This window comes from Colwellia sp. BRX10-4 (genome assembly GCF_014077465.1).
GTDB lineage: Bacteria > Pseudomonadota > Gammaproteobacteria > Enterobacterales > Alteromonadaceae > Colwellia_A.
The window spans coordinates 56,508-171,850 of record NZ_JACGVZ010000001.1; the positions used below are offsets into that span (position 1 = coordinate 56,508).

General features: G+C 38.5%; 105 protein-coding genes, 1 tRNA gene, 2 pseudogenes and 1 riboswitch (2 of these 109 cut by a window edge). Of the genes and pseudogenes, 70 read left to right on the forward strand and 38 right to left on the reverse strand.

Translation table 11 applies throughout. From position 1 onward, the window contains the following. Nucleotides 1-776, forward strand: partial view of an MbnH family di-heme enzyme gene (locus H4J67_RS00320; RefSeq protein ID WP_182176348.1) — the 3' portion only. Its footprint begins 388 nt before the window's first position; only the last 776 of its 1,164 coding nucleotides appear in the window; its start codon lies beyond the left edge, outside the window; the stop codon is at nucleotides 774-776. Nucleotides 777-779: 3 nt separating this feature from the next. Here H4J67_RS00320 and H4J67_RS00325 read toward each other — a convergent pair whose 3' ends face one another. The 5 genes from H4J67_RS00325 to rpsU all read right to left on the reverse strand — a co-directional run bounded on the left by H4J67_RS00325 (nucleotide 780) and on the right by rpsU (nucleotide 6,141). Beyond that, complete coding sequence (locus H4J67_RS00325) at nucleotides 780-1,409, reverse strand: hypothetical protein (RefSeq protein WP_182202524.1); 630 nt, start codon at nucleotides 1,407-1,409, stop codon at nucleotides 780-782. 117 nt (nucleotides 1,410-1,526) lie between these two features. After that, nucleotides 1,527-3,368 carry an RNA polymerase sigma factor RpoD gene (gene rpoD, locus H4J67_RS00330; protein ID WP_070374851.1) on the reverse strand — a complete coding sequence of 614 codons (1,842 nt, stop codon included), beginning with the start codon at nucleotides 3,366-3,368 and terminating at the stop codon, nucleotides 1,527-1,529. Nucleotides 3,369-3,482: 114 nt separating this feature from the next. Continuing rightward, nucleotides 3,483-5,240 (reverse strand): DNA primase, encoded by a 1,758-nt coding sequence (gene dnaG / locus H4J67_RS00335; RefSeq protein ID WP_182176346.1) that lies wholly within the window; start codon nucleotides 5,238-5,240, stop codon nucleotides 3,483-3,485. A gap of 200 nt (nucleotides 5,241-5,440) precedes the next feature. Next, nucleotides 5,441-5,887 carry a GatB/YqeY domain-containing protein gene (locus tag H4J67_RS00340; RefSeq protein WP_182176345.1) on the reverse strand — a complete coding sequence of 149 codons (447 nt, stop codon included), beginning with the start codon at nucleotides 5,885-5,887 and terminating at the stop codon, nucleotides 5,441-5,443. Between the two features lie 38 nt (nucleotides 5,888-5,925). After that, entirely contained in the window at nucleotides 5,926-6,141 is a 216-nt protein-coding gene (gene rpsU, locus H4J67_RS00345; protein ID WP_011045067.1) for a 30S ribosomal protein S21, read from the reverse strand. Between the two features lie 361 nt (nucleotides 6,142-6,502). Here rpsU and tsaD point away from each other — a divergent pair, with 361 nt between their 5' ends. Then, entirely contained in the window at nucleotides 6,503-7,561 is a 1,059-nt protein-coding gene (tsaD, locus tag H4J67_RS00350; RefSeq protein WP_070374848.1) for a tRNA (adenosine(37)-N6)-threonylcarbamoyltransferase complex transferase subunit TsaD, read from the forward strand. Nucleotides 7,562-7,590: 29 nt separating this feature from the next. Here the strand turns inward: tsaD and plsY are convergent, their stop codons facing one another. Continuing rightward, nucleotides 7,591-8,193: a glycerol-3-phosphate 1-O-acyltransferase PlsY gene (gene plsY, locus H4J67_RS00355; RefSeq protein WP_310650681.1), complete on the reverse strand. Its 603-nt coding sequence runs from the start codon at nucleotides 8,191-8,193 to the stop codon at nucleotides 7,591-7,593. Between the two features lie 220 nt (nucleotides 8,194-8,413). On the opposite strand from plsY, the gene folB reads away from it, so the two are divergent. The 5 genes from folB to H4J67_RS00380 all read left to right on the forward strand — a co-directional run bounded on the left by folB (nucleotide 8,414) and on the right by H4J67_RS00380 (nucleotide 12,435). Then, nucleotides 8,414-8,788, forward strand: coding sequence for a dihydroneopterin aldolase (gene folB / locus H4J67_RS00360; protein WP_182176343.1), 375 nt, complete (start codon nucleotides 8,414-8,416; stop codon nucleotides 8,786-8,788). After that, nucleotides 8,788-9,285 carry a 2-amino-4-hydroxy-6-hydroxymethyldihydropteridine diphosphokinase gene (folK, locus tag H4J67_RS00365; RefSeq protein ID WP_182176342.1) on the forward strand — a complete coding sequence of 166 codons (498 nt, stop codon included), beginning with the start codon at nucleotides 8,788-8,790 and terminating at the stop codon, nucleotides 9,283-9,285. The genes folB and folK overlap by 1 nt, the downstream gene beginning before the upstream one ends. Before the next feature lie 48 nt (nucleotides 9,286-9,333). Further along, a complete protein-coding gene (locus H4J67_RS00370; RefSeq protein WP_182176341.1) occupies nucleotides 9,334-10,149 on the forward strand; it encodes an undecaprenyl-diphosphate phosphatase in 816 nt (271 codons plus the stop codon). Between the two features lie 137 nt (nucleotides 10,150-10,286). Beyond that, nucleotides 10,287-11,441 (forward strand): acyl-CoA dehydrogenase family protein, encoded by a 1,155-nt coding sequence (locus H4J67_RS00375; RefSeq protein WP_182176340.1) that lies wholly within the window; start codon nucleotides 10,287-10,289, stop codon nucleotides 11,439-11,441. A 145-nt stretch (nucleotides 11,442-11,586) separates the two neighbouring features. Further along, entirely contained in the window at nucleotides 11,587-12,435 is an 849-nt protein-coding gene (locus tag H4J67_RS00380; RefSeq protein WP_310650676.1) for a tetratricopeptide repeat protein, read from the forward strand. A 99-nt stretch (nucleotides 12,436-12,534) separates the two neighbouring features. Here H4J67_RS00380 and msrA read toward each other — a convergent pair whose 3' ends face one another. Then, nucleotides 12,535-13,080 (reverse strand): peptide-methionine (S)-S-oxide reductase MsrA, encoded by a 546-nt coding sequence (gene msrA / locus H4J67_RS00385; RefSeq protein ID WP_182176338.1) that lies wholly within the window; start codon nucleotides 13,078-13,080, stop codon nucleotides 12,535-12,537. 467 nt (nucleotides 13,081-13,547) lie between these two features. Here msrA and H4J67_RS00390 point away from each other — a divergent pair, with 467 nt between their 5' ends. Beyond that, complete coding sequence (locus H4J67_RS00390; protein ID WP_182202526.1) at nucleotides 13,548-14,483, forward strand: HAMP domain-containing sensor histidine kinase; 936 nt, start codon at nucleotides 13,548-13,550, stop codon at nucleotides 14,481-14,483. A gap of 11 nt (nucleotides 14,484-14,494) precedes the next feature. Further along, a pseudogene (locus H4J67_RS00395) lies at nucleotides 14,495-15,066 on the forward strand (response regulator transcription factor). Between the two features lie 2 nt (nucleotides 15,067-15,068). On the opposite strand, the gene H4J67_RS00400 reads toward H4J67_RS00395, so the two are convergent. Then, nucleotides 15,069-16,187, reverse strand: a complete 1,119-nt coding sequence (locus tag H4J67_RS00400) for a DUF3083 family protein (protein ID WP_182202527.1) — start codon at nucleotides 16,185-16,187, stop codon at nucleotides 15,069-15,071. Between the two features lie 127 nt (nucleotides 16,188-16,314). Here H4J67_RS00400 and H4J67_RS00405 point away from each other — a divergent pair, with 127 nt between their 5' ends. Beyond that, the gene (locus tag H4J67_RS00405; protein WP_070374839.1) at nucleotides 16,315-16,557 is read left to right on the forward strand and encodes a DUF3820 family protein; all 243 of its coding nucleotides are present in this window, start codon (nucleotides 16,315-16,317) and stop codon (nucleotides 16,555-16,557) included. Nucleotides 16,558-16,802: 245 nt separating this feature from the next. After that, complete coding sequence (gene rmf / locus H4J67_RS00410) at nucleotides 16,803-16,979, forward strand: ribosome modulation factor (RefSeq protein WP_070374838.1); 177 nt, start codon at nucleotides 16,803-16,805, stop codon at nucleotides 16,977-16,979. 74 nt (nucleotides 16,980-17,053) lie between these two features. On the opposite strand, the gene ung is transcribed toward rmf, so the two are convergent. The 12 genes from ung to moeA form a co-directional block, all read right to left on the reverse strand. Continuing rightward, complete coding sequence (ung, locus tag H4J67_RS00415; protein WP_182176334.1) at nucleotides 17,054-17,743, reverse strand: uracil-DNA glycosylase; 690 nt, start codon at nucleotides 17,741-17,743, stop codon at nucleotides 17,054-17,056. A 66-nt stretch (nucleotides 17,744-17,809) separates the two neighbouring features. Next, the gene (thrC, locus tag H4J67_RS00420) at nucleotides 17,810-19,105 is read right to left on the reverse strand and encodes a threonine synthase (protein ID WP_182202529.1); all 1,296 of its coding nucleotides are present in this window, start codon (nucleotides 19,103-19,105) and stop codon (nucleotides 17,810-17,812) included. A 39-nt stretch (nucleotides 19,106-19,144) separates the two neighbouring features. After that, entirely contained in the window at nucleotides 19,145-20,092 is a 948-nt protein-coding gene (gene thrB / locus H4J67_RS00425; protein ID WP_182202531.1) for a homoserine kinase, read from the reverse strand. Next, entirely contained in the window at nucleotides 20,092-22,548 is a 2,457-nt protein-coding gene (gene thrA, locus H4J67_RS00430) for a bifunctional aspartate kinase/homoserine dehydrogenase I (RefSeq protein WP_182202532.1), read from the reverse strand. The genes thrB and thrA overlap by 1 nt, the downstream gene beginning before the upstream one ends. Before the next feature lie 322 nt (nucleotides 22,549-22,870). After that, the gene (locus H4J67_RS00435) at nucleotides 22,871-23,818 is read right to left on the reverse strand and encodes a sensor domain-containing diguanylate cyclase (RefSeq protein WP_182176331.1); all 948 of its coding nucleotides are present in this window, start codon (nucleotides 23,816-23,818) and stop codon (nucleotides 22,871-22,873) included. After that, on the reverse strand, nucleotides 23,819-24,427 hold the full coding sequence (locus tag H4J67_RS00440; protein WP_182202534.1) for a chemotaxis protein: 609 nt from the start codon (nucleotides 24,425-24,427) through the stop codon (nucleotides 23,819-23,821). Next, on the reverse strand, nucleotides 24,424-24,789 hold the full coding sequence (locus H4J67_RS00445) for a response regulator (protein WP_070374832.1): 366 nt from the start codon (nucleotides 24,787-24,789) through the stop codon (nucleotides 24,424-24,426). Before H4J67_RS00445 ends, H4J67_RS00440 begins: the two co-directional genes overlap by 4 nt. A gap of 526 nt (nucleotides 24,790-25,315) precedes the next feature. Further along, a complete protein-coding gene (locus H4J67_RS00450; protein ID WP_182202535.1) occupies nucleotides 25,316-26,029 on the reverse strand; it encodes a M48 family metallopeptidase in 714 nt (237 codons plus the stop codon). Between the two features lie 55 nt (nucleotides 26,030-26,084). Continuing rightward, a complete protein-coding gene (locus tag H4J67_RS00455) occupies nucleotides 26,085-26,444 on the reverse strand; it encodes a YebG family protein (protein WP_182202537.1) in 360 nt (119 codons plus the stop codon). A 176-nt stretch (nucleotides 26,445-26,620) separates the two neighbouring features. Next, on the reverse strand, nucleotides 26,621-28,036 hold the full coding sequence (dbpA, locus tag H4J67_RS00460; protein WP_182176328.1) for an ATP-dependent RNA helicase DbpA: 1,416 nt from the start codon (nucleotides 28,034-28,036) through the stop codon (nucleotides 26,621-26,623). Between the two features lie 21 nt (nucleotides 28,037-28,057). After that, nucleotides 28,058-28,756 (reverse strand): alpha/beta fold hydrolase, encoded by a 699-nt coding sequence (locus H4J67_RS00465; RefSeq protein ID WP_182176327.1) that lies wholly within the window; start codon nucleotides 28,754-28,756, stop codon nucleotides 28,058-28,060. 35 nt (nucleotides 28,757-28,791) lie between these two features. Continuing rightward, nucleotides 28,792-30,027: a molybdopterin molybdotransferase MoeA gene (gene moeA, locus H4J67_RS00470; RefSeq protein WP_182202539.1), complete on the reverse strand. Its 1,236-nt coding sequence runs from the start codon at nucleotides 30,025-30,027 to the stop codon at nucleotides 28,792-28,794. Nucleotides 30,028-30,256: 229 nt separating this feature from the next. Further along, nucleotides 30,257-30,407, forward strand: a riboswitch (molybdenum cofactor riboswitch). Between moeA and moaA the strand changes: the two genes are divergently transcribed. From moaA to H4J67_RS00520, 10 genes are all read left to right on the forward strand, one after another. After that, complete coding sequence (gene moaA / locus H4J67_RS00475; RefSeq protein ID WP_182176325.1) at nucleotides 30,394-31,365, forward strand: GTP 3',8-cyclase MoaA; 972 nt, start codon at nucleotides 30,394-30,396, stop codon at nucleotides 31,363-31,365. Its footprint overlaps the riboswitch before it by 14 nt. Nucleotide 31,366: 1 nt before the next feature. Then, nucleotides 31,367-32,020, forward strand: a complete 654-nt coding sequence (locus H4J67_RS00480; RefSeq protein WP_182176324.1) for a molybdenum cofactor guanylyltransferase — start codon at nucleotides 31,367-31,369, stop codon at nucleotides 32,018-32,020. Nucleotides 32,021-32,076: 56 nt separating this feature from the next. Further along, a complete protein-coding gene (gene moaB / locus H4J67_RS00485) occupies nucleotides 32,077-32,619 on the forward strand; it encodes a molybdenum cofactor biosynthesis protein B (RefSeq protein ID WP_182176323.1) in 543 nt (180 codons plus the stop codon). Further along, entirely contained in the window at nucleotides 32,619-33,158 is a 540-nt protein-coding gene (gene moaC / locus H4J67_RS00490) for a cyclic pyranopterin monophosphate synthase MoaC (protein ID WP_070374824.1), read from the forward strand. Before moaB ends, moaC begins: the two co-directional genes overlap by 1 nt. A 3-nt stretch (nucleotides 33,159-33,161) precedes the next feature. Beyond that, complete coding sequence (moaD, locus tag H4J67_RS00495; protein ID WP_182176321.1) at nucleotides 33,162-33,410, forward strand: molybdopterin converting factor subunit 1; 249 nt, start codon at nucleotides 33,162-33,164, stop codon at nucleotides 33,408-33,410. Nucleotides 33,411-33,420: 10 nt separating this feature from the next. Next, complete coding sequence (gene moaE / locus H4J67_RS00500; protein ID WP_070374822.1) at nucleotides 33,421-33,897, forward strand: molybdopterin synthase catalytic subunit MoaE; 477 nt, start codon at nucleotides 33,421-33,423, stop codon at nucleotides 33,895-33,897. Nucleotides 33,898-33,908: 11 nt separating this feature from the next. Further along, a complete protein-coding gene (gene modA / locus H4J67_RS00505) occupies nucleotides 33,909-34,706 on the forward strand; it encodes a molybdate ABC transporter substrate-binding protein (protein WP_259368450.1) in 798 nt (265 codons plus the stop codon). Continuing rightward, entirely contained in the window at nucleotides 34,699-35,400 is a 702-nt protein-coding gene (modB, locus tag H4J67_RS00510) for a molybdate ABC transporter permease subunit (RefSeq protein WP_182202547.1), read from the forward strand. Before modA ends, modB begins: the two co-directional genes overlap by 8 nt. Continuing rightward, nucleotides 35,400-36,488 (forward strand): molybdenum ABC transporter ATP-binding protein, encoded by a 1,089-nt coding sequence (gene modC, locus H4J67_RS00515; protein ID WP_182176319.1) that lies wholly within the window; start codon nucleotides 35,400-35,402, stop codon nucleotides 36,486-36,488. The genes modB and modC overlap by 1 nt, the downstream gene beginning before the upstream one ends. A gap of 24 nt (nucleotides 36,489-36,512) precedes the next feature. After that, nucleotides 36,513-37,262, forward strand: coding sequence for a HesA/MoeB/ThiF family protein (locus tag H4J67_RS00520; RefSeq protein ID WP_182202549.1), 750 nt, complete (start codon nucleotides 36,513-36,515; stop codon nucleotides 37,260-37,262). 71 nt (nucleotides 37,263-37,333) lie between these two features. Here H4J67_RS00520 and H4J67_RS00525 read toward each other — a convergent pair whose 3' ends face one another. Next, nucleotides 37,334-39,154, reverse strand: a complete 1,821-nt coding sequence (locus H4J67_RS00525) for a DUF885 family protein (RefSeq protein ID WP_182202550.1) — start codon at nucleotides 39,152-39,154, stop codon at nucleotides 37,334-37,336. Between the two features lie 298 nt (nucleotides 39,155-39,452). On the opposite strand from H4J67_RS00525, the gene H4J67_RS00530 reads away from it, so the two are divergent. Continuing rightward, nucleotides 39,453-41,024: an aminotransferase class V-fold PLP-dependent enzyme gene (locus H4J67_RS00530; RefSeq protein WP_182176316.1), complete on the forward strand. Its 1,572-nt coding sequence runs from the start codon at nucleotides 39,453-39,455 to the stop codon at nucleotides 41,022-41,024. Between the two features lie 34 nt (nucleotides 41,025-41,058). Here the strand turns inward: H4J67_RS00530 and H4J67_RS00535 are convergent, their stop codons facing one another. Further along, nucleotides 41,059-41,664, reverse strand: a complete 606-nt coding sequence (locus tag H4J67_RS00535; protein WP_259368435.1) for a GNAT family N-acetyltransferase — start codon at nucleotides 41,662-41,664, stop codon at nucleotides 41,059-41,061. A 107-nt stretch (nucleotides 41,665-41,771) separates the two neighbouring features. Here H4J67_RS00535 and H4J67_RS00540 point away from each other — a divergent pair, with 107 nt between their 5' ends. The 4 genes from H4J67_RS00540 to H4J67_RS00555 all read left to right on the forward strand — a co-directional run bounded on the left by H4J67_RS00540 (nucleotide 41,772) and on the right by H4J67_RS00555 (nucleotide 46,138). Further along, complete coding sequence (locus H4J67_RS00540; protein WP_182176315.1) at nucleotides 41,772-43,142, forward strand: FAD-binding oxidoreductase; 1,371 nt, start codon at nucleotides 41,772-41,774, stop codon at nucleotides 43,140-43,142. A gap of 1,167 nt (nucleotides 43,143-44,309) precedes the next feature. After that, nucleotides 44,310-44,456 carry a hypothetical protein gene (locus H4J67_RS00545; RefSeq protein WP_182176313.1) on the forward strand — a complete coding sequence of 49 codons (147 nt, stop codon included), beginning with the start codon at nucleotides 44,310-44,312 and terminating at the stop codon, nucleotides 44,454-44,456. Between the two features lie 290 nt (nucleotides 44,457-44,746). Continuing rightward, nucleotides 44,747-45,682: an SPFH domain-containing protein gene (locus tag H4J67_RS00550; RefSeq protein WP_182176312.1), complete on the forward strand. Its 936-nt coding sequence runs from the start codon at nucleotides 44,747-44,749 to the stop codon at nucleotides 45,680-45,682. A 3-nt stretch (nucleotides 45,683-45,685) separates the two neighbouring features. Next, nucleotides 45,686-46,138 (forward strand): NfeD family protein, encoded by a 453-nt coding sequence (locus H4J67_RS00555; RefSeq protein WP_182176311.1) that lies wholly within the window; start codon nucleotides 45,686-45,688, stop codon nucleotides 46,136-46,138. A 745-nt stretch (nucleotides 46,139-46,883) separates the two neighbouring features. Here H4J67_RS00555 and H4J67_RS20405 read toward each other — a convergent pair. After that, nucleotides 46,884-47,015 (reverse strand): hypothetical protein, encoded by a 132-nt coding sequence (locus H4J67_RS20405; RefSeq protein WP_259368436.1) that lies wholly within the window; start codon nucleotides 47,013-47,015, stop codon nucleotides 46,884-46,886. Between the two features lie 114 nt (nucleotides 47,016-47,129). Next, entirely contained in the window at nucleotides 47,130-48,032 is a 903-nt protein-coding gene (locus tag H4J67_RS00560; RefSeq protein ID WP_182176310.1) for a hydrogen peroxide-inducible genes activator, read from the reverse strand. 310 nt (nucleotides 48,033-48,342) lie between these two features. Here H4J67_RS00560 and ahpC point away from each other — a divergent pair, with 310 nt between their 5' ends. Beyond that, nucleotides 48,343-48,906 carry an alkyl hydroperoxide reductase subunit C gene (ahpC, locus tag H4J67_RS00565; protein WP_070374813.1) on the forward strand — a complete coding sequence of 188 codons (564 nt, stop codon included), beginning with the start codon at nucleotides 48,343-48,345 and terminating at the stop codon, nucleotides 48,904-48,906. Nucleotides 48,907-49,030: 124 nt separating this feature from the next. Next, entirely contained in the window at nucleotides 49,031-50,596 is a 1,566-nt protein-coding gene (ahpF, locus tag H4J67_RS00570) for an alkyl hydroperoxide reductase subunit F (protein ID WP_182202552.1), read from the forward strand. Between the two features lie 79 nt (nucleotides 50,597-50,675). On the opposite strand, the gene H4J67_RS00575 is transcribed toward ahpF, so the two are convergent. Next, nucleotides 50,676-51,644: a D-2-hydroxyacid dehydrogenase gene (locus H4J67_RS00575; protein ID WP_259368437.1), complete on the reverse strand. Its 969-nt coding sequence runs from the start codon at nucleotides 51,642-51,644 to the stop codon at nucleotides 50,676-50,678. Between the two features lie 108 nt (nucleotides 51,645-51,752). Continuing rightward, nucleotides 51,753-52,673: pseudogene (locus tag H4J67_RS00580) on the reverse strand (NnrS family protein). Nucleotides 52,674-52,849: 176 nt separating this feature from the next. Between H4J67_RS00580 and H4J67_RS00585 the strand changes: the two are divergent. The 6 genes from H4J67_RS00585 (at nucleotide 52,850) to H4J67_RS00610 (ending at nucleotide 59,365) form a co-directional block, all read left to right on the forward strand. After that, nucleotides 52,850-53,890 (forward strand): site-specific integrase, encoded by a 1,041-nt coding sequence (locus tag H4J67_RS00585; RefSeq protein WP_259368438.1) that lies wholly within the window; start codon nucleotides 52,850-52,852, stop codon nucleotides 53,888-53,890. A gap of 11 nt (nucleotides 53,891-53,901) precedes the next feature. After that, complete coding sequence (locus H4J67_RS00590) at nucleotides 53,902-55,539, forward strand: hypothetical protein (protein WP_182202555.1); 1,638 nt, start codon at nucleotides 53,902-53,904, stop codon at nucleotides 55,537-55,539. Beyond that, a complete protein-coding gene (locus H4J67_RS00595) occupies nucleotides 55,536-57,350 on the forward strand; it encodes a tyrosine-type recombinase/integrase (RefSeq protein WP_182202557.1) in 1,815 nt (604 codons plus the stop codon). Before H4J67_RS00590 ends, H4J67_RS00595 begins: the two co-directional genes overlap by 4 nt. A gap of 63 nt (nucleotides 57,351-57,413) precedes the next feature. Then, complete coding sequence (locus tag H4J67_RS00600) at nucleotides 57,414-57,623, forward strand: hypothetical protein (RefSeq protein WP_182202558.1); 210 nt, start codon at nucleotides 57,414-57,416, stop codon at nucleotides 57,621-57,623. Beyond that, nucleotides 57,616-58,017, forward strand: a complete 402-nt coding sequence (locus tag H4J67_RS00605) for a TetR family transcriptional regulator (RefSeq protein ID WP_182202560.1) — start codon at nucleotides 57,616-57,618, stop codon at nucleotides 58,015-58,017. Before H4J67_RS00600 ends, H4J67_RS00605 begins: the two co-directional genes overlap by 8 nt. A 331-nt stretch (nucleotides 58,018-58,348) precedes the next feature. Further along, the gene (locus H4J67_RS00610; protein WP_182202561.1) at nucleotides 58,349-59,365 is read left to right on the forward strand and encodes a reverse transcriptase/maturase family protein; all 1,017 of its coding nucleotides are present in this window, start codon (nucleotides 58,349-58,351) and stop codon (nucleotides 59,363-59,365) included. On the opposite strand, the gene H4J67_RS20410 is transcribed toward H4J67_RS00610, so the two are convergent. From H4J67_RS20410 to H4J67_RS00625, 3 genes are all read right to left on the reverse strand, one after another. Further along, nucleotides 59,333-59,992, reverse strand: a complete 660-nt coding sequence (locus H4J67_RS20410; protein ID WP_259368439.1) for a PEP-CTERM sorting domain-containing protein — start codon at nucleotides 59,990-59,992, stop codon at nucleotides 59,333-59,335. The genes H4J67_RS00610 and H4J67_RS20410 overlap by 33 nt on opposite strands. A 1,062-nt stretch (nucleotides 59,993-61,054) precedes the next feature. Then, on the reverse strand, nucleotides 61,055-61,267 hold the full coding sequence (locus H4J67_RS00620; RefSeq protein ID WP_259368440.1) for an NnrS family protein: 213 nt from the start codon (nucleotides 61,265-61,267) through the stop codon (nucleotides 61,055-61,057). 297 nt (nucleotides 61,268-61,564) lie between these two features. Further along, nucleotides 61,565-61,810, reverse strand: coding sequence for a DUF2164 domain-containing protein (locus H4J67_RS00625; protein WP_182176307.1), 246 nt, complete (start codon nucleotides 61,808-61,810; stop codon nucleotides 61,565-61,567). A gap of 298 nt (nucleotides 61,811-62,108) precedes the next feature. Here H4J67_RS00625 and iscX point away from each other — a divergent pair, with 298 nt between their 5' ends. The 12 genes from iscX to H4J67_RS00685 all read left to right on the forward strand — a co-directional run bounded on the left by iscX (nucleotide 62,109) and on the right by H4J67_RS00685 (nucleotide 75,680). Next, a complete protein-coding gene (gene iscX, locus H4J67_RS00630) occupies nucleotides 62,109-62,309 on the forward strand; it encodes a Fe-S cluster assembly protein IscX (RefSeq protein WP_070374809.1) in 201 nt (66 codons plus the stop codon). A 143-nt stretch (nucleotides 62,310-62,452) separates the two neighbouring features. After that, complete coding sequence (locus tag H4J67_RS00635; RefSeq protein ID WP_182202563.1) at nucleotides 62,453-64,162, forward strand: NAD-dependent malic enzyme; 1,710 nt, start codon at nucleotides 62,453-62,455, stop codon at nucleotides 64,160-64,162. Nucleotides 64,163-64,484: 322 nt separating this feature from the next. After that, nucleotides 64,485-64,916, forward strand: coding sequence for a nucleoside-diphosphate kinase (ndk, locus tag H4J67_RS00640; RefSeq protein WP_070374808.1), 432 nt, complete (start codon nucleotides 64,485-64,487; stop codon nucleotides 64,914-64,916). 339 nt (nucleotides 64,917-65,255) lie between these two features. Then, entirely contained in the window at nucleotides 65,256-66,428 is a 1,173-nt protein-coding gene (locus H4J67_RS00645; RefSeq protein ID WP_182176304.1) for a bifunctional tRNA (adenosine(37)-C2)-methyltransferase TrmG/ribosomal RNA large subunit methyltransferase RlmN, read from the forward strand. 122 nt (nucleotides 66,429-66,550) lie between these two features. After that, nucleotides 66,551-67,774: a type IV pilus biogenesis/stability protein PilW gene (gene pilW, locus H4J67_RS00650; RefSeq protein ID WP_182202565.1), complete on the forward strand. Its 1,224-nt coding sequence runs from the start codon at nucleotides 66,551-66,553 to the stop codon at nucleotides 67,772-67,774. Beyond that, nucleotides 67,771-68,781 (forward strand): RodZ domain-containing protein, encoded by a 1,011-nt coding sequence (locus H4J67_RS00655; RefSeq protein ID WP_182202567.1) that lies wholly within the window; start codon nucleotides 67,771-67,773, stop codon nucleotides 68,779-68,781. Before pilW ends, H4J67_RS00655 begins: the two co-directional genes overlap by 4 nt. A gap of 68 nt (nucleotides 68,782-68,849) precedes the next feature. After that, on the forward strand, nucleotides 68,850-69,968 hold the full coding sequence (ispG, locus tag H4J67_RS00660) for a flavodoxin-dependent (E)-4-hydroxy-3-methylbut-2-enyl-diphosphate synthase (protein ID WP_182176301.1): 1,119 nt from the start codon (nucleotides 68,850-68,852) through the stop codon (nucleotides 69,966-69,968). Between the two features lie 184 nt (nucleotides 69,969-70,152). After that, complete coding sequence (gene hisS / locus H4J67_RS00665) at nucleotides 70,153-71,427, forward strand: histidine--tRNA ligase (RefSeq protein WP_182202568.1); 1,275 nt, start codon at nucleotides 70,153-70,155, stop codon at nucleotides 71,425-71,427. Between the two features lie 9 nt (nucleotides 71,428-71,436). After that, the gene (locus H4J67_RS00670; protein WP_182176299.1) at nucleotides 71,437-72,075 is read left to right on the forward strand and encodes a tetratricopeptide repeat protein; all 639 of its coding nucleotides are present in this window, start codon (nucleotides 71,437-71,439) and stop codon (nucleotides 72,073-72,075) included. Nucleotides 72,076-72,092: 17 nt separating this feature from the next. Further along, nucleotides 72,093-73,298 (forward strand): outer membrane protein assembly factor BamB, encoded by a 1,206-nt coding sequence (gene bamB / locus H4J67_RS00675; RefSeq protein ID WP_182176298.1) that lies wholly within the window; start codon nucleotides 72,093-72,095, stop codon nucleotides 73,296-73,298. 133 nt (nucleotides 73,299-73,431) lie between these two features. Further along, a complete protein-coding gene (gene der / locus H4J67_RS00680) occupies nucleotides 73,432-74,892 on the forward strand; it encodes a ribosome biogenesis GTPase Der (RefSeq protein ID WP_182176297.1) in 1,461 nt (486 codons plus the stop codon). 104 nt (nucleotides 74,893-74,996) lie between these two features. Further along, nucleotides 74,997-75,680 (forward strand): PilZ domain-containing protein, encoded by a 684-nt coding sequence (locus tag H4J67_RS00685; RefSeq protein WP_182176296.1) that lies wholly within the window; start codon nucleotides 74,997-74,999, stop codon nucleotides 75,678-75,680. Here H4J67_RS00685 and xseA read toward each other — a convergent pair. Then, nucleotides 75,677-77,020: an exodeoxyribonuclease VII large subunit gene (xseA, locus tag H4J67_RS00690; RefSeq protein WP_182202570.1), complete on the reverse strand. Its 1,344-nt coding sequence runs from the start codon at nucleotides 77,018-77,020 to the stop codon at nucleotides 75,677-75,679. The two genes, H4J67_RS00685 and xseA, sit on opposite strands and share 4 nt — an antisense overlap. 441 nt (nucleotides 77,021-77,461) lie before the next feature. Here xseA and guaB point away from each other — a divergent pair, with 441 nt between their 5' ends. Together guaB and guaA are read left to right on the forward strand one after the other, a co-directional pair. After that, nucleotides 77,462-78,934: an IMP dehydrogenase gene (gene guaB, locus H4J67_RS00695; RefSeq protein ID WP_182202572.1), complete on the forward strand. Its 1,473-nt coding sequence runs from the start codon at nucleotides 77,462-77,464 to the stop codon at nucleotides 78,932-78,934. 365 nt (nucleotides 78,935-79,299) lie between these two features. Beyond that, nucleotides 79,300-80,877: a glutamine-hydrolyzing GMP synthase gene (gene guaA / locus H4J67_RS00700; RefSeq protein WP_182176294.1), complete on the forward strand. Its 1,578-nt coding sequence runs from the start codon at nucleotides 79,300-79,302 to the stop codon at nucleotides 80,875-80,877. 180 nt (nucleotides 80,878-81,057) lie between these two features. Here the strand turns inward: guaA and H4J67_RS00705 are convergent, their stop codons facing one another. The 6 genes from H4J67_RS00705 to tkt form a co-directional block, all read right to left on the reverse strand. Continuing rightward, complete coding sequence (locus H4J67_RS00705) at nucleotides 81,058-81,843, reverse strand: YdiY family protein (RefSeq protein WP_182202573.1); 786 nt, start codon at nucleotides 81,841-81,843, stop codon at nucleotides 81,058-81,060. After that, nucleotides 81,833-82,663, reverse strand: a complete 831-nt coding sequence (locus tag H4J67_RS00710) for a mechanosensitive ion channel family protein (RefSeq protein WP_182176292.1) — start codon at nucleotides 82,661-82,663, stop codon at nucleotides 81,833-81,835. Before H4J67_RS00710 ends, H4J67_RS00705 begins: the two co-directional genes overlap by 11 nt. A gap of 113 nt (nucleotides 82,664-82,776) precedes the next feature. After that, a complete protein-coding gene (fba, locus tag H4J67_RS00715) occupies nucleotides 82,777-83,841 on the reverse strand; it encodes a class II fructose-bisphosphate aldolase (protein WP_182176291.1) in 1,065 nt (354 codons plus the stop codon). A 394-nt stretch (nucleotides 83,842-84,235) separates the two neighbouring features. Continuing rightward, entirely contained in the window at nucleotides 84,236-85,414 is a 1,179-nt protein-coding gene (locus tag H4J67_RS00720) for a phosphoglycerate kinase (protein ID WP_182202575.1), read from the reverse strand. 52 nt (nucleotides 85,415-85,466) lie between these two features. Next, the gene (epd, locus tag H4J67_RS00725; RefSeq protein ID WP_182202577.1) at nucleotides 85,467-86,492 is read right to left on the reverse strand and encodes an erythrose-4-phosphate dehydrogenase; all 1,026 of its coding nucleotides are present in this window, start codon (nucleotides 86,490-86,492) and stop codon (nucleotides 85,467-85,469) included. Nucleotides 86,493-86,606: 114 nt separating this feature from the next. After that, nucleotides 86,607-88,595, reverse strand: a complete 1,989-nt coding sequence (gene tkt / locus H4J67_RS00730) for a transketolase (protein ID WP_182202578.1) — start codon at nucleotides 88,593-88,595, stop codon at nucleotides 86,607-86,609. Between the two features lie 312 nt (nucleotides 88,596-88,907). Here tkt and H4J67_RS00735 point away from each other — a divergent pair, with 312 nt between their 5' ends. Next, the gene (locus H4J67_RS00735; RefSeq protein WP_182176288.1) at nucleotides 88,908-89,048 is read left to right on the forward strand and encodes a hypothetical protein; all 141 of its coding nucleotides are present in this window, start codon (nucleotides 88,908-88,910) and stop codon (nucleotides 89,046-89,048) included. A 227-nt stretch (nucleotides 89,049-89,275) separates the two neighbouring features. Here the strand turns inward: H4J67_RS00735 and H4J67_RS00740 are convergent, their stop codons facing one another. Together H4J67_RS00740 and H4J67_RS00745 are read right to left on the reverse strand one after the other, a co-directional pair. Next, nucleotides 89,276-89,659: a hypothetical protein gene (locus tag H4J67_RS00740; protein WP_182202580.1), complete on the reverse strand. Its 384-nt coding sequence runs from the start codon at nucleotides 89,657-89,659 to the stop codon at nucleotides 89,276-89,278. 392 nt (nucleotides 89,660-90,051) lie between these two features. Next, nucleotides 90,052-90,128 (reverse strand) — tRNA-Arg (locus tag H4J67_RS00745). 183 nt (nucleotides 90,129-90,311) lie between these two features. On the opposite strand from H4J67_RS00745, the gene H4J67_RS00750 reads away from it, so the two are divergent. From H4J67_RS00750 to lpxC, 21 genes are all read left to right on the forward strand, one after another. Beyond that, on the forward strand, nucleotides 90,312-92,219 hold the full coding sequence (locus H4J67_RS00750; protein WP_182176286.1) for a diguanylate cyclase: 1,908 nt from the start codon (nucleotides 90,312-90,314) through the stop codon (nucleotides 92,217-92,219). 53 nt (nucleotides 92,220-92,272) lie between these two features. Next, nucleotides 92,273-93,535: a GGDEF domain-containing protein gene (locus H4J67_RS00755; protein ID WP_182176285.1), complete on the forward strand. Its 1,263-nt coding sequence runs from the start codon at nucleotides 92,273-92,275 to the stop codon at nucleotides 93,533-93,535. A 199-nt stretch (nucleotides 93,536-93,734) separates the two neighbouring features. Beyond that, nucleotides 93,735-96,044 carry a DNA topoisomerase IV subunit A gene (gene parC, locus H4J67_RS00760; protein ID WP_182176284.1) on the forward strand — a complete coding sequence of 770 codons (2,310 nt, stop codon included), beginning with the start codon at nucleotides 93,735-93,737 and terminating at the stop codon, nucleotides 96,042-96,044. Between the two features lie 91 nt (nucleotides 96,045-96,135). Next, nucleotides 96,136-96,627: a YcxB family protein gene (locus H4J67_RS00765; protein WP_182202581.1), complete on the forward strand. Its 492-nt coding sequence runs from the start codon at nucleotides 96,136-96,138 to the stop codon at nucleotides 96,625-96,627. A 69-nt stretch (nucleotides 96,628-96,696) separates the two neighbouring features. Next, the gene (locus tag H4J67_RS00770) at nucleotides 96,697-97,503 is read left to right on the forward strand and encodes a sulfite exporter TauE/SafE family protein (RefSeq protein ID WP_182176282.1); all 807 of its coding nucleotides are present in this window, start codon (nucleotides 96,697-96,699) and stop codon (nucleotides 97,501-97,503) included. A 256-nt stretch (nucleotides 97,504-97,759) separates the two neighbouring features. Next, nucleotides 97,760-98,218, forward strand: coding sequence for a division/cell wall cluster transcriptional repressor MraZ (mraZ, locus tag H4J67_RS00775; protein WP_182176281.1), 459 nt, complete (start codon nucleotides 97,760-97,762; stop codon nucleotides 98,216-98,218). Nucleotides 98,219-98,300: 82 nt separating this feature from the next. After that, on the forward strand, nucleotides 98,301-99,242 hold the full coding sequence (gene rsmH, locus H4J67_RS00780; protein WP_182202583.1) for a 16S rRNA (cytosine(1402)-N(4))-methyltransferase RsmH: 942 nt from the start codon (nucleotides 98,301-98,303) through the stop codon (nucleotides 99,240-99,242). 16 nt (nucleotides 99,243-99,258) lie between these two features. After that, nucleotides 99,259-99,573 (forward strand): cell division protein FtsL, encoded by a 315-nt coding sequence (ftsL, locus tag H4J67_RS00785; protein WP_182176279.1) that lies wholly within the window; start codon nucleotides 99,259-99,261, stop codon nucleotides 99,571-99,573. After that, the gene (locus H4J67_RS00790; protein WP_182202584.1) at nucleotides 99,570-101,348 is read left to right on the forward strand and encodes a penicillin-binding protein 2; all 1,779 of its coding nucleotides are present in this window, start codon (nucleotides 99,570-99,572) and stop codon (nucleotides 101,346-101,348) included. The genes ftsL and H4J67_RS00790 overlap by 4 nt, the downstream gene beginning before the upstream one ends. After that, entirely contained in the window at nucleotides 101,341-102,924 is a 1,584-nt protein-coding gene (locus H4J67_RS00795) for a UDP-N-acetylmuramoyl-L-alanyl-D-glutamate--2,6-diaminopimelate ligase (protein ID WP_182176277.1), read from the forward strand. Before H4J67_RS00790 ends, H4J67_RS00795 begins: the two co-directional genes overlap by 8 nt. Further along, nucleotides 102,921-104,333 carry a UDP-N-acetylmuramoyl-tripeptide--D-alanyl-D-alanine ligase gene (gene murF / locus H4J67_RS00800; protein WP_182176276.1) on the forward strand — a complete coding sequence of 471 codons (1,413 nt, stop codon included), beginning with the start codon at nucleotides 102,921-102,923 and terminating at the stop codon, nucleotides 104,331-104,333. The genes H4J67_RS00795 and murF overlap by 4 nt, the downstream gene beginning before the upstream one ends. After that, a complete protein-coding gene (gene mraY / locus H4J67_RS00805) occupies nucleotides 104,327-105,409 on the forward strand; it encodes a phospho-N-acetylmuramoyl-pentapeptide-transferase (protein ID WP_182176275.1) in 1,083 nt (360 codons plus the stop codon). Before murF ends, mraY begins: the two co-directional genes overlap by 7 nt. Before the next feature lie 63 nt (nucleotides 105,410-105,472). Beyond that, nucleotides 105,473-106,894, forward strand: coding sequence for a UDP-N-acetylmuramoyl-L-alanine--D-glutamate ligase (gene murD, locus H4J67_RS00810; RefSeq protein ID WP_182176274.1), 1,422 nt, complete (start codon nucleotides 105,473-105,475; stop codon nucleotides 106,892-106,894). 41 nt (nucleotides 106,895-106,935) lie between these two features. Continuing rightward, nucleotides 106,936-108,186, forward strand: coding sequence for a cell division protein FtsW (ftsW, locus tag H4J67_RS00815; RefSeq protein WP_220463351.1), 1,251 nt, complete (start codon nucleotides 106,936-106,938; stop codon nucleotides 108,184-108,186). Further along, nucleotides 108,173-109,279, forward strand: a complete 1,107-nt coding sequence (gene murG, locus H4J67_RS00820) for an undecaprenyldiphospho-muramoylpentapeptide beta-N-acetylglucosaminyltransferase (RefSeq protein WP_182176272.1) — start codon at nucleotides 108,173-108,175, stop codon at nucleotides 109,277-109,279. Before ftsW ends, murG begins: the two co-directional genes overlap by 14 nt. Before the next feature lie 11 nt (nucleotides 109,280-109,290). Continuing rightward, nucleotides 109,291-110,751, forward strand: coding sequence for a UDP-N-acetylmuramate--L-alanine ligase (gene murC, locus H4J67_RS00825; protein WP_182176271.1), 1,461 nt, complete (start codon nucleotides 109,291-109,293; stop codon nucleotides 110,749-110,751). Then, nucleotides 110,748-111,689 carry a D-alanine--D-alanine ligase gene (locus H4J67_RS00830; protein ID WP_182176270.1) on the forward strand — a complete coding sequence of 314 codons (942 nt, stop codon included), beginning with the start codon at nucleotides 110,748-110,750 and terminating at the stop codon, nucleotides 111,687-111,689. The genes murC and H4J67_RS00830 overlap by 4 nt, the downstream gene beginning before the upstream one ends. Then, entirely contained in the window at nucleotides 111,689-112,480 is a 792-nt protein-coding gene (locus H4J67_RS00835; RefSeq protein ID WP_259368441.1) for a cell division protein FtsQ/DivIB, read from the forward strand. Before H4J67_RS00830 ends, H4J67_RS00835 begins: the two co-directional genes overlap by 1 nt. A 5-nt stretch (nucleotides 112,481-112,485) precedes the next feature. Beyond that, the gene (gene ftsA, locus H4J67_RS00840) at nucleotides 112,486-113,721 is read left to right on the forward strand and encodes a cell division protein FtsA (protein WP_182176269.1); all 1,236 of its coding nucleotides are present in this window, start codon (nucleotides 112,486-112,488) and stop codon (nucleotides 113,719-113,721) included. Nucleotides 113,722-113,853: 132 nt separating this feature from the next. Continuing rightward, nucleotides 113,854-115,011, forward strand: coding sequence for a cell division protein FtsZ (gene ftsZ / locus H4J67_RS00845; RefSeq protein WP_182176268.1), 1,158 nt, complete (start codon nucleotides 113,854-113,856; stop codon nucleotides 115,009-115,011). Between the two features lie 225 nt (nucleotides 115,012-115,236). Beyond that, nucleotides 115,237-115,343: the beginning of a UDP-3-O-acyl-N-acetylglucosamine deacetylase gene (lpxC, locus tag H4J67_RS00850; RefSeq protein ID WP_070374771.1), read on the forward strand. The gene runs 811 nt beyond the window's last position; the window shows 107 of its 918 coding nt (coding positions 1-107); its start codon is at nucleotides 115,237-115,239; its stop codon lies beyond the right edge, outside the window.

Below are 115,343 nucleotides of genomic sequence, written 5' to 3' on the forward strand. Positions count from 1 at the left end.
CTATTGAACAGCAAATACTCTTACCTATGTTTGGTGAATCGCCGGTTGAGCTAGGCATAACGGGTCATGAAGAAGAAGTTTTGGCACGCTTTAGCTCAGAAACTTATCAAATGTTATTCACAAAAGCATTTCCAAATCAAACCGTTAATTTCGACTTAATTGTGAAAGCATTAGCGAGTTACGTGCGCAGTTTAGTTTCTTTAAATTCGCCTTTTGATAGCTATGCATATTTGGCTGATGACAATGCTATTTCTGCCTCGGCTTTGCGCGGTATGAATTTATTTTTCTCAGAGCAGCTTGAATGCCATCATTGTCACGGCGGATTTAATTTCACTCAGTCTACCAGTCATGAAAAACAGCTTATTGATCGCAGACCCTTCCATAATACGGGTTTGTATAATGTTAGCCATCAAAGTGGTCGTGATAAATCAGGTTACCCTAAACATGATACTGGCTTGTCTGAAATTTCAACGTTAGTGAGAGATAATGGCCGATTTAGAGCGCCAACATTACGTAATATTGAAGTTAGTGCGCCCTACATGCATGACGGCAGTATTGGAAGCTTAGCGGAAGTTATTGATTTTTATGCCGCTGGTGGACGAAATGTTACTACGGGTGAATATCAAGGTGATGGGCGAAAGAATCCACTGAAAAGTCAGTTCATTAAAGGGTTTGTCTTAACAAAAGCAGAAAAAGAAGACTTAATTGCTTTTTTGAAAACCTTAACGGACCAAACATTTCTATCTGATCCTAAGCATATTATTGTTGATAAGTAAGTCTTAAAACGTGAAGGTTAAACCTGCTGATAATTCACTTTGTACCCACATATCGCTTGATATTGCGATTTTACAGGTATTGTTATCACAGAAAAGTGCGTCTTGAGAGTCAATAAGTGTCGCATATACTCTTGCACCTAAACGAATCGCTATACGGTCATTGAGTTGTAATTTACTGTAAAACCCTAGGTTTACTGACAGTTTAGTTTCATCATCAAGTTCTTTTGCCTCGGGTGAAAAATGCGTAACACCAAAGCCACCAGAAAACCAAAAGGGAACTAAGCTATTTGAAAGTGGCACATTACCACCGATATGTAGGTAAGTTACCGATAAGTCACTAGTATAAGGGCTTAATAAACTGGCAGGAATTAATTCACTCTTATAGTGACTTATCAGCAATTCACCTTGGCGTTTATTGTCATAAGGCCAGGCAACAATCACTCCAAAGCTTGAGCCTTCATCTATCTCAACTTCTAACGATTGGGACTCACTCATATCATAAAAGTCACCTGCAATAGTAAAGTCTCCTCCTAAACGGTAACCTGCAAAGGGAGTTACTTCGATAGGTCCAGATTTAGCTGCTAAAGTAGGTAGTGTTAAAAATAAAGAAAATAGTAGAATGAGAGCGCGCATTGAAAGTCCTTTTATAAAAAATTTGATTGGCTGATAATTGAGTAGAGTTAATTAAAGACAAAAAAAATCCAGTAATTAATTACTGGATTTTAAGTCATCTATTTAAAAATGAAAGCTTTATTCGCCGTCTAAGAAACTTTTAAGTTGCTCAGAGCGAGAAGGGTGACGTAATTTACGTAACGCTTTTGCTTCGATTTGACGAATACGTTCACGGGTAACATCAAACTGCTTACCCACTTCTTCTAACGTATGATCGGTATTCATATCGATACCAAAACGCATTCTTAACACTTTAGCTTCACGAGCGGTTAAGCCAGCTAATACTTCGTGTGTCGCATCTTTCAAGTTTTCAGCGGTAGCTGAGTCAACAGGTAGTTCGCCATTACCATCTTCAATGAAATCGCCCAAGTGTGAATCTTCGTCATCACCGATAGGGGTTTCCATTGAAATAGGTTCTTTAGCAATCTTCAATACTTTACGAATCTTATCTTCCGGCATGATCATGCGTTCAGCTAATTCTTCAGGTGTTGGCTCACGTCCCATTTCTTGTAACATCTGACGAGAAATACGATTCAATTTATTAATCGTTTCTATCATATGCACAGGGATACGAATCGTTCTGGCTTGGTCAGCAATTGAACGGGTGATCGCTTGACGGATCCACCAAGTTGCATACGTTGAAAATTTGTAACCACGACGGTATTCAAATTTATCAACCGCTTTCATCAAACCAATGTTACCTTCTTGAATTAAATCTAAGAATTGTAAACCACGGTTGGTATATTTTTTAGCAATCGAGATAACTAAACGTAGGTTAGCTTCAACCATTTCTTTTTTCGCACGACGAGCCTTAGCTTCACCGATAGACATACGACGGTTAATATCTTTTATACCGTGTACATTTAAGAACGTTTCTTTTTCTAATTGATTTAATTTATAAATACAACGTTCAACGTCTAACTCAATATCAGACAATTTTGCTGAATAAGCATGACCTGCAGCTTTTTGCTCGTTAAACCAATCTTTAGAGGTTTCATTGCCTGGAAAAATTTTGATAAAGGTTGTTTTAGGCATGCCAGCACCAACAACACAGTGCTTCATGATTAAACGTTCTTGAATACGTAATCTATCCATTACGCTACGCATGTTTTTAACAAGCTTATCAAAAAGTTTAGGAATTAAACGGAATTCTTTAAATACTTCAGCTAAATCATCAATCGCTGCTTGTGCGTCTTTATGACCGCGACCTTTAGCATTAATAACTTTATTTGCTTTTTCGTAGGCATTGCGAAGTAGAGTGAACTTTTCTTTAGCAAGTTCAGGACAAGGACCGGTATCTTCTTCTTCCTCATCTTCCTCGTCGCCATCAGACTTATCTTCGTCGTTGAGCTCTTCTTTTGAAAGCTCTGAACCAATATGCGTCGCTGCTGCTGGAATTTCTTCTTCTTCAGCATCAGGGTCTAAAAAGCCAACAATAATATCGGTTAAACGTACTTCTTCAGCTTCAAAGTTGTCCCACATATCGAGTAAAAAATTGATTGCCGGCGGATATTCAGCAACACTACGCTGAACTTCCTTAATGCCTTCTTCAATACGCTTAGCGATAACAATTTCGCCTTTACGCGTTAATAGCTCAACCGTGCCCATTTCACGCATGTACATGCGGACAGGATCAGTTGTTCTACCAATTTCGCTTTCAACCGTAGCAAGTGCTTGGGCAGCTGCTTCAGCAGCATCTTCATCAGTATTACCTTCTGTCATCATCAAGGTATCTTGATCTGGAGCAGTTTCGAATACCTGAATACCCATGTCGTTGATCATTCTAACGATGTCTTCAACTTGGTCTGAATCGATTATATCTTGTGGCAGGTGATCGTTAACTTGAGCAAAAGTTAAGTAACCTTGCTCTTTACCTTTGGTAATGAGCTCTTTAAGTCTAGATTGTGGGGCTTGATTCATTGACGAGTGTCCACCTAAATTATGGCTATCAAAATGAAAACAGTAAGCCGTAAATTATAGCTAATTGCTTAGTATATTGCCAGCGTTAAACTATGTTCAACTTATTTTTGTTTGCTACGCACTTAACAAACTATGTAATTCTTGTTTCTCACTTTTATTTAAGCCGCTTGCATGTTCTTTGGCAAGCAATTGCTCCGTACGTTGTTCAATAAATTTGTTTAAAAAACTTTCTATTACATCAATAAACATCGATTCAGCATTTTCAGGTTCAACATGATGTTGTAAGCACATTAACTTTGTTAATTGGCTACCTTCAGTGGTCCCTCGAAAATGTTCAATAAGCTGAGCACTGTTAATTTTTGAATTTTCTTTACATAAAACTAACAGTCGATTGAGCAAAGGAATACCTGGCATATCGAGTTGTTGTAAAATAGTAATATCTGGTAATGCACTAATGATATGGGGGTGCTCAAGTAATAATGCAATAGCAAGGCGTAATGGTGTGATTTTACTTTGCTTCTTTACCGTGCTCGCCTTGTTGTTTTGATTGTTCTTTTTACGTAATTCGTCTAAACGTTTTTCGTTGCCACGGGCGAATTTATTGGCTAATTCGGTCAAAATTGAATCTTTTAAGGTACTATCAGGCAGCTTATTTAAGTAGGGCTGGAAGAGCTCAATCATTTTTGATTTTCCTTCCAAAGTGCTCATATTGACTTGTAGAGAAAGGTGATCAAAAAGAAAAACTGACAAGGGGGTGGCGTTATCTATAATTTCTTCGAAAGCTTGTTGACCTTTTTCTCTGATCAACGAATCAGGGTCTTCACCGTCAGGTAAAAATACAAATTTTAAACTCGTACCATCGTTAATTAAAGGCAGGGCATTCTCCATGGCTCGCCATGCGGCATCTCGGCCTGCTCGGTCACCGTCATAACAACAGATAACTTCTTTAACGGTTCTAAATAAAGTTTGGCATTGCTCTGGGGTGGTTGATGTACCGAGCGACGCTACAGCATAGTCAACACCATGTTGTGCTAGTGCCACAACATCCATATAGCCTTCAACCACAACCAATCGTGACAATTGTTTATTGGCTTGTTTTGCTTCAAATAATCCGTAAAGTTCATGGCCTTTATGATAAATACGCGTTTCTGGAGAGTTTAAATACTTTGGCGTACCATCTCCCAATACACGACCACCAAAACCAATAACGCGACCTCGCTTGTCACGAATGGGGAATTGAATACGACCTCTAAAACGATCATAAGGACGATTTTTATCGCCAGGTATTGCCATACCTAAATCTACAAGTTGTTGAGTGGCTGAAGGATTTTTGGCAAAATTTTTCATTACCCCATCCCAAGCGTCACTGATATAACCAATACCAAAGCGCTTAACCACTTCACCGCTTAAACCGCGACCTTTTAAATAATCAATGGCGGAATCTTTATCGGTAGCCACTTTTAATTGTTGTTGATAAAAACGACTGATTTTTTCCATCAGCTCGTAATCATCTTGTTTTTGTTGATGTGCTTGTTGTTGTTGTTTTTGTTGAGCGGGACTTTGATTATTTTTCTCGCGAGGCACTTCCATGTTGTAATGAGAAGCAAGTTCTTCAATGGCATCAGGAAATTCTAAACGATCAAACTCCATTAGAAAAGAAATGGCATTACCGTGTGCACCACAACCAAAGCAATGATAAAACTGTTTATCTTGGCTAACGCTGAATGAGGGAGACTTTTCGGTATGGAATGGGCAACAAGCTTGATAATTTTTGCCAGCTTTTTTTAACGGCACTCGAGAGTCAATTAATTCAACAATATCAGCGCGCGCTAATAAATCATCAATAAATTGTCGAGGGATCATACCAGTCATGTCTACATTTTCTTTGGTTGTTTGTGCGAATGTTATTTTAAACCTAATTGACCTGTACTGGATAGGTGTTTTTTAACTTCTCACCCAAGTGAAACGCTAAATAGGTATTATATAAAACAATAAAGCCGTGAAAATAAATTTTCACGGCTTTAAAATGTATATTTTAATAAAACGAAAACAGTAAGCTTTAGTAAAATCCGTTATGCATTTAGGGTATTACGAACTTGACCACTTACTACGCCTAAGTCTGCTTTGCCTTGCATTAATGGTTTTAATACCGCCATTACTTTACCCATGTCAGCCATTGAAGCCGCACCGGTATCAGCAATAGTTTTAGTAATTAACTGACTAATTTCTTCACTTGAAAGTGGCTGCGGAAGAAAAAATCCTAACGCGGTTACTTCTTCAGCTTCTTTAGCAGCTAACTCATCACGACCACCGTCAGTAAACATTTTGATGGACTCTCTGCGTTGTTTAACCATTTTGGTTAAAATCACAATGATGTTCTCATCAGTTGGTTCAAGGTTATGATCGATTTCGGCTTGCTTAATTGATGAAATGGCCATACGAATAACACCAAGACGACATTTGTCTTTAGCACGCATCGCAACTTTCATTTCATCTCTGAGTTGGTCTATTAAACTCATTTATTTTACTCGATAGTCTTAAATACTACTAAGGTATCTTAGTACATGCGAACGCGGCGAGCGTTTTCACGAGAAACTTTTTTAGCAGCGCGCTTAACAGCGGCAGCTTTCTTACGTTTACGTTCCCAAGTAGGCTTTTCGTAAGATTCGCGACGGCGAACTTCTGAAAGGATCCCTGCTTTTTCACATGAACGTTTAAAACGACGTAATGCAACGTCAAATGGTTCGTTTTCTCTAACTTTAATTACTGGCATGTATAACCTTAGTATGTATCTATATGATTGGTGTATCGCTTAAGCATTATTGCTTCGCAAACACCCACTCTATCAAAATTGGGTGACGTATTCTAAAGCTAAGCACTAGTTAAAGTAAAGTGTAATATTTTCTAAAATTAAAATTAACTGATTTAATACTAAGTTGATTATATACCCACTGACTTTCACGAGGGGAAAACGAATAATAATTTATTAAACGTTGTCGCTGACCCTTATCTATTTTCTTATAAAAAGTAGATCACAACCTTGTTCAAATGGGTATAATAGCTAACGTAGTTGGCGTTAAAATCGCTCAATAAAATGAAATAAACATTATTTAGGCTTTTAGGTTAAGGGTATTATGCGAATTTTAGGTATAGAAACATCTTGTGATGAAACGGGTATTGCTATTTATGATGACGGAGAAGGTGATTTACCCAAAGGTATTGTAGCCCATCGTTTATATAGTCAAATAGCTGTTCATGCTGACTACGGCGGAGTTGTTCCTGAATTAGCGTCACGAGATCATGTCCGTAAAACAATACCTTTAATTAAAGAAGTGTTAAAAGAAGCTAACTTAACCCCTGCTGATCTAGACGGCGTTGCTTATACTGCAGGGCCTGGTTTAGTGGGGGCATTATTAGTAGGCTGTTCAATTGGCAGAAGTTTAGCTTACGGCTGGGGACTTCCGGCTGTGCCTGTTCATCATATGGAAGGGCATTTACTCGCGCCTATGTTAGAAGAAAACGTGCCAGAGTTTCCTTTTGTTGCCCTGCTCGTTTCGGGTGGACATACTATGCTAGTGCGTGTTGACGGCATTGGTCGATATGAATTGCTCGGTGAATCAGTTGACGATGCTGCGGGTGAAGCGTTTGATAAAACAGCTAAGTTACTTGGGCTTGATTACCCCGGCGGGCCTGCTTTATCGAAGATGGCTGAAAAAGGCACAAAAGGGCGTTATAAATTACCGCGCCCAATGACAGATCGTCCAGGTTTAGATTTTAGCTTTAGTGGTTTAAAGACAGCTGCGGGTACCGTTATTCGCAAAGAAATAGCGTTGCAAAAAGCACAAGGCAATGAAGGTATGGATGAACAAACTCATGCCGATGTCGCTTATGCATTTCAAGAAGCGGTTGTTGATACCTTAGCAATAAAATGTCGCCGTGCTTTGCAGCAGTGTGAGTTAAAACGTTTAGTGATTGCTGGTGGCGTTAGCGCCAACACATCACTTCGAGAGAAATTAGCGGAAATTACTAAAAAGCTCGGTGGTGAAGTTTTTTATCCACGTCCTGAGTTTTGTACTGATAATGGCGCGATGATAGCTTATGCGGGCTTGCAACGTTTAAAAGCAGGAACAGATGCAGATTTATCGTTTAAAGCGACACCACGCTGGCCGTTAGATACTTTACCAGCGGTATAACTAGCGGTAAAGTTGGTACATTAATGACTTCATTTGGCCTTAGTAAAGGATATTTTACCTTCATCTCCTTTCATTAATCGCCAAATGTTGTCCTTGTGGCGAAAAATAATTAATACCGAGAGCATCATCACTGGGTACATATATAGAGGTTTTAATAGCCAAATATAAAAAGGCGCAAGCGATACCGTAATAATAGCGGCCAAGCTTGAATATCGGGTAAAATAAATCACACTTACCCAGGTCAGTATCAATAAACCGCCAAGATCTAAACCTATCGGTAATAATACACCCAGTGCGGTTGCAACGCCTTTTCCGCCTCTAAAGTTAAAAAATATAGGGTACATATGGCCTAAACAAGCAGCCAATGCTATTAACCCTAAATTAAGGGGGTCTAAATCAAGGAAATAAGCGCCCCACACGGGAATAGTGCCTTTGAGGATATCAAAGACCAGCACCAGTGCAGCGATGAATTTGTTACTGATACGCAAAACATTGGTTGCGCCAGGATTGTTTGAGCCGGTAGTGCGAGGATCTGGAAGTTTTAACAGCTTACACAATAAAATAGCACTAGAAATCGAACCGACCAAATAGGCAGCAAGCATTATTATCAGTGTTACTAATAGAGCGCTAATACAAAAATCTCCCAATTCATTGTTAAAATGATGGTTAATTATAACAAGTTTTCAACAATTTTAGATATTCTAGCCTTTCATAATGTCAATGGAAATAAGTTTTTCTATCGTCTATTAATAAAAAAAATGAATTGATCCGTCAACCACTAGTTTTTATAACTTTGCACAGGTAAAATCGACCTATATTTTTAGTTGTCTTATTAAAGATGAGTGTACGTTAATGGATAAAGTTTATATTGAAGGCTTGAGTATTCAAACCACCATAGGTTTTTTCGATTGGGAAAAAGAAATCAAACAAACCTTAGTGATTGATTTAGTTATGGGGTGGGATACCGCCAAACCGGCCGAAAATGATGAGCTAGCTAAAACACTCGATTATGCCGACATATCAGTAAAAATAGCCGAATTTGCTAATAAAAACCCCGTAGATTTAATTGAAACATTAGCAGAGCGTTTGGCTAAATTCTTAATCGAAACTTATCAGATCCCTTGGCTTAAATTGAAAGTAGGCAAGCCTAATGCGGTGTATAATGCCATAACCGTTGGTGTTGAAATTGAACGTGGTAGCCAATCAAATAACAGTAATCATGGGTAATGGCGCGTTTATATATTTCGCTTGGCAGTAATGTAGACCGTCAGCACTATTTACAGACAGGATTGACTGCCCTTGAGGCGCTGCTTGGTGAGTTAACGCTATCATCTTTATTTGCTAGTAAAGCTGTAGGATTTGACGGTGCTGAATTTTATAATATGGTGATCGGTGCGACGACCGAACTTAATATAGTACAAGTGGCTAAAGCACTTCGCGAAATTGAGTTTACCAACGGTCGAGAAATTGATGCTAAAAAATATAGCCCACGCACCTTAGATTTAGATTTATTACTGTTTGATGATTTAGTGTTGGACACTCCAGCACAAATCCCACGTGCCGAGATCACAGAAAATGCCTTTGTTTTATGGCCATTGGCTGAAGTAGCGCCAGATCTTAAACACCCCATTTTAAAAAAATCGTACCAACAACTTTGGCAAGCTTACGATAAAACACAACAACAAATAACCACAGTAGACTTTTCTTGGTCAAGCCAATTGTAAAAGTTAGACATTAAAAAATTGAATTATACATAAGGAATATAATAAGCAATGACCATTACAGAGATATTTATTTTAGCTATTCTCCAAGGATTAACGGAGTTTTTACCCGTATCAAGTTCTGCACATTTAATCTTACCCTCAGCTGTTTTAGGGTGGAAAGATCAAGGTTTAGCACTCGATGTTGCTTTGCATGTTGGAACATTACTCGCAGTTGTTTTATATTTTCGTAAAGATGTCGCTAATATGGCTGTTGCTTGGGTGGGTAGTATAAAAGGCGATAATACTAGCTTTGATGGCAAGCTTGCCTGGTGGATATTATTTGCGACTATCCCATTAGGAATATTTGGTTTGCTCGGCAAAGACTTCATCGAAGCACATTTACGTACTGCGTTGGTTATTGCTGCTACTACCTTGATTTTTGGATTTTTACTGGGTTTTGCTGACATTAAAGCGGGCAAAAGAAAAGCGACTGAGCACATTGATTTTGAAAAGCTAGGATTTAAAGGCGCTATGCTGATTGGTTTAGCACAGGCGGTAGCCTTAATTCCGGGTACATCTCGTTCAGGTATAACAATGACAATCGGTTTGATGCTTGGCTTAAGTCGAGATAATGCCGCTCGATTTTCTTTTTTATTGTCAATTCCTGCCATTGCGATGGCGGGGAGTTATTTAACATTAAAATTAATGACTGAAACGGGCCCTGTTGATTGGAATGCTATTGGTCTTGGCAGTGTGTTAGCTTTTTTTAGTGCTTATGCCTGCATTCACTACTTTCTTATTCTATTGGAAAAAGTTGGTATGATGCCATTTGTTATCTATCGCTTAGTTCTAGGTGTCGCATTACTTTGGTTTGTGCTGGGTTGATTGATCTAAATCGGTGCTGCTATCGTTTAGTTAATTAGAAAAAAATAATAATAAGAAATTTAAATATGCGATTTAACTGTTAAATACGCATCTAAATACAAATAAATACAAATTTAATATATAAAAGTGAGTAACGAATGAATTTATCATTAACCGAAGAACAGATGATGATTCAAGATATGGCAAAAAAATTCGCTGAAAGCGAATTAGCTCCTGTAGCGGCCGAACTTGATGAAACCCAAGATCAAACACTTTTCCTCAACAACCTTGCGCAGTTAACTGAATTGGGTTTTATGGGCTTAAATATTAAAGCAGAATATGGTGGCGTAGAAGCAGGCACGGTTGCTTTTAGCTTAGCGATAACAGAAATAGCACGCGCATGTGCAGCAACCGCAGTAACAGCATCAGTGACAAATATGGTTGCTGAAGTTATTCAAGCGGTTGGTAATGAAGAGCAAAAGCAAAAGTATTTACCTAAAATATGTAGTGGTGAATATAAAGCCGGTGCTTTTTGTTTAACAGAGAATGACGCTGGTTCAGACCCTGCTGGCATGAAGACCTCTGCAGTACTCGACGGTGATGCGTACTTACTCAATGGCAGCAAACTCTATATTACCAGTGCTAGCTTTGCTGACATCTTTGTTGTTTGGGCGGTAACTGACGCGACCGCTCGAAAAGGTAAGGGTATTTCATGTTTCTTAGTGGAAGCAAATACGCCAGGTATTACGGTCAGTAAGCCAGAAGAAAAAATGGGGCAAAAAGCATCACCCACAAATGAAGTGAGCTTTAGTAACTGCCGGATACCTGCTAGTGCCATGATGGGCAAAGAAAATAAAGGCTTTGGCGTTGCGGTTGGCGAACTTGCGGGCGGTCGAATTGGTATTGGTTCATTAGCGCTAGGTATTGGTTTAGCCGCCATGGATTACGCCCGTGCCTTTATCACTGAACGTAAGCAGTTTGGCCAAGCATTATCAAACTTCCAAGGTTTACAATGGAAACTTGCCGAACGTTACACAGATTTAGAAGCAGCCCGTTTATTGTTAATGCAAGCTGCTTATACTAAAGAACAAGGTTTACCCTTTGGTAAAGCCGCCTCTATGGCGAAGTTATTTGCGGCAGAAAAAGCAAATATTGCTTGTTATGACGCATTGCAATTAATGGGTGGTGCTGGCTATATTAAAGAATATCCACTTGAACGCATGGCTCGCGACGTACGTATTACCACTATTTATGAAGGCACTAGCGAGATCCAAAAAATCATTATTGCTCGCGAGTTATTAAACGAAGTCTAATTATTATTACACTTATATAGTACTAAAGCTGAAGGTCTCTTTATTGATAGGCGTTCAGCTTTTTGTATTAAGGCACTTGCGCTTTTTATAATTGCCCCAAAATATAGAATATAGACGCTCATCAATAAACTAAATGGAAGTGAATGTGACTACAAATGCCATTGAAATTACCCTAGAAAATTTTCAACAAATTATTTTAGAAGAATCAAAATCGAAGTTAGTCTTAGTTGACTTTTGGGCGGCACAGGTCCCTGAGAGTTTGGAGCTTAAAGATAAGTTAGCCATCGGCTTGCAGGGTTTTGAACAGTATATATTATACGCCACGGTTGATTGTCAAACTCAGCAACAAATTGCCCAACAATTTGGTATTCAAGGTTTACCTACGGCTATTTTAGTGAAAGATGGCCAACCACTTGATGGTTTAACTGGGCCACAAGATGATGACAATATAAAAGAATTTTTAGCGAATCATTTACCTAAAGAAGAAGACTTATTACTTATTCAGGCGCAAAAGTTGTTAGCTGATAATAATATTAATGATGCATTTACGGCGATTAATAGTGCTTATCAACTTAATAGTGAACGTGCCGACATTAAATTAATGATGGCAGATGTTTATTTACAAACGGGTAAAATAAGCGAAGCCGAATCTTTATTAACCACTATTTTAATGGTTGATCAAGACAGTCACTATCAAGCGCTTATCGCTAAACTTGAGCTTGCCAGTCAAGCCGCGGACTCACCAGAAATTAAAGCATTAGAAGCACAGTTAGTGGACGACGTTGACAACATTGCTCTACAACATCAACTTGTTGCGCAATACAGCCAAGTCAACCGACATGAAGAAGCGTTGACGTTACTGTTTCGTTTAATGCAAAAAGACAGTAGTGATGCTGCCAGCAAAGATCTTTATCTGGATGTGTTAAAGGCTTTACCTGATGGCGACCCATTAGCCAATAAATTCCGCAGAAAACTGTATACCTTAATGTATTAAATCAGTACTTGGTAGCAAATGCGTGACACTGATTGTTTCAGTGTCCGCACTTTGTTAAAAATGAGATTTTATTCTCAAGCTGACAATATTGCTTTAAGCCTATGATGGTTTTAATTTACTTACGAACGTTTTTCTAAATTTCGCGAGCTTAGGTGAAACAACTGCCTGACAGTAAGGATTACCAGGATTATTATTGAAATAGTCTTGATGAACATCTTCACCAGAAAAGAACTCTGACGCTTGAGTTACCTCAGTCACAACCGCTGAGCTATACATATTGCTAGCGTCGACTTCTTTAATAATATCTTCAGCAACTTGCTGTTGTTCTTTGCTGTGATAAAAAATCCCTGAGCGATACTGGGTTCCTATATCGTTACCTTGACGATTTAATTGGCTGGCATCGTGTAGCGTAAAAAATACTTCTAATATTTCACGACAAGTGATCGCTGCGCTATCAAAAGTTAACTGCACGACTTCTGCATGGCCGGTTTGACCCGAGCAAACGTCTTCATAAGTTGCTAGCGCTGCGCTGCCGCCCATATAACCTGATATGGCAGATTTAATGCCGATTAATTGGTTGTATGCACCTTCAATACACCAAAAGCAACCGCCTGCCAGGGTGATTTTTTCTTCATGTGATGACATTAAAATAAACCTTAATAAATTTGATTAAAATAACTGTATAACAATAGACGTTTAGATGTCTATATGTTTTTATCTGAAATTTAAAATAAACTGTTTTTGATTAGTTGAAAATATAAAAATTAGCGTAATATCAACGAATACGATTAACCAATATAAAACATTATGTCTTCATTTTTTAGTAAGTTTAACCAAGTTCGCACCGTTCTTTTATTACGCAGTGCGGCTATAATTATTCAGCTGATATTAATACTTTTGTTAATGGCGTTTTAAACTATCAACTGCCTTGGTTACCGCTCATTATTGTTATTTCAATTGAAGCTTTATTTACCTTAGTCAGCTATTTATATTATAAGTCTGGAAAAGAAGTTGATAAGCGCGCCTTACTTGGGCAGATTTGTGCTGATATTTTATTTCTCTCACTTATTTTATATTTTAGTGGCCGAGCAACTAATGCTTTTGTCTCGTTATTGCTTATTCCTATTGCTGCTGTGACGTTAACTCCGCTGTTACTTGGAAGTGTCGCACTATTAGCGATTGCTTCATACAGTGTTTTATTGTGGTTATTACCCATGTCAGTAATGCATGGCAATATGCAAAGCCACTTTATTGGTGTGTGGATAAATTTTCTCTTTTCTAGCATTGTTGTTGCAACCGTTGTTGGCCAAATGGCACGAAGAATCCCTCAAAAAGAACAAGCAATAGCTGCTTTTCGGGAAGAGCAATTAAAGCAAGAAAAAATCATGTCATTAGGGGGCGCTTCTGCGCAAATAACTTATCAGCTCGCTACTCCCATAGTAACTGTAAAGTTGCTTGTCGATGAGCTCAGTGAGGAGCTACCTGAGCACCCTGCGATTGTTGACTTACAAAGACAATTATTACGTTGTAGCAGAAGTTTAGCTGAGTTTCGTCAAATGGTTTTTGAGATTAAAGAGCAAAAGTCAAAAGAGGTGCTTTGTGCTGATATTGTGCAACAAGTGCGTGATCATATTAACTTAAATTATCCTGATGTTAGGGTGAACTTCTTCTCTGAGAAGCACCAATCAATACTCAGTGAAAACGCTAAAGTATTGGCTGATGCTTCATTATTGCCAGCAATTTTAAATTTAGTTAATAATGCGATTCGATCCACTAAAGTCAGCGGTAGTGATAAAATTGAGTTATCTAGCTTGTTTGATGAAAAAAATTGGCAGCTCAGTATGCGTGATTTTGGTTGTGGTTTTACCCAATTAACACTAAGTGAGTTAGGCGTTAAACCTGTAAACAGCAAACAAGGATTAGGTATGGCAGTATTTTTGAGTCATGCAAGTTTAGAGCGATTAGGCGTTACACTTGCCTTAACCAATCACGTTGCTGGTGGTGCATTAGTAACGTTGAAATTAGCGTTAGTGGTTAATGATACGTAGGAAAAAAATGGATGAAATTATTAATTGTTGAAGATGACAGCACCTTTGCTAATACGCTTAAAAGACGCATTTGAAAACATGGCTACAGCTGTTGGTTGGCCGATAACATTAATGATGCATTGTTAACCTGTCATCGTCAGTTGCCAGAATTCATATTACTCGATATGAAACTCCATCATGAAAGTGGCTTAAATTTGATTAATCTGATGAGGAAACTATTGCCAAAGAGTCGTATTATTTTGTTAACCAGTTTTGCCAGTATAGCTACTGCCGTTGACGCAATAAAGCTTGGCGCAGATGATTACTTAGCCAAGCCGGTCGATACACAGACTTTATTATCAGCTTTAGCTAAAAACGCTAACAGTTCGTTGCTAAAAAAATCAACATTGGCTTCAAATTTAGGAATAAACATTATCAATGAGCCAACGTTGTCAACCGAGCAGGTTGAATGGGAGTATATTAACAAGTCTTAAAATTTAATAATGGTAATGTTTTAGCAACGGCACGTCAGCTTTCAATGCACCGCAGAACGTTACAACGCAAGCTACAGAAAAAACCAACCGTTAATGGCGAAGTTAAATAACCTTAGTTTTCAATGTTATAAGCAATATGCTGATGAAACCTTAGCGTTAATTCATCTTTATTAATAGGGATTTCGAGTTCGGTTGCTAATAAACGCATTGCCTGTTCTATTTGGTTAATAAACTTGCCATAGCCGCTGTGCTTGGAGTCTTCTGCGGTAGCCACAAAGATAAGTTGTACGTTATCAACTAACTCATCGGCTTTCCATTTACTCACCAAGCCACAGGGACTCTGGTTAGGGTTATAACCTAACATTTGTAACTCACCCATCTTAGAAATTATTTCATGCAAACTATGTCGGACAATGGGGACTAAACCATTAGCGATTAACGCTCCATTATTTAAATTAAAGCGCTTTGCCACCAGAGAAAATGTATCCGTTAAATAAGTATAAAGCGGATTGTATGGATCTTTAGAATTGGCATCAATATCAACTAAACCCAATAAACGATTATCGACCGTTAGATTAATTACCACATAACTTATTGCCGATGCGTTTGGTGTTATAACAACGTTTTGTGATTTATAGCGTTCATCAATAGGTCGTAATTTATGCGCTTGTGTGCCTAAGCAGCCTTTATTTTTAGCAAATAAATCATAGGTAAGGTGTTGATGATCACGTAAACGTATCGCTCTACTAGGCAATTTTGTTTGCTCGATAAAACTATGCAGTAACCGAGTCACTTTTTGATGAAATGCCGCTGCATTAAAGCGAATGTCGTCGCCAGAGGCTAAAAACAGCAGGGTAATCTTTTTTGCGCGAATACTGGCATCAAAAAAAGAATTTTGTAATTGATGATTTTGAGGATCGTAATAAAATAAAATTTGCTGGTTGGTTTGCCATTGGTGCATTTCTTGACTGTAGCGAACGCGAACTAATTTGTCGTTAGCAATAAATAAGCTACTTTGTATCGCATAGTCATTACTTAGCGTAAATAACAATTGTGATAAACTTTGATAAAAATCATAGTAAGGTTGAGTGCTATGCGTTGAAATATTTGGAGAAATTAACTCTATTAATTCATCAGTAATGGTAAACTCAGCTAAAATATATTGGTTATCTCGCGCATTTGAAGGAATATAAGCTTTGTGCGCTGCACTGCGTTTTCTTATTATAGACATGTTCGTTCCCTGTTTTAAGTTAGTCGATAAACTTGTGATGATTATAAATAGACCTCATGACACTTTTATGATGTTAAAAGGTTTTGAGTTATTATCCCGACAGGAAAATTTAATAAGTAGAGAAACTATGTTTTCAGATCAACAAGCTTTGCTCGACGCTGTAAATCAAATAATGCCTTTTGGAAAATATGCAGGTAGACCCCTACTAAAATTGCCAGAGCCTTACTTAGTTTGGTTTAAATCAAAAGGTTTTCCTGAAGGTAAGCTAGGACAGCAACTTGAATTAATTTATGAAATAAAACTCAATGGTCTTGAAGGCATGTTAGAACCGCTGTTACGCTCGAGTCGCTTAGGTATCCCACAACATTAAAATAATTTCTTATATAAAAATAACTTTTAATAATCATAGGTAATAACGCTTGTTGGTAACAAATTGTTTTATTTATATAATCTTATAATCAAGATTTTTCAGCTCTGGTTCATTAACTTTTGAACGTTTTTCTATCGTAATGTACCTTGATTTAGCCTTCTCCTTAATCTTAACTGAATTGTCGACTGCTGTTTTATTCGACAAGTATTAATAAATATCACCAAGACAATGATGGAGAGTTATCGATGCAAACAAAGAAAAGAGATCGTCTAGGCAGAGCACATTCCAATGGTTATAAAGCAGGCCTCACCGGAAAAACAAAAGAAAAATGTCCTTATCAAAATACTGATGCAAAATCAGAATGGCTAGGGGGTTGGCGTGATGCGTTAACAGATAAAAACCTAGGACTATTCAAACTATAAGTTAACATCATATTTTTAATAAAAAAGAGCCCTTTGTTGATGTTTACCAAGGGCTGTATCTTTTTTAGTTAAGCTTAGACTTGTTCCGGTAACTGCCAGTTTATCGGAGTCATATTTTTTGATAGTAACCATTGGTTGGTTTTTGAGAAATGCTGACAGCCAAAAAAACCGCGATATGCCGATAAAGGTGAAGGATGTGGCCCCTTTAATACAGAATGCTTTTCGGTATTAATATCTTTTCCTTTCTTTTGTGCATGAGCTCCCCAAAGTAAGAATACACAACCGCTACTTTCTTGATTAATGTGCTTTATTACTTCATCAGTAAATGTTTCCCAACCTAACTTAGCATGAGAATGAGCCTGTGCTTGTTTGACGGTTAAAACTGTATTCAGTAATAACACTCCTTGCTCTGCCCACTGCGTTAAGCAACCATGGCTTGGCTTAATAAAGTCAGTAAACTCATTAACAAGCTCTTTATAAATATTGACTAAAGAAGGAGGGACTTTAATGCCGGGTTGCACAGAAAAAGCGAGTCCGTGAGCTTGATTTTCACCGTGATAGGGGTCTTGTCCTAAAATAACTACTTTAGTGTCTCTAATATTTTGATAACAAAAAGCATTAAAAATATCGTTTTGCGCAGGAAAGATAACGTCGCCCTTTGCTCGTTGTTGAGAAATTACTTGGCTTAGTTCGATGAAATATGGCTTGGATTGTTCTTGATTAATAAGTTGTTGCCATTGTGGCTTAATATTTTGATTTATCATGAGGTATAAAAATGGCCGTTAATCTAAATTAACGACCATTATAAACGTGTTTTTAACTGAACAAAATCAGTGATCGTTTAATAATAAATAATCACGTAAGTCGCTAAAGTTAGCAGCCATATCTTTTGATAAAATGGTTTCGCTGGCGCAGTCAGCAAGCTCTTTTGGTAAACCGATTGGTTGTCCTAAAATACTTTCAACCACCTCTTTGAATTTTGCTGGGTGTGCGGTCCCTAAAAATACACCAAATTCACCTTCATTTGCATTGTACTGTAACGCTTTATAGGCAATGGCTGCATGTGGTTCACTGATGTAACCCAACTTGGCTAACTGTAAAACAGTTGACTGTGTTTGTTCTTCATCAATTGAAACAGAGCTAATACAATCGCTGGGAACTATGCCAGACTTTAGCATATGTTCAACACGAGGCCAGTTGTTTGGATCGCTAACATCCATCGCATTGGAAATGGTCGCTACAGTAGCATTAGGCGTCCACTCACCTGTTTTTAAGTAACGAGGCACAGTATCGTTGGCATTTGTTGCCGCAATAAATCTTTTTATCGGTAAACCGAGTGCTTTAGCAAATAAACCAGCAGTTAAGTTACCAAAGTTACCACTGGGAATAGATACCACAACATCGTTTAATTCGCTTTTACACTTTTGACGAGATAACTGTGCAAACCCTTCAAAGTAATAACATACCTGAGCTAATAAGCGGCTGATATTTATTGAGTTAGCAGAATTTAAACCTATAGTAGTGGCGAGCTCTCTATCATCGAATGACTTTTTAACTAACGCCTGACAATCATCAAAACTCCCGTCGATAGCGAGTGTTTCAATATTGCCGCCTAAGGTCGTAAACATTTTTTCTTGTAGCAGGCTAATTTTTCCTTTTGGATATAAGATCACCACACGAATATTTTCAATGTTATGAAAAGCATGAGCAACCGCTGCACCTGTGTCACCTGAAGTCGCCGTTAATATGGTGATTTTTTTATCTTTGCTAAAAACTTGCAAACATTTAGCCATAAAACGCGCGCCAAAATCTTTAAAGGCGAGTGTTGGACCATGAAAAAGCTCTAATATGGCTCTGTCTTTATTGATGGGTTGAATTTGTGCTGGAAAGTTAAAAGCACTGGTCACAATCTCAGTTAATTGCGCTTTAGTTAAATCACCTTCTACAAATGGGTAGAGGACATGTACACTTCTTTCAACTAAAGGCATAGCAAGTAAGTCATCGATATTATCTAACACTGGGATTGTTTCAGGAAAAAATAGTCCCTGATTTTTTCCTAGTCCTTGCTTAACCGCACCAGAAAAACTGACTTGTTCATCGTTTTCTTTTAAATTATAAAATTTCACAACATATTCCTAATAAATTTGGTATTTTTAATAAAGTGATTAAGCGGGCAATCTCTCAGCACCCGTTAAGTCAACCTGACAGACATGAACAAAACCTGAGTCTGTTTGTAAATAATTTTTTTGTAACCAAAGCGCGCTATCTTGGGCTTTTTCAAGCGAATCACAGACACAAAATAAGGTAGGTCCTGATCCTGAAATCCCTACAGCTAAATGACCTTGAGCACTTAAATAGTCTTTCGCTTCGATAAATTTTGGCAACAAGTGCTGACGATAAGGCTCTGCAAGTACATCTTTGAGTACTGAAAATGCTTGTTGTTTATCATTACGGTGGCAAGCATCAACAAAAGTTGCTAAATTTTGACCGAAGGTAATGGCATCAGCCCGACTGTATTGTTTGGGTAAGACATCGCGCGCAGCTTTCGTTGAGACATTAATACCAGGGTAAGCCATTACGTAGTAGCAATGATCAAATTGTGGCAAACTTCGGCTAATAACGTGCTTGTCTGGCACCATTAATTGCAAACCACCTAAATAACATGGTGCGACATTGTCGTAGTGCAAACTACCACTTATTTTTGCCTCCATTTCACCCATCATAAATAACAGCGTTTTTTCATCAAAATATTGCTGATAAAATTCATTAAGTGCGACCAGTGCTGCAACTACAGAGCATGCACTTGAGCCCAAACCACTGCCAACTGGCATCTTTTTATCTAGTGTCAGTTGTACTTTTTGAACCGCTTGTTGCGATTTTTCAAGTGCTAGGTTGTATAGCTCTAGACAATGCCAAACAATATTGTCTGTTGCCTTACTGGGTAGCTTATTGGCAAATTCACCAATCACAATCAGCTTATTCTCAGAGGCTGACTCTATAGTAACTACATCACCTAATAAAGTACCATCAATGGGTCTAACTGCTAGACCTAAAACATCAAAGCCAACGTTTAGGTTGCCTATTGATGCGGGAGCAAAAACAGATATAGCCATTAGTGCTGCTGCTCCCATGCCAATGTTCTTAATAAATCACCAAACACACCAGCGGCGGTAACCGCAGCACCTGCGCCATAACCGCGTAATACAAACGGTAAGGGTTGGTAATAACGGCTATGTATTGCCAGCGCATTCTCACCATCTTTAACACTATAAAGTGGATGATCATTGGCAACAGCTTCAATGGCAACTTTACATTTCCCATCAACTATATTGCCAATATAACGTAAAACTTTACCTTCAGCTTTTGCCACTTTTACTCGTTGAGAAAATTCATCATCTATTTTCGCTAAGTTCTTCATAAATTCACTGACATCACCACTTGCATCAAAATTTGCAGGTAACACAGATTCTATAGAAATATCAGATAACTCAAGCGGAATTCCTGCTTCACGCGCCATGATTAACAATTTACGCGCTACGTCCATACCGCTTAAATCGTCACGAGGGTCAGGCTCGGTAAAGCCATTTTCTTTGGCGATAGCGGTAGCTTGAGAAACGGTCATACCTTCTTCTAGTTTTCCAAACATATAAGAAAGTGAACCAGACAATATCCCTTCAAAACGTACTAATTCATCACCCGCTTTTAGCAAGCTTTGTAATGTATCAATTACGGGTAAGCCAGCACCAACCGTTGTTTCATATAAGAAGCGACGGTTAGACTTCTGTGCGGCACTGCGCAAAGCTTGATAGTATTGCCAAGAATCAGTATTGGCTTTTTTATTTGGCGTTACAATATTAAAACCCTCTTCAAGGTACTCTACATAGCTCATTGCCAAAGATTCACTAGACGTTGAGTCGACTAACACCGGATTAATCAGGTGATTCTCGCGGACAAAAGCCTTGATGTTTTCAACATTTACTGGAACTGCGTCACTTTTCATTTCTGCTTGCCAGTTATCTAAATCAATCCCTTCAGTATTAAAGAACATACCTTTACTGTTAGCAATGCCATACACCTTTAAGGAAATATTTTGCTTTTTAAGCTTAGGTTGTTGACGAGCAATTTGCGCAAGAAGCTCACTACCAACAACGCCGCAGCCAACAAGAAATACATCAATAGTGGGTTTGTGAGTGAAGAAATTTTGATGACTGACTTTCATTGCATCAGTACATTTACGTTTTTCTACCACAACAGAAATACTACGCTCTGACGAATCTTGGGCAATAGCGATTACATTGACACGCGCTTGGGCTAATGAACTGAAAAACTTAGCAGCAACCCCTTGTTGATGATGCATACCGTCACCAACCAGAGAAATAATTGATAATTCATGTTGTAACTTCAATGGTTCAAGTAAACCATTGAGTAACTCTAGCTCGAACTCTTGTTGTAAGCTTAGTTCGGCTAATTCAGCATCACTGGTGTGAATACAAAAACTGATACAGTATTCGCTGGAAGACTGACTAATTAAGACTAAAGAAATTTTTTCTTGACTCATAGTGGCAAATACACGACTGGCCATGCCAACCATACCTTTCATACCCGGTCCTGAGACATTGACCATAGTTAAATCATCAAGATTAGATATTGCTTTAACTTTTTTAGTTTGATCATCCTCGTTAGATATTAAGGTTCCTGGGGCAGAAGGATTACCGGTATTTTTAATCAAACAAGGAATATGAAATTGAGCAATGGGGCCAATCGTTTTTGGGTGTAGTACGCTAGCACCAAAATATGAAAGTTCCATCGCTTCTTGATATGACAAGTAATCAAGTAACTTTGCTTCTTTTATTAGGCGAGGATCTGCGTTAAAAACACCATCAACATCCGTCCATATTTCACAACATTCAGCTTGAGCACAAACCGCGAGAACGGCGGCAGAGTAATCCGAACCATTGCGGCCAAGTGTCGTTACTTGCCCTTGTTTGTTAACCCCGATGAAACCCGGCATTAAGGCAACTTTATTGAGATCGTTGTAATGGTTTTCGAAGTTTTCTTTTGATAAGACTAAATCAGCGACTGCATTAAGAGACGCTTCGTTGGTGATTAAAAAATTTTCTGGTTCAATAACAGACGTTTTAATATTTTGTGCGTTCAACACTGATTCGAGCAAGGCAACACTTAAACGCTCGCCTATGCTGATAATTATAGCGCGGATATGATCCGGGCAATAAGACAACATAGTCGCGCCTTGTAGATAACGTGAAAGCTTATGCTCCCAGTTTGCAAGGACTTGCTCTGCATGTAATGGGCTGAATTTTGGTAAGCTGGCACCAAGATCATCAATAATAGTTATAATGGCTTTTCTGAAGTGTTCTAAATCATTCTGTAATTTTATTTCATCACTAATATTCTCCGCCATAGCCACTAAATGGTTGGTTACGCCTTGTGGGGCGGAAACAACGACAGCAACGGCAGAATCGTTACTTTTGTCAGTTATAATTTTGGCAACTTGCACAAAACGTTCTGCTGAACCTAGAGATGAACCTCCAAACTTTAATACACGCATTTTACTTCCTTTTTATTGTAAATTCTTTGCGAGCCAAAGAACTTGCAATGATTAAAACCTTAAAACAAAAAAAAGCCCGGAACCTAAGGGGTCACGGGCTTTTATTTATGTGTTTTTTACACGTCAGCCGATGACAACCATCCCATTGAGGGTGGTAGTGATAATAATAATGGTAATACGACGGACAAATGTTTTCATGGTTCTAAAATGCCTGAGCAGTGTTTTACTGTCAATAGTTATTTATGAATAAAAAGTTATATTTTATTCATAAATAAGCATTAAGAGGGTTTATTTGGATAATAAAGCGAATATATTCAGTTTTTTAGGCTGAAATAATATTTTTTGCAGTGCAAACTATATTTCTTCCAGAAGCCTTAGCGTCATATAAGGCAAGGTCTGTGTGGGATATTAGGTCTTCATAACGAGTGTCTGCTTCGGTGATGACTGCGACACCAACACTGGCGGTAACATTTATTTCGATTTCTTGAAAGTTAATGATATTTTTGCTAATCGCAACACGGATCCGCTCAGCAACATCTAAAGCGCCAATAATATCGGTATTAGGTAGAATAATCGCAAACTCTTCACCGCCATAGCGACCAAATAAGTCACCTAAGCGCAGTAGTTCACTGATCACTTTAGCGGTTTCTATTAATACTATGTCACCACCTAAATGTCCGTAGGTATCATTAAGTAATTTGAAATGATCTAAATCGAACATAATAAGTGCTAAACCATGCTGATAACGACGTGCACGCGAAAATTCTTTTTCGAGACACTCTTCCCAATGCTTTCGGTTAAAGACTTGTGTTAAGCCATCGATACGATTGGCCTGTGCAAGCTCTTCAAGTGTTTTGTTTAGCTTACTTTGGTAATGGCATACATCGGTAACATCTTCTATAAGAATACAAACGTGCTCGTTAGCCTCTTTATTTTCAAGCGGCAAAAAGGTACAGTTTTGTGCCATAAAGTGACTGTCTGTCGTCATAGGGCGGGTATGAGGCAATTCAAATAGGTGATGTCTTTGTTCCCATGAGCAAAAAGACTGGGTTTTTAGTTGAAAGACACTTTCAATTTTTCTTTTGAACCACTTTTCTGGCAGCTCGGGAAAGACAATAAAAATATCTTGTCCGATAACATTTTCAGGCTTTTTGTTCGCATGAATTTGTAAATACCGATTCCAAAATACGATATTGTATTGACTATCTATGATGAGAATACCGGTATTTAATTTGTTGGCAATATCAGGACAAATATCATCAGCAAGCATTTAGAACTCTTCCAAAATTCTGTCAATAACTGTTTTTATATTAATAATTGCTGACGCAGGAATAAACAAAACCATATCGCAATTAAATGAATAGTCAGTAACTTGATAAGTTATTTTAACTTTTAAAGCTAAGTCCCAGTTAAATGATTGTTGGGCAAGATGATCGGATATTGCACTTTGTGAACCCGCTAATAAACGCGGCGCACTGTAAGACATTTGATTATCTATTTGTTTAGCAAAAACATTTAAGAAGGTGGTGGTTAAAATAGAGCTTAAGTCAATAATTTGTTCTTCAACAGATAATTCATCAGGCTCATAGCCCAGTAAATCTGCAAGTCGATCAGAATCTTTTGGCTTGTACATAAGCAGTGCTTCACCGCGAATGCCTTCGTAACCAAAGAAGCCTTGACTTACTACCGCAGCAGAATTTTCATCACTGTTTAACGAGTTAAGCAGGCTTAGCGTACTGACTTGTTCAATACTAGGTACTTTTAAATAAACAAAGGTATTTAAGTATCGGGCAAGTTGATCACTTGCTTGACCCATAGCAACATTAATTATTTCTTGTAAACAATCTTGCTGATCTTCATTTAAGTTGAGATCGCTCATAAAAAACCATGATTTCTTAGGTTAGTGTTAAGGACTTCTAATTCAACAGGTTTACGTAAAAAAGCTTTGGCACCGAGTTCAAGGACTTTACTTTGCATTTCTGGTTGTATATCAGCTGATATAACAAAAATTGCCGGTGTAATGTTTTCATCTTTTAGGGTTTGGAGTACACCTAAGCCATCTAGAACAGGCATGGTAAGGTCAAGAAATAGAATGTCAAATACTTGACTGCGTAAAAGTTCAACAGCTTCTTGACCATTTTTTGCTAATTGTGCATTAGCTGATAGTTGCTCTGGTAAGCTACGTAAAACTTGTTTACGGGCCATATTAGAGTCATCACAAACAAGAACTGAAAAGCTCATGTAATCGGTAATCCTTTATTTTTTTTATTATATAGCGTTAATCTACCTTAAATAAGCGGTACTGTTAATTAATAAAGTACAAAAATGCTGATTTTTTATGCTTTTAATAACTATCTCTCTAATAATTGCACAATATAACAACAAACTAAAAATAATACGGCCAAAAATGAGTGATAATCTTCCCGTGATACTTTTATCTTTTACCTGTTTAGAAGGTGATTATTAGGTTAATTAACACTATAGACATTATTGTCGAAAGGGTATAAATCGCAATAGCTTTCCAGCTATATGTTTTGAATTTCATCATTTATCTCTTCATCTATTGATTATAACAATGGCTAATAAATTGTTATATCCTGTGAATTTAAATTAGTATTCAAATAATAAGCGATATTCGTGCCACAATATAATGTAAGTTGGAGAAATTGTTGAGAATTTTATTAGGCTAATACTGAATTGATTATATTTTGTTTATAAAAAGGTTTATTTTTTCGCTCATTTATCCCCTACGAGGATATTATGACCATTAAATAGTCGGCCATTGTAATTGGTTTTGGTGGGATTTTAACCACGCTTTAGCTGAACCGTAGTTAGGGTAGTTAAGCGCAACTAATTGCCAAAACTTAGTTGAGTGATTCATATACCTAAGATGACAAAGCTCGTGAACTATTACATAATCGATAATCCATTTAGGCGTCATGGCTAATAAAGAACTGAAACTAAGTTCACTTCGACTATTACAGCTGCCCCATCTAGACTTGTACAATCTTACTTTAAACAATTTGGGTAAAACACCAATTTTTTCCGCGTAATGAGATAAATTTTCATCAATATAAGCATAAGTTTGCTGCTTTAACCAAGCTTCAAGTTGTTGCTTTACATATTTATCTTGGTTTTTTATATCATCAGCTATTTTGATTTTTAATTTACTAGCGAGAGTCGCTATGATGGTATCTTGATGAAGCGTTATTTCTGGAAATAGACCATAATGAATATCCAGTGTTTTAAGTTCGCCATTAATAAGCAATTGGCTATCTTTTTGATAATGATTATTTTGACTGGCAGGTTGTGCGTTTTGCTCGGCAATTTTTCTGTGCAGCCAAAGACTTTTTGATTTAACAATGTTCGCTATATCATCTTCAGAAACATATTTTGGCGCACGGATTATAATTTTTCCGTGCTTAACTTGTAAGCCAACCGTTTTTCTTTTAACACTACGAATGAGCTGATATAACAACATAATTCAATATTATCTAGTGCTAAGTAAAGGTAAATTCAAACCCGTACATCGCACTTTATTTATTTGTGCTCGCTTTAGCTTTGCGCGGCGCTTTTACTTTTGCTTCAATTTCTGGCGACGAGTCAGTGCTATTTACTGTTTCAACTGACGCGGTAACGTTTTTTTTAGCAGCAGTTTCTGGCTTAGCTTTCTTAGCTTGCAAAGCAACAAGCACATCTTCACGATTCTTAGCTAGATAAATACAGAGTTCTTCACGCACTTTTTCATCAATATTAAAGCTGCTGGCTTCAAACATTTCGGCTAAGCTGTCAGCCATATCAAGCATTTTGTCATACTCGTCTGCTGCTTTTTTATCCATGAATGTTTCTACCTCCACACCTTGTCTAATGACGACAAATCGACTTTCAACTGCCATTTTTTTTCCCTTATAGGATCAATATTACGCTTGATGGTTTTATCATATACGATTTAAAACCGCTTATACAATCAAAATTAACTGTACAAAACAACAGTATCATACGAGGTTTGTATTAAAATACAATCATTTTATAAAACCTCGTTATTGATAAATACTGTTTTAACCGAAAGTAACTATAGTAATCGCACTCTAAATTTACGACCTTTTAACTTGCCGTCACTGAGTTTTTTAAAGGCCTGCTTGGCAAACTTTCGGCTTACAGCTACATAAGCCCAGTTATCTGATAATTGAATTTTCCCCACTTCGCTAGCTGAAATGGTTTTATCACCAGTTAGAGCGCCAAGGATATCGCCCGCACGTACTTTTTGTTTTTTACCACCATCTATTTGTATTGTTGCCATTTTCGGAGAATACACCGAGGCGTTTAATACACTAGCGTCTGGCAGTAATTCGCCTTCGATAGTTCGGTCAAGGTAATCTTCTAATAAACCTATTTTGTAGCTTTCTTTTTCACTGAAAAAAGAACAAGCAATACCTGTGCTACCCGCTCGACCTGTGCGGCCAATACGGTGTACATGAATTTCGCTATCACGAGCGATATGATAATTAAATACGGCATCTAGCGCATCAATGTCTAAACCACGCGCGGCAACATCGGTGGCGACTAAAATTGAAATACTCTTATTGGCAAAGCGAACTAATACTTCGGTACGATCTCTTTGCTCTAAATCGCCATGTAAATCTTGAACATTAAAACCGTAATTACGTAGTTCATTGACAACAATTTGTACGTCTTTTTTGGTGTTACAAAAAACGATACTTGATTCGGGTTGATGCTGTAACAACAATAAACGGATACCGTCGATACGCTCGCTGTCATTCTCTACCTTATAAAAATGCTGTGATATGGTGCTTTCTTCGTGATTTCCCTCAACGGTTACCTTGGTTGGTGATAGCATTATTTTTTTAGCAATATCGGCAATTTCTGCAGGATAAGTCGCACTAAATAATAAGGTCTGTCGTTGTTGAGGAATTTGGCTAATAATAAAATCAACGGAGGCTTGAAAGCCCATCTCTAGCATGCGGTCGGCTTCATCAAGCACTAGCATATTCACATCGTCTAACTTTAATGTGCCTTTACCTAAATGATCTTCAATTCTTCCTGGCGTGCCAACAATGATATGAGCACCATGCTCTAAAGAACCAACTTGCGGGCCAAAAGGCATACCGCCACAAAGGGTCAATATTTTTATGTTATGGATGGCTCGGGCTAATTTACGAATTTCTTTCGCTACTTGGTCGGCTAATTCACGTGTAGGACAAAGGATCAGTGTTTGAATACGAAAACGTTTTACGTCTAGTTTTTCTAAAACACCTAGGCCAAAAGCGGCGGTTTTCCCTGAGCCTGTTTTACCTTGGGCAATAACGTCACCACCGGCAATAATAGTTGGCAAGCTTTGGGCTTGAATGTCGGTCATCTGTTGATAACCCATAGACTCTAAATTTTGAATTAACTCAGGTTTGAGTTGTAAGGTGGAAAAACTAAGCTGGCTCAACGGGAATTCCTTGGCATAAATATGATAGGTCATTTTACCTTGTTTAAATGCTTATTACTCGATAAAAAAACGAATCATATTGCCAGCACACTTTTCTGGTTGTTCAAGGGGTAACATATGGCCGGTGTCGGCAAGTGTTATTGAAGAAATCAGCGTCGATTGCGTTAAAATAGCGGCAATGCGCGTTAACGTAACCAGCGAGTCATTATCACCAATTAAGAACTGAATGGGGACGGCAAGCGTAGGAAGTTTTACTAATAAATTTTCGCGTTGGGTGGTCACTGTTAATTGATGGATAAGTGTCTCCTTACCCAACTCAATATCCATTGCTCGAATACAGTTAATGATGTCTTGATTATTGTGTTTGCTTGGATGCAGCAAGGCAGTTATACGTTTGCTGGTGATGCCTGAGTAACCATGCAACTTTACATAAGCAATCGTTCGGCTGCGCTCTTTTAATGCAGCGGGTGGCAACAAATAAGACATATTAGAAATAAGCAGTAGTTTGTTAATTTTATTAGGATACTTCAGCGCAAAAGCTGACGCGATATATCCCCCTAAAGAAAAACCGGCTAAATTTATTTTTCCTGGTGGGAATTTTTGTTCAAGCGCAGTGACTATTTTATCAATACTATTTTTCACGGGGATGGCAATGTGGATAAGCTCCACATTTTCAGGTAAGTAAGCCATACAAGCCTGCCACAGACGTTGATCGCACATGGTACCGGGCAGGCAATATATTTTAATCGTCATATTGTGTATTCATAACAAGCTAAAAATAAATAATGCTATTGAATAACATCATCAAATAGTTGCACGTTAACAATTTCATTAGCGGGAACGTTGCCTTGGTTTGCCGGTAGAACAATATAGCAGTTGGCCATCGACATGCTGGTTAAAATCCCTGAGCCTTGACTACCTGTACTGGTAACTATCATCTCGCCTTGGTGATTGGTTGACAATATCGCCCGTTGAAAGTCCATGCGTCCGGCGCGTTTATTTAATTGGGTGGCTGTTTTTACTTTTAATAGTGGTAACTTTTTAGCTTGGGCATGCTGTAATTTTAATAATGCGGGCACAGCCAATTGATGTGCGGTGACCAAGGCTGAAACAGGGTTGCCGGGTAAGCCAAAAAAGTAACTATTAGGTAATTTTCCAAAAGCAAAAGGCTTACCGGGTTTCATGGCTATTTTCCAAAAACCAATTTCGCCTAATTGTTCAAGTACCAACTTAGTATAATCGGCGTCACCTACAGAAACACCTCCTGAAGAAATAACAACATCGGCTTGTTGATCGGCTTGTTCAAATGCAGTGCGTATTGCTTGTTCATCGTCAACGATAATACCAAAATTAATAACAGTAACATTCAGCTTAGTCAACATCGCAATTAACGCATGGCTATTACTTTCATAAATATCACCGTCATTAAGGACTTCGCCCGGAGATTTTAATTCATCGCCGGTTGCTAATACAGCAACAGTAATTTTACGATAGACTTCTACTGTTGGCACACCTAAAGATGCCAGTACACCAATATCTATCGCCGAGAGCTTTTTACCTTGGCTAAAAACGGCTTGGTTTATTGCGATATCTTCACCGGTAAAGCGAATGTTATCGTTAAATTCTCGGCTTTCTAGGAATGTAATACCGGTATCTTTTGCTTGGCAGTTCTCTTGCATTTCGACGGTATCACAACAACTTGGTAATTTTGCACCTGTCATTATACGAATACATTCACCGATTTTACATTCACCTTGAAAAGGCGCGCCAGCCATTGACCGGCCAATCATAGTTAATGTATCAGTCGTTTGTAAACTTGCCAATTTAAAGGCATAACCGTCCATGGCTGAATTATGATGAGGAGGAACATTTAATGGGCTCGAAATGTTGCGAGCTAGCACACGATTTAAACCTAATGCCAAAGAAATTGTCTCAGTTGTATCGATCGGCGTAATCGCCGATAACATTTTTTCCATCGCTTGTTCGAAAGGTAATAATCCGGGAGCAGAATAACAATCAACCATAAGTAACTCTTCTATTATATTTATTTTTACACGGCAAATTAGCACCGCCTGCGTGTTATTCCCATACGCGCCTATTACAATTTATTTAACAGCATAGGAATACGTTATTATGACGTAAATTTACTTATCAATAATACGTGTAAAGTGATGACTTTTTGATGCATATCAAAATTACTTATCGTCTAGCCGTATTTTAATAGTGAAATAGTTTACTATACTTGTATTCATTAAATGAATTATTCGCCGAGCTTTTCTAGCTAAATCTTTTTTTAGAATGCTATTTAAGCCGTGGTTAATAGTAATTTTGCTATAACCACCAGGGTTAACGAGGAAACTTGTTAGCCTCCCTACATTTGGAAAGGTGAGATGTTAACAGACAACTTCGGTCGCAAGTTTTATTACTTGCGCCTCTCTATTACTGACGTTTGCAACTTCCGTTGCACCTATTGCTTACCTGATGGTTATTCATGTGACCATGATCGTGATTTTCTATCCTTTGACGAAATTAAGCGTGTTGCCAACGCTTTTGCTCAAATGGGTACAGAGAAAATCCGTATAACCGGTGGCGAACCTTCACTGCGAAAAGACTTACCTGAAATTATTGCTGCTTGTAAGCAAACGCCTGGTATTAAAAAAGTCGCGATAACCACTAATGGTTATAAATTACCTGAACATCTGCAAGGCTGGTTAGATGCCGGAATTGACGCGATTAATATTAGTATTGATAGTCTTGACCCGCGCATGTTCCATTCAATCACCGGCCACAATAAGTTACCCCATATTTTAAAAGGCATAGATATGGCGTTGGCAGATGGTCGTGCAACAATTAAAATTAATACCGTATTAATGCGCGAATACAACGGTCACGACATTAAAACTTTTCTTGATTGGCTGAAAGTGACTCCGGTGACATTACGCTTTATTGAATTAATGCAAACCGGTGATAACCAAGAATTTTTTGATGCACAACATGTACAGGGTGCACGTATTAAGCAAAATCTAATATTAGATGGTTGGTTACATGTAGTTAACGATAAAGCAGCAGGCCCAGCACAAGAGTTTTATCATCCTGATTATCAAGGTAAAATCGGTTTAATTATGCCGTACAGTAAAGACTTTTGTAGTACTTGTAATCGTTTGCGGATAAGTTCATTAGGTAAATTACATTTATGCTTATTTACCGAAGAAGGTTTACCGTTAAAAGAGTATTTACAGCAAGATGATATTGAGCCATTGAAAGCACAGATTCGCGCGATGATGACCGATAAAAAAGCCACTCATTTTCTGCAAGATAAACTCACCGGTGCCACCAAAAACCTTGCGATGTTGGGTGGCTAAGATGAATGCAGCTTTGTTTAATCAAGGATGTTTAGGCGTAGTGCTAGCGGGTGGAAAGTCTTCTCGTATGGGCAGCAATAAAGCTTTGTTAATGCGTAATAAGATTGCAGTAAATGGCAAAGAAAATATGCTCAGTTTCAGTAAGGACCTACTGAAAAATATTGGTATAAATAACATTGTTGTCAGTGGAAGTACTGATGGGATTAATGTTAACAGCGAAAATTATGTTACTGATCAATTTGCAGAACTTGGCCCTATGGGGGGTATTTACAGTGTTATTAAAAAATACCAACCTAAATCATTATTGATATTACCGGTTGATTTACCTTTAATGACCAAGGAAACACTTTCGCAGTTAAAAATAAAAGGTGAATTAGCTCAAAAAGCCTGTTTTTATTCTAATCATTTTTTACCACTTTATTTACCTAACAATGCTTTTGTTGAGCAATTTTTTACCTCGCATTTTCTCCATTATTTGCAAGGTAATAAAGGTGCGTTAAGCGAAAAAAACAACCCTAAGAAAAATGGTCCGTCTATTCGTTCGATGTTTGCACAAGTGCCACATCAAGTTTTAGCTGTGAAGTCACCACAGTGTTTATTTAATACCAATACACCGCAAGAATGGCAACAAGCGCAGCAACGCTTTTCTGTGTGATTTTTTGCGTTTTTTATTTAACAATTGACAGAAACTAATAAAATTTAGGAAAAATCATGAGCTCTTTACATAGCGGTAACGCTTTTATTCCCTTATCAATTGCGGTATTAACTGTTTCTGATACCCGTGATGAATCAAATGACACTTCAGGGCAAGTACTTGTTGAACGCCTAACTGAAGCGGGTCATAAACTTGCCGATAAAGTGATTGTTAAAGATGATGTTTATCAACTACGCGCCATTGTTTCAAAATGGATTGCCGATGATAATGTCCAAGCGATAATTTCGACCGGCGGCACCGGTTTTACTGCTCGTGATAATACTCCTGAAGCCTTAATGCCTTTATTTGATAAAAATGTCGAAGGTTTTGGTGAAGTTTTTCGGGCTATTTCGCTTGATGAAATTGGCACGTCGACAATTCAGTCACGAGCGTTTGGCGGCATTGCTAACAGTACTGTTATTTTATGTGTACCAGGCTCAACTAATGCTTGTCGTACTGCTTGGGATAAACTTATTAGAGAGCAACTTGATGCGAGCCATCGCCCTTGTAATTTTGTACCTCATTTAAAAATGGCAGAAGTTTGTGAGACGCGCGACTAATGACTACTTTAGCAAATAATAACCATGTTAGCGCCTTAAGCCATGTCAATAAACGTGGTGAAGCAAATATGGTTGATGTCACCGATAAAGCGCTGACGTCAAGGTCTGCGACGGCCGAAGGTTATATCCAAATGTCGGCACATACCTTGTCGTTAATTACCCAAGGTGATAATAAAAAGGGTGATGTATTTTCTGTTGCTCGCATTGCCGGTATTCAAGCGGCAAAAAAATGCAGTGATTTAATTCCTCTTTGTCATCCGTTGATGTTAACTAAAGTAAATGTTGATTTCACCATCGATGAAGAACGTAGCCAAGTGCATGTGACAAGTTTATGTAAACTAACCGGACAAACGGGTGTCGAAATGGAAGCCCTAACAGCGGTTGCTGTTGCGTGTTTAACATTATTTGATATGTGTAAAGCCGCTGACCCTTTAATGGAAATTCACGGTATTCGTGTAATGACTAAGGAGGGGGGTAAATCAGGCTCTTGGCAAGCAAAAGCAGAGCAAGCTTTAGAAGATTCAAAGAATAAAGGATAAGCTATGATCAAAGTAATATTTTTTGCCGCGTTGCGAGAACAGCTCGGCTCTGCGGGTACTGAAATAAGTGCTGACCTTGCCACTACCGTCGCTGAAGTTAAAGTGGCGTTAGGTGAAAAAAATAATGATTGGCAATATTACCTCACCAACAATTCATTACTTTGTGCGGTTAATCATCAAATGGTTAATAATGATTTTTTGGTGAAAGCAGGAGACGAAGTGGCTTTCTTTCCACCCGTCACCGGAGGATAAAATAGTTAATATGGCGAGTCTCAATAATAAGTACCCAGAGATCAGTATTCAAACCGAAGACTTTGATCACGGTGTTGAAGTTAATCTGTTAGAGAATGATAATGTTGAAGATGGTGCCGTTGTTACCTTCAGCGGTCGAGTGCGCAATAATAACTTGGGTTTGAAAGTTAAAGGATTATTCCTTGAGCACTACCCTGATATGACTGAAAAGCTATTAGCTGAAATCATTGATACGGCAAAAAAACGCTGGGATATTGGCCGTGTAAAAGTTATTCACCGAATCGGCCAGTTAGCCATAGGTGAACAAATTGTTTTTGTTGGTGTGACTAGTAAACATCGTCAAGATGCATTTGCTGCTAATGAATTTATTATGGATTTTTTAAAAGTGGCCGCGCCATTTTGGAAAAAAGAACTCACTGAACTTGGTGAAACCTGGTTAGCAGCGAAGGCCAGTGATAAAGAAAAAGCACAGGCGTGGAGTAAATAGCTTTGGCATTAATGCTGGCGAGTATATCTACTCGTTTTTTATTGATAGCGCTACTTATGTTACCGATAACTTTAGTTGCGGCTAAATACACGGCAAGTGAGAATGAAGCACCCTTGCGCATTGCCGTTGCTTCGAATTTTGCACCGACATTAAAACAGTTACTGGCTCGCTTTAATTCAAATCAAAAACAATTTTTATCACCAATTCTTATCGTGGCATCCAGTGGTACTTTATTTCTACAAATTGAACATGGCGCTACTTTTGATGTGTTTTTATCTGCTGACAGTGAACGACCACAATTATTATCAACAAGCGGCTTAGCGGTGAGTGGAAGTCTGCAAACCTATGCTTTTGGGCAGCTAGCTCTCTGGTCTGCAAAGGGTAATATTGACAGCGACCTCTTGGTAGCCCTTAATAATAATAAACATCGTCTTGCCATTGCTAACCCCAGGATTGCGCCCTACGGTAAGGCTGCTAAGCAAGTATTAGAAAATTTACAACGTTGGGATGATTATAAAGACCGATTAATTCAAGGAATTAATATTGGCCAAACGTTTCAGCAAACACGTTCGCAAGCCGTAAACTTAGGCATTGTCAGTAGTAGTCAATTAGTGCTCAATAATTTTAAGGGAGTATTGATCCCCTCACATTTACATCAACCAATAAAACAGCAATTAGTGATTTTAAAGCACAGTAAAAAAATAGCCCAAGCCGAACGTTTTGTTACCTTGTTGATGAGTAAGCAAGCTCAACAGTTTATCACTGAATCAGGTTATGCATTGTCGAATGAGATGAATGCCAATGAGTAATACCCACCCAGATATGCTGGCGCTGATCACCACATTAAAAATGGCGGGCTTAACCACGGTTATTTTAATGTTAATTGGCACGCCACTCGCTTGGTATCTCGCTAAAATGCAAAGCCGATCGAAAGTTTTTATTGAAGCATTAGTGGCTTTACCTTTAGTACTACCACCGACAGTACTGGGATTTTATTTATTATTGTTGTTTTCTCCGCAATACCTTCCAGGACAAATTTGGCAACAGGCAACCGGTCAACAACTAGCGTTTAGCTTTTCTGCTATTGTTATTGGCTCTGTTTTATACTCTTTACCCTTTGTTGTGCAACCATTACAAAAGGCATTTGAGCAATTGGGCGATGACTTATTAGAAGCAGCAGCTATGCTTGGTGCTAGCGCTTTCGATCGATTTTTTACGGTTGTTATGCCAATGACTAAAGCCAGTTTTATTACCGCAGCCAGTTTAGGCTTTGCTCATACGGTTGGTGAATTTGGTGTGGTCTTAATGATTGGTGGTAATATTCCAGGTGAAACCCGTGTGCTGTCAATTGCCTTGTTCGATCATGTTGAAGCGTTCGATTATGCACAAGCACACCTTATTTCAATAAGTTTAGTTATCTCATCGCTTGTTCTATTATCTTTAATTTATTTACTGAATAGGCCTGCTAAAAATAAACGAGTTAAATCAAGGAGGTTTAATTAATGGCTGAGCTAGCACTAAATTTCACCGTTGAGCATGATGATTTTTCATTAACAATTGATGAAAAAATATCTTTAACGGGTATCACAGGGATTTTTGGTCATTCTGGCTCTGGAAAATCAACCTTATTAAAAGTGATCGCCGGATTAGAACAACAAGCACATGGCAAGGTATTACTTGATGATGAATACTTATTTAATAGCGAGGCAAAAACGTTTATTGCACCACATCAACGTCGCATAGGTTTAGTTTTTCAAAATAGTCGCTTGTTTCCTCATTTAAATGTCGAAGAAAACCTACGTTTTGGGCAAAAGCGACATAAAAATTGTCGGTTAAGTTTTGCAGAAATAGTTGAACTCACCCAGCTTGAAAGCTTGCTCTATAAAGCGGTTACTCAACTCTCTGGGGGCGAGCAACAGCGTGTTGCATTAGCGCGCGCCATATTGGCTGAGCCAAGATTATTATTACTTGATGAGCCCTTGAGTGCACTTGACGATAAAAATAAAATTATCTTGTTAGCTTTACTCGACAGGGTCAAGAGAAAGCTTAATTTACCGATGTTATATGTCAGCCATTCTTTAGATGAGCTTCAACAACTGGCCGATAAGCTACTAGTTATTTCTTTAGGAAAAGTGATTCATCATGGTGATATTCACCACGTTATTCATCAACTAACCACCAATAACGAAATATTGCATCAAACCAGCTTATCATTGATGGTGAAAGAGCATTTACCCGAATACGGCTTAACAAGTTTACGTTTAGGCGAGCAACAAATATTTATTGCTTGTGACAGTCCATCAGACAAAAAGAAAAAAGTGCGCTGCATTATTGCCGCTAGTGATATTAGCATTACTTTACATGAACCTATTGAAAGCTCTATTGTTAATCACTTACATGGCGAAATAACAGCAATTAGTCATATCATATCGTCTGATGGCGCTAATGCTCAAATGCTAATAACGGTTAATTGCTCAGCACAACCCTTTTTTGTCACCATTACTACTTGGTCGGCTAAGCGCTTATCGTTAATGCCGGGTCAAAGTATATTTATTCAATTCAAAGCGAATGCAGTACGTTCACTGCGTTAACTTTTTTTAGGAACTATTTAGCTGATGTTATCTCAACACGAACAACTACGTTACAGCCGTCAAATTATGATCAATAAAATAGGTGAGCAAGGGCAGTTAGCCCTGCGTGAAGCCAAAGTACTAATCGTTGGTGTCGGTGGGCTAGGTAATCCGGTCAGTTTATATTTAGCGGCCGCCGGAGTAGGAACTTTATTTATTGCCGACGGTGATAAGGTTGAGATGACCAATTTACAGCGACAGATATTATTCACTGAAAATGATATCGGTAATAATAAAGCTGATGTTGGTGCTGAGAAATTGCAACAGCATAACAGTGACATTACTATCGAAGTCGTTGATGAGATGCTTGATGAAGAATTAGCAAACTATTACATTGAACAGGTCGATGTGGTCCTTGATTGCACAGACAATATCACCACACGTTATTTATTAAATAAAATCTGTGTTGAGCAAAAAACACCATTAATCGTTGGGGCGGCTACGGGGTTTGACGGTCAGCAATTAGTCATTGATCCTCGAAATCCAGCAAGTGCTTGCTATCAGTGCTTATTTCCTGCGAGTGAAAAAGCGCCGACCCAAAATTGTCAAACCCTTGGTATTGTCGGTCCTGTATTAGCGATTATAGCCGGTATGCAATCGTTACAGGCCATTAAATTATTAACAGGCAACACCATACATATTAATCAGTTAAATCTCTTTGATGGTTTATCAAATCAATGGCAACAATTTACCCTAAATAAACAGGACGATTGTCCGGTTTGTCGAACGAGCTAGATAATTCATGCTCATTAACGGCACGGAGTTAAATCAACTAACCCCGTGTCACTTCATATGGCTATGAGTGTCTACTCACTTGCGATGCTTTTTTTCTTATCTTCTGCTGCGATTGTTAGTAACGTTGTGGCAATATAGGCGTTAATTTGGTCTTCAAGTACGTTTAGAGGTACGGAACCATTTTTCAAAATTTGATGATGAAATTCGCGCACATCAAAATTTTGTCCCAATTCAGCTGCTGTTTTTTTACGTAGATTTCTGATGGTTATCTCACCAATTTTGTAAGATAACGCTTGTCCAGGCCATGATATATAACGATCAATTTCTGTTTTTACATTGTGTGATGAAAGTGCGGTGTTATTGGTCATAAAGTTTATGGCACGCGCTCTTGACCAGTCCATAACATGCATGCCGGTATCAACAACAAGACGGGCTGCCCGCCACATTTCATAGGTCAGGCGACCAAAATTACTGTAGTGGTCTTGGTATATGCCGGCTTCAATACCTAACCATTCAGCATACAAGCCCCAACCTTCACCAAAAGCTGAAATATAGGCATTTCTTCGGTATGAAGGTAGGTTATCTAATTCGCCATTCAATGATATTTGCAGATGATGCCCAGGGACACCCTCATGTAAGGTTAAAGCGGGTAATACATAAAGGGGACGTTTGTCTAACGCGTAGGTATTAACCCAATAATAACCAGGCTGAGTATCATTTTGCGCCCGAATGTAGCGTCCAGTAGTATACTTAGGTGCGATGCTGTCTGGTACTGGTGCAACACCATAAGGTGTGCGTGGTAAATGCTTAAAGAGTGCGGGTAATTTAGCATCCATTTGTTTGGCAATATACGCAGCTTCTTTAAGTAACGCTAACGGCGTTTTTGCATAAAACTGTTCATCAGTTCGTAAGAAATCGGTGAACTCAGAAAAAGTCCCTTTAAAACCAGTTTTTACAATGATCTCAGCCATTTCTTGACGAATACGTTTTACTTCACTCAAACCTAAGGTATGAATTTTCTCAGGTGTCATATCTGTTGTGGTGTAGTGTTTAACTCTATTGCGATAAAATTCATTACCGTTAGCTGTCGCCGAAACGCCAATAGTTTTACGGGCATTTGGAAAATACTCTTTGGTAAAGAATTGATAGTAGTGCTGATAAGCAGGAATAACTTTAGTTTTTAATAGCGCAATAAGCTGGCTTTTTTTATCAGAAAGCAAGTCAGGTGCAATTAAATTTGACGCTGTGCTAAAAGGCTTAAGAAATTCAGAATTTTCAGCATATTCAGGAATAAAGGCAAGTATTGACTGTTCATAGCCGATTAATACCGCTTGAGGTTGAGTGATCCCTGTCGATAATCCCTGCTGCATCCAATAAATGTTTTGATCAAAATATAGGGGAAGCGCCGATAATTTATTCAAATAGAAGTCGATATCTTTTTCTTTATTAAATGCTGTATTGTTGATGAAAAAACTTAAATTAGAGTGAAAGCCTGATTCAGCATTGAATGGCATGTAATGAGCTTTAAAATAATACTCAGCAATACTATTATCAAGTTGGGCTTTAATAATTGCATAATTAATTTTATTATCGTCTGTCAGTGACGTTTGATTTATCTCTTCAAATGCTGCCGCGATAGTGAGACGTTGTTGGTATTTTTTTTCCAACATTTCTGGTGATAAATCAGGCCAATAGCTTTCTTCGTTTAGTACTGCACTTTTTTGATAAATACCTTTACTGGCACGATGATCTAATAGGGCTTTAACCGTACTATCAAATTTTTCGTTAGCGGTGGTCTGTGGCGAGTTTTTGCTATTCATGGTGAGTTGACAAGCGCTAAGTGAAACAAGAATAGCGGGCACGACCAGAAACTTACACAAAGAAAAATTCATATTTTATTAAATTCCTACGGTTATAAACAGCTAATAAAGTAACGCAATTTTATCCAAGTAAATAGTATTGTACGACGAATTGTTCTTCTTATCCGATCAAGCACCTGACAAGTACAATATTTGCGCGAAACTGAGTTTTCGTTATCTTAACGAAAAGTAGTTGAGTTTAGAGTTTTTTGCTATAAATTGCTTTTATATGAATTTATTTTGCGTATTGATTGTTTTAATTGGTTTTTGATTGCTCATTAGTGCGGTTTTGCTAGAATTATTTATCGAAACAACGTACGAGCCGTCAATCATGTCACTTGAAAATCACTTTCTTCCTTTTAGAAATAATATCATTGGTCAATCATTAAGCCATGAAATCAATGGTAAGCAATTAGATATTGTTTACGCTGATTGGACTGCAAGTGGTCGACTTTATGCGCCAATTGAACATTATATCAGCCATACCTTAGGGCCTTTTGTCGCTAATACCCATACCGAAACTAATTTAACCGGGTGTGCGATGACGAATGCATATCATGATGCGCAAAAAATAATAAAACGCCATGTAAATGCCTGCGATAATGACGTATTAATCACGGCAGAAGCAGGAATGACCGGTGTTATTAATAAGTTTCAACGTATTCTAGGTCTACGTATTCCTGAGCGTATGCAAGAGCAAGTGAAGTTTGATGATTATGATAAACCCGTTGTTTTCATTACCCATATGGAACACCATTCAAACCAAACTACTTGGTATGAGTGTGATATCACGTTAGAGATTATTGACCCTGACAGCCATGGTTTACCATCGCTTGAACATCTACAATTATTGTTAGAAAAGTACCAAGCTAGAAAAGTAAAAATAGGCTCGTTTTCTGCTTGTTCCAATGTCACTGGCATTAAAACCCCTTATCACTTGTTAGCAGAAAAAATGCACGAACACGGCGGCTTATGTTTTGTTGATTTTGCTTGTTCAGCTCCCTATGTTGATATTGATATGCATCCAACAAACTCCAAGCAAAGTTTAGACGCCATTTATTTCTCTCCTCATAAATTTCTTGGTGGGCCTGGCAGCTCGGGAGTGCTTATCTTCAATAAAGCGCTCTATAAAAACAGAGTACCCGATCACCCCGGAGGCGGAACAGTCACTTGGACCAACCCATGGGGAGAGCACAGCTTTTTCAATAATATTGAAATGCGTGAAGATGGCGGAACTCCTGGATTTTTACAGTGTATTCGTACTGCCTTAGCGATAAAAGTAAAGAACGCTATGGGCGTTAACAACATTACCGCCCGTGAAAAAGAAATTACTGATTATGTAATGACTGAATTAGCCAAAAATGACAACGTAGTGATGCTAGAAAAGAATGTTAAAGACCGTTTAGCTATTGTTTCTTTTTACATACCTAATGTTCATTATAATTTAGTAGTACGATTGCTCAACGATAAGTTTGGTGTTCAAACGCGTGGTGGTTGTTCATGTGCGGGCACTTATGGTCATATATTATTGAATGTTGATCATGATACGTCTAACAAAATCACTGAAAAAATTAATAGGGGTGATTATGCTGAAAAACCTGGTTGGATACGTGCGTCATTTCATCCTACGACCTCTGATAAAGAAGTCAGGTATATTGTTGAAGCGATTAATCAAGTCACTGAAAATATTGTTGAATGGGCGAAAGAATACCGTTTTAACCCTGCTACAGGAGACTTTGAACATAAAAATTCTGCAGTTGAATATCCAAGTCTCAATGACTTTAATGCCTTAGTGCTACCCGATGTTGCAAGGATAGGCACTCAATGTCAGGGGGATCTAGTACAAAATCACGTGGCTGAAATTAAAACACCAGCTTCATTATTTAAGAAAATATTTGGCTAGTTACTGAATGTCATCCAAATGAGTGGCGTAATGATTATTTTTCAAAGTAAATGATCATTTCCGCAGCTACACAATTACATTCGTCTGGGCATTCTGGGCATTCATAGCCTTGCTTACTGAGTTCATTCCAGCGTTCTGGATGTTCTTTAATTAACACGCCACCACATTTAGTGAAATATTTTACTGCGCTATTACCGGGGCTTTGTTTCCATAAATGACTAACACCCGCATTTGCACCTTGTTTAATTGCTGCTTGTGTTGATAATTTGAGTAGCCGACTGCCAACACCGTAACCACGATAATTCTCATCAACCGTATTACATTTGAAATAACAAACTTTTTCGCTGGGTTGTTGCCATAATTCAGGGCTGCACCAAGCGTCAATTTCCCATTGATTAATGGCGTAAGTTAAGCGAAAACCTATCAGTACGTTATCTAGATAAGCGACAAAGTTTGCATTGATTTCGCTACTATCAGCTATTTTTAATATACCTTTTCTATACCAGACGCCCATGTTTGAATCGTCAATATAACCAGCACCATGAACAGCTGTGCCTAAGGCTATTATTGCTGAAAAATCGCTGGGTAACATTTTACGGTATAAGACTTGAGACTTTACTGAATTAAACTGTTTTTTCATTTTTTAGATTTGTTAAAATAAAGTAATTTTATAAAATTGATCTTAGCAAATTTTCCATAAATACGGTAAGGTTTCTGTGGTTTTCTTTCTTAAAGTAGTTTTGAAAAATGTACGATCCTTTACACGATAAATCTCCCGGTTGTGGTGCCCCATATCCTAAAAGTTACTGGGCTGAAAATGCAGATGTTGAAATAAATGCCCCAGCAAGTGACGGGCAAATTAATCAAGACGTAGATGTTGATGTTGCTATTATAGGTGCTGGTTATACCGGGCTTTCTTGTGCGCTACACTTAGCGCGTGAACATGGTATTAAGGCACATGTATTAGAGGCAAATCAAACGGCTTGGGGTTGTAGTGGTAGAAATGCTGGCTTTATTCTCAAGTCTTCAGGACGCAAGTCTTATAGCGATATGGCGCAAAAATGGGGTGAAGAAGTGATGCGCGGCATTTATGATGAAATGTGCGCTGGCGTTGAAACGGTAAAATCACTGATCGCTGAAGGTATTGACTGTGACGTACAAACGCGTGGTTTTTTAAAAGTAGCGCATAAGCCGAGTAAATTAGCTGAGCTTATTAGCCAAGCAAAACTGCAACAAAAAACCTTTGCAGGTATTAAAAATAGTGATGTGGAGATTTTAACGAGAAACGAAGTTCGTCAACAATACATGGACGATAAAAATGCTTATGGCGCGATTCGTTATCAAGACGGTTTTGGTTTAAATCCGTTGAAACTGGCCTGGGGCTATCAGCGATTAGCACGTGAAGCAGGCGCTAAAGTTCATACCAGCTCTCCAGTGTTAGATATTTTAGATGAAGGGCACCAACAAAAACTGATAACATCTCAAGGTGTTGTTACGGCTAAAAAGATTGTTATTGCTACCAACGGATATACACCTAAAGGGTTTCATTCATTAACAACCGATCGAACGTTGCCGGTACTTTCACAAATTATTGTCACCGAACCTTTGTCAGAGCAGCAGTTAGCCGATTGTAACTTTTTAACGTCGAATGTAGTGATGGATACTCGAGCGCTAAAATACTATTACAGAAAGCTGCCCGACAACCGCATTCTATTTGGTGGGCGTGGCGCAATAACGGGCAAGTCTGCTGATGATCCTTATTACGCACAGCGTTTGTTGGCAGTGTTAAAAACAAGTTTTCCACCGTTAGCTAAGTTAAACTACCAGTATGCTTGGTCAGGTTGGATCTGTATGTCGCTAGACGACTTACCTCATATTTATCAAAACCCTAAGAAAAATGTTTTTTATAGCATGGGTTACTGTGGCTCTGGCGTGTCATTTTCGGTGCAAGCAGGTAAGCGGTTGGCTGAAAAAGTCGCTGAAAAAGCTATTGATCCAAAAATAGAAAATCTTCCACTTTATAATTGTGAATTACCTAAATTTCCATTTGCGCCTTTGAGACGTGTTGGACAATGGGGATATTTTCATTATGGAAAAGTAAAAGATGAATGGTTTTAGTGAGAGTTTACGGTGCTCATTTCAAAGTGACCCTTATTTTTTCTTTTACATTAGCAGTTAAGTTATACGTATAAATGCCTCAATAGCTTAACTGCTTTTAGTTAATAATAGCGGCTAATCAGTTTTAAAATGCAGTGGAATAAGCTTTAATTTACTGTCCTTCAAATATAATCAGTTGTGTAATGAGTGTTGGTTACTATAAAAAAGACTTGCTCCACTAACATACTTAACATTTGAGGCACTTGTTGAACGGCCATTTTTCTATTTCTTCTGCTGTCATAACTGTGTTTGAGCGTTAGTTTGTAGCTCTTTTTCATGAATTGTTTAGCGAACCATTCAATAACGGCTTTATCGCCTGGTATCTGGCCATTAATGAGTGCATGAGAAAACTATAATTGTTGATTTCGAACAGCTATTTATCGGTTGGACCGGCACTTTGCATGATGCAAAGGGTATTAAAATTACGTTAATGCTATTGATGAAAAATATCAACTAACAGGTAACGATACCTTTCGTGCACAAAAATTACGTTCAGATAGGTAATATCCAACTGATCTATACACAGAGTTTTTCGACAACAACTGTAAGCAGGACGAGGACCATTTAGAGACTGTTTTACAATTGAAAAAAACCGACGCTTTTAGTGGCAAAGCTTATCATGTCAGTTATACCTACGAGGAGCGAAATTAGAACTTTTTCTAAATCGCAACAGCCGTGACGCAAGTATTTTAACAGATTTAGGTTTTTTGTCTGACCGTTATCAGTCGTTAGTGGGCGCTGGTTATAACGGTTACAGTGAAAACACGTGGTGGAATAAAGTCAGATTATCCGATGACTGGGATATCAGCCATAACGATGATAACGAACTATCAAGAACAAGTCTGAAGTACGTCTGAGCATCTATGGTCGCTTGCAGTCCTATTTTGAAATAAGCTTTTTAAAACGAGATAAAGTTGAGCTTCGTGATGATCCAAGTATTATGAGCATCACTTACAACAGCACCTTATTCAATGAGCCGCAAAACAATTTTATTTTGAAATACCTCCAAGTCCATGGTGGTATTTCAGTACATTTATGCATTTTGATGACCATATTGACTAAGACAACAACCGCTTCGATAAACAATGGTTAGTTGGTCTTACTATAAAATAGAATATTGGTAAAAGTTTGCAGTTTACATTGCGTGGCACTTATCAAAATCTTGATGTACATAATCAGCAGCTTTTTACCGGCAACCTATCTGATTTTCGTACTACTTATCAGTTCAATCAACGCCAGTTTTTACCTCTGATGTTGGTGTGTACTGATATTTAACGTAACCAACAAAATTATACTTTTGATGTAGACGCCAACAGTATAAGATTAGGCAAGCAACTTTTATATTTGTACAAGCTCAATCCACTGACCAAATTTTTTGTAGGTTATTCAGACTCAGCCTATCAAGATGATGTTCTCACTTCATTAACCAAAAGTGGGTGTTAGGCGTTTATGAAATCCAGTTACGCATCGCTAAACTATCGGATTAGTGAGGCTTGATAATTGTTTGCTTTGGCCATACATCTTATTTACGGCAACTCTAGCCGTGTCAAAAAAGGAAGGCAGTAATGGAAGTATTACTCGATTATATTATGACCGCACAAACACTCGTTTTAGTTTTTGTTGTGGTGTTACTTAAAACCTCAATTAAATTTGTGCCACAAAACCGTGCTTACGTGATAGAACGATTTGGTAAATATCAGTCAACTAAAGAAGCTGGGTTAAATTTTATTATACCCTTTATTGACCGTATTTCCGCGGATCGTTCGTTAAAAGAAAAAGCTGTAGATGTGCCTGAACAAAGCGCTATTACCAAAGACAATATTTCGTTGTCAGTGGATGGTGTTTTGTATTTTCGAGTGCTTGACCCTTATAAGGCCACCTATGGAATTGATGATTATGAGTTCGCCGTCACTCAATTAGCACAGACCACTATGCGTTCTGAATTAGGCAAAATGGAACTCGATAAAACCTTTGAAGAAAGAGATGTGCTAAACATCAATATCGTTGCGGCGATTAATGATGCTGCCGGCCCTTGGGGTATTCAAGTACTGCGTTACGAAATTAAAGATATTGTGCCGCCTCAATCTGTTATGGAAGCGATGGAAGCGCAAATGAAGGCTGAACGAGTCAAACGGGCACAAATTTTAGAGTCTGAAGGTGACAGGCAGGCCGCTATTAATCGAGCTGAAGGTCTTAAAGCCTCGGTAGTATTAGCCGCAGAAGCTGATAAAGAAGAACAAGTATTACGAGCAGAAGGTGAGGCTAAAGCTATAGTAGCTGTCGCCACCGCTCAGGCAGAAGCCCTCAGACAAGTAGGTGAAGCGGCTGCTACCCCTGAAGGGCAAAAAGCCATTCAATTGGATTTAGCCACTAAGGCCATTGAGGCCAAACATGCGATTGCTAAAGAATCTTCTGTTGTATTGTTGCCTGATAGCAGTACTGAAGCCGCGAGTGTTGTAGCCCAAGCGATGACCATTATTAATCAATTAAATAAGGGGTAGTATATGGATTGGGCAATCAACAACTTAGCTGAAAGTTTGCTCATTCTCGGCATACTTTTATTAGTGATTGAACTGGCAGTGTTAGGTTTTTCAACCTTTGTACTGTTTTTTGTAGGCTGTGCTGCAGTGGTTACCGCAGGTTTATTGTATGTGGGTATTATCCCAGATACTTGGTTGTCGGCTATGTTTAGCACAGGCCTGCTGACTGGATTATCCGCTATTTTGTTATGGAAACCTTTACAGAATATGCAAACTCAGGTCGACACAACAAAAGTAAAAGGCGATTTGGTTGGTCATAGTTTTATATTAGTGGAAGATGTAGCGCCTGAATTGACCCCTAAATATCATTATTCAGGGATCGATTGGAAGCTAAAGGCCAATGAACATTTGCTAGCAGGCACCAAGGTAGAAGTCACACAAGCTGATGTGGGCGTATTCCACATCAAAGCTAGCTAATTTTTACATTGTTAGTGTCTGTTATAGTAAGTCGGGGAGAACCCGACTTTTTTTATTTAAGGGGGCATTACTTGTAATTTTTTGTGCAAGCTCATATAAATAAAAACAGTATCTAACACCAAGACAGGTATGTAGAACATTTATGGGTAAGCACAGCGGACTTTTCAAACATATTCGAGATTACGATTCACTGTTAGTGAATCGGCGATCGCCAGGCACTCCTATTCTCAAAGTCTTGGCCTTAGTGATTATGCGCAACACAACCCCCTAAATTTATCATCCTGTGCTTTTCTTTATTTTGAGGTGTTTAAGTGAACTAGGCATTAATTTGCCATCCGTTGAACAGATAGTTTTGTAGTTAGTAAAGCTTTTTTTGCATATTGCATGGCGCTTACTCTTTTTTATTTATCAGTACTTTTATCTTAATGACGACAGCACTTGATAAAGTCAAATAACTCGCTTTTTCTTGAAAATCCATTTTTTCAGTCATAACTTTCTGTTTAGTAATAACTTTTTGATCTGTAAAATAGTCGCTATCACCGATATGGGCGATGTTATTTGTAGAATAATATCGTTTTTTGCATAATATTAACTTATTTATGGCTTCTTGAGTGCAAGCTGCAATAAATAGTGCTGTGGTGATTAATGATATAGTAAGGATTTTTTCATGACTGGCTCACCTAATAAATTTTTCTAATCTTGTGTAGCGTTAAATGAACCGTTCATGAGAAAGGATTAATTTTGATTAACCTTTTTCCTTATTTTCTTGGCAATACTGATCACCATAATAGTTGTTTGAGTAGTTACAATTAACCCCAATTTTTTGATCACTTGTTGTCTTAAAAATTTTTTTGATGTTTTTAATGATTTTTTTCATTTTGGCTACCTGATGTATTTAAGATAAAACTATTATGGCCTAACACCATTATTCAGTAAATTTGATAAAATTTAATATATAGTTCTATTTAATTAAAGTATTTAACGGATGATATTAGCTACACTTTGCAGTAAGTTGTGCTGTAAAAATAGCTTTTAGCAGGCTTAACTCGCTAGTTCTTACATAATTAGGCCTAATGATTAACGCAATTGTTCTGTGTGGCCCTGGCTCATTTAAATGAATAGCCCGAAGTTCAGATTCGTTATAAGTCAGCTGATCTAAGGCCATTTGTGGTACAAGCGTTGTTCCGAGTTTACCAGCAACCATTTGGATCAGTGTATGCAAACTAGCAGAGCCAAAATCAGCACTTTGTTTTGGATTTTGTAATTGACAAGCCGCTAGTGCATGTTCCTTTAGGCAATGGCCATCTTTTAACAACATCAGCTTTTCTGTCACTAACTCTTCACTGGTAATTTCTTGGGTCTTCTGTGGACATTCATCCTTATGGCAGACTAAATAGAAGTCTTCTTGCCAAAAACTGAAACTCATTAAACCCTCTATAGGATAAGGTAACGCCAATATCGCCGCATCAATCGCTCCGGTTCGCACCATATCAACTAAGGTATGTGATTGTTCTTCTAGTATCCTCAATTTAAAATTTGGATATTGATGCCTAACTTCGGGCAACACCTTAGGCAAAAGGTATGGACCTATAGTTGGGATAACACCAATCGACATCGAACTAGAAAAAGGCTGATTGTCGTTTTTTGAAATTTGCAATAACTCATCTAGTTCCAGCTTTACTTGGCGAGCCTTATTAAGGATCAATTGACCCTTTTGAGTGACTAAGACTTGTTTGTTATTGCGCTCAAATATCATCATTCCCAACTGCTTTTCAAGCTCATTAATGGCTGTACTTAGCGCTGATTGAGAAACATTACATGCCTCTGCAGCTTTTTTGAAGTGTAAAGTCTTTTCGATAGCGAGTGCGTAATGAAGCTGTTTTATTGAAATCATATTTATAACGATAATTTATATTGAACATAGACGCCATAATAATCTAATTTATTGAATTAGTCATCTTGTTCGCGGGTCACTTATTTTGATATTAATATTATTGATGGATAGCGTGAAATCGACGCTCGCAAAACTTCCTGTTTAGTTATCATAATAAATATTTAGTAATTCTGTTTTTTAGAATATTAATATCTATTTAATCAAATTTATTTATCGCTCAACAGAATCTACTATACACACATCGAAAGCAAACATGCTTTTAAAACAAAACCATTTAACTAAACATTTTTAAATAACAGAGGTAATACCCATGGCTCAAATAGGCAAAACTATCCCAGAATTTAAAGCTCAAGCATTTCATAACGATGAGTTTGTTGAAGTAACATCTGAGAGTACTAAAGGCAAATGGTCAATCTTTTTGTTCTACCCTGCAGATTTTACATTTGTTTGTCCAACTGAATTAGAAGACATGGCAAACCAATATGAAGAGTTACAAGGTCTTGGTGTTGAAGTTTACTCGGTATCAACCGATACACATTTCTCACATAAAGCATGGCACGATTCTTCAGAAGCCATTGGTAAAATTAAATTTCCGATGATTGGTGACCAAACTGGCACAATTACTCGTGGTTTTGATGTAATGATCGAAGAAGATCATATGGCACACCGCGGTACATTTTTAGTCGACCCAGATGGTGTTATTCAAGTTGCCCATATTCATGCGGGTGGTATCGGTCGAAGTGCAAAAGATATGGTGCGTAATGTAAAAGCTGCACAATATGTGCGTGAAAACGACGGTGAAGTATGTCCAGCAGCTTGGGAACAAGGTGAAGCAACCTTAACACCAAGTTTAGACTTAGTCGGTAAAATCTAAGACAGCAGTCTCGTTATGGGTGGAAGTCGTTATTCTGGTTAACCAGGCTTCTTCCGCCTTATTTCAATCAACAAGATGACAGCTCTTATGTCAAATTCAACAAGATAAATAATGAGGTAGCCCCATGTTAAGTGAAGATATTTTAAATGCAGTAAAAGCTTATACCCAAAATATGACCAACAAAGTATCACTAGTTTTACAGACGGGTGAACATCAAAAACGTAACGAATTAAAAGAATTTTTAACACAGTTAACATCAGTATCAGACAATCTAGTACTGGTTGAACGTGATGATGGTTTACGCAGCCCAATTACGTTTTACTTAGAAATCGATGGTAAAAATAATGGCATCCACTTTTCAGGTATTCCCAGTGGACATGAATTTAATTCGTTGATATTAGCTATTTTACAGTCATCGGGTACCGAACTCAAATTGGACGGCACCTTGACTAAAATGGTGCAAAAAATCAAAGAAGATTTGCACTTTGAAGTATTTATTTCCTTAAGTTGCCATAACTGTCCTGATGTTGTGCAATCGTTGAATCAGTTTGCCTTATTAAACGAAGGTATTAGCAGTGAAATGATTGATGGTGGCTTATTTAAGCACTTAATAGACGAACGTAATATTCAAGGTGTACCGAGTGTTTACCTTAATGGCGAATTATTTGCGAATGGAAAAATAGACACAGGTCAATTAGTCGATAAACTTATCGAACGTTTCCCTTACATTGTCGGTGGCGATGACAATGAGCAGTTACCGTTACAAGATATTACCGTTATAGGTGCAGGTCCTGCCGGTGTTGCTGCTGCTATTTATGCCGCTCGTAAAGGTTTAAAAGTGACTATTATTGCCGACCGTTTTGGTGGTCAGGTCAAAGATACCGTAGGTATTGAGAACTTAATTTCAGTCTCTAAAACGACTGGCACACAACTGACGGGTAATATGCAAGCACACTTAAATGATTACGAGATCACAACAAGAGAGTTTGTACGTGTTGAAAAAATTGATAAAGGTGAGTCTGAGAGTAAATTACCGAAAAAGCTACATCTTTCTAGCGGCGAAGTTATCGAATCTAAAACGGTGATCATTGCTACTGGGGCTAAATGGCGTGAACTTGGTATACCAGGAGAAAAAGAAAATATTGGTTCTGGTGTCGCTTATTGTCCGCATTGTGATGGCCCATTCTTTAAAGGTAAAGATGTTGCTGTGGTTGGTGGTGGTAACTCAGGAATAGAAGCGGCATTAGATTTAGCAAGTATGGTTAATCATGTTACCGTCTTCGAATTCTTACCTGGCTTGAAAGCAGATAAAATATTAGTAGAAAAAGCTGAAGCACATAAAAAGATCACCATCATTAAAAATGTTGCTACTAAAGAAGTGATTGCTGAAGATGGTAAAGTGGTTGCTCTGGCCTATGAAGATAGAGCAACCGGGGAGATGAAGCAACAAAGCTTGTCGGGAATATTTATCCAAATAGGCTTATTACCCAACAGTGATTTTTTACAGGGTGTTGTTGAATGTACTAAATATGGCGAAGTCATCATTGACGAAAAATGTCAGACTTCTGAGCCGGGTATATTTGCTGCTGGAGATGTTTCTACCGTGCCTTATAAGCAAATTGTTATTGCGATGGGTGAGGGGTCAAAAGCATCCTTGTCAGCATTCGATTATCTTATTAGAGAAAGTTAATCAACATCAACCACACATCTGAACTTATAGTATCGCTACTCGTTTAGATGTGTCTTATCAAAAGCCGTATAAATAAACCTTATACGGCTTTATAGTTTTTAATATTTAAAGCGACTAAATCAATTAATCGCTGCTGCGACTCAATACTGGCCCAAGCAATATGGGCGGTTATCGACAAGTTATCGATTTCTTTTTTTATTAAGGCATTAATTAACGGGTGACTCACGGTTGGAGGCTCATGTTCTAATACATCGAGCACAGCGTGAGATATGATTTTATTCTTTAATGCCTGCAGTAAATCCGCACTATTAACCAGTGCGCCTCGCGCCGTATTAATCAGTAACGCCGAGGGTTTCATAAGCGCTAAAGTTTCACTATTTATTAAGTTTATCGTCTCCTCAGTTTGTGGGCAATGTAAGCTGATGACATCGGCTTTATTTAATACTTCAGTAAAACTATGACGGTTTTCTCTTATTTTTATCGCATTAGGACGTTCAGCAATCATGACATGCATATCAAAAGCTTGAGCAATTTTTGCTACCGCTTTACCTAGGTTGCCAAAACCAATAATGCCGATGGTTTTTCCTGCTAATTCTTGACTTCCTTTGCCATGAAAACAAAAAGTAGCACTGTTTTGCCAATGTCCTTGTTGAGTATTGATGTTGTGGTGTGCGGTATTACTGAAATATTCAAGCATTTGCGCAAAGACATATTGACTGACTGAGGCTTGTGAGTAACCACTGACGTTTTTAACCGCAATGTTAAGTGCTTTAGCTGCAACTAGGTCAACATTATTCATACCTGTTGCGGCAATGCACACTAATTTTAGCTGGGGTAATTGCTCGAGTATATTTTTAGATAACAACACTTTGTTGGTGATAATAATCTCAGCCATTTTACAACGTTCAATAATTTGAATGTTTGTGGTGGTGGCATAACAGCTTAATGTACTGACTTGAGACTTTATACGGGTCAAAGAAATGCTGGCACTAAAGGTTTGTTGATCTAAAAAAACGGTTTGCATAGCGAGTAGCCAAAAAGAAATCATGTCGTTAGCTTAATAGAAATCAAGATAAAAAAAAACGGCAATCAGCGTCTATTGCTGTTTACCGTTTTAGCATGTGATATTTATTTTATGGCATTAGTGTTACTTAGTTTAACCAGGACGCCCATCTTCTCGTGCTTTTAGCAACATTGGCCCGTAGAAAAAAGTAAATAGTCCAAAAGCAACCAACCAGAAAAAACCACTTATATCGACAAAGAGTAAAGTTTTTTCTGGAACTAACCAAGGCCCAAATACCCGAGCCATAGCCGAGAGGGTAATAGATGCAAAAGCGACTGACATCATTTTAGGTGGGGTTAATGGTCGACCAGAATGCCCTAAAGAAACACGAGAAATCATTGCTAAAATAATCCCCCCCATGCCACCAATGGTTAATAGATGCCAAACATGATTACTGGGGATCTCATCAATAATGTAGCTAAATCCTAATAAAATAAGGCCAAACCAAATAAATTTAATGGCGAAATGTAATGACCATAAAAGTGGTACACCCAGTGTTATCCAAGGTCGCCATCTCAACCAACGAATTAACTGAAATAAACCAGCAAAAATTAAGATAATGCCAAAAAACATCGGTACAAAACCCACCAATGGATGTAACAACAACATCAGCATAGCAAGCAGTAAACTGCCATTAGCAAGTTTATCAAGTAAAGGAGCAGGGGTTGTTTTCGTGGTTTGAGTTCAATTAGCGGTGAACATTGGCACAACACGTCCAGACATAACGGACATTAAAAATACCACTAATAAAACACCGGCATAACCTGAGTAGCTCAACGAAACACTTTGTGGGTAAAGGGTTGCTAAGTGCATTTCTCCATTGGCGATGGTAAACATCACCAAGAGTGGTACAAAAAATAAATTTCGATACTGTTTTATTGCTAATATGGGTTTGGCGAGTGTATAAGCGATAGCTAATAAGAAACTTAAATCTATCAAAGCGCTTAATGTTGCCCCTAATAAGTCAGGCATTAACATGTTATCTAGAGTTTGAAGTGTAACATTTACTTGCATTAACAATCACTTTTATTATGCTGGTGTTATATACAGTAACAAGTAAAGTGAGTGAGTAAGTAGTAATGATAATAATAAAGAGCACTTCTGACTTTAAGATTAAGGGTTATCCAATACTAGATTTTCCTTTATTAACCTGGTCTACAAATAACGATAGTCTAGAGATTGAAGCAGGAATGCTCTTTAGGGAAGGTCTAGAGTTTTTAACTTACGAGTGCCTTAAACGAGGTAGAGTTAAGAGTAAGAAAACATGGGACACCTACGCAAAGCATCTAGTTAGCTTCTTTACCTTCTGTGAAGACAACGACCAAGATTGGAGAGATATTGAAGATGACGGCATACACGAAATGCTACTCGCCGTTTATCGAGACTCTTGCCAAGAAGATTTTGACATATCAGTCAACTCAACCAATCAGCACTTAAGAACCATCGTCAGGTTTTACAGACATGCTGTAGGACGTGGTTGGGTAAACTCACTTCCTTACTCATTAGAGGATGTAAAAGCTAATCAGAATGAGCATAGCTTCCTTGCTCATACAGTAACTGACGGTGGCATAACAGCTAGTGTTGACGTCATGCTACAAACCAAGAAAATACCCATCAAGTTTTTACAGGTTGAAGAGATTAAAATACTCCTTAAGACCATTAAAAACCCAACCCTTAAGCTTATGACTAGGCTTTGCTTACAAACAGGCGTTCGCAAGAAAGAGGTTCTATTATTCCCTCTCGATGCTATCCGCAAACCCAGAGCTGGTGAGCTTCTTTGTAGAGTAGATATTGACCGCACAAAGGGGGAGCATGAGCGAAGCATAGACATACCGCCTAGATTAATGGAAGACCTCTGGCGCTATGTAAACACCACTCGATTTCAGCAAAAAGAAGATTCTGGCGTTAAATCTGATTACTTGTTTTTAACCTCATCCGGTGAAGAATGGGAAGAAGACGGCGACGGGTTTAATAAAGCACTCAATGCTTTGAAATTACCTTTTAAAGTTACCCCACATAAGCTGAGACATACTTATGCAACCCATATGTTAAAAGGGCTGCTAAAGGCAGAAAGCCTAAAGTTTAGCCCGTTGTTGTACATCCAAAATAGGCTGGGTCACTCTAGCCTCACCACGACAATGAAATATCTACATTTGGTTAATGACTTATTAGACGATGTGAGCATCGAGTGGCAAGATGCTATCAACGAACTTGAAGCTGAAGCAGCATAGAGGCAAAGGATATGGCTAGAAAAAAAGACAGGAAAATTAGTGCTGACCGCTTCAAAAAGGTACACGTCACCGAACCAATGATGGAGGCTGATACTGACCAAGGGGTTGTACGGCCAATTAATTCTATCATCAACTTTCCAAGCCTTGGCTCAAAAGGTGGTAATGGGCGAAATCACGATATGCTCAAGCACTATGGCAAAGGCTTTGATGATATAACCAATCGCGTATTTTACACCGTTAAAACATTATTGAAGAACCCTAAAGATGGCACAGAATGGTCGAAAATTGCCCTCATAAAAACAGGGTACAAAAACCTCTCCGACTACCTAGAAATTTGGCATCACACGTTGTCTCGTGAACTTACGCATGAAGATATCACACCTGAGTTAATTGAAGGCTTTAAAGGGCATTTACTTGGCTCAGGCATGGAATACATTACTCAAAAGAGCGTCTATTCAGCAGCTAAAAGTCTGTTGACGGCAATGCGTAGACATAGCTATTGGCCAGTTTCCAGGGAGGTGTATAACGATACATTCCCTAAAAACCCTTACCCTAAGTCCAACCAGCGAGGCGGGAAAGGCGCAAAACCTTTCAGCGAACATGAGAAACGTCAACTTGTTGTAGCACTGAAACAAGCCCTGAAACCGATTTACGCTCCTAATCGTGAAGAACCATTAACAGGCTATGAACTGACTGTCTGCATCCTCGCAATCGCAATGCAAACAGGCATTAATGCGAGTCCACTTTTAAGTATGACGACAGACTCTTTAAGTGACCACCCGCTTAAATCGAACCGCAAGCTACTCACAGTTTACAAGTCGCGAGGCAATGCTACACAGCTTCACAACTTGCGTAAATCAGAGGATTTAGAATTAGTACAAGGAGTGAAACTGGACGTGGCGTATATCATCGAAAGGATAACGGCGCTAAATAAACCCTTGAGGAATGAAATGAACTCTAACACATTACTGGTGTATAGAATTGAAAGAGGTGAGCGCTATGGCTCGGTGACTTCCCTTACTGATAGTGCTATGGCTTTTTCTGTCAAAAAGCTGATAAAAAACTATGAGTTAAAGGATGAGGACGAGGCCATTATCTCAGTGAACCTGAGCCGCATTCGTAAAACATTCATAAATGGTATTTACGAGCTGTCAGGGGAGAGCCTGCAAGTGGCGGCCCAAGCTGCAAAGCATAAGGGGACTGGCACATTAGACCACTACTTAGAGGCTCCTGAGAAGTCGAAAAGAAACTTAGGGCTGCTGGGTGAGATTAGAGTAAAAGAGCTTACAAGTGATACTCAACCAACCCCAACAGCTCGATGTAAAGACCCGATAAATGGTGATAAAGCCCCAAAAAACGGCAAAACCTGCGCGGACTTTCTGGCGTGCTTTCGATGCAAGAGTTTCGTTATCACAGGGGATGACTTATACCGACTGTACAGCTTCTACTGGGCGATTGTACGCAACAGAGACTCCTTTGGGCGTAAAGATTGGAAACGACACTTGCGTAACGTGATGAATATTATTGATAGCGAAGTCGAGCCAGAGTTCATTAATCAGGGGATGATAAACCATCTTCAAGCAGAGCGAGAGCGAACAAAGCCGCACCCATATTGGATTAACTTAGACATGTTGAGGGTAGGACAATGATTTACGGACAAGCAGAACTCACCGAGCACGAATTTGAACAGCAACTGACCATAAAGCCAAACAAAAATGGTATTGCCTTGAAACGCGCTTTGCTTGGCTCCCTGACGGGTATCGCGACCTTTATTAAACTCCCTAACGGTCACTACCTTGTGCTATCTCGATATGAAGACGATACTTGGGAGTACCCAGCAAGCGCATGTCCAAGCGGTACATCGGAATCCAAACGGACATTGAACTTCGCTCGCATCACCAATGACACCATGAGAGCGATGGCAAAATGGATAGTTTGGAATAAAATGCGCCAAGGCAATGTAGTAGGCTCTCTAAGGAGCGATTTAGATAAACTGGCAAGCTACTTTTCATGGATGCATAAGTCTGACACGCTCAAAAAACATGGGTTTACTGCTTTCTGCGCACAAGCGTATGTTGCCCATGTGAATGCGATAACAATTAAGCACAAAGGTAAACTAAAGCCCTTAGCTAAGGGTACAAAAGTCCTTAAGCTTTTGACTCTAGAGTATATTTATACGTACTGCAATGCGTTTGACGTTGTTAAAGAGCATCCTTGGTTTGAAAGTAGCGCTAGTGAACAGGCAGGATATTTGGGACAAGCACTCCAAGATAGTCGAAATAAAGCAAAAACACCGATTATTCCTGATGATGTATTATACCCACTTTGCGAGTACACAAAGGGCTTTCTTGACCGCGCCAAAGAGCTATTGGACTTAAGGGATAAGCTCGATGGCTCGAATAACGATTTACTATTATTACGCGATAGCTGCCTGTTTTGGATATTACTGACCACAGGTATGCGCATTCATGAAGTGCTTGGCATTAAGCGCGGGGCATACCGCAAAGAAACTAAAGACGGTGAAGTGTACTATTACATTGAAACCGTATCCAAGAAAACGTACACCGGATTGGCCGAGTGGATTGCACCAAAGATTGCTGTTGATGCCATTAGAATACTAGAGCGCTACTCAAGCCCATTACAAGCACGCTTAGAGGTTGATTTGGCGCAAGCAAAAACCAGCAACGACCATGCGACAGTTAACCACCTAGAGGGTATCTCTGGCAAAGTGTGTCTAACTTTTAACCAGATAAAATCAGCGGCAACTCTATTGAACGGCGACTTTATAACTACGGACCGCCTTCCTAACTTGTGTACCCAAATTAACCTTGACTGGAACTTGTCATCACACCAGTTTCGACGCACATTCGCTAACTACGTGGTGCACAGTGAGCTAGGAGACTTGCGAGCACTGAAAGACCATTTTAAGCACTGGTCTATCACCATGACCGCGCTTTATGCCTACAACGATAGCCTAGACCGTGAATTATTTGAAGAAATGCTCAGAGAGAAGTATTGGGTTGAAGAACAAATTAAATTCGATTGGTTTAATTTAGATAGCCCCATCACAGGTGGTGCTATCGCTGACCGGATCATGCAAGTCAGAGACGATGAAGAGCACATTAAAACCTTCAAGACAAAACGCGATATGGTTAGAGCTTACTCCGCTAATATACCCATCCGCTCGACAGGGATTGGTTGGTGCACGAACGATGACGATGGCTGTATGGGAGGGAAATGCGATGAATGCGACCACGGCATTGTTGATAAGAACAATCAAAAACACTGGGAAGGCATGCTTATCCAGCAATTCGAACTATCTGAAGTGAATGATATAGGGGAAGCTGGTCAAGCTGCGGTAGCAAAGGGTATGGAAAGATGTGAAAAGGTTTTAACGTCACTTGGTGTGGATGTAAAATCTATGAAGGTTGATTTTTGTAACAATAATCAAGCAGCTTAATTTAACTTACTTAATTTAGTGTGTTTGATTTAAGTAACAACAATCAAAAGGAAGTGTTTTTATATGTCTAAAAAACAAAAGAAAACAGATAAACATGACCAAATAAACATGTGTGATGCGTTTGGTTGGAAGTTAGCACATGGTGGCAAAAGAGTTGGTTCTGGAAGACCCAAGGGCGCTATAGAAACTAAGGTTCTGCGCGTGCCTGTTGAGCTTGTATCGCACGTTAAACAACTCATAGATGACTATAAAAAAGAGGTTAGCAATGACTAGTCCAGTGAAAGAATCAAAATCACATAAAGCAGTTAGAATGGCGATAATTAGGATTGAAAATGGAAGGCCTAACGTTATATCTAAAGAGCGTAAAATAAGTGTATCTTCTGTCGCTGAAGAGGCTGATGTAACGCGTAATACCATTAACCGTGATTGTCCTGATCTACACACTCGTATTCAAGGTCTTATGAATAAAGATGTTAGAGAGCAGCTGAAGCGTAAGCAGCTAGAACTAAACAAGTTCAAAGAGCGCAATAAGGATTTGAGAGATGAGGTTGAAGAACTTAAAACGATGCTTTCTCGAATACAATCTAAGAACGCAACGTTGATGCAAGAAAACGATAGATTAAACGCGCAGAAAGCGAAACCCCATAACGTAGTTACCTTGATGTAGTGTGGGAGAGTAATAAAGTTGCAACTCGTAAACAGTCACTGGCTAACATAAACTAAAGCTCACTTTTGCCACAAAGCAGTCCTAATTTAGCCTTGGATTTATCACTATAAATAGTCCGCTTAGCCGCACAGCAGACACTCAATGGGAATTATTTTGAGGTTAAAAAGAATAATATACTCAAGTAGTGCTTATTATTTAGTGGTAATCGTCAGAGGTATTTATTTACATGGCATAACAACGGATACTTAATCCTATGGTAGTATTTTGTAATGTAAATCATGGTTAATACATATGTATGAGTCGAATAAGTTTACAGTGGTATGAACATTAAGTGATAACTGAATTATTATCTGAATACTTAATCGATGAATCGTTTAGTTGGTTGTGTAAACAACGCAAACACTTTCCAGATAACAGTGATGTTTGGGATGTACGTTTTCATTGGAAAAAAATTAAACCACAACTTATTGATGAATTAATATCAAATACATTTAATTTTCAACCATTGCAAAAGGTAACAAAATCATCAGGTGAAGTTATTCATTTATGGACTTCAATCGATAGTTTGGTGTTAAAACAATTATCACTGGTATTACAGCGTCATTTACCATCATCCAAGCTGTGTACACACTTAAAAGGGCATGGTGGTAGCAAACATACCGTTACAGAGATACAACATGATTTACACAACAATACGTTTGTATTTCGAACCGATGTTAAATCGTATTATGAATCAATTAATCATGAAATATTATTAGATAAGTTATCGGTTTACATCAAAGACAAAATGGTAATGAACTTACTAGCTCAGTATCTAAAAAGAAGTGTTGAATCAGGTGGTTTATTTAAAGATATAAAACAAGGTATTTCATCGGGTTGTCCATTAAGCCCTCTGATATCGAGTTTTTACCTGTATGAATTAGATAAAGAAATGGAAGATAAACCCGTATTCTATCGACGTTATATGGATGACATTATCGTATTATCACCAACAAGGTGGAAATTACGTAAAGCGATAAAAACGGTTAATCACCATTTTGAAAAACTAAAGTTAAAACAACATCCTGATAAAACCACGATTGGTAGAAATACTAATGGTTTTGATTTTTTAGGTTATCAGTTTGGTTCAGAAAGAATAACAGTTTCAAAACGAACATTACAAAATCACAATCGTCGAATATCGCAGCTTTATGAGCAAAAAAAGCATCTACCAAACTGGAAGATGCTTCTTGATGATTATCGACAACATTGGGTTACATGGGTTTATTCAGGCATACCGTCGTCGATAATCGATTTTGATTGTGAAACTAATTTTTTAAGATTGTTTCTTAAATCGACGAGATGCTAAACCAATCATTCCTAATGCAAAAATAGCAAGTGTTGAAGGTTCAGGGACGTCTAAATAGGCTTTCGTTGATGCGGGGCCCTGCGACCATCGTATCAGTGTGTGCCGCGCGTTGCCGTGTACGTCACTATAGTACAAAGTAGTAGCTCCACTGCCTCCGGGGGTAGCCGCCGTGAAGCCAGACGTCATCGCGTCCTCATGTTGGCTGAAATGTAAGTGGCCGTCCGCCGCTGTCTGGTACGCCCATTCCCGGTCGTGACTGTGTCTGTCATAAAATGCCCCGTTGGCGTTCAACAATGCTGTGGTATCGAACATCATATTAAAATTCAAAGACGCATTGGAGAAAAAATTGTAACTGGACGGGTTGTGACTACTTGCACAATTAACACCGGGCGAACTTACGTGCGTCGTTAAGCATAGCGACTTTGTGTCTTCATTTAACATGTGGGTGGAGGCATCATCATATATGGCGGTGAACTGGAAAACATCATCAACACTTACGCTCGAATAGTTACCCGACACCCCTGTGATTGTTAGATCAACATTGGTGACCATGAGACCGGCATTTGCTAAATTACATGACAGTAGTAATAAAACAGCAGCACAAGTCTTTAGTGATTTATATTTCATATGTATTCCGTTTTCATACCTTTCCATTTATTTGGATGGTTATTGATAAAATAGTAAATTAATATTCTTTTCACATTAAAGCAAAAAATACGCCAAGACAATAATACTTAACAATTTCATTGTGATGGTAATTTAAATAATTTTAAATTATGTAACACTGTAAAATAACCTGACACCAAATAACTCATCAATCAGTTGTTTTTATTACATAATATTTACAAACTATATTTGAAAATAGTTTCAGTATAAAAGTATCATTGTGTGATTAAATTTCACCTTTAGCCTGATATAAACCTCAACAATATTCATGTTTAAACCACATAAAACACGTATTTTAGTAGTGTAATTGATTAAAACTCAGTGGTGCTAATTGTTGTAATCTATAGCATGAGCACCACTACAGAGCAGCAATAACAACACATACCAACCATCTAGCAACTGACTTGTAATCAGTTGGTTTGATATATCATCCGTTGCTATTATTAAAAGCACAAGCTATTGATTTAAAATCACAAATCATACCCTGTAATATTTATGATTTTCGAATAAAACAAGGTGATAAGATTTAATATATGCGTACTAACGGAGTTTTATCCGTAGTTAGGGGGAGTTAAATATTGTCAAAGCGATTTTTGATTTATAATTGTAACTTTAGCTTTACTGTTAACATCTAAAATTTAATTCCACAGTCGGCTTTGAGACTTAAAGCAGACCTAAGGCAGAGCAATGTGGCTACTTCCTCTTTGCGCACCAAGTGATCATTAATATGCTAAAGATAGTGTCAGTCTAAGCTTCGAAAAAGCCGACAATTTCGTATTTTTCATTAAAACCAGTATGACAATGAATCTTTATTACTCAGTGATACTTGGTATGAGACTTTATTACTCTCCCACATGCAGCGCTATGTTATATTAACCCTAAGCCTTTACTGGATGTGCTTAGAGTGGTCATAACATAATAAAATATAGATCTAAAAACTAAGGAAAATTTAATGAAAAACTGTAACAATTTTATTTGTATTAATATCAATATCTTATGTTTTGTTACACAAGAGAGGTCTAGTTAAAATATGACTACTCGGCCTAATAGCCATAGAAAAAATAAAGCGGCGAGGGGTTTGCCTTTAACACTGGCAATACCTGTCCAATTTTGCACTGCGGTGAGTAAAAAACCAACAATGATGGCACTGCCGAAACCAAAAATCATTTCATGAATATGCCACCAATAACCACCACCGTAAGGTGAAAAGCTAACGGTCCCTTTATAAATTAACAACCATAAAGTAATGGCAATTAAACTAAAAACAGCGCCACCTAAAAAAAGGGTCGGAAGCCTAAGCGAAATATTGGCAGAATTTTCTGCTCGTCATTTAAATCAGTAATTTGCATTATAGTTTGTGTTTCAAATAATCAGTAAAGCCATATTAGCGTATTTATCAGAATAATCGTTGTGATAAATCAACTCTTATTATCATTTCTGCTAGATAATACAATTTTAAATTAACCTTACAGATAAAGGATAAAGAATATTGCTAAGGCTAAAGTTACTTTATCTATTTTGGCTCAGTGGTCATTAGTTGGCTGGTTTTTCTAATTGGTACATTTCATCAGAAATATAATCAAGTTTTTCTGTTAATAATTGCTGGGCATCATAAATACCTTGATTATAATAATGATTGCCCATTTCTTTAGTAAAAAAATCAAGCAAAAAGTCAGCGTCAAACTGAGCGAGCTCTTGATCAAGTTCGCTTGCAAAATAGTGCTGTAGTTTTTGAATCAGTAATTCTTTTTGTGCGGATGAAAACTTAATTTCACTCATCTTTATTCTCTGCTCTTTTGATAAAAATTCTTGACGAGATTATAACCATAATATTTCAATCAATCCTGTCTTAAGCAATTATATTTCCTGCTGAAGTAGCGTCTTTGATGTATCATAGGTATATACTTATGACCAAGCATTAAGGTGGGTTGTTTAAGTGAAAGAGACATTGAAAAAATGGTGGCAAACTGATTGTCAATTTTGCCTTAAATACCGAAGAATGTTTATTTGGTTAATTATCATGATTGCAATAGATGCATTGTGGTTTAATCTTTTATTTTAAAAGTTGGAGTAATATATGGGATATCGTTGGACAGACTCATTAGAGTTAGCATTAGACTTAATGGAAGAGCATCCGGATGCTGATCCACTTAAATTACATTTTCCAGAATTGATGCAATGGGTAATAGCCCTTGATAATTTTGATGATGATCCTAAGCATTGTGGGGAAAGAGTACTAGAGGCCATTCAATTAGCGTGGATTTCTGAAGTCGATTAGCGGCAGATAAATTTAAGGGTGATTTTTAGTCTTGTTTAGGTAATTGATTGTTTTATAAACCTCATCTGGCTTATACTACTGTATATATCACTACTATGAATTTTGACTATTCATCAACCATATGGTCTACATCAAAAATTATTATGACAATAAATATTAAACGTCCGTTATATATCCACTATGCTGGTCCAAGCCTTTTAGAGACCCCCCTGTTAAATAAAGGCAGCGCTTTTGACGAAGAGGAGCGCACTAATTTTAACTTAATGGGCTTATTGCCACCCCGTTATGAAACAATAGACGAGCAAGTTGAACGTGCTTTTATGCAATATAATAAGTTTCGAACCAACTTAAATAAGCATATTTATTTACGTACCATTCATGATAATAACGAAACTTTATTTTTCAGACTCGTTCAGGCGCACTTAGCTGAGATGATGCCGATTATTTATACGCCGACAGTAGGTGATGCGTGTGAGCAATTTTCAGATATTTATCGTAGCTCGCGTGGATTATTTATTTCTTATGAAGATAGACATTACATGGATGATATTCTTCGCAATGCGACAAAAAATAAAATAAAAGTCATTGTTGTTACCGATGGTGAGCGTATTCTTGGTTTGGGTGATCAAGGCATAGGTGGAATGGGTATTCCGATAGGCAAGCTTTCACTTTATACCGCTTGTGGCGGCATTAGCCCCGCGTATACTTTGCCGGTAATGCTCGATGTTGGTACCAATAACGAAAAATTATTGAATGACCCTATGTATATGGGGCGTCGTCATAAACGTATTAATCAAGAAGAATACAACGAGTTTGTTGACATGTTTATTCAAGCAGTGAAACGTCGTTGGCCACATGTATTATTACAATTTGAAGATTTTGCTCAACCCAATGCTACACCACTACTTAATAAGTATCGTGATGAAATTTGTTGTTTCAATGATGATATTCAAGGAACCGCCTCAGTGACTGTCGGCACTTTACTAGCAGCATGTCGGATTAAAGGGCGTAAGCTTGCTAAAGAAACCACATTATCACAGCAAAAAGTTGTCTTTGTTGGCAGTGGCTCTGCCGGTTGCGGTATTGCTGAACAAATTATTGCGCAAATGGTCAGTGAAGGTATTTCTGCAAAACAGGCACGCAGTCAAATTTTCATGGTCGACCGTTTTGGTTTATTAACCGATGGTATGGCTGATTTACGAGACTTTCAGCAAAAACTGGTGCAATCACCTCATACAATTTCCACGTGGGCTGTTTTAGGGCGATACGCGACATTATTAGAAGTGATGAATAATGCTCAGCCAGATATTTTAATCGGCGTGTCAGGTGTACCCGGTTTATTTACTGAACCAGTGATTAAAGCAATGAAATCACACTGCCCAATGCCAATTATTTTCCCGCTTAGTAATCCTATTAAACAAGTAGAAGCTACGCCAACACAAGTCATTAATTGGACTCAAGGTGAGGTTATTGTTGCAACGGGCAGTCCATTTAAACCCGTTGAATATCAAGGTAAAACTTTTCCTATCGTGCAGTGTAATAATAGTTATATTTTTCCTGGTTTAGGTTTGGGCATCGTTTCAGCCAATATTAACCGTGTTACTGATGAAATGCTAATGGTTGCCAGCGAAACCCTTGCTGAAGCTTCACCATTAGCCAACACCGGGTTGGGTGAACTCTTACCTCCACTCACTGAAATTGCCAGTTTAAGTCGAAAAATAGCCTTTGCTGTCGCGAAAGTAGCTTTTGATCAAAACTTAGCTTTACGCATCGATGATGAAAGCTTACTCGTAAAAATAGAACAAAACTTTTGGCAACCAGAATATCGACAGTATCGTCGAAGCAGTGCGTAGTTATTGTTTTGTTACTCATATTAAAAACTGACTCAATGTCAGTTTTTTTATGTATGCTTATTTTACACCTTAAATTATTCTCAAAATCGATGATGTTTTACTCAATGAGATGAAAAATCCTAAGGTGAGTAAGATCGCTTTTGCTCTAGAAAGTAAAAAGCAACTTACGTTACCCATATCTCTAGAAAGATTAGAGGCTGGGTTAAGACATTAAAATCAAAAAGAGTACTTAGTGAATAATATTAGTTTTTTTGTTCAAATTCGTCTATAATCGCGCCAAAATTTATACACCTATTTTATTTAAAATATATAAGGGCTTATCATGGCTATCGAACGTACTTTTTCTATCGTAAAACCAGACGCAGTTGCTAAAAACTTCATTGGTCAAATTTATAACCGTTTTGAAACTGCTGGTTTAAAAATTGTTGCTTCTAAAATGATTCACTTAAGCCAAGAAAAAGCTGAAGGCTTTTACGCTGAACATAGCGAACGTCCTTTCTTTGGTGCTTTGGTTTCATTCATGACTTCTGGTCCAGTTATGGTTCAAGTTTTAGAAGGCGAAAACGCTGTTCTTAAAAACCGTGAAATCATGGGTGCTACTAACCCAGCTGAAGCACTTGCTGGTACTATCCGTGCTGATCTTGCTGATAGCATCGACGAAAATGCTGCCCACGGTTCTGACGCTTTAGAATCTGCTGCACGTGAAATTGCTTACTTCTTCTCAGACGACGAAATTTGCCCACGCACCCGTTAATCTGATTTTAATCTTCACAAATTTTGCGAATTCTTCGTCGAATGTACTCATTTACTAACGTAAGCTCCGTGCATTCTCCTTGAATTCACTTAATTTGCTGTGATTAAAGTAGAAATCGAAATATGAAAGGGTTTTACTGTTTCCAGTAAAATCCTTTTGTTATTTTTAGAGTTATAATAAACCTTAAGCTTTTTAATTTACTAACCCTCTGTTTTACCTAAAGAGAAATTTAATTAAAAACGTTAAGGTTTGATATAATTTTATCTGTAAACTGTTATGCTTTGTATGAAAGTTGTACAATTGTTTTTTGTAATTTTGTTGTTTGAGAAGTAGTGAATCATGAGTGAAGTGACTGAAGTTGTAAGCCCGACCGTATCTGCGGTAAAGAAGAAAGTAAATCTATTAAACTTGGATCATCAAGGGATGCGTGAATACTTTGCTTCAATTGGCGAAAAGCCGTTTCGTGCCGATCAAATGATGAAATGGATATATCATTTTGGTTACTCTGATTTTGAATTAATGACTAATTTGAACAAAAAATTACGTGAAAAATTACAACGTGAAACAGAAATTAGTGCACCAGAAATATCTGAAAAGCAAGTATCAACCGACGGCACGATAAAATACTCTTTACGCCTCGAAGGTGGTCAAGAAGTCGAAACAGTGTGGATCCCTGAAAACGATCGCGCAACATTATGTGTATCCTCGCAAGTCGGTTGTGCACTTGAATGTACCTTTTGTGCCACGGCGCAACAAGGCTTTAATCGCAATTTGTCTATGAGCGAAATTATCGGTCAAGTATGGCGTGTTGCTAATGATATTGGCGCGACACGTATCGCTGGAAAACGTCCCATTACAAATATTGTTATGATGGGGATGGGCGAACCGCTTTTAAATATGAAAAATTTAATTCCAGCGCTTGATACTATGTTAAATGATTTAGGCTACGGCCTCTCAAAACGTCGAGTAACAGTGAGCACTTCTGGTGTAGTACCGGCACTTGATATGTTAAAAGAAAAAATAGATTGTGCATTAGCCATTTCAATTCACGCGGGTAACAACGAGCTTCGTGATGTATTGGTCCCGATAAACAAAAAGTATCCTTTAGAAGAGTTTATTGCGGCAGCTGGACGTTATATTGATGGTTCAAAAGCGAATAAGCAGGCAACGATTGAATATGTGATGTTAGACCATGTTAATGACAGTACTGACCAAGCACATGAACTTGCTATCGCTTTGAAAGATTTACCAAGTAAAATCAATCTTATCCCGTTTAACCCTTACCCTGGCTCGCCTTATAAACGTTCAAGTAATTCACGTATTGACCGTTTTGATAAAGTATTGCAGTCATATGGTTTAACCGTAATTACTCGCCGTACCCGTGGTGATGATATTGATGCGGCTTGTGGCCAACTAGCCGGTGATGTTTTTGATAGAACAAAGCGAACAGCAATGAACTCTTCAAATAAAGACGAGTCTAAAGCCCAAGAGATTTCAGTTAAACTGGTCTAACACTTTATTCTCGAGCTATTTATACCCGTTCGACATCATACTAGTTCAATAAGCATCTTGAAGTAGATCGGGTATAGGTATAATCTGTAATTATTACATTACGATAAGTGACATTCTGCCATATGATTAAATTTCTGCCGCGGTTATTTATAACGAGCGTTATCGCTTTGTTAATTGTCCTTTCTGGGTGTGTAACACAAAATTATGAGAACGACAGTACAATACCTGTAGTAGAAAGTGATTCAAGTAATAATGAAAGGGCGATGACTCGAATTTCATTAGGTCTTGGCTATTTAAAGATGGGAAATACTAGCCAAGCGAAGTTAAACTTGGAAAAAGCAAAGCGCTTTTCACCAAACTTATCCCAAGTTTATACGGCGTTTGCTCATTATTATGATGTGGTTGGCGAATCACAGCTTGCTACCAATGCTTATGAACAAGCGTTATCAATCGATGAAAAAAATCCAGATACCTTAAATAATTATGGGGTTTTTCTTTGTCGACATGAAAAGTATGCCGACGCTGAAAAATACACTTTAAAAGCGATAGCAATCCCAACGTACTTGATGGTCTCACAAAGTTACGAAAACCTGGCGCTTTGTCAACTAAAAGCTGGTGAATTTGTTAAGGCTGAAAAATACTTTACAAAATCTATTCGGCATAGTCCTAATCGTGCATCAGCTTTATTACAAATGGTCCGCTTACAGTACGCTATTGGGGATTATAAAGCCGCGCAACGTTATTTGAAACGTTATGAAAAAGCAACTCGTCGCTTTAGTCCTGAAGCGCTTTCATTGGCTTATAAGGTTTTTGAAAAGCAGCGCAATTATCGTACAGCTAAAAATTATGCCAGTATGTTGGTAAAAATGTTCCCAACGTCTTACCAAGCTAAGCAATATATTCTAAATGCGCTTGATCATACTGAAGCGGATGACTTAGCAAAGATTTATCAAGCATCGATTTTAACGACTAGTGACACTTTACCACCAAAACGTGTCGTTGTTTTGACACCGAATAAGTCCCAAAAAAAACGGCTAAAACAACAGGCTAAAAAATCAACAGTTGTTAAAAGTACTGACGCACAGGCGATGAGTATCAAGGATACCCAAGAACAGTTGAAGGCTAACCTTGAGGAAAAAACACATATCATTGTCAAAGGCGATAGTTTATTTAGCCTATCAAAACAATACAATATTCATATGAAGACGCTAGAGCGCTGGAATAATATTACTCGTAGCGATATTTTAAAGCTAGGCCAAACGCTCTATGTTTATTTAGCAGAGCATACTGATACTATGCCAACCAATAATGTTACTAATAAAGTTGAACAAGAGAAAACTCAATGACCCATATTGAAAAGCCTAATAATATCAATAAGGCACAAGCTACTGCATCATCAGAACCAGAACCGTTGCATAATAGTTCCGAAGACGACCTTTCTGACAATAGTAAAATCATTGGGCCGGGACAAATCCTTAGTGATGCAAGAAAAAAAGCACGCTTAACTCAGCAAGAGGTCGCGAGTAAACTCAATTTTCGTCTTACTTTAGTTAATGAGATAGAAAGTGAGCTGTTTAATAGCAATTTGCCAGAAACTTATAATCGCGGCTATTTACGTAGCTATGCAAAATTAGTGAATGTTTCTCAAGATGATGTATTGGTAAGCTATGAACAATTAAATATAACTAAAGCACAAGTCTCTAAGCTACAAAGTTTTTCTAAAGGCACGGAAAAATTAGCGGAAAGCAATCGTATTATGTGGATAAGCTATATCATTTTAGCCATTCTTATTGGTTCTACTATGATGTGGTGGTTGCAAAATAATACAGAACAAGCTCAGACGCTTGCTGAAGATATTGAGATAAATACCCAAAGTGCTGACGGTGTTAACGAAAATCAAGCGAGTGATCTCTCGACGGTTAACATCGAAAACGTGATTAAAACCATTGCTGAGGCACCTTTAGCTACTACTACTGCAGCGTTAGAACAGCAAAGTAGTGATATTGCACCCACAGCGGTTAATGTAGATAATAGTCAAGTGAGTGAAATCGACATCATTGCACTTGAAAATAGCCCAATAGTAGAGGAAGAATTGACTGAAGTGGCTTTAACTGAAGTCACCTTTACTTTTTCTGGTGACTGTTGGGTAAATATTTCAGATTCAACGGGTGAGCGCATTGCTTGGGGTGTGAAAAAATTGGGTTACGTTATGACAATATCTGGGCAAGTACCTTTTGATGTTACCCTAGGAAGACCTGAATTAGTGGCAATAAATTTTGCCGATGAAGTCATTGATATGAATCAGTTTAACAGTGGTAATATCGCTAAATTTACTTTGCCTGTTACCAATTAGTCATTAGCATTTTGTATAAATAACGTTTGTTACGCTTAAGTGACAAACCACCAAAGTTGTGAATTATTATGTTTAAAGAATCTCCAATCATCCGCCGTAAATCTCGTCAAATAATGGTGGGTAATGTTCCTGTTGGTGGCGACGCACCTATAACTGTGCAGTCAATGACCAATACGTTGACGACTGATGTGGCAGCCACCGTTGCACAAATTAAAGCATTAGAAGGTGTGGGGGCTGATATTGTTCGGGTGAGCGTACCGACGATGGATGCAGCAGAAGCCTTTCGCGAAATTAAAAAACTAGTGAAAGTTCCACTGGTTGCTGATATCCATTTTGATTATCGAATTGCCTTAAAAGTTGCTGAATATGGCGCAGATTGTTTACGTATTAATCCTGGTAATATCGGCCGCGAAGACCGAGTGCGTAGTGTTGTTGAATGTGCACGGGACTTAAATATTCCTATTCGTATTGGTGTAAATGGCGGTTCATTAGAAAAGGATATCCAAGAAAAATATACTGAACCAACGCCAGAAGCACTTTTTGAATCGGCCATGCGTCATGTTGATATTCTAGATAGGCTTAATTTTAACCAGTTTAAGGTCAGTGTTAAAGCCTCAGATGTATTTCTTGCAGTCGAATCTTACCGTTTATTAGCAAAACAGATTGATAACCCACTTCATCTTGGTATTACCGAAGCAGGTGGCTTGCGCTCTGGCTCAGTAAAATCTTCAGTAGGCTTAGGCTTGTTATTAGCTGAAGGAATTGGCGACACGTTACGCATTTCTTTGGCAGCCGATCCCATTGAAGAAATTAAAGTCGGTTTTGATATTTTAAAATCACTAAAATTACGTAGTCGAGGTATCAATCTTATTGCTTGCCCAAGCTGTTCTCGCCAAGAGTTTGATGTTATCGCCACCGTTAATGCATTAGAACAACGTATTGAAGATATATTAACGCCAATGGATGTTTCTATTATTGGTTGTATTGTTAACGGTCCTGGTGAAGCAATTATTTCTGATTTGGGCTTAACGGGTAGTAGCCGAAAAAGTGGTTATTATTTAGATGGCATCCGTCAAAAAGACCGTTTTGATAATAATAACTTAGTAGACCAGCTCGAAGAGCGAATTCGTGCTAAAGCGAAGCTTCTTGATGCGGCTTACAAAATAAAGTTTAAAGAAATAGAGTAATAAAATAGCTTTAAAAAGAGCGAAACGTTATACCGGTGACCGTGCAGTTAAAACCTGCATTTTGAGGTATCACAGCTGTACTATTTACGTTTCCTCTCAAACTGCCTATAATGCGCGCTGCACTTAATTTTTCCCGTTTTATATAAATATCTATTTTATACAATAGATGAAAGAGAGCCTTACTTTGAGCAAAACATTACAAGCCGTCAGAGGGATGAACGACTGTTTACCCACTGAAACGCCTATTTGGCAAATGGTTGAATCAGTTTTACGCCGAGTTGCTAGTAGCTATGGTTTTGCTGAAATCCGTATGCCAATTGTTGAGTCTACTGGACTTTTTAAACGTTCTATTGGTGAAGTTACTGATATCGTTGAAAAAGAGATGTACACTTTCGATGACCGTAACGGTGATAGCTTAACACTGCGACCAGAAGGCACAGCATCTTGTGTGCGTGCAGGCAATCAGCATGGTTTATTATATAACCAAGAACAACGTTTATGGTATATGGGGCCAATGTTTAGGCATGAACGCCCACAAAAAGGTCGTTATCGTCAGTTCCACCAATTCGGCTTAGAAGCCTTTGGAATTGGAACACCTGACATAGACGCAGAAATTATTATGCTAACTTCTCGTCTTTGGCGGGAACTTGGCATCAATGAGTTTGTCACACTAGAGCTAAACTCGTTAGGTTCAAATGAAGAGCGTGCAAATTATCGCGATGCTTTAGTTGTTTTCTTAACGGAAAGAGAAGAGCAACTTGATGAAGACTCTAAGCGCAGAATGCATACCAATCCATTACGCGTTTTAGACAGTAAAAATAAAGATGTACAAACGGCTTTAGTGGGCGCACCAAAATTAAGTGATTATTTTGATGATGAATCTAAAGCTCACTTTGCCAGTGTTTGTCAGCGTTTAGATGCCGCGGGCATTAAGTATGTGATTAATGACCGCTTAGTTCGCGGCTTAGATTATTACAATCGTACGGTATTTGAATGGGTGACTGACAGTTTAGGCGCACAGGGTACTATTTGTGCGGGTGGTCGTTATGATGGATTAGTCGAACAACTTGGTGGTAAAGCAACACCAGCATTTGGTTTTGCCTTAGGTATTGAACGCTTGGTACTCATGTTAACGAGTTTAGAAAAAGCTAACAATATTCGTGCACAAGTTGATGTTTATGTTATTGGTTTAGGTGAGGGGGTTGATATTCAAGCAGCACTACTCAGTGAACAATGGCGTGACCAAGTTAAAGATATTCGCATACAAAACCACTGCGGTGGTGGTAATATGAAAAAACAAATGAAACGGGCAGATAAATCGAGTGCGCAAGTAGCAATTATCATCGGTGAAGATGAACTTGCTGAGCAAAGTGTGACGATAAAATATTTGCGTGGACAACAAGAACAACAGAAGGTGTCGCTTGAACAAGTGCCAGCTTTATTAAACAGTTTAATTTAAGGTGAAGTAGTGGACGTTTATCAAACAGAAGAACAACAAGTCGAAGCCATCAAAGGTTTTTGGAAAGAAAATGGTACTGCAGTTATTGCCGGTTTAGTTTTAGGTTTTGCTGGTTTTATTGGCTTTAACGTATATAAAGATACTCAACTTGAGAATGAAGTTTTAACGTCTGATGCTTACCAAACAGTCATGGAAAGTGCAGGTGTAGACGGAAAGCTTTTTTCAGCAAATGCCAGTAAATTTATTACTGAAAATAAAGACTCTAGCTACGCTTCATTAACATCGCTTGCGCTAGCAAAAGAAACGGCTACGCATAAAGATTGGCCACAAGTTGCTATTCACTTGGCAAGTGCTATTGAAAGCTCTACCAATCAAGGTATTAAAGCTATCGCAAGTGTTCGGTTAGCGCGTGTGCAAATTCAACTTGAACAATACACTGAAGCATTGGCAACCCTATCGGTTACAATGCCAGAGTCATTTAAAAGTGCGATTGAAGAAACTAAAGGCGATGCCTATTTAAAGCAAGGTAAAGTAGAACTTGCTCGTAATGCTTATCAAGCAGCACTTGATGTTGAAGGTCAAACAAATAATGGTGCCTTACAAATGAAATTAAATGATTTAGCCCAATTATCATCGATTGCTAAATAAAGAGGCTAATCATTCATATGTTAAAAAAATTACGCTTTAATAAAAAGTTATTAGTAATAGCGCTAGTGTCCTTAGGGCTTGTAGCTTGTTCTTCAACTGACGAAGAAGATGAAGCGACCAAGGTTGCTGAATTAACAGAAATCAAACAAGCTTTTGATGCTGATGTGCTCTGGGAATCCAGTGTCGGTAATGGTGTTAGCGATTATTTTTCGCGTATTAAACCCAATGTTGCTTACGGCAAACTTTACAGTGCTAGTCGTTATGGTGATGTTGTTGCTTTAGAACTAGCTAATGGTGAAGAAGTTTGGTCAACAGATTTAAGTGATATAAAAGGCAAACGCGGCTTTTTTGAACGTCGACGATCTGCTTTATTAAACGGTGGCCCGATTTTAGGTATTCAAAAAGTCTTTATTGGCAGTGAGAATGGCGAAGTATTCGCATTAGATGCTGATACGGGTAAGCTTGATTGGCAAGGAAAAGTAAAAGGTGAAGTTATTGCCGCTCCCGCCATTGATGCGGGTATTTTAGTTGTCAATACTGCCTCAGGTGTCATCAAGGCTTTTAACGCTTCGAACGGTCAAGATGAATGGCAAATCGAACAAGAAGTACCAGCATTAACGTTGCGTGGCGTTAGTTCGCCAGCGATTTCTTCTGGTGGTGTGATGGTTGGTTCAGCGAATGGAACCATGAGCGTCTATATTCTTGAAACTGGTCAGCAAGGTTGGACAGTAGAAGTTGGTGAAGCCGGTGGTTCTACACAATTAGAACGAGTCATTGATGTTGACTCTGCGCCACTCATTTATGGCGATAAAGTTTATAGTATTTCAGTTAAAGGTAATCTGACCGCTATAGATTTACGTACCGGCCGGATGATTTGGGAACGCCAGTATTCGTCATATCATGATATGGCTATTAGTGGTAACAACCTATTTTTAACTGATATTAAAGGGCATGTTTATGCGGTTGACCGCTTAAACGGTTTTGAAAAGTGGAGCCAACTTGCACTGACTAATCGTGGTGTTACCGGTCCTGCTACTATTGGTGATTATATTGTTGTTGGCGACTTTGAAGGCTATCTTCACTTTATCGACCAAACAACAGGTGACATCGTTGCACGTCACGAAGTTGACAGCAGCGGTTTAAATATAGCACCCACTGTACACGAAAATATTATTTATGCACAATCACGTAATGGTGATTTGCAAGCGATAAAAATTCCATAAGTCTTTTTATCAGCTAGAATTAAACGGCTCCATTGCAGAATGCATTGGAGCCGTTGTTTGTTATTAAATAGAGTAAAAGTTTTGCATTTTGCATGACGTTGTTTACTCTACAAATGAATTTATAGAGGTAAACATGCTTCCAGTTGTTGCACTTGTCGGACGTCCTAATGTTGGCAAATCGACGTTATTTAACCGATTAACCCGAAGCCGGGATGCTCTCGTAGCAGATTATCCTGGCTTAACGCGTGACCGTCAATATGGCCAAGCGAAAGTAGAAGATCACCCCTTTATTGTTATTGATACCGGCGGTATTAATGGTAATGAACAAGGTATTGACGCATTAATGGCCGAACAGTCATTAATGGCGATAGCAGAAGCTGATGCTGTTTTATTTATGGTTGATGCTCGAGATGGTCTAACATCAGCGGATATCGGTATAGCTGACTACCTTCGTAAACAAAATAAGAAAATATTTTTGGTTGCGAATAAAGTTGATGGTATTGATGCTGATTCTGCCGTAGCTGAGTTTTATGAATTATCACTGGGTGATACCGTTCATAAAATTGCCGCCGCGCATGGTCGTGGTGTTACACAGTTATTAACACTGGCATTAACACCTCATATAGAAGCACTTGGTGAAGCCCGTGAAAATGATGAGTTTGATGGTGCACAAGAATTCTCAGCTAAAACTGATGAAGAAAAAATTGCCGAAGCTCCATTTGAAAATGATAAAATCAAACTTGCCATCATTGGTAAACCTAATGTGGGTAAGTCAACACTGACTAACCGTATATTAGGTGAAGACCGCGTTGTTGTTTTTGATGCGCCAGGTACCACTCGCGATAGTGTTTACATCCCGATGGAACATGATGGCCGTGAATATACATTAATCGATACTGCAGGTATTCGTCGACGTAAAAACGTTACTGATGTCGTAGAAAAGTATTCTGTTATTAAAACACTACGTGCCATAGAAGATGCCAATGTTTGTTTGTTAATTATTGATGCTCGTGAAGGTATTACCGATCAAGATTTAAGTTTACTGGGCTTTATTCTAGAAGCAGGTCGTTCTTTGGTACTTGCGGTTAATAAATGGGATGGGTTAGAAGAGCATGTTAAAGATCGTATTAAAACTGAACTAGATCGTCGTTTAGGGTTTATTGATTTTGCACGTATCCACTTTATCTCTGCTTTACACGGTACCGGTGTTGGCCATTTATATGAGTCGGTTGAAGAAGCTTTCATTTCTGCAACTAAACGTATATCTACCTCAATGGTTACCAAAATATTAGATATGGCCACGTTTGATCATCAACCACCGATGAGTCAAGGGCGCCGTATTAAGCTTAAATATGCACATGCCGGTGGATATAATCCGCCTATCATTGTTATTCATGGTAATTTAGCCAAAAAGCTTCCTGTTTCATATAAACGCTATTTAATGAATTATTACCGTAAATCATTAAAAATAATGGGTACACCGATTAGAATTGAGTTTAGAGAAACAAGTAACCCGTTTGCTGGTAAGAAAAAGTTAACTTATACCGAGCAAAAGAAAATGGCCAGAGCCACTGAAGGTTATAAAAAAGACTAAAAGCTGACGTTTTTGATAATAATTTAGCATTACTGAAGCCAATCATTTGATTGGCTTTTTGCTAAGTGCTACATTTAAAAAACTTATTCTTAAATGTTAACATTATGGCAGCCACTCCTAAAAAAATTGCGTTGGTTAACCGCTTAGACAGAAACCTTGGCTTATTGCAGTCAGGTTCAACGATTACTATCGATATAGCCACACCAGCTGGGCAAAAAGCAAAGTTTCGTAGCACCTTCATTGGTTACCTCCCCAAATATTACGTATTAGTGCAATTTCCTGATGCAAATAAATTAGGGAATTTTTCTCAATATATTACCCAAGGTGCTAGTATTACGGTGCGAGGCTTAATTGAAGGGCATGAGGGCGCGGTGGTTGCTTTTATCAGTAATGTTAAACAAACCTTACAAATACCCTCAAGATTAATTGTCCTTGATTTTCCACGGTCTGTTAGCTTACAAAGCTTACGTTCAGCGATGCGTATTGATACCGATATTGTTGCTAAGATAAATATTGCTAAAGAATATTGGCAAGCGACCATTATAGATATTTCTGTTAACGGCTGCCAAGTATTGATCACTAACGGTGAGTCGTTAGTGATGGAAAAAGATAAATCTGTTGAATTAATTGTTGAAGACTTTCAAGGATTAGGAAACTTAAAGTTTTCTGCAGAAACCTGTAGCTACAAATCACAAGCTAATGGCCTTTGTATCGGTTTAAAGTTTGAAGAAAAAAGTAAAGCATCAGTGATAAAATTACTTCAGCATGCCGTTATTGCTGAAAATTAAATTTTATCAATAACTTGGCTTAAAATACGACCATCAATGACTTGAATAGATATTTCATCACCAATATTCACTTGATCTTTTGTGCGAACAATTTGCTGATGACTATTTCGACTGACACTATAACCACGGGCAATAGTCGCGAGTGGACTGACAATATGGAGTTGCTCAATAATGCTAACAAAGTGCTCCGATTTATTTTTTACGCTAACGTCTAATGCCCGTTGTAATCTGTCATCTAAGTGGCGCAAGGTACTTTGATGTTGATTGATCACTTTGGTTGGATCTACGTGTTGTAAATCGCGGACTAACTTTTCGGGTTTTTGTTTGAAACGGACCAATTCACGCTTGATTGCTTTATCTAAACGAATATTCAATTCATCTGATTTTTGTTGATGCTGCTGAAGCTTCCTTTCTGGTTGAACTTGCGTTAAGCGATGATTAAGGTTTTTCAGGTATGAGTTTTCTTCTTTTACTTTTTGAGTAAATAACTGTTGAGCCCGCTTTGATAATTCTTGTAGGCGATTTTGTAATTCACTATTGTCTTGTGAAACCAGTTCTGCCGCTGCTGAAGGTGTTGGCGCTCTTAAATCAGCAACGAGATCACTTAATGTTGTGTCTATCTCATGACCAACAGCGCTGATAATTGGAATGCGACTATGAAAAATAGCATTGACTACGTCTTCTTCATTAAAGCTCCATAAGTCTTCTAGAGAGCCTCCTCCACGACCAACAATCAATACTTGGCATTCTTCACGTTGATTAGCGATATCGATGGCATGAACAATGTCATTCTTAGCATGCTCACCTTGCACAAGCGCAGGGTATATAACGATAGTAATTGCTGGATTACGTCTTTGCAAAACAGAGATTATATCTTTAACTGCAGCACCCGTTGGCGAGGTAACTATGCCAACCGTGTTAATATTTTTAGGAATGGCTTGCTTGAACTGCTGTGCAAATAAACCTTGTGCATTGAGCTTACTCTTTAATTGCTCAAATTGTTGTCGCAATAAACCTTCACCCGCATCTTCCATCATTTCAATAATTAATTGAAAATCACCTCGTGGCTCATACAAAGAAACCTTGGCGCGTACTAACACCTGTTGGCCATTACGAGGCGTTGAACCACTCGCTAACCTTACTCGTCGATTGTTGCCTTTAAACATTGCACAACGCACTTGCGATTTACTGTCTTTGAGTGACAAATACCAATGACCCGAGCTAGCAGCAATGAAATTTGAGATTTCACCACACAACCATACGGTATTAAGTTCACTTTCTAGTATGAACTTAACTTTTCTTGTCAGTTCACTTATCTGTAAAATGTGCTGCGTAGCCATAAAATACTTACTTTATCTAATGTTAAGGCGATTTGAGTCGATATATACGCTCTGCTTAAATTTGCTTGCTTTAGCAAACCAAAGCGAATCATAATCTAAGCACATATTTATGTTAAAGGTTATTCCCTTAAATAAAATGTAACAACGTGTAATATTTATTTCGATTCCCCGAAAGAGTGTTTATAAGCACTTTATTTTACGTTATTGATTTCAATAATAGAATAACTATTATTTTCAATCAATATCTTGCCTAAAGACGTTTATAATTCCCCTTGGATCCTACCTATTAAAGTGGAACCAGTAAATTATATATTTCTTAAAACTCTCCAGGGATAATTATTTTAGTTTATCGTTAAATTTAAGTTGTTCTTAAACCACAAAACGGTTAAAATTCTGCCGCAATATTCACTCCCTAACCAACCTTTTTAGAGAGATGTTGCGATGCTAAGAATTGCCCAAGAAGCACTAACTTTTGATGATGTATTACTTGTACCTGCTCATTCAGAAGTACTCCCACATACGGCCGATTTAAAAACTAAATTAACCCGTAAAATTAATTTAAATATACCTATGGTATCTGCATCTATGGATACAGTTACTGAAGCACCTTTAGCTATTACACTAGCGCAAGAAGGTGGTTTAGGTTTTATTCATAAAAACATGACCATCGCTGAGCAAGCGGCTAACGTATTAAAAGTTAAAAAATACGAAAGTGGTATTGTTTCCGATCCTGTGACCGTAAATGCTAACTTTACTATTGAAGAAGTCATGCATAAAGCTGATGATCTTGGCTTTTCAGGATTTCCTGTTGTTGATGAAAATGGCAATCTTACCGGTATAATTACTGGCCGTGATTTACGCTTTGAAACAGACCTCACTAAGCCTGTCTCGGCGTTAATGACGACTAAAGAAAAATTAGTCACGGTTAAAGAAGGTGCCGCGCGTGAAGAAATACTTGGCTTAATGCACAGTAACCGTATTGAGAAAATTTTAGTGGTTGATGATGCCTTTAAATTAGTGGGTTTGATCACCGCTAAAGATTATCAAAAAGCTGAAAGCAAACCTAACGCTTGTAAAGATCAATTAGGTCGTTTACGAGTGGGCGCGGCTGTAGGTGTCGGCGCGGGTACCGATGAACGTATTGACGCGTTAGTTGCCGCAGGTGTTGACGTCTTATTAATTGATACTTCACATGGTCATTCGCAAGGTGTTCTTGATCGAGTAAAAGAAACCCGTCAAAAATATCCTGACTTAGAAATTGTTGCTGGCAATGTGGCGACAGGAGCTGGTGCAAAAGCATTAGCCGATGTTGGCGTAGATGCGGTTAAAGTGGGTATCGGCCCAGGTTCAATATGTACTACGCGTATTGTAACTGGCGTTGGAGTACCACAATTAACGGCTATCTCAAATGCAGTAGAAGCGCTTAAAGGCACGGGTATTCCTGTTATTGCCGATGGTGGTATTCGATTCTCTGGCGATATTGCTAAAGCACTGGTTGCTGGCGCGCATTGTGTGATGGTTGGTAGTATGTTTGCTGGAACCGAAGAAGCACCTGGCGAAGTAGAACTTTATCAAGGTCGCTATTATAAATCATATCGCGGTATGGGCTCTTTAGGCGCAATGAGCCAGAAAGAAGGTTCAAGTGATCGTTATTTTCAAAAATCTGATGGCGAAGCTGACAAGTTGGTACCAGAAGGTATTGAAGGTCGTGTTGCTTACAAAGGACCTGTTTCTGCAATTATCCACCAGCAGATGGGCGGATTACGCTCATCAATGGGTTTAACAGGCTGTAAAGATATTGAGACCATGCGAACTAAGCCTGAGTTTATGAAAATTACCTCGGCAGGTATGGGTGAGTCGCATGTTCATGACGTAACCATCACCAAAGAAGCACCAAACTATCGTATGGGGTAGAAATATCGGTTGAGTTATTTAAGCTCGATTCCTGCGTTGCAAGTGCTGATTGACTATCGTCAACTCCGCGCTAGCGCCTTGAACTAGAGCTAAAATATTCTCAACTTGATGCTATGCAAATATTCTTAGTTACTTTTAGGTAACTGGAAAACAAAAGATTCTACGGGCTGAGTTATCAATAAATAACTCAGCCTGTTCATTTTATAAATCCGCTCTAAATGAATGAGCTTTAGGCAAGGCTGTTGAGTAATTAAACAAATGACTTATCTTATTATAAATAAGGTTTTATAAATGATTTTGTTTCATTACGAAAACAACGCAGTATAAAGTTTAGACATAACGAGCGTTTAAAGTAGGAAAACAACATGAGTAAAGACATTCATGATCACCGAATACTAATTTTAGATTTTGGTTCACAATATACTCAGCTAATTGCTCGTCGCGTACGTGAAATAGGTGTTTATTGTGAACTTTGGTCTTGGGATGTAACCGAAGAGCAAATTAAAGGTTTTAACCCAACAGGTATCATTCTAGCTGGCGGCCCTGAGTCAGTCACTGCAGAAAATTCACCTCGAGCACCTGAATATGTTTATAACGCTGGCGTTCCTGTTTTAGGTATTTGCTATGGCATGCAAACAATGGCTGAACAACTTGGCGGTGGTGTTGAAAGTTCAACGCACAAAGAGTTTGGTTATGCCGCGGTTGAACTTATTGCTAAATCTGCGTTATTCAACAATGTTGAAGACAGTATTGGTACTAACGGTAATGCTTTACTTGATGTTTGGATGAGCCACGGCGACAAAGTGTCAGCTATACCAACAGGCTTTGTTACTGTTGCACAAACAGCAAGTTGTGCTTATGCAGCAATGGCAAACGAAGATAAGCAATTCTATGGTGTGCAGTTTCACCCTGAAGTGACCCACACTAAACAAGGTTTACGCATTTTAGAAAACTTTGTTGTTGAAATTTGTCAGTGTGAAAAACTATGGACTTCATCATCAATCATTGATGATGCTATTGCAAAAATGAAAGCTCAAGTCGGTGACGACGAAGTTATCTTAGGTCTTTCAGGCGGTGTTGATTCATCAGTCGTTGCTATGTTATTACATCGAGCGATTGGTGATAAATTGACCTGTGTATTTGTTGATAATGGTTTACTTCGTTTAGATGAAGGCCAGCAAGTCATGGATATGTTTGGCGATCACTTTGGTTTAAATATTATAAAAATTGAAGCTGAAGATAGATTTTTAGACCGCTTAGCGGGTGAAAGTGAGCCAGAAGCAAAACGTAAAATTATTGGTAATGTTTTTATTGATGTTTTCGAAGAAGAGTCGAATAAGTTAGATAATGCCAAATGGTTAGCACAGGGCACTATTTATCCTGACGTCATTGAATCTGCGGCCTCAGCGACCGGTAAGGCGCATGTTATTAAATCACATCATAATGTTGGCGGCTTACCTGATTACATGAAACTAGGCTTAGTTGAACCATTACGTGAGTTATTTAAAGATGAAGTACGTAAAATAGGTTTAGAGCTTGGCTTACCGTACGATATGCTTTACCGTCATCCGTTTCCTGGCCCTGGGTTGGGTGTACGTATTTTAGGTGAAGTTAAAAAAGAATATGCTGATTTATTACGTCGTGCCGATGCTATTTTCATTGAAGAATTACACAAGCATGATTTATACACCAAAGTAAGCCAAGCGTTTACCGTATTTTTACCCGTAAAATCAGTAGGTGTTATGGGCGATGCCCGTAAATATGATTGGGTTGTATCATTACGTTGTGTTGAAACCATCGACTTTATGACAGCACGTTGGTCACATTTGCCTTATGATTTCCTAGGTTTAGTGTCTAATCGGATCATTAACGAAATTGATGGTATTTCACGTGTCGTTTATGATATTTCAGGTAAACCACCCGCGACGATTGAGTGGGAATAAACAGTACTTTTATTGCCTGTAAATAATAATAGCCTTAGCATTTAAATGTTAGGGCTTTTTTATAGATCGTTCTAACAAGTAATAAAGTAGGTGATGATGAGAGATACTAGTGATGAAAAGGAAATATATTTAGCCTTCAAAAGAGTTGAAGGCTAAATAAAGCATTTTATTTTAGGTCGACTAGAAGCTATAAACGAGCGTTAACGCCGTTTGAGTATTGGTGTTTTCTTTGCCTTCTTCAACATCAGTATTATAGTCAATCTTAAAACTAACTTTTAATTGTAACGTTGAAATAAGCTTAGTAATTATTGAGCTTTCTGCCTGATAATTACTATTTTCACCACTTTTAGTCGCATACTTAGCGACCAAGAGCTGCTTAAATTTAACATGTTCGTTTAAATTATGCGTATACAAAGCTTGAGCTTGTATAATAAAAGCAGACTTGTTTTCATTATACTCATTACCATTTTCATCTTCTAAACGCACGACGTCTTTTTTGTAACCCGGTCCAATATCAGCATCAAATGTACCTGTTTTACTTTCAAACCAACGACGACCCCAACCAGCAGAGATAGAACTTTGAGTCTCAAATCCGCCAAAACGATTATCGTCGTGAGATACGTTACCGTAGACGTAGTTAGTTTTTTTAGTACCAATGGTATAGTTAGTTTGACCCACTATTTTCCATTGCTGATCTGTTGTTTGAGAGCGCTCAACACCCTCTTCATCTTCAATCTCAGCTTTACTTGCAAGCAAGTCAAAGCGAACAGTACTCCGCCATAAGCCTAATTCATGATCTAAATCGAAGCCTGCTTTTATATCGGTACTTTTATTGTCACCCGTTTTAAACAGTGCACCTAATTCTGCCGACATACTTAATGGATCTTTAGGAGCTTCTACTTCTTCGGCAAAGGTATTAAGTGATAAGCTGCCGCATAAGGCAAGAATTACTAATTTATTGTTCATTTTTGGTCTCTTGATTAACATGTACAGAAAGTTGTGGGAATGGGATTTCAATGCCAGCATCGTCTAGGGCAATTTTAATTGCTTCCAATAAATCAAAATGCACAGGCCAGTAATCGGCTGTTTTAACCCATGGTCGCACAATAAAGTTTACCGAGCTATCGGCTAATTCACTAACACCTATGGTAATAGCAGGTTCTTTTAAAACTAAGTTATGGCGACTAACCACATCTTTTAATATTTTTTTTGTTAGTTTTAAATCTGCGCTATAACCAACACCAATCACTAAATCTATTCTTCTCGTAGGTTTTGTTGAGTAGTTAGTAATAGTGCCATTTGTAATGCCACCATTAGGAATAATAACTGTTTTGTTATCACCGGTTCTTAACTGTGTTGAAAATACATGCACTTCTTCAACAATACCTGCGGTACCTGCGATTTCTACAAAATCACCGGCTTTAAAAGGTTTTAATGAAATTAATAAAATACCTGAGGCAAAGTTTGATAATGAACCTTGTAATGCTAAGCCTATTGCAAGACCAGCGGCACCCACAATTGCCACTAATGAGGTGGTATTAAAACCTAAGTGAGAAATTGCAGCAATAAAGGCAACCATCACAACTAAGCCATAAATTAAGCTAGCGATAAAAGAAATTACGGTATTATCAAATTTTTTGTGAGTAAGAATTTTTTTTGTTGCAGAACTGATCAGTTTTGCGACAAATTTACCAATCACAAAGATAACAATCGCGATGATAAATTTTATTAGGTTTTCTTGTAACATGGGCTGGTTCTCAACTAACCAATTAGTAACATTGTCCATTTTTTATACTCTTTTTAAAAATAGTCAAATATTATAGTGAATTTGACAACATATTTCTAATAATATTACAAAAAAAGGAGCCGAAGCTCCTTAATGTTAATGGCTAGCGGATGTTATTTTATAATAGCGTTCAGTTTGCCAGCATCATATAAATCAAACATAGTATCTAATGAAATGGGTTTAATTTTATCTGCATTACCCGATGCGCCAAATGAATCATAGCGAGCTATACAAATATCAGTCATGGCTTTAGTGGTTTCAGCTAAAAATTTACGTGGGTCAAATTCGCTTGGGTTGTGCGCTAAGAAGCGACGAGTTGCCCCCGTTGATGCTAAACGTAAATCAGTATCAATATTAATTTTACGAACACCATTTTTAATGCCTTCTTGAATTTGCTCTACCGGCACACCATAAGTTTCAGGAATATTACCACCATATTCATTAATAATAGCAAGCCACTCTTGCGGCACTGATGATGAACCGTGCATAACTAAATGGGTATTTGGGATGCGGTTATGTATCGCTTTAATACGGTCAATCGCTAAGATGTCACCTGTTGGTGGACGCGTAAATTTGTAAGCACCATGAGAAGTACCACAAGCAATCGCTAAAGCATCAACTTGAGTTTTCTTAACAAAGTCAGCCGCTTCTTCTGGGTCAGTTAACATTTGTTCTTTTGTTAAGATCCCTACTGCACCAATACCGTCTTCTTCACCCGCTTCACCTGTCTCTAATGAACCAAGACAACCTAATTCACCTTCAACAGAAACACCACAAGCATGTGCCATTTCAACGGTTCTGCGTGTTACATCAACGTTGTATTCATAGCTTGAAGGCGTTTTACCATCAGACATTAAAGAACCATCCATCATAACTGATGAAAACCCCATTTGAATTGAACGCTGACAAACACTTGGCGAAGTGCCGTGATCTTGATGCATTACCACGGGAATATGAGGGAATTCTTCAATTGCTGCAAGAATTAAATGACGAAGAAAAGGAGCGCCAGCATACTTACGAGCACCTGCAGAGCCTTGTAAAATAACCGGGCTATTGGTTTTGTCTGCAGCGATCATTATTGCTCTAACTTGCTCTAAGTTGTTAACGTTAAAAGCGGGAATACCGTATCCGTATTCTGCAGCGTGATCTAACATTTGGCGCATAGAAATTAAAGCCATTGAATTACTCCTAAGTGTTTAAGATGTCATATATTATTTGCCCAATCTCAAGAAATACAAGTTTCATTGTGAAATTTAAGCTTTCGTAACGTAAGTATATCAGATAAGAAATTGACATGGCAAAAGAAAAAATAATGCCATTAATGGTTTTTATCTGTTTATTTATTATGGTTTTAAATAATGTTCTATAATTACTGTCAAGAAGCTTGCTAAACTCGATTTATAGCGAATATTTGTGCTTTTGTTTTGTAAGTTTACAACGAAAGAGTGAAATGTAATGAAAGCGCTGTTGATGGTTTTTATGAAGTTTGTTAGAAATAATAAAAAAAGCTAAAAAAAACCGCCTTGTATAAAATAAAGAGCGGTTTGGCGTTGATGATTTAATTAACGTGTTTTACGTTTTAGCGCGTTCTTCTAAGATAGCGACAGCGGGTAACACTTTCCCTTCTAAAAACTCTAAAAAAGCACCACCACCAGTTGAAATATAGGAAATTTTATCGGCTATATTATATTTATCTACAGCAGCTAAGGTATCGCCACCACCAGCAATTGAAAAGGCTGAGCTTTTGGCAATTGCTTTTGCAATAGTTTCTGTACCTCTACCAAATTGATCAAATTCAAAAACGCCAACAGGTCCATTCCAAACAATAGTGCCAGCATTTTTAATAATTTCTACGAGTGCTTGCGCTGAATCTGGTCCGATATCAAAAATCATATCTTCATCGCTAACATCGTTAACTGACTTTAATGTCGCGACAGCCGTTTCTGAGAACTCTGTACCAGTTATAACATCTGTTGGCACCGGGATATCGCCATCATTTGCTCTTGCCTGCTGTGTTAAAAGGTTAGCTTCATCAAGCAAATTGGCTTCGTATAATGATTTACCTACATTATGCCCGCTTGCTGCTATAAAGGTATTTGCAATGCCGCCGCCAACCACTAATTGGTCAACAATTTTCGCTAACGACTCTAACACGGTTAATTTTGTAGAAACTTTAGAGCCACCAACAATTGCCACTAATGGGCGTGCAGGATTGTCTAGTGCTTTACCAAGTGCAGCTAATTCACCGGACAATAGTGGACCTGCACAAGCAATAGGTGCAAACTTTGCTACGCCATGTGTACTAGCTTGCGCGCGGTGGGCAGTACCAAAAGCATCCATGACAAAAACATCACATAATGCTGCCAATTTTTTTGATAAAATATCATCATTATTTTTTTCGCCAACATTAAAACGAATGTTTTCAAACACAACTAATTCACCTACTTTTGCATCAACGCCATCTAAGTAATCTTTTGCTAGATGCACAGGGACATTTAATGCGGCAGCTAAATAGTCAGCGACAGGTTTTAATGAAAACTCTTTGTTGTACTCACCTTCAGTTGGACGACCAAGGTGAGACATTATCATCACTTTTGCGCCCGCTTCTAAAGCAAGTTTAAGGGTAGGTAAAGCCGCTCTTAATCGAGCATCAGAGGTTATTTTTCCGTCTTTAAGAGGTACATTGAGATCTTCTCGGATCAAAACTCTTTGATTGGCTAGCGCCAAGTCGGTCATTTTAATTACTGACATTTGCTGTTTCCTATTCGATAAATTTTAAAGTTATGGGTGTTTTTTACTGTTATTATTTTTTAAGCTGAATATCTTTTGCCATGGCTTTTGCTGTATCTATCATACGATTTGCAAAGCCCCACTCGTTATCGCACCAGACTAGCATTTTCACTAAACGCTTGTGGCTAACACGCGTTTGGTTGCCGTCAACAATACAAGAATGTGGGTCATGATTAAAATCTACAGAAACTAGTGGCTCTTCTGTATAGCCTAAAATTCCTTGTAAACCATTGTTTTGTGCACGAATAATGGCTTGGTTAATCGCGTTAATATCTACATCTGTCGACAAGGTTAGGCTTAAATCCATCGCGGTAACATTGATCGTTGGTACTCGCACGGCAATCGCTTCGAAGCGTCCAGCAAATTTAGGCAGTATTCTTTCAATACCTGCTGCTAGTTTGGTGTCAACCGGGATGATAGATTGGCTTGCTGCTCTACTAAGGCGAAGATCTGGATGGTAAGCGTCGATAACTTGTTGATCATGCATAGAGGAATGAATAGTGGTAATACTGCCACTTTCAACGCCAAAAGCTTCATCAATGACTTTTATGACGGGCACAACACAATTCGTGGTGCATGAGCCGTTCGAGACTATTTTATCTTTTTCGCTGAGTTGCTGATGATTAATACCATAAATAATGGTGGCATCAACGTCTTGTTCACCGGGATAAGAGTAAAGTACTTTACTGGCTCCTTGGCTCAAGTGAATATTTCCATCGCGTTGATTAGCAAATTTACCGGTGCAATCAAGAACAATATCTATGTTATGTTTTTTCCATGGCATGTATTCGAGGAATTTTTCATGGCTAAGTTGTATGACATCGCCGGCGATAACTAACTGATTGTTAGCTAACTCAACTGAAAAGGGGAAACGACCATGGGTAGTGTCATATTTTAATAAATGCGCAATACCTTTCGGCTCGGCAAGCTCATTAATTGCGACAAGCTTTAAATATTGGTTATCAGCATTCTCATAGAGGGCACGAGCAACACTTCGACCAATTCGGCCAAAGCCGTTAATAGCAATGTTTACAGACATAAGTTTATTGGCATAGGTTAATAGTATTAATTTAGGGTGTTTATAAAAATCAAAGTCCTTCAAACGAGTATACATTTCGTTTGAAGGTTTTGACTTATAGGCTTTAATTAATGATTAAAGCTGGTTTACAGTCTTAACAACATTTGCCACGGTGAAACCAAAATGCTCAAGTAACACGTTACCTGGTGCAGATTCACCAAAGGTTGTCATACCGACAACAGCGCCAGAAAAACCAACATACTTGTACCAAAAATCAGTGTGAGCAGCTTCAATAGCGACACGTTTTATCACTGATGAAGGCAATACTGATTCTTTGTATTCGCTTGATTGCACATCAAAAATATTGGTTGACGGCATAGAAACCACACGTACTTTTTTACCATCAGCGGTTAATTGCTTTGCAGAATCAAGGGCTAATGATACTTCAGAACCCGTTGCAATGAGTATAACGTCAGCAGTACCCTCACAGTCTTGCAATACATAAGCGCCTTTGGCGATGTTTGTTACTTGTGAACTGTTACGCGCTACTGCGGGTAAACCTTGGCGAGAAAATATTAATGACGTAGGGCCGTTTTTACGTTCAATCGCTGATTTCCAAGCAACAACAGATTCTGTTGCATCACATGGGCGCCAAGTATCCATATTCGGAGTAGTACGTAAATTCGTTAACTGTTCGATTGGCTGATGTGTTGGACCATCTTCACCTTGACCAATAGAATCGTGAGTGTAAACAAATATATTTTGAATACCCATTAAAGCCGACATACGAACTGCGTTACGCGCGTACTCCATAAACATCATGAACGTTGCACCGTAATTAATGAAACCACCGTGCAATGAAACACCATTCATAATGCCGCTCATACCAAATTCACGTACGCCGTAATAAATGTAGTTACCGCCAGCGTCTTTTTCAATACCTTTAGAACCTGACCATAATGTTAAGTTAGAACCCGCTAAATCAGCAGAACCACCCAATAACTCAGGTAATATAGCGCCAAAAGCTTCAATAGTATTTTGTGAAGCTTTACGCGAAGCAATATTTTCGCCTTTATCTTGGCAAGCTTGTACTAGGGCATTGGCTTTTTCTTCGAAGTCGCTTGGTAAATCACCTTTAATAACTCGACGCTCGTATTCGGCAGCAAGTTCTGGGTGAGCTTGTTGGTATGCTGAAAATTGGTCATTCCAAGAAACTTGGCTCGATTGGCCTTTTTCTTTTTGATCCCATTCAGCATAAACATCGCTTGGAATTTCAAAAGGGGCATGTGGCCAGTTTAGCGCTTTACGTGTCGCTGCAATCTCATCATCACCTAATGGTGCGCCATGACAATCATGTGTGCCTTCTTTATTCGGTGAACCAAAACCAATAATTGTTTTACAACAAATCATTGATGGTTTGTCCGTTACTGCTTTAGCTGCTGTAATTGCCGCCGCTATAGCCGCTGAATCGTGACCGTCAACGCTTATTACGTGCCAGCCATAAGCTTCAAAACGAGCAGGTGTGTCATCTGTAAACCAACCTTCAACTTTACCATCAATTGAAATACCGTTGTCATCCCAAAAAGCGACTAATTTACCTAATCCTAAAGTGCCGGCTAATGAACATACTTCATGAGAAATACCTTCCATCAAACAACCATCACCTAAGAAACAATAAGTAAAGTGATCAACGATGTCGTGACCTGGAAGGTTAAATTGTGCAGCAAGTGTTCTTTCAGCAATGGCCATACCAACGGCATTAGAAATACCAGCACCTAATGGTCCTGTCGTCGTTTCTACACCTGGGGTGTAACCGTACTCTGGGTGACCTGGTGTTTTAGAATGTAATTGACGGAAATTCTTTAATTCTTCAATCGGTAATTCATATCCGGTTAAATGTAATAAAGAATATATAAGCATTGAGCCATGACCGTTCGACAAAACGAAACGATCGCGGTCGGTCCAATTTGGATCTGTTGGATTATGTTTTAGAAAATCGCGCCATAATACTTCGGCAATATCTGCCATGCCCATTGGGGCTCCAGGGTGTCCGGATTTCGCTTTCTGTACGGCATCCATACTTAAAGCTCTAATTGCATTGGCCAGTTCTTGACGAGACGGCATATTGACTCCAAATCTTTATTATATTTATACTTAAAATGAACTAAGTATATGAGTGGTATAAGTGGCACCATTTTCACCTAGACCACCACTAAACTGCAAACGATATTATGCAAATAAGTGTTTTTTTTGGTATTAGTTAGACCAAATGGCTAAAAAGACCATTAATATAATATTACGTCACCGGTCGATTGTTTATAATTTATCTGTTTTATTAATTTTAAACAGTTGAATTATCAATGTTAATCGTATAGATTGGTTGAGTTTTGTACAGATGTCAAAATAACAACAAAAACACCTGACACAGGAACATTTATGAACAGGTCATCTTCACGAGGAATTAAGCTGACGACAGTACTTTTTGCGGTAATCGTATTGGCTGTTTCAGCGGCATTGAGTAATATCTCAATCTTAGGTGACAAGGAAGTTACAATAGAAAAATCTACCAGTGAGTAGTCGTTGGTAATATATTATATGAATTTTAAAGGCCTCGTTTACGAGGCTTTTTTATGTCTACGCTGCATTAGTGCATCCTGCACGTCATTTTGTTCCCTACAAATCATAGCCCCTTATCCATGGAGGCAATAGCACGGTGCTGTGACCGCATTTATGCAGGAAGTAGAGTAAGGCAGGAGCAGTTAGCGAGGTGGCAAAGAGTGTATATGTTCCGCATCAATCAGCGATCAAGCTAGTTCTTTTTGTAGCCATTTAAGTGCTTGCTGGCGACCGAGCTCTAAACCATTAAACTGCTTAACGTTTAACTTATCATTACTACGTTTGTTGATAATATCTTCAGTGTTAGCAACACCTTCTTTAGAATAGTTGATGGAGGCTATTGATTTCATATGAATTAGAGAACCCATGGTTAACTGTGCTTCTAATGAATAGGTGTAAGGATAAATTTTATTGACGATAACACCAAAATCAGTTTTAAAAAAAGTACAAAAAAAAGTTTCAATTTCTTCCATCATTTCAATTGAAATATAAACGCCTTTATCAAAAATCACTTCGGCAATTTTTTCATGTAAAAGGTTTATTTGAACAAAACTTAATCTATATTTTTCCATTTAGGGACTCATAGTGAAATATATTTGATGAAGCAACAATTGTAGTCTTTTTTTGAATTACTAGTAGGCTGATCTGCGGATAAATTTATCGAGGGGCTAGCTAATAATAAAATAGCGCTTTTAGGTTAATATCTGATATTTATCGATAAAACTACTTATTAGACATGGACTGTTCAGAGTGGGGCGCAATATTATGATGTTATCTATAAAGTAGATTATGTGATGGTAAATCAATAGAGGGATGTTCTCTACATTATAGGCTTTTCTTTAAAGGTGTCTTTATTATAGCAATGATAAGTGTGAGGGCTGTTATAAGCGGGTTACATAGCGGTAAAAAGTATAATTTTTAGACTAGTTGCCTGTTTTTTGATTCTTACTGAGTTTAATGATTTTGGTGTCCCTGAGACGATTCGAACGTCCGACCTAGCGCTTAGGAGGCGCTTGCTCTATCCAACTGAGCTACAAGGACATAATAACGCAAAAAGCGCTGTTAATTTATCTTAAAATTTGTTGTTGTTCTAGTTTTATTTTCTCTGTATGTGGATGAAAAATAATTAATTAGAAATAACGGTTTATCATTCGCTTTAAATCGTTTTATACTGCAACTGAAGTTGATTAAACTATGACTAAAACTATAAATAAGAGGTTGAATTTGTTAAAAAAACGTTACAAACAAGTTACCTTGGTTTTTTGGTCTCTGTTAAGCGCTTTATTGATAACTACGCAAACATTTGCAGATGATGGCACAACCAATCGTGACTTTATCTTTTTTGTTGAACGCGTTGAAAAATTACAAAATACTAATATTACCGATGCACTTGCGCTGTTAGATTCTTATCAAGCCAATATCAATGCGTTAACCGTTGGGAACCAGGTAAAGTATTACCAAGTACTGTCAGAAGTTTATATTGAAGCCTCTCAATATAAATCGGCGTTTAGCGCCGCATCACAAGGGTTAAAAATAGCACAACATTTAACTAGTCCTACTATATTGATTTCACAACTTTCATACTTACGTGGCTTTTCTTTAGAAAGTTTAGGTGATGCTAGTGGCGCAGTTGAGAATTATTTGAATGGCTTAGAAGTTGCCGAATCCTTAGATGCTAAAAAATTTATTGCCGATGGCTTTATCAACTTAGGTGCTATTTATTACCTAACTGAACAATATGAACAGTCGTTGACTATGCTCAATAATGCGTTGGTTATTGCCAATACTTTAGATAACGAAGAACTTAAAGGTTCCGTTAACAGCGAGTTGGGTATTTTATACTCTTATATGTATAACCCTAAAAAATCGATAAAATTTTACCAAGCTTCTTACGAACATTATAAAAAAGCGGGTATGGCACTCTATGCGTTAAATAGTTTACAAAATATTGCAGTGAACTACATGGATCAAAGCCGATATGAACAGGCTATCGAGCTATTTGAAGAAGTCATAGCCAGTGCTAATAAGTTTGGTAACAATGAAGTCATAGGTGGTGCTTATACTCGTTTGTCTATATCGCACGCTAAGAAAAAAGATCCTGATTTAGATGTTGCTTATCAATATATTACCCTTGCTGAACAATACTTAAAAGGTGTGCAGCAACATAATGCCTTATTATTTTTTAATGTTAATAAGGCATATGTACTTGAAGCCATGGAACGATATGATGAGGCGCTTGAAAACTTAGCAGTCGCTGAAAAAATATTAGCAAAAAATAGTCAAACAAAAAATACTTTTTCAAATTATCACTTAATGTATTTGCAGTCTGAAATTTATTATAAAACACAAAGATATCAGCAAGCTTATGATAAACAATCTCAATTTTTAACGCGTTTATTTAAAGATCAAGAGAACATAAACATGGAACAAATTGAAGAGTTACGATTAAGTTTTGAAAGCAAACAAGCAGACTTAAAAAACAAAATACTTGAACAGGAGAAGTCTGTACAAATAATACAACTTAACGATGTGACCTACTACGAAGAAAATTTACATTTGTTGATTATTTTTGTCGGTACTGTGCTCGTTATACTCGCTTGGTTTTTACTTAAAATGTTACAAAGTCAAAAACATTTTGTTCGAATTAGCCAAGTTGATGATTTAACAGGTGTGGCGAACCGCCGACGTTTAATTGAGTTGGGTGAGCAAATGTTTGCTCGAGCACAAGAAGAACAGGCACCTTTTAGTATATTAATGCTCGATGTTGATAATTTTAAGGCAATAAATGATAGCTTTGGTCATAGTACCGGTGACAAAATACTCAAAGATATTGCAGACTTGGCCAACTATATTATGCGTCAAAGTGATTGTTTTGGCCGTTTCGGTGGTGAGGAATTTATTGCTTTATTAGCGAACACTTCACCCGAAAATGCTCATAATTTGGCTGAGAGATTACGTTTGAGTATTCAAAATAAAGTTTGGTCATATAAAAAACTCACTGGGGTTACGGTCAGTATTGGTATATCTTCTTACCAAAAAGAAAGTACTACAAGTTTTGCTCAACTGATAAAAGATGCGGATATTAATATGTATCAAGCAAAAAATTTAGGCAGAAATAAGGTGTGTTTTTAATGAGGCATAGCTCTTTTTCTTATATATCACTGTGTGTCTTATTGAGCTTCTACTTGGCAAATGTAGCATTTCCATCAGTAGCGCAATCTTATTCAGTTGACGAAGCGTTAGCCGCAGAAGAAAATAAAAGTGTCGAGGCGCCTGCTGAGCCTGAAAATATTTTGAACAATAAAGAGCCGTTACCAATTAATGCTCGTATTTTGTCTTTGTTATCACTGGTTCAACAAAACGATCAAAAAAATGCTGTGCAAGTTACCGGTGTTTTATTACAACTAGAAGAAATTAACTCAACTTTTAACGCGGCAGAACAGTATTTAATATTTTTGATACACGCTTTAATCGAACACCATGCACAACAGGATAAACAGGCTATTGCTTGGCTTGAGAAAACATTAAACTTACGAGATGAAATCCCTGAAAAGCAGCTTTACTTGCCGGAATTCTCTGAAGTGAATCTAATTTTTGCTCGCTCATTTTCTGCTTTGGGTGACTTTAAGCAAGCGTTCGATTATAAGAAAAAATATATAAGAAATGGTTACCAATACTTCGATGGAACCCGAGCTGATAAAATTAAAGATCTTAATAAAACCTATGAAACCGATGAAAAAATTAAGCAAAATGAATTACTAGCCAATCAAAATAAAATTAAACGTTTAAAAATTATTGCTGCAGAGAATAAAAAATTTGCTCAACAACGTAATATTTTAATACTAGTCGTCACTGTTATTGTTTTCTTTGTACTTCTATTGAGACAAATAAAAGTCAGAAAAAAATTAAAATATTTAGCAAAAGTAGATAGTCTCACTAACTTGTATAATCGACGTACTTTGTTTGAAAAAGGCGCTGAAGCAGTGGCTACAGCGGTCAATGAAAAACAGAGTTTAAGTGTCATTCTATTAGATATAGATCACTTCAAAAATATAAATGATACTTACGGTCATGATATTGGTGATGAAGTTATTAAAATAATTGCCAAACTAGGCAGTGAAACTATGCGCTCTCGCGATCTTTTTGCCCGATTAGGTGGTGAAGAGTTTGCAGGTATATTACCAGAGGTAGGCTGTGCTGAAGCTAAGGCAATAGCCGAGCGTTTACGTGAGAAAGTGGCAAGTAAAGACTGGTCTGAATTTAATATTAACGAACAACTATCGGTATGTATTGGCGTTGCTTGTTTAGAGCAAGTCGAGTCAAATTTTGATGACTTACTTAATGCAGCTGATATAGCGATGTATTATGCTAAAGCTAACGGACGCAACCGCGTCTGTCAGTTTAATGATGAAGGCCAAAATAATAACCAAAAAAATAATAACGACTAATTTACAAATTTTGATAAAGAAGTGTTTTCCTGCCTTGTCTCCCTATTGTCATTCAAAATGTACTCTCAGAGGCGCATCTTGATTGGCAACAGCTATATAATCATATAAGCTAGAGTCTAGTTAAATGTAATCTAAAAATAATAACCAAAGTCACAGGTAGGACTACTCCCTAACAGGTTGACAATTCAGGAATTAATTCATGTCAGACGCGCTTAATTTTAGCCTCGAAGGTATTGAACAGCGACCACTTCGACAATTTACCGAAGAGTCTTATTTAAACTATTCGATGTACGTGATCATGGATCGAGCTTTACCACATATTGGTGATGGCTTGAAGCCAGTTCAAAGACGTATTGTCTATGCGATGTCTGAATTGGGTTTGTCTGCCAACGCAAAATATAAAAAATCAGCGCGTACTGTTGGTGATGTGTTGGGTAAATTTCACCCACATGGCGACTCTGCTTGCTATGAAGCTATGGTATTAATGGCTCAGCCATTTTCATATCGATATCCGCTGGTTGATGGACAAGGAAACTGGGGCGCGCCAGACGATCCGAAGTCTTTCGCTGCTATGCGTTATACCGAATCACGTTTATCACGTTTTAGCGAAATATTACTCGCCGAATTGGGTCAAGGCACCGTTGATTGGACACCAAACTTTGACGGTACCATGAATGAACCTAAAACCTTGCCTGCTCGTTTACCTCATATACTCTTAAATGGTATTACCGGCATAGCGGTTGGTATGGCTACCGATATTCCACCTCATAATGTTCGTGAAGTAGCTAATGCATGTGTACATTTAATTGAACAACCTAAAGCGGAAATTAGTGATTTACTTGAGTATGTCAAAGGTCCTGATTACCCCACTGATGCTGAAATAATTACACCTAAAGCCGATATTGAAAAAATATATCGAACCGGTAAAGGCAGCATTAAAATGCGCGCTATTTTTGAGATTGTGCAGGGTGATATTGTTATTACAGCTTTACCTCATCAAGCTTCTGGCGGCAAAATACTTGAACAAATTGCTGGGCAAATGAATGCGAAAAAACTACCTATGGTGGTTGATTTGCGTGACGAGTCTGATCATGAGAATCCAACCCGTTTAGTGGTGATCCCTCGTTCTAATCGAGTTGATATAGAACAATTAATGAATCACTTGTTCGCCAGTACCGATTTAGAAAAAAGTTATCGTGTTAATCTAAACATGATTGGCTTGAATAATAAACCTGCAGTAAAAGACTTGCGGGTTATTTTATCAGAATGGCTGGTATATCGTCGCGAAACTGTGCGCCGTCGTTTGCAGTATCGTCTCGATAAAGTGTTAGCTCGTTTACATTTATTAGACGGGTTATTGATCGCCTATTTAAATATTGATGAAGTTATCGAAATTATTCGAAATTTTGATAAACCCAAAGAAGAACTGATTTCTCGTTTTGATTTATCAGAACGTCAAGCAGAATCAATTTTAGAAATTAAGCTTCGTCAACTTGCTAAACTTGAAGAAATTAAAATAAGAGCAGAGCAAGCAGAGCTTAATATAGAACGTGAGTATCTTGAAAAAATATTAAATTCAACAGCGCGAATGAATACGCTAATGAAAAAAGAAATTCAAGAAGCGGCTGAAAAATATGGTGATGACCGTCGTTCTGTTCTTATTGAGCGCAGTGAAGCAAAAGCATTATCTGAAAAAGATTTAGTCCCCAGTGAAGCCGTTACCGTTGTCGTTTCTCACAAGGGTTGGGCGCGTTGTGCCAAAGGTCATGATATCGAACCCGAAGCGCTAAGTTATAAATCAGGTGACAGCTACTTATGTTCTTCAAAAGGGCGCAGCAATAATCCTGTGGTCTTTATTGACTCAACGGGGCGTGCTTACACCACCGACGCTCATACATTGCCAACAGCAAGAAGCCAAGGTGAGCCATTAAGTGGCCGTTTTAGCCTATCGACAGGAGAAACCTTTGTCACGAGTTTAATGGCAAGTGATGAAAGTAAATATTTACTAAGCAGTGATGCCGGCTATGGTTTTGTTGGTAAATTTTCTGACATGATTAGTCGCAATAAGAATGGTAAAGCATTATTAAGCGTGCCAGCAAATGCCAAAGTGAATACACCATTGCCTATTGCTAATATTGATAATATGTTAGTGCTTGCCATTACGTCTGAAGGTCGAATGCTGGTATTTCCAGTTAAAGACTTACCGATACTGAGTAAAGGTAAAGGTAACAAAATTATTAATATTTCTGCAGCAAGAGCGAAAAGCCGTGAAGAATTTGTTTCGATACTAAACGTTATTTCAGCTGAGAGTTCGCTAACATTGCACGCGGGTAAACGTAAGTTAACCTTAAAAGCCAGCGATGTTGAACACTATCGTGGTGAGCGTGGTCGCCGTGGCAATAAGTTACCACGAGGTCTACAACGCGTTGATCGTGTCGAAGTGGGTATGATCGCTGAAGAAATTAACATTGAAGACGCTGTGATCCCAACAGACAATAATGAGAAATAATTAACCATAACTTTTAATCACTATTTACTTCATCATTTATTAAAAACTCAGGTAAAATAACATTATTATTTTATCTGAGTTTTTTATATTTATGCCACAGCCTTTTACCTACTCAACAACCTACGAACTAGACAAAGCCCATTTTCAAGAATGTTTTAGCGAATCTGTTGTCATCGATACTTCAATAAGTGCCTACAAAAAATCAATTGTCTTATCCGTTGCCGGCATGTCGTTAGTACTCTTTACCGAAATGAATCCCTATGTAGCTTGGTTTGTTTTTGCTTTAGGTATTCTTGAAGCCGTCAGTACTTATTATCAAAAGCCGTGGTGGGTGATGCGACAAATGCTCAGTAAAGCCGCCAAAGGTAATGTTGATTTAACGATTGATGAACAAGGCATTGTGAGTAAATCATTTTATGCTAGCTTGACGTTATTGTGGTCAGACGTGCAATTAATACAAAACACTCAACTAGGTTGGTTAATAAGACACGCTAAGGGTCGGAGTTACATTTCTAATAAAAATTTATCGGCAGCAGCGATAACATTCCTTACCGATAAACAGTCTCACCAAAGTAAGTGTTAATGTTCAGTGAGTTTTTTCCGCTTAAATAATCCTAAATTTATTTTATTATTCATTTCGATTTGGCTTGGCATGCTAGCAATGTCTCCTATGGCTATCGAAGACATTCCTGAGTATGGGGTATTTAGTTTTATTGGCTTAATTGGCGGTATTTTTGCCAATTCAACCGGAGCAGGTGGCGGAGTTGTCTTTATCCCACTGTTTAATCAACTCAACTTTACTGAACAACAATCTATAGCGACCAGCTTTGCTATTCAATGTTTTGGTATGACTGCCGGCGCTTTTACTTGGTGGTTTCATTACCATAGTGAAAAAACACAATTACGTTTATGGCAAGGGTTTAAACGTATTATCAGTGTGACCACAATAAGCTCAATCATCGGTATTTGGTTTGTTTATGGTAATCAACTTAGCTCACCCACTTCTTTGCATCACAGCTTTAGCTGGTTTTCTTTAGTGCTTGGCCTATTTATAGTTGGCACTATCTTCTTTATTAAGCCGCATTGTGAGCGTAGCCAACTCTACCTTTTTGATTGGCTGGCTTTAACCACCATAGGACTCTTTGGTGGTGCGCTTACCGCTTGGCTATCGGTAGGTGTCGGTGAGTTATTGGCCATTTATTTAATTCTTCGACGTTTTGACATTAGTATGGCAGTGGCCGCAGCCGTGATTGTTTCAGCTTTTACTGTTTGGTCAGCCATCTGGCAGCATACCTTGATTCAATTTGAAATTTATTGGCAAGTGGTACTATTTGCAGGCCCAGGTGCCTTGCTTGGCGGTATTTTTGCTAAGACCTTGGTGACGCACCTCTCAGCAACTAAGTTGAAATTATTTTTTGCTTTTTGGTTGTTAATAATAGGACTCATCGGTATCAAGTAAGTAGTCGCTAACCGCTCATCTTTTCTTCGAAATCAGCTAAAAAATTAATTGTATTACATATTCTGGGGCAAGGATCCACAAAAACCCACAAATTCATCAACTTTGCTCAAAGCCTTAATTTTATTGGTGTTCGGCCAGATCATTTATACCAATCTTTGCTTGACATGGCTTCACTTTTCTCACTAAACTGTATCAATGTGGGAATAAGTGGGAATTAGTGGATCTTAAAGGATTACTAAAATAATAAAGCAGGATTATGTTTAGAGGCACCAGCGCAATTACGCTCGACAGTAAAAATAGAATCACGGTACCAACTAAGTACCGCGAAGAGCTATTTGCCGATTGCCAAGGAAAAATGGTTTGTACCGTTGATATTCAACATCCCTGCTTACTACTTTACCCGCTTCCTGAATGGGAAGAAATAGAATTAAAATTGTGTAGTTTATCGAGTATGAACCCACAAGAGCGATTGTTACAGCAAGTACTTTTAGGTAATGCTTCTGATTGTGAAATCGATAAGAGTGGTCGCTTATTGATTAATGGTCCGTTGCGTTTACATGCCAATTTAGAAAAAAGTGTGATGCTGGTAGGACAATTAAAGAAATTTGAAATTTGGAGTGAAAATGCCTGGCAAGTGCAAATGCAAAAAGGCATTAGCCAAATTCAGTCGGGTGAAATTGAACTGACTGACCGCTTGTTAGACTTATCACTGTAAATAGCAAAATTAAGACTAAAAATAGTTAATAACCCGATACCGAATTGATCACTTGGTATTCAGTAACATGGTGTTACCCAAAATGAAATTAGATAATTCACATATCTCGGTATTGCTTGACGAAGCAGTGACCGGACTCGCAATTAACCCCGATGCTACCTATATCGACTGTACGTTTGGTCGAGGCGGGCACTCAGCTCTTATACTTTCTCAACTCTCTGAAAATGGTCGACTTATTGCCATTGATCGAGATCTTACGGCAATTAAAGCGGCAGAAAAATTTGCTGACGATGCTCGATTTACTATTGAGCACGAAGGCTTTGCCGACTTACAAAACATTGCTGAAAAGTATCAATTACTTGGTAAAGTTGACGGTATTCTCCTTGACCTTGGTGTATCTTCGCCGCAGCTTGATGAAGCCGAACGTGGCTTTAGCTTTATGAATGATGGCCCATTAGACATGCGTATGGATACTTCGCGTGGACAAACCGCAGCAGAATGGATTGCTGTGGCTGATGTTGAAGATATTACTTGGGTACTACGTACTTTTGGCGAAGAAAAACATGCTTGGCGAATTGCTAACGCCATTGTTGATACACGTGAAGAAACCCCTTATACCCGTACTAGTCAGTTAGCCAAAATCATTCAAACGACAGCACCACAACGCGAAATTAAAAAGCACCCGGCAACACGAAGCTTTCAAGCGATCCGCATTTATATTAATAGTGAGTTAGAGCAAATTGAAAAAGTACTTGCGGCATCATTATCAGTACTTGCTGAAAATGGTCGTTTAGTGGTTATTAGCTTTCATTCATTAGAAGACCGTCTTGTTAAGCAGTTTATGAAAAAACACTCGCAAGGCAAAAAAGTGCCTCGTGGTTTACCGATCAGTGAAGCAGAATTGAATAAAGGTAAAAAATTAGAACTTGTTGGTCGAAGATTAAAACCCAGTGAAAGTGAAGTTGAAGAAAATAAGCGTTCACGAAGCTCTGTCATGCGGGTTGCAATGAGATTACCGCTTTAATGCAGCTGATATAGTTATGGCAAACTCAAAAATGGCATTGCCATTAGAAGTTTGGTACGACATTCAGCGACATATATTTATATATCTGTTGTTAGTTATGGTGGTTGTTTCGGCATTTTCAGTGATTTATTTCACCCATTTAAATCGCCAAACCACCAGTGGTTTAGAAATATTGTTAACAGAACGAGATGAGTTAGATATTGAGTGGCGTAATTTATTGTTAGAGCAAAACAGCCTAGCTGAACACAGTACGATAGAAAGCAAAGCTAGAAAATTATTACAGATGAAAAGACCGAATATAAATTCCGAAGTTATCATTCAACAACAATGAGCAAGTTAGTGAAGAAACAAGTAGATAAACAGCAAATTTCGGTGGCATGGCGTTTTTACGTTGTGGTCGGCCTAATAGTTTTTGTTTATGCAGGTTTGTTGGCTCGCAGTGCATATATTCAAATCATTGAACCCGACATGTTGAAAAAACAGGGAGATATGCGCTCATTACGCACCGCTGCTCATACAGTACAACGTGGTTCAATTGTCGATCGTAACGGCCGGGAACTGGCAATCAGTGTCCCGGTTGAAACCGTGTGGGCAGATCCTAAAATTATCATGGACAATAATGCGCTAGCAATGAAAGAGCATTGGCAAGCACTTGCCGATGTTTTAGGGCGTAATGTTAACAAACTAACTTCACGTATTGTTAAAAACCCAACTAAACGTTTTGTTTATGTTGAACGCAAAGTATCGCCAGCAATGGCTAAATACATTAAAGAATTAAAAATACCGGGTATTCATTTACGAAAAGAATCAAAACGCTTTTACCCATCAGGAGAAATAAGCGCTCATGTTGTTGGCTTTACCAATGTAGATGACAAAGGTATCGAGGGCGTTGAACGCGTTTACGATCAATTACTGACGGGAACTGACGGCGAAAAACAATACCGTAAAGATGCTAAGGGCCGTAAAATAGAAATACTGTCTGAGCAAGAATCTACTCAGCCCAAAGATATCGTTTTGAGTATTGACCAGCGTATTCAAGCCATCGCTTATAAAGAATTAAAAGGTGCGGTAAAAGCATTTAAAGCGACATCAGGCTCAGTCGTTGTTACTAATGTTCATACAGGTGAAATTTTAGCGCTGGTAAATAGCCCATCTTATAATCCTAATAATCGTCGAAACACAGCGATCCATCGTTTTCGAAACCGAGCGATCACCGATTTTTATGAACCGGGTTCAACCTTAAAGCCTTTAACCGCATTAACCGCATTAGAGTTTGGTTCAGTAAAAGCCGACAGCATTATTGATACCAGTCCAGGTTGGATGCGTTTAGGTGGCCGAAGAGTTGGCGACCCCATTAACCGTGGCAAATTAAGTATTACTGATATTTTGGTGCATTCATCGAATATGGGCACGACAAAATTAGCACTTTCAGTACCGAAAGAATTTTTACTGAATAAATTTTTTGATGCAGGCTTTGGCGAAGAAACAGGTGTTGGCTTAATTGGCGAAAGTTCAGGTATTATGCATGATCGCCAACGTTGGTCTAAATTTGAATTAGCGACCTTATCTTGGGGACATGGTGTTGCGGCAACCCCGCTTCAACTAGCACGTTTTTATTCAACCTTAGCTAATGGCGGCATTAAAAAGCCGCTCACTATTATTAAAAAAGATACCTTGAATACTATTCCACTTCGAGATGTACGGATTTTTTCAGAACAATCGAGTGAGCAAGTGGTTGGTATGTTAGAAAATGTGGTTAATGAGCATACCCCAAATGCTAAGGTAGAAGGCTACCGTGTTGGTGGTAAAACGGGCACTGCAATTAAAGCTTTCGCTGGTGGCTATGGCAATGAATACGTTGGCTTGTTTGCTGGCATGGCACCAATTTCTGATCCTGAGATTGTGGTTGTTGTCGTTATCAATGAACCTGGTGGCGATTTATATCATGGTGGCGAAGTTGCTGCCCCTGTTTTTTCAAGAGTGATGAAAGGCGCATTGCGGGTATTAAATATTGCCCCAGATGCAAAGCGTGTTGCTGATATAAGACCTGTGGTCAGTGAAGGCAAGCCAACAATGAAAGTAAAACAGGAGCATGCCGATGCCTAAGTTTACTTTTTCATTGAGCCAAGCACAATTATTTGACGTTTTTAAACGGTTTAATTTACCGTTACCTGCATTGGCTGAACAGGCTTATTTCCCAATGAATTGTGGAGATTTGGTTAATGATACCCGTAAATTAAAAGTGGGCGATGTTTTTTGTGCGATTATCGGTCATCAGCAAAATGGTAATGATTTTATTAAGCAAGCCGTATCCTTAAAGTGTGGGTTAATCATTGCTGAATGCAGCCATGCCAGTCAACATGGTGAAATTATTTATTTAACGACAGAAAATTCAGATAAAAAAATAGCACAAGTCTATTTCTATCAACTCAATGAAAAGTTATTTTCATTTGCTAAGGGGTATTATCAAAGTCCACAAGATAATATGACGATTATAGGTATTACTGGCACCAATGGTAAAACCAGCACCAGTCAAATAATCTCAAAATTATTAGCGAGTTGCCAACAAAGAACAGCGGTTATAGGCACCAATGGCGCTGGACAAATTGAATCGCTACAAACCGTTGAAAATACAACACCGGCGGCAACACAGTTGCATCAGTTAATGGCTGAGTTCTCTGCAGATCATTGTAAAAATGTTGCTATGGAAATATCTTCTCATGCACTTGAGCAGCAACGTGTTATAGCAAGTTTACTTGATATTGCCGTGTTCACCAATTTGACTCGTGATCATCTTGATTATCATAAAACCATGGCAAACTATGCTGACGCCAAATATCAAATTTTTAGTCATGATGCCAAACAAATTGCCATTATTAATGGTGATGACCAGCAAGGTAAACAATGGTTAGCGCATTGGCCAAATAAGCAAAGTCTTATTGTTTATGGTAAATCGGCCGCAGTTACTCAATTTTCAGCTTATGCCCAAGCCAGTGAAATTAAAACCCATGCTAATGGTGTTCAATTCATCTTGAATACCCATCTTGGTCAGCAAGAAATTGACAGCGTGCTAATGGGCGATTTCAATATTGAAAATTTATTAGCGGGTATCGCTGTACTGATGAGTAAAAATATTTCATTAAATGATATCGCGTTAGCGGTTAAAGCATTAACACCGATTGTTGGCCGCATGGAAACATTTAAAGCCAATAATAAAGCGACCACTATTGTTGACTATGCACATACCCCCGATGCATTAGTCAGTGCACTGCATGCTTGTCGCCACCATTGTAAAGGTGAGCTATGGGTGGTGTTTGGTTGTGGAGGAGACAGAGACAAAGGTAAGCGACCACTAATGGCGCTAGCAGCCGAAAGTGGTGCTGATCATCTGGTATTTACCACAGATAATCCAAGAACAGAAAAAGCTGAAGATATCGTTGCCGATATGTTCGCCGGGTGTCTTTTTCCTGAAAAAATCACCGTTTTACTTGACCGAGAAGCCGCTATTAAAGCTACCTTGGCAAAAGCAAAAGCTGATGACATGGTTTTACTTGCGGGTAAAGGCCATGAAGACTACATCATAGTAGCTAATGAAAAAATTAATTATAACGAACGTGAATTGGTTAAAGCCATTTATGACGTTTATCAACAACAAAGTAACACTGCAGGAGCAATCTCATGATCCCATTATGCTTAGCTGAAATTGCATTAGCCGTTGATGGTAAGCTCGTTGGAGAAAACATCACTATTGATAGCATTAATACTGATAGTCGAGCATTAGCAAAGGGTGAATTATTTCTTGCGCTCAAGGGCCCAAATTTTGATGCTCATCGTTTTTTGAATCAGGTGATTGAATTAGGTTGTGTAGCCGTGATTGTTCAATATGATTGCCAACTGAGTATTCCTCAAATTATTGTTGAAGATACGCATAAAGCCTTAGGTAAAATTGCGGCTTATGTGAAAGAAAAAGTTGCTCCTAAAACGGTTGCGATTACCGGAAGCAGTGGTAAAACCACAGTAAAAGAAATGGTGGCAGCAATTTTATCACGCTTGGGCAAGGTATTAGCAACAAAAGGGAATTTTAATAACGATATTGGTGTGCCACTCACCTTATTGCACCTTGAGCCACAGCACGAATTTGCGGTGGTTGAGTTGGGTGCAAATCATATGGGTGAAATAGCTTATACCTCAGCATTAGTGAAGCCTGATGTCGCCATTATTAATAATATTGCCGCGGCTCATTTAGAGGGATTTGGCGATTTATGTGGCGTGGCACGAGCAAAAGGCGAAATTTTTGAAGGCTTAAGCAGTGGTGGTATTGCTCTATATAACCAAGATTGTAAATTTGCCAATAAATGGCAATGGCGTTTGGTTGACAAGAAAGTGAGAACTTTCTCATGTGAACAAGCTGCTGACTGTTTCTCAAGTGATGTAATACTTGATGATACAGGTTGTGCTGGCTTTAAGCTTAATACTCACTCTGGGAACACGTTCATTGAATTAACGGTGCCGGGGAAACACAATGTTTGTAATGCGGTTGCTGCAGCTGCGATTGCTTTAGAGTTTGGTGCTAGCCTTGATGATATTCGTTTAGGCTTGGCTGAAATGTCACCGGTGAAAGGCCGATTGAATTTACATCAGTTAACACCCACGTTTAAATTAATTGATGATACCTATAATGCAAATGTTGAATCAATAAAAGCGGCTAGCGATTTGTTGGCTAGCTACTCAGGTCGACGTATCCTTATCCTTGGTGATATGGGCGAATTGGGCGCACAAGCTCGAGGTTATCATCATGAAGTTGGCGATTATGCTAAACAATGCAAAATTGATGATTTACTGACGCTGGGCGTACTAAGTCAAAGTTCAGCTGATGCTTTTAATGGCCAACATTTTAGTGACAGAGTGTCGTTAATGCGTTGCCTAACTTCTTTATTGGAAAATGAGCAACAAGCGATCTCTATCTTAGTTAAAGGATCACGTAGTGCCCGTATGGAAAATGTCGTGCAAGATATTATTAACTGGCGTAAAAATTTAGAACTCTCTTCGTCAACTTCAGAACATAAATCATCGGAGATAAGTTCATGCTAGTTTGGCTAAGTGAATATTTAACACAGTATTACAGTTTTTTTAATGTTTTTTCTTATCTAACATTTCGCGCCATTATAAGTACATTAACTGCGTTAACTATATCCTTGTACTTTGGTCCTAAGCTGATCCGTTTCTTGCAAAATATGCAAGTGGGTCAGGTTGTTCGCGATGATGGCCCCGAAAGCCATTTGGTGAAAACCGGCACGCCTACTATGGGTGGGCTGTTAATTTTAGCCGCTATTGTGGTCAGTGTTTTACTCTGGGCCGATTTAAGTAACACCTATGTTTGGGTCGTACTTTTTGTTATCACCAGTTTTGGCCTAATAGGCTTTGTTGACGATTATCGAAAAGTTATTCGCAAAGACCCGAATGGTTTAATTGCGCGTTGGAAATACTTTTGGCAAACCATTGCGGGTTTAGCGACCGCTTTGTTTTTATATTCTCTTGCGCAAAGTCCCGAAGAAACAAGTTTACTTATTCCGTTTGTTAAAGACGTATTACCTCAATTGGGTATTTTTTACGTTGGAATGACCTACTTTGTGATTGTCGGGACCAGTAACGCAGTTAATTTAACTGATGGTTTAGATGGCTTAGCAATCGTGCCAACGATAATGGTCGCCGGTGCTTTTGCTATTTTTGCCTACATGACAGGACACGCAAACTTCTCTGAATATTTAAATATTCCCCACATTGCGATGGCGAGTGAGTTAGTGGTTGTTTGTACTGCTATTGTTGGCGCAGGATTAGGATTTCTCTGGTTTAACACTTACCCGGCGCAAGTATTTATGGGTGATGTTGGTTCTTTAGCTCTTGGTGCAGCCTTGGGTGTTATCGCGGTTTTGGTTCGACAAGAATTAGTGTTGTTTATTATGGGTGGTGTTTTTGTTATGGAAACAGTGTCGGTTATTTTACAAGTCGGCTCTTATAAATTACGTGGCCAACGTATTTTCCGTATGGCGCCTATTCATCATCATTACGAATTAAAAGGCTGGCCTGAGCCAAGAGTTATTGTCCGTTTTTGGATTATCTCATTAGTACTGGTCTTGATTGGTTTAGCAACATTAAAACTACGCTAACAATGATTGATTAATAAATCATTTAATAAAAAAATAGTATTTAAAGTAGGTATAAAACATAAGATGACGCAAAAAATCTCACAAGCTCCGCTAGCTATAGCGCAGTTAACAAACCAAAAAATTGTTGTCCTCGGTGCAGGGTTAACAGGGTTGTCTTGTGTGCGTTATTTAACAAAAAATGGCTTAACTTGCTCGGTAAACGACAATCGTGATAATGCCGTTAATATTGACGATTTTAAGCAAGAGTTTCCACATACAGCATTAACGTTAGGTCGCTGGGATAAAACACTGATCGCTTCAGCCGATGTCTTACTGGTTAGCCCAGGTATAGATACCAGTATTGCTGACATTGCTAAGCAGATAAGTAAAAATTGTATTGTTGCTGGAGACGTTGAGCTTTATTGTCAAAATAATAACACCGCTATTCTTGCTGTCACCGGTTCAAATGGTAAATCAACGGTCGTGTCTTTATTGGCTTTTCTTGGACAACGGCTGGGTAAAAAAGTTGAGCTAGGCGGTAATATCGGTGTACCGGTTCTTGAACAATCGCATAAATCACTCGACTGCTTAGTCTTAGAACTTTCTAGTTTTCAATTAGAAACATTACGCAGTATGAAGGCGATTGCCGCAACTGTTTTAAATGTGAGCGATGATCATTTAGATCGTCACAAAACCTTAGAAAACTATGCCGCGATTAAACGAGGTATTTATCAACAGTGTCAAACGGCTATAACTAATCGTGATGATGTGAATACTCAACTTGTTGGTAAGGCGCAAAAGTCGCTTTCGTTTGGTAGCGACGCTGCACTCGACGGTCATTTTGGCATGTTGGTGATTGATGGACAAAGACAATTAATGCTTGGCTCGATGCCGCTTATTGGTGTTAATCAACTGCCTATTGCCGGTTTACACAATGCCTTGAACTGTTTAGCGGTATTGGCACTAGGTCATAGTGCTGGTTGGCCACTTGACGAGATGTTAACACATTTAGTTGAATTTAAAGGCTTGGCACATCGTTGTCAGCTGATATCAACGTATAACAATGTGCAATGGATTAACGACTCTAAAGCAACCAATGTTGGCGCAACCTTCGCTGCGATTGAAGGCTTAGCCGCTATGATGTCAGAACATAACAACTTATATGTTATTGCCGGTGGCGATGGCAAAGGAGCAGATTTTTCCCCATTAACCAACGTTTTTTCTAAAGATGTTAGCCATGTTTTTACCTTAGGTAAAGACGGCGATGAAATAGCTGCTGTCGCTAATAAAGTACAGATAAAAAATAGTAAAGTTACCGGTATTGAACAAGCGATTAATATCCTTGGCAATATTGTTAAATCAGGTGATGTAGTGTTACTTTCACCGGCTTGTGCCAGCATTGATATGTTTAAAAACTTTGCTGAACGTGGCGAAGTCTTTGTCAATGCGGTTAATAAATTGAGCGGAGAAAATAAAATACCAAGTTTGCCAGAGGAGAACTCATGACAACATCAGTTCTCTCTAAACTCGATAATATAAAGCTACCAATGTGGTTATCGGCAGAGCAAGGTTCTAGTAGCGCTACATTTGATCGTACATACTTACTACTCGCTATTAGTATGTATATGATTGGTCTCATTATGGTCGCCAGTTCGTCTATGCCAGTTGCCGAAAGATTGTTCAATGACCCGTTTCATTTTGTCGAGCGTCACTTTATTTATATTTGTATAAGCTTGTTTGTGGCAGTTGTCACGATGAGCGTACCGATGAGTCTTTGGCAAAAAAACAGTGGGCATTTACTGCTATTGGGGATTCTGCTGTTAGTTGTGGTGTTAGTGATTGGCCGAACGGTTAATGGTTCTACACGGTGGATTGTTGTGGGTCCAATAACGTTACAAGCGGCAGAGCCTGCAAAATTGTTTTTCTTTTGTTATTTATCGTCTTATCTCGTTCGACGTCGTGATGAAGTGATGGAGAACGTTAAAGGGTTTGCTAAACCACTCGTTGTCTTTACTGTACTTGGTGGTTTGTTATTAATGCAACCCGATTTAGGTACCATTGTTGTGATGTTTGTGACCACTTTTGGTCTGTTATTTTTAGCTGGCGCTAAACTTTGGCAATTCGCTTGTGTATCTGGCGTTGGCATTAGTTTATTATCCGCGCTCGCTTATTTTTCTCCTTATCGTTGGGCGCGAGTTACCGGCTTTTTAGACCCTTGGGAAGATCCATTTGGCAGTGGTTATCAATTAACACAATCATTGATGGCTTATGGCCGTGGTGAGATTTTTGGACAAGGTTTAGGAAATAGTATTCAAAAGCTAGAATATTTACCCGAAGCGCATACCGATTTTGTTATGGCGGTTGTTGCGGAAGAACTTGGTTTTATTGGCATAAGCGTGATTTTAATGCTGAGTATGTTTTTAGTGCTCAAGGCACTGTTACTTGGCAGAGTAGCTTTGCAAAAAGAAAAATATTTCGAAGGCTTTTTTGCTTACGCTATTGGTATTTGGATAAGCTTTCAAGCGGCGGTCAATGTTGGTGCTAGTGTAGGTGTTGTACCCACTAAAGGGTTAACGATGCCGTTATTAAGTTATGGCGGTAGCTCGATGATCATTATGACCATGGCAGTGTTTATTTTGATGAGAATAGACCATGAGATACGTTTACAAAGTATTCAGGCGACCACTAAGAAAAAATCAAAGAAAAATAAAATAAAAAAAAGTAATGCAATGAATAAAATAGAAGCAAAATCCAAAACTAAAGATTATAAGGAGGGTGAACAATATGACTGGATTTGAAAATACAACTAGCAAAAAAGCACCCACTTTATTAGTGATGGCTGGTGGCACAGGGGGTCATATTTTCCCAGGTATAGCTGTGGCAGAAATGCTCAAAGCTAAAGGCTGGAAGATACATTGGCTTGGCACTGAAAAACGTATGGAAGCAAAAATTGTTCCTGAGCATGGTTTTGATATTTCATTTATCAATATTTCCGGTGTACGTAATAAAAGCTTGTTAGAGCGTGTTAAAATACCGTTTCAATTATTACAGTCGGTTTTACAATCAATCGCGATATTACGCAAAGTAAAACCCGATGTTGTTTTAGGCATGGGCGGTTATGCAAGTGCTCCTGGTGGTTTTGCTGCATGGTTAATGCGGATCCCTTTAGTCTTACATGAACAAAATGCGGTTGCTGGCATGACAAACCGTTATTTAGCGAAAATTGCCACGAAAGTGTTGAGTGCATTCCCAAATGCTTTTACCGCTAATATTGACTTTCAGGTGGTCGGAAACCCGTTGCGTAAAGAAATAACAGCGTTAACGCCAGTGATCCCTGAGAATCCAAGCAGTAGTAAAAAAGTACTAGTGGTTGGTGGAAGTCTTGGCGCTAAAATTTTGAATGAAACCGTGCCACAAGCGTTAAAGCAAATACAACTGCAAAATATTGACGTTTGGCATCAAACGGGTCGTGATAATCAAACAGCAGTACTGGCCAGTTATAAAAAATTTGGCTTGTCAGAAGATAAAGTTAAAGTGACTGAATTTATTGAAGATATGGCGGCCGCTTATCAATGGGCAGACATTGTTGTGTGCCGAGCAGGCGCCTTAACCGTTTCAGAACTCGCTATGGCAGCTAAACCTGCTATTTTTGTGCCTTTACCTCATGCCGTTGATGACCATCAAACTAAAAATGCGATGTATTTAGTTTCACGTGGTGCTGCAAAATTATTACCACAAAAAGAATTTAACGGTACGACTTTAGCGCAAATGCTTAACAGCCTTTTTATTTCCGACAGCGTAGTAAGGTCGATGGTTAAAGCGGCGCACGATGCTGCTCACGTTGATGCAACTCTCCGTGTTGCTAATACTTGCGCGGAGTTAGTTAACTAATGAGTAAGATAATGAGAAATAAAATAGCCAATAACACCGCACCTATTAAATTACCAGAAATGCGCCGCGTAAAAAGCATTCACTTTGTTGGTATTGGCGGTGCAGGTATGGGGGGTATTGCTGAAGTATTGTTAAATGAAGGCTACCAAATTACTGGCTCTGATATTGGCGAAAATCAAGTTGTTACTCGCTTAATGGCGTTAGGTGCAAAGATTACTATAGGTCATGCGGCAGATAACATTGTTGGTGCGAGTGTTATTGTTGTTTCAACGGCAATTAAAGCCGATAACCCAGAATTGGTGAATGCGCAAACGTTACGTATTCCTGTGGTACGTCGTGCGGAAATGTTAGCTGAATTAATGCGTTTTCGCCATGGTGTTGCGATTGCGGGGACTCATGGCAAAACAACAACGACCAGTTTGATTGCAAGTATTTTTGCTGAAGGTGACCTAGACCCAACATTTGTGATTGGTGGCTTATTAAATAGCGCAGGCACCAATGCGCGTTTGGGTAAAAGTCGTTACCTTATTGCAGAAGCCGATGAGAGTGACGCGTCATTCTTGCATCTGCAGCCTATGGTTTCAGTGATCACTAATATCGACGAAGATCACATGGAGACTTACCAAGGTGATTTTGAAAAACTTAAAGATACCTACATCGAATTTTTACATAACTTACCGTTTTATGGTTTAGCGGTTGTTTGTATAGATAACGATGTTGTGCGTGAACTCATTCCAAGAATGGGTCGTCAAGTGATCACTTATGGTTTTAGTGAAGATGCTGATGTACGAGCGACAAACTTTCAACAAAATGGTGGCGTTAGTCATTTTACCGTACAGCGTGAAGGTTTTGCTGATATCAATATGTCAGTAAACTTACCCGGTGAACATAATGTGCTTAACGCTTTAGCGAGTATCGCAGTTGCAACTGATGAAGGCGTAGCCGACGCGGCTATTGTCAGTGCTTTAGAAAAATTTGCAGGTATCGGTAGACGTTTTGAACAATTGGCTAATTTAGCGACAGAAAAAGGTGAGATGATCTTAGTCGATGATTATGGACATCACCCTCGTGAAGTTAAAGCAACAATTAAAGCGATGAGAAATGGCTGGCCTGAAAAACGCTTAGTGATGATTTTTGAGCCACACCGTTATTCACGTACGCGCGATTTATATGAAGACTTTGTTGAAGTGTTGTCTGAAGTTGATTGCTTATTTTTACTCGATGTTTATGCGGCGGGCGAAGCGCCTATTAATAGTGCTGACAGTAAAAGTCTAGCGCGAAGTATTCGCCAGCGTGGTCAAATTGAACCTATCTATGTTAGTAGCGCTGAAATATTAGCAGAATTGTTGCAAGCGCAATTACAAGACGGCGATATGGTTATTACACAAGGCGCAGGTACTATTGGCGTTATAGCTCGTGAAATTATGATAAACCCGTTACTAAATGTTGACCTTAAAGGGGCTAAAAAGTGAAATCACTGAAAGACCAAAGGTTAGCTGTTTTATATGGTGGCGACTCAGCAGAACGCGAAGTATCACTTAATTCTGGAAAAGCGATTACCAAGGGTCTACAACAAGCTGGTTTTGACGTTGAACTCATCGACACTCGAGGGTTTTGTTTAGCTGGCTTAGCTAAACGAAATATCGATCGGGTTTTTATCGCTTTGCATGGTCGAGGCGGTGAAGATGGTTGTGTACAGGGGGCTTTACAATATATGGGCATCCCCTATACCGGTTCTGATGTTTTAGGATCTGCGTTGTCCATGGACAAAATTCGTAGCAAGCAAGTGTTTCAAGCACAAGGATTACCGACTGCGCCTTTTGCTATTGTAGAAAAAGAGGCTTACCAAGAAACTCAAGCAGAAAAAATACTGGCGACACTCGGTGGTATGGTCATGGTTAAGCCAGCCAATGAAGGCTCAAGTATTGGTATGGCCAAAGCCAAAACAGCCAATGAATTACACCAAGCATTAACGACTGCCTTTGAATATGATGACCAAATTTTAGTAGAAGCATGGATTAATGGCCCTGAATATACGGTGGCCATTTTAGGCGAAGAAGCGTTACCCGCCATTCATATGGAAACGCCTCGTGAGTTCTATGACTACGAAGCTAAATATCAATCAACAACAACACAATATCATTGTCCTGCTGGTTTGAGTGATGAAGATGAACAAGCGCTTAAAGCCTTAGCGCTTAAAGCTTTTAAAGCAACTGGTGCAAAAGGATGGGGGCGCGTAGATGTTATGCGCAACAATGAAAATAAATGGCAACTACTGGAAGTAAATACTGTTCCAGGTATGACTGAAACGTCATTGGTACCTAAAGCAGCAAAGGTACACGGCTTAAGTTTTAGTGAGCTGGTAACAAAAATAGTCGCCATTAGCACAGGACAATTAGCAGATAAATAATGACAATAACTAGTAGAAATCAACCGTCATTGTCACCATTAATGACGGAGCAACTAGAAAAATTACACTGGTCTTTTTGGCTCGGTGTGACTTTTTTTGTGCTGGTGATTATTACTATTATTTCATTCAGTTGGTTTTTAAATAATAAAATGTCATCTGAAGAGTCAATGCCTGTTACGTCGATTGTTATTGGCGGTGAAATGCCGTTTACCAATAGACAAGATATAGAAAATGCGATTGAAGATGTTAACTTAGGAAACTTTTTTAATGTTGATGTCAATCACGTACAACAGAAAGTGGCTGAATTGCCTTGGGTATACTCGGTATCGGTACGAAAAAAATGGCCGAATGAACTGAAAATTTATGTTGTTGACCAAACGCCGATTGCTTTATGGAATGGTGACTTTTTAATTAATCAATACGGTAAAGCATTTCAGGCAGACACCACACGTTTGCAGTCTGCATTACCCGCATTTTTTGGTCCTGAAGGCAGTGAAGATCTTGCCTTGAGTAACTTTGTTAATTTAAGTAAGTTGCTGAAATTTAGTGAGTTGTCAATTGATGAATTGTTACTTACCGAACGTCATTCTTGGCAGTTAACGCTGAAGAACGGCATAACGCTTAATTTAGGTAGAGAAAACAAAATTGAGCGTGTACAACGCTTTATGGATGTCTACCCGCAAATAATGAAAACAAAAGAAGAAAATCAGCAAGTCGATTATGTTGATTTACGTTATGACACTGGACTCGCTGTTGGTTGGAAAACCGCAGAGAATAAACAAAGAGCTTAACTTTAATGTCAAAAGTAAACGAAAGAAATTTGGTAGTAGGTTTAGACATAGGAACGTCGAAAATATCTGTTGCTGTTGGTGAAATAACACCGGACAATCAATTAAGCATTGTTGGTGTTGGAAATCAGCCCGCACGAGGTATGGATAAAGGTGGCGTTAATGATTTGAATTTGGTTATTCAATCAATTCAGCGTGCTATCAACGAAGCTGAATTAATGGCCGATTGCCAAATTAGCTCGGTTTACTTAGGTATTTCAGGTAAGCATATTAGTTGTCAAAATGAAAATGGCATGGTGCCAATTAATGACAAAGAAGTTATTCAAGAAGATGTTGATAACGTAATACATACCGCGCGTTCAGTACCGATTTCCGCGGAACGACGTATGTTACATGTATTACCACAAGAATTTAGTATTGACTGTCAAGATGGCATAAAAAGCCCGATTGGTATGTCAGGTGTCCGAATGGAGGCCAAAGTTCATATTGTTACTTGTGCTAACGACATGGCTAAAAATATTGTTAAATGTGTTGAGCGCTGTGAAGTAAAAGCCGATCAACTTATTTTTTCAGCATTAGCATCTAGTTATGCTGTGTTAACTGATGATGAGAAAGAACTCGGTATTTGTGTGGTAGACATGGGCGCAGGTACGATGGATATTGCGGTATTTGCTGGCGGTGCTTTAAGACACACTGCGGTTATACCTGTGGCTGGTAATCAGGTCACCAGTGATATTGCAAAAATTTTTAGAACGCCGTTAAGCCACGCAGAAGATATTAAAGTGCAATATGCTTGTGCGCTTCGACAAATGGTGAGTATGGAAGAGAACATTGAAGTACCCAGTGTTGGGGGGCGTCCTGCACGCTCAATGTCTCGTCACACTTTAGCGGAAGTTGTTGAGCCACGTTACCAAGAGCTTTTTGAACTTATTCAAGAAGCGGTACGCGAAGCGGGCTTAGAAGATCAAATTGCCGCGGGTTATGTGTTAACCGGTGGTACAGCGAAAATGGAAGGTGTTGTTGAGTTTGCTGAAGAAGTTTTTCAGATGCCAGTTCGTGTCGCTAAGCCAAAAGGTATGAGTGGTTTAAAAGAGTATGTTGATGATTCAACGTACTCAACAGTTGTTGGTTTATTACATTACGGTATGCAAGCCAATGAACAACAAAGTATAGAGAGTAGGAAAAGTGAAGGTATTGCTAGTATTACTTCGCGTATCTTAGCATGGTTTAAAGGTGAGTTTTAACCCTCACTAAAACTTTTGTTACAAGAAGAGTAAATAATTTTTATAATCTACCTCAATCATGGTGGGTAAGTAAAAAGTAAGAGTTAAATCGCGTTTTGGTGGAATAAAACATAAAAATCGGAGAGAGTAAAAATGTTTGAATTAATGGAAGATCATAACGAAGAAGCAGTAATCAAAGTCATTGGTGTTGGTGGCGGTGGCGGTAATGCAGTTGAACACATGGTTTGTCAAACCATTGAAGGTGTTGAATTCATAACGGCAAATACTGATTCACAAGCATTACGTAATTCAGCAGCCAATGTTACTTTACAACTTGGTGCAGATGTTACTAAAGGTTTAGGCGCCGGCGCTAACCCTGAAATAGGTCGTCGCAGCGCTGAAGAAGACAGAGAAACGATTAGAGAAACGCTACAAGGGGCTGATATGATCTTTATCGCCGCAGGTATGGGTGGTGGTACAGGTACGGGTGCTGCACCAGTTGTTGCTGAAATTGCAAAAGAAATGGGCATATTAACGGTTGCTGTTGTTACCAAACCCTTCCCATTTGAAGGCAAAAAACGCATGAACTATGCTAATCAAGGTATTGAGTTATTATCGAAAAGTGTCGACTCATTAATTACTATACCTAATGAAAAATTATTAAAAGTTTTAGGCCCAGGTACGTCGTTACTTGACGCTTTTAAGGCCGCAAATAATGTATTATTAGGTGCTGTTCAGGGGATTGCAGAGCTAATTACTCGTCCAGGTTTGATTAACGTTGATTTCGCCGATGTGCGTACTGTTATGTCAGAAATGGGCACAGCAATGATGGGCTCTGGTATTGCATCGGGTCCTGACCGTGCAGAAGAAGCTGCAGAAGCAGCAATTTCGAGTCCATTACTTGAAGATGTTGATCTAGCCGGAGCTCGGGGTATTTTGGTAAACATTACTGCTGGCATGGATATTAGTATCGATGAATTTGAAACAGTGGGTAATGCTGTAAAGGCCTTTGCTTCTGAGAATGCAACGGTTGTTGTTGGTGCGGTTATCGACCCTGAAATGACTAATGAGTTACGTGTAACTGTAGTTGCAACCGGTATTGGTGCTGATCGTAAGCCAGATATAACACTAGTAAATCCAGCTCCTACTAGTGCACCTATTGCCGTTGGCCAAGAATTTATTGCTAGCCCACAGGCAGAAGTGAATACAGCGCCGATTGCAATGCAAGACAGCAATGCTCAAGTACAAACTGCAGCAGATATCGAGAACTATTTAGATATCCCGGCATTTTTACGTAAACAAGCTGACTAATTTGAACGGTTAATTTTGTCATCAGAGAATAAAAATAGTGTATATAATCGCTAATATTATTCGAATTAATTTGTGACTAGGATACGGCTGGTTGGACAGTTGTGTGTGAAACAATGTGAAGCTAAAAGCTGATATTTTGATTTTGTTAAGTTTTTCTGCTATATTGTGCGCCCGTCGAAAGAGGACGGTGCATTTCAAGGTTAGTAAAAGCTTAATAAGGCATTTATGATTAAACAACGTACATTAAAAGACAGTGTAACCGCCGTTGGTGTTGGTTTACACAAAGGTGAAAAGGTGCAGTTGACTCTCCGTCCTGCGCCAGCCAATACTGG

Bases quoted from the DNA above. Each gene is read 5' to 3' on its own strand.
- murD (WP_182176274.1), top strand. From the start codon at position 105,473: ATGACGCAAAAAATCTCACAAGCTCCGCTAGCTATAGCGCAGTTAACA.
- H4J67_RS00405 (WP_070374839.1), top strand. From the start codon at position 16,315: ATGTTTTCAGATCAACAAGCTTTGCTCGACGCTGTAAATCAAATAATG.
- H4J67_RS00600 (WP_182202558.1), top strand. From the start codon at position 57,414: ATGTCTAAAAAACAAAAGAAAACAGATAAACATGACCAAATAAACATG.
- H4J67_RS00375 (WP_182176340.1), top strand. From the start codon at position 10,287: ATGAATTTATCATTAACCGAAGAACAGATGATGATTCAAGATATGGCA.
- dnaG (WP_182176346.1), bottom strand. From the start codon at position 5,240: ATGACTGGTATGATCCCTCGACAATTTATTGATGATTTATTAGCGCGC.
- bamB (WP_182176298.1), top strand. From the start codon at position 72,093: ATGTTAAAAAAATTACGCTTTAATAAAAAGTTATTAGTAATAGCGCTA.
- ung (WP_182176334.1), bottom strand. From the start codon at position 17,743: ATGATAAATCAAAATATTAAGCCACAATGGCAACAACTTATTAATCAA.
- der (WP_182176297.1), top strand. From the start codon at position 73,432: ATGCTTCCAGTTGTTGCACTTGTCGGACGTCCTAATGTTGGCAAATCG.
- H4J67_RS00595 (WP_182202557.1), top strand. From the start codon at position 55,536: ATGATTTACGGACAAGCAGAACTCACCGAGCACGAATTTGAACAGCAA.
- tsaD (WP_070374848.1), top strand. From the start codon at position 6,503: ATGCGAATTTTAGGTATAGAAACATCTTGTGATGAAACGGGTATTGCT.
- moaB (WP_182176323.1), top strand. From the start codon at position 32,077: ATGAGCTCTTTACATAGCGGTAACGCTTTTATTCCCTTATCAATTGCG.
- H4J67_RS00445 (WP_070374832.1), bottom strand. From the start codon at position 24,789: ATGAGCTTTTCAGTTCTTGTTTGTGATGACTCTAATATGGCCCGTAAA.
- parC (WP_182176284.1), top strand. From the start codon at position 93,735: ATGTCAGACGCGCTTAATTTTAGCCTCGAAGGTATTGAACAGCGACCA.
- H4J67_RS00540 (WP_182176315.1), top strand. From the start codon at position 41,772: ATGTACGATCCTTTACACGATAAATCTCCCGGTTGTGGTGCCCCATAT.
- rpsU (WP_011045067.1), bottom strand. From the start codon at position 6,141: ATGCCAGTAATTAAAGTTAGAGAAAACGAACCATTTGACGTTGCATTA.
- H4J67_RS00655 (WP_182202567.1), top strand. From the start codon at position 67,771: ATGACCCATATTGAAAAGCCTAATAATATCAATAAGGCACAAGCTACT.
- msrA (WP_182176338.1), bottom strand. From the start codon at position 13,080: ATGTCATCACATGAAGAAAAAATCACCCTGGCAGGCGGTTGCTTTTGG.
- ftsW (WP_220463351.1), top strand. From the start codon at position 106,936: ATGTGGTTATCGGCAGAGCAAGGTTCTAGTAGCGCTACATTTGATCGT.
- thrB (WP_182202531.1), bottom strand. From the start codon at position 20,092: ATGGCTATATCTGTTTTTGCTCCCGCATCAATAGGCAACCTAAACGTT.
- modB (WP_182202547.1), top strand. From the start codon at position 34,699: ATGAGTAATACCCACCCAGATATGCTGGCGCTGATCACCACATTAAAA.
- murF (WP_182176276.1), top strand. From the start codon at position 102,921: ATGATCCCATTATGCTTAGCTGAAATTGCATTAGCCGTTGATGGTAAG.
- H4J67_RS00400 (WP_182202527.1), bottom strand. From the start codon at position 16,187: ATGTCTATAATAAGAAAACGCAGTGCAGCGCACAAAGCTTATATTCCT.
- moaC (WP_070374824.1), top strand. From the start codon at position 32,619: ATGACTACTTTAGCAAATAATAACCATGTTAGCGCCTTAAGCCATGTC.
- H4J67_RS00560 (WP_182176310.1), bottom strand. From the start codon at position 48,032: ATGATTTCAATAAAACAGCTTCATTACGCACTCGCTATCGAAAAGACT.
- moaE (WP_070374822.1), top strand. From the start codon at position 33,421: ATGGCGAGTCTCAATAATAAGTACCCAGAGATCAGTATTCAAACCGAA.
- H4J67_RS20405 (WP_259368436.1), bottom strand. From the start codon at position 47,015: ATGAAAAAAATCATTAAAAACATCAAAAAAATTTTTAAGACAACAAGT.
- ahpC (WP_070374813.1), top strand. From the start codon at position 48,343: ATGGCTCAAATAGGCAAAACTATCCCAGAATTTAAAGCTCAAGCATTT.
- murC (WP_182176271.1), top strand. From the start codon at position 109,291: ATGAGAAATAAAATAGCCAATAACACCGCACCTATTAAATTACCAGAA.
- H4J67_RS00770 (WP_182176282.1), top strand. From the start codon at position 96,697: ATGCTAGCAATGTCTCCTATGGCTATCGAAGACATTCCTGAGTATGGG.
- rsmH (WP_182202583.1), top strand. From the start codon at position 98,301: ATGAAATTAGATAATTCACATATCTCGGTATTGCTTGACGAAGCAGTG.
- H4J67_RS00705 (WP_182202573.1), bottom strand. From the start codon at position 81,843: ATGAACAATAAATTAGTAATTCTTGCCTTATGCGGCAGCTTATCACTT.
- dbpA (WP_182176328.1), bottom strand. From the start codon at position 28,036: ATGACCTATCATATTTATGCCAAGGAATTCCCGTTGAGCCAGCTTAGT.
- iscX (WP_070374809.1), top strand. From the start codon at position 62,109: ATGGGATATCGTTGGACAGACTCATTAGAGTTAGCATTAGACTTAATG.
- mraZ (WP_182176281.1), top strand. From the start codon at position 97,760: ATGTTTAGAGGCACCAGCGCAATTACGCTCGACAGTAAAAATAGAATC.
- H4J67_RS00340 (WP_182176345.1), bottom strand. From the start codon at position 5,887: ATGAGTTTAATAGACCAACTCAGAGATGAAATGAAAGTTGCGATGCGT.
- ndk (WP_070374808.1), top strand. From the start codon at position 64,485: ATGGCTATCGAACGTACTTTTTCTATCGTAAAACCAGACGCAGTTGCT.
- H4J67_RS20410 (WP_259368439.1), bottom strand. From the start codon at position 59,992: ATGAAATATAAATCACTAAAGACTTGTGCTGCTGTTTTATTACTACTG.
- H4J67_RS00480 (WP_182176324.1), top strand. From the start codon at position 31,367: ATGAATGCAGCTTTGTTTAATCAAGGATGTTTAGGCGTAGTGCTAGCG.
- H4J67_RS00625 (WP_182176307.1), bottom strand. From the start codon at position 61,810: ATGAGTGAAATTAAGTTTTCATCCGCACAAAAAGAATTACTGATTCAA.
- H4J67_RS00455 (WP_182202537.1), bottom strand. From the start codon at position 26,444: ATGGCAGTTGAAAGTCGATTTGTCGTCATTAGACAAGGTGTGGAGGTA.
- H4J67_RS00585 (WP_259368438.1), top strand. From the start codon at position 52,850: ATGCTCTTTAGGGAAGGTCTAGAGTTTTTAACTTACGAGTGCCTTAAA.
- rpoD (WP_070374851.1), bottom strand. From the start codon at position 3,368: ATGAATCAAGCCCCACAATCTAGACTTAAAGAGCTCATTACCAAAGGT.
- fba (WP_182176291.1), bottom strand. From the start codon at position 83,841: ATGGCTTTAATTTCTATGCGCCAAATGTTAGATCACGCTGCAGAATAC.
- rmf (WP_070374838.1), top strand. From the start codon at position 16,803: ATGCAAACAAAGAAAAGAGATCGTCTAGGCAGAGCACATTCCAATGGT.
- moeA (WP_182202539.1), bottom strand. From the start codon at position 30,027: ATGGTTGATTGTTATTCTGCTCCCGGATTATTACCTTTCGAACAAGCG.
- H4J67_RS00520 (WP_182202549.1), top strand. From the start codon at position 36,513: ATGTTATCTCAACACGAACAACTACGTTACAGCCGTCAAATTATGATC.
- guaB (WP_182202572.1), top strand. From the start codon at position 77,462: ATGCTAAGAATTGCCCAAGAAGCACTAACTTTTGATGATGTATTACTT.
- moaD (WP_182176321.1), top strand. From the start codon at position 33,162: ATGATCAAAGTAATATTTTTTGCCGCGTTGCGAGAACAGCTCGGCTCT.
- H4J67_RS00685 (WP_182176296.1), top strand. From the start codon at position 74,997: ATGGCAGCCACTCCTAAAAAAATTGCGTTGGTTAACCGCTTAGACAGA.
- H4J67_RS00835 (WP_259368441.1), top strand. From the start codon at position 111,689: ATGACAATAACTAGTAGAAATCAACCGTCATTGTCACCATTAATGACG.
- H4J67_RS00450 (WP_182202535.1), bottom strand. From the start codon at position 26,029: ATGTTGTTATATCAGCTCATTCGTAGTGTTAAAAGAAAAACGGTTGGC.
- mraY (WP_182176275.1), top strand. From the start codon at position 104,327: ATGCTAGTTTGGCTAAGTGAATATTTAACACAGTATTACAGTTTTTTT.
- H4J67_RS00720 (WP_182202575.1), bottom strand. From the start codon at position 85,414: ATGTCAGTAATTAAAATGACCGACTTGGCGCTAGCCAATCAAAGAGTT.
- H4J67_RS00370 (WP_182176341.1), top strand. From the start codon at position 9,334: ATGACCATTACAGAGATATTTATTTTAGCTATTCTCCAAGGATTAACG.
- tkt (WP_182202578.1), bottom strand. From the start codon at position 88,595: ATGCCGTCTCGTCAAGAACTGGCCAATGCAATTAGAGCTTTAAGTATG.
- H4J67_RS00435 (WP_182176331.1), bottom strand. From the start codon at position 23,818: ATGCTTGCTGATGATATTTGTCCTGATATTGCCAACAAATTAAATACC.
- H4J67_RS00535 (WP_259368435.1), bottom strand. From the start codon at position 41,664: ATGAAAAAACAGTTTAATTCAGTAAAGTCTCAAGTCTTATACCGTAAA.
- H4J67_RS00765 (WP_182202581.1), top strand. From the start codon at position 96,136: ATGCCACAGCCTTTTACCTACTCAACAACCTACGAACTAGACAAAGCC.
- ftsZ (WP_182176268.1), top strand. From the start codon at position 113,854: ATGTTTGAATTAATGGAAGATCATAACGAAGAAGCAGTAATCAAAGTC.
- modA (WP_259368450.1), top strand. From the start codon at position 33,909: ATGCTGGCGAGTATATCTACTCGTTTTTTATTGATAGCGCTACTTATG.
- H4J67_RS00605 (WP_182202560.1), top strand. From the start codon at position 57,616: ATGACTAGTCCAGTGAAAGAATCAAAATCACATAAAGCAGTTAGAATG.
- H4J67_RS00735 (WP_182176288.1), top strand. From the start codon at position 88,908: ATGAACAGGTCATCTTCACGAGGAATTAAGCTGACGACAGTACTTTTT.
- H4J67_RS00790 (WP_182202584.1), top strand. From the start codon at position 99,570: ATGAGCAAGTTAGTGAAGAAACAAGTAGATAAACAGCAAATTTCGGTG.
- folK (WP_182176342.1), top strand. From the start codon at position 8,788: ATGGCGCGTTTATATATTTCGCTTGGCAGTAATGTAGACCGTCAGCAC.
- moaA (WP_182176325.1), top strand. From the start codon at position 30,394: ATGTTAACAGACAACTTCGGTCGCAAGTTTTATTACTTGCGCCTCTCT.
- H4J67_RS00550 (WP_182176312.1), top strand. From the start codon at position 44,747: ATGGAAGTATTACTCGATTATATTATGACCGCACAAACACTCGTTTTA.
- H4J67_RS00325 (WP_182202524.1), bottom strand. From the start codon at position 1,409: ATGCGCGCTCTCATTCTACTATTTTCTTTATTTTTAACACTACCTACT.
- H4J67_RS00645 (WP_182176304.1), top strand. From the start codon at position 65,256: ATGAGTGAAGTGACTGAAGTTGTAAGCCCGACCGTATCTGCGGTAAAG.
- H4J67_RS00530 (WP_182176316.1), top strand. From the start codon at position 39,453: ATGTCACTTGAAAATCACTTTCTTCCTTTTAGAAATAATATCATTGGT.
- xseA (WP_182202570.1), bottom strand. From the start codon at position 77,020: ATGGCTACGCAGCACATTTTACAGATAAGTGAACTGACAAGAAAAGTT.
- modC (WP_182176319.1), top strand. From the start codon at position 35,400: ATGGCTGAGCTAGCACTAAATTTCACCGTTGAGCATGATGATTTTTCA.
- ahpF (WP_182202552.1), top strand. From the start codon at position 49,031: ATGTTAAGTGAAGATATTTTAAATGCAGTAAAAGCTTATACCCAAAAT.
- H4J67_RS00525 (WP_182202550.1), bottom strand. From the start codon at position 39,154: ATGAATTTTTCTTTGTGTAAGTTTCTGGTCGTGCCCGCTATTCTTGTT.
- H4J67_RS00440 (WP_182202534.1), bottom strand. From the start codon at position 24,427: ATGAGCGATCTCAACTTAAATGAAGATCAGCAAGATTGTTTACAAGAA.
- H4J67_RS00795 (WP_182176277.1), top strand. From the start codon at position 101,341: ATGCCTAAGTTTACTTTTTCATTGAGCCAAGCACAATTATTTGACGTT.
- H4J67_RS00555 (WP_182176311.1), top strand. From the start codon at position 45,686: ATGGATTGGGCAATCAACAACTTAGCTGAAAGTTTGCTCATTCTCGGC.
- H4J67_RS00465 (WP_182176327.1), bottom strand. From the start codon at position 28,756: ATGACGATTAAAATATATTGCCTGCCCGGTACCATGTGCGATCAACGT.
- H4J67_RS00710 (WP_182176292.1), bottom strand. From the start codon at position 82,663: ATGGACAATGTTACTAATTGGTTAGTTGAGAACCAGCCCATGTTACAA.
- murG (WP_182176272.1), top strand. From the start codon at position 108,173: ATGACTGGATTTGAAAATACAACTAGCAAAAAAGCACCCACTTTATTA.
- H4J67_RS00590 (WP_182202555.1), top strand. From the start codon at position 53,902: ATGGCTAGAAAAAAAGACAGGAAAATTAGTGCTGACCGCTTCAAAAAG.
- folB (WP_182176343.1), top strand. From the start codon at position 8,414: ATGGATAAAGTTTATATTGAAGGCTTGAGTATTCAAACCACCATAGGT.
- H4J67_RS00575 (WP_259368437.1), bottom strand. From the start codon at position 51,644: ATGATTTCTTTTTGGCTACTCGCTATGCAAACCGTTTTTTTAGATCAA.
- epd (WP_182202577.1), bottom strand. From the start codon at position 86,492: ATGTCTGTAAACATTGCTATTAACGGCTTTGGCCGAATTGGTCGAAGT.
- thrA (WP_182202532.1), bottom strand. From the start codon at position 22,548: ATGCGTGTATTAAAGTTTGGAGGTTCATCTCTAGGTTCAGCAGAACGT.
- H4J67_RS00635 (WP_182202563.1), top strand. From the start codon at position 62,453: ATGACAATAAATATTAAACGTCCGTTATATATCCACTATGCTGGTCCA.
- ftsA (WP_182176269.1), top strand. From the start codon at position 112,486: ATGTCAAAAGTAAACGAAAGAAATTTGGTAGTAGGTTTAGACATAGGA.
- ftsL (WP_182176279.1), top strand. From the start codon at position 99,259: ATGGCAAACTCAAAAATGGCATTGCCATTAGAAGTTTGGTACGACATT.
- ispG (WP_182176301.1), top strand. From the start codon at position 68,850: ATGTTTAAAGAATCTCCAATCATCCGCCGTAAATCTCGTCAAATAATG.
- guaA (WP_182176294.1), top strand. From the start codon at position 79,300: ATGAGTAAAGACATTCATGATCACCGAATACTAATTTTAGATTTTGGT.
- H4J67_RS00740 (WP_182202580.1), bottom strand. From the start codon at position 89,659: ATGGAAAAATATAGATTAAGTTTTGTTCAAATAAACCTTTTACATGAA.
- pilW (WP_182202565.1), top strand. From the start codon at position 66,551: ATGATTAAATTTCTGCCGCGGTTATTTATAACGAGCGTTATCGCTTTG.